Genomic DNA, 115343 nt, shown 5'->3' on the forward strand with positions numbered 1-115343 from the left:
AAAAAAGCCGCAAGCTGCGGCTTTGAACATTCCTTATTTATTCTCAAATAGTTTCTTATACTCTCCGTATCCTTCTTCGTCTAATTTTTCCTTCGGAATAAAACGAGTAGCTGCAGAATTAATACAGTATCTTAATCCTGTCGGACCGGGGCCATCGTTGAAAACATGCCCCAGATGAGAATCTGCTGATTTACTTCGTACCTCTGTACGTATCATGAAGTGAGATGTATCCTCTTTTTCAATAATTTCTTCTTCAATCATAGGCTTAGTAAAACTAGGCCACCCGCAGCCCGCATCAAATTTGTCTTTTGAACTGAACAACGGTTTACCACTTACAATATCTACATAAATTCCTTCTGAAAACTCATTCCAATATTCATTATGGAAAGGAGGTTCTGTCCCGTTATTTTGTGTTACTTCATATTGAATGGGCGTTAATTTCCTCTTAAGTTCCTCTTTATCTTTACTGATCATGATTTTCCCCCCAATGATCTTTTTTGAATTGTTCTCTCCCCGATCCTCTGCTATATGCATTGTACCTCACTGGGTTCTTTTTATAAAAATCCTGATGATACTCTTCCGCATTGTAGAAAGGTGTTGCTGGAAGAATCTTCGTCGCAATCTGTTTCGAAAAGCGTCCGCTATTCTCTAATTCTTGCTTTGATTTTTCAGCTAGTGCTTTTTGTTCTTCATTATGGTAAAAAATCACAGTCTGATACGATTGACCGCGATCATAAAACTGCCCCCCTGGATCGGTAGGATCAATTTGCTGCCAATACACTTGAAGAAGTGCCTCATATGAGAAAACTTCGGGATCAAATGTAATTTGAACAGCTTCATAATGCCCTGTTGTTTCAGAACACACTTCTTCATATGATGGATTTACTTTATGCCCTCCAGTATATCCCGACACTACTTTAATAATGCCAGGCTGTTGGTCAAAAGGTTTCACCATACACCAAAAACACCCGCCAGCAAAGGTTGCAAGCTCATATGCCTTTTGTTCCAAACAATCACCTCTTAACGAAAAACTATAGTTTGTAAAATAAGCTTACCCGAAAAAGAACTTTGTTTGCAAATATAAGATATTTCAAGCGTTTTTCGCTAATGGCCTACTTGGCTATTTGGTTGGTACTAACAATGTAAATTTAATATCATCATTTCTTAAATCAAACTCACGTATTTTTACTTTTATATCACTTTTCAGTTTTAATTTATCTACAGAGAGATAAATTAACTTCTCATTAGGCTGGATCTCGACCCACTCTGGAAGTTGATACTGATCACGTATGAATTTTAGGACATATGAGACTGGCAGCTCTAATCTGCCGATGAAAATAGACTTCTGATTTAATACCAGGTCTCCATTTAGTAACGCCTCAGGTTCAAACGTTAGCTTCATTTCAAGATCCTGTGTAAAAACCTTCACTATACCATAGAGCTCCACTTCATCTTTAAGTATTACCCTGTAATCAATTGGACCCTTTGCCTCTTTCTCTATATAATGATTGATCAATTTATTTAAATCATTCTTATTAGACTGTACCTGAAACTGTACGAATTCACCGCTGTTCACTGTCGTGGATGGCGGGAACTCTTCCTCAACAGGCTGCTGCACTAATACCAAGATTAACAAAAGAATGATCAGGATAAAACTTAAAAGGAGAAAAAAGGCCTTCTTCCATGTTATGACCATTCTAATTACTCCTTTTAGTTGTTATTTTCTGAGAGGATGTCTTTTTAAACAATCTTTCTTGAATTTGTAAATATATTTGTTCAGCCATTAATTTGTATCCATCATCATTAGGATGAAAATAATCACTGTGCAAAAGATTTCTGTCACTATTTCTAAAAACCTCTGCGACATCAACAAAATATGCCTCTGGATATTTTGCTAGTACTTTCTTGCTCGTTTCATTCCAGTCTTCCATTATTAAATCCAGTTCACGAATATCAGCAAAATATTGAAAAAACGGATTATACAAACCAACTAAATAAACTACAGCTGCAGGATTTGCTTTTTTAATCGCTCCTATAATGCCGGCTAATTGTTCTTCGTATAGAACACGCTCGTGTACGAAATCATTCAAACGGAGGTCAGAAAAATTTTCTTTTACGACTTTCATAATATCATTACCACCAGTTGTCAATATCACAATATCAGCTGCAGTAATGGCTTTTTGTACGTCTTCTGCTTGAAGCTTGTTAAGTAGTTGTGATGTACGATGGCCGCGGACTCCTAAGTTCAATAATCTTGCATCACGAACACCCTTCTCATTCTCAAGCCTTGCCTCTAAATAAGGCAGGTAACCGCCGCTATTCGTACTGTCTCCAACACCAAACGTTAGTGAATCTCCAATTGATACAATATGAAAATCCTTAGGAGAGAAATCTTTTGGCAGTTCTTCCTTTAAGACATTTACAGGCTCCCTATATTTCGGAACATCTTCATTCAAAACCGTTTTACTAGAACATGAACATAGCAGGACGGTCACCATTAAAAGAGAGGTGAATAATTTTTTCACACGTTCACCTTCCTTTTGATTTTACATTATTATAACAAGGATTAATCCCAATAAAAATAGACCTTAATCGATAAGGTCTATTCTCCTACAATTACTACTGAAGAGCTTTCATGTCTTTAATAATTTCATCAAAAGGAATATCATTAAGTCCTGTATAAAAAGTCATAATTTTTCCCTCCTGGTCTATTAGGAAAAAATCAGTTCCATGAATAACTTGATCCTGCCCTTCAGGTTTTTTTACAAAGGTCTTAAAGTTATCAACAGCAAACTGCTCAATAAATTCCTGATCGTAACCTGTTAAGAAATGAAAGTTACTGAAATCCACATTAAACTGCTCCCCAAATTTCTTTAGTGTTTCTGGAGTATCAACTTTAGGGTCAATTGATATGGAAACAAATTCAACATTCTCAATACCTTCTTCTTTCGCCAACATTTGCAATTTGACCATGTTAGAAGTCATCGGTAAACAAACATCATCACAATTTGTAAATATAAAATCAGCAATCCAAATCTTCCCTTTTAGATCCTTTAATCCAAAAGGTTCTCCCTCATGATTCGTGAAAGTGAAATCTTCTATCTGCCAATTTTTAGCGTCAGGAATCCCACTTTGTCCACATCCTGTTAGGAGTACGAGAATTAATAAACTCAACAAACCCAAACGCACCCTCATTTTTTTCACCTGCAATCTAATTTCGTATCGACCTCATTTTAGCAAATGTTTTTGAAGGAAGAAAGAAAAAGGTTTGACAAGAATGTGAACGAACGATAATAAAAAACCTGAACATCATCGTTCAGGTTGTTATTTCATTCAAAATGGTACATAAAACCCAATGCACCAGCGCCAGTATGAGTGCTTATAATCGGTGTAGTATATTGTATTTCAACATTCTCATATCCTGTTATGTCATAAATGGCCTTTTTCACTTTGAGTGCGAGCTCGAGCCCATCTGCATGAACAATCCCCACACCCTTAATCGTTTTGCCTTTCACATCATCCGCAAACTGTTTTGCTAGAAATTTCGCTGCCTGTGCTTGGCTCCTTACTTTAGTGACAGGAGTATACACTCCATCATCCAATGAAGCAATTGGCTTTATGTTCAGAAGGGATCCGATTAAACCTTTTCCTCTTCCAATTCGTCCACCTTTAATTAAATTTTCAAGCGTATCGACATAGACAAATAATCTTGTGTTTTCACGCATTTTATCAAGAGTTTCGACAATTTCTTCTCTAGTCTTACCAGCTTGTGCCATTTTGGCTGCTTCAATTACTTGAAAAGATAACGCTTTCGATAAAAAGCGGGAATCAATTACCGTGACTTTGCCTTTTGCCATGCTCGCTGCACTTTCAGCAGATTGTACTGTCCCACTCATTCCTCCTGTCATATGGATGGAGATGACTTCGTACCCTTGCTCATGAAAGGCATCATATTTTTCCACAAAAACGCCTGCTGGAGGCTGTGAGCTTTTCGGAAGCTCTTCAGCATTTTTCATTTTCACTAAAAATTCTTGAGGAGTAATGTCAACACGATCTGTATAAGTTTGACCATCGATATGAATGGACAAAGGTACCACTTCAATATCATATTTTTCAATCATTTCATCTACTAAATCTGCTGTTGAGTCTGTTACAATCTTAACTTTTGCCAATACATTCACATCCTAAAACTGAGGTTACCTTGTCTTATTATACATGTATATTTCGAGATTTCATTCATTCTTTACGTACAAATGAAAAAAGTATCGGCTCTAACCGATACTATCATCAAAACTAAGCGTTGTTCTTAAGTTCCGGCACCTTAAAAATTTCCTCGTATATGGGCCATTTTACGACTCGTTTTAAATAATCTTTAAACGAGCAGCATTTTCTTCCTTTAATATCCTTATAAAGGATATTCATAAGTGTTTGTAAACGGAATTGGATTAAAAAATAATAACGATGTTTCTTATCCATTACAGGAATATCAATAATTTTTACCTTCTGTCCAACAACATTTTTGAACTCTAGGCTTTTAAATAACAAAATATCAATCCTCATTTTCACCCGTTTGAATATATTATACCTTAATTCCCCCTCGAAATGTGTCTTAATATGATGCATTTTTTAAATTATTTTCCTAGTAAGATGCAATAAAGCCATCAGTTTGTCACTGATGGCTTATCTATTTTCTTATTCACTTTTGTCAACATCTTCTGCAAATTCCAGTTCCCATTCCTTTTCCTTTTTCATTTTACGCTTATAGACGATTTTGGACATATTAATACTGATTTCGTATAGGAATAACAATGGAACCGTCACTAACACGTCAGACATAATGTCGGGCGGAGAAATGACGACTGCAATAACTACTAGGACAAAATACGCATATTTACGTATTTTCACCAATGCATACGGATTAATAACACCTAGTGATGTTAAGAACATCGCCACAACAGGAAGCTCGAATAATACACCAAAAGGCAATGTTGTATATAAGATAAATCTGAAATACTTATCGGCGGTGAAATTTGTCACTACCATATCACCGCTTAGTTCAATTAAGAAGTTTAAGATAATTGGTAATATGACAAAGTAACCAAATGCTAACCCAACGATAAACAATATAAACAAAGCAGGTATATAGGAAAGAGAAATTCTTCGTTCAATCGGCTTTAAAGCCGGTTTTACAAATAGCCATACTTGAAGTGCCAAGATTGGAATAGTTCCAGCAATTGCAATAATGGAAGCAATCATAAAATAAATCCAAATAATATCACTGGGTCCTAATACTACTAGCTTCACATCTAGATCTCGTACAAACCAACGATAAATATCCTCTACATATATAAAACCAACAATGAAAAAAATTAGAAAAGCAGCTATCGATACAATTAGCCTTTTCCGTAATTCCTCCAAATGATCAACTAAATTCAATTCTTTATCTTCCATATAAATCTCCTGCCAAGTAAATAATCTAATAAGTCAATTTGAAGAAAAAAAGTGTAAGATTAAGATCTCACACCTTATTTTGTCACCTTCGTCATTTCCTTTAATTCCTTCTTTTCTTCTTCGAATTCATCCATTACATCGCTAGTTAATTCACGAGTAGATTTTTTGAACTCACGAAGAGTCTGTCCAAAAGCGCGTCCAATTTCAGGAAGCTTTTTAGGACCAAATATAATTAATGCTAAAACTAAAATCAATATTAAACCAGGTACTCCGATGTTTGACAACATGGTAGAACAACCCCTTTATTAAACTTGTAATGCTAATATGATTATAGTATCTTTTCTAAAGTTTTGGGGAAATAAACATGATTGTTCATAAGAATTTCACATTCCCTTAAAAAAATTTACAATATGTGATGAAGTTCATTTCCCAAAATTAAAATTAAATTAGCAAATTAAAAAGATCTTGATCCTTATTTACTTCCATGAAAGAAAATCCTTTCTTGTTCAGACGGTCAATTAAGCCCTGATAGTTTTCCTTTCTTTGCAGTTCAATTCCTACTAGAGCTGGACCGTTCTCTTTATTCGTTTTCTTAGTATATTCAAATCTTGTAATATCATCAGTTGGGCCAAGAACCTCATCAAGAAACTCTCTTAACGCACCTGCTCTTTGAGGGAAATTAACGATAAAATAGTAAAGCAAGCCTTCATATAATAAAGAACGTTCTTTAATTTCCTGCATTCTGCTAATATCATTATTTCCACCGCTTATCACACAAACTACATTTTTACCTTTTATTTGATCCTTGTATAAATCAAGTGCAGCAAACGGCAAGGCACCAGCTGGTTCCGCAACAATTGCATGTTCATTGTATAATTCAAGGATTCCAGTACAAACTTTCCCTTCAGGAACAACAATAATATCATCTAGCAATTCTTTGCAGATATCAAACGTTTTGCTTCCAGGTGTGGCTACAGAAGCACCATCTACAAATTTATCAACTGATTCTAGCGTTGTCACTCCATTATGCAGCAAAGACTCCTTCATGGATGCAGCGCCAGCAGGTTCAACGCCAATCATCTTTGTATCAGGGGAAATACTCTTAAAATAAGTACTCAAACCCGACATTAAACCTCCGCCACCGATGCTTGCAAGTACATAGTCAATCTTTTCATCACTATCATTTAAGATTTCTACGGCTACCGTACCCTGTCCTGCGATGACCATTTCATCATTAAATGGATCGATAAAAGACCTATTTTCATCCTTTGCACAAGCAATCGCTTCACGATAAGAATCATCAAAAGTATCTCCTACTAAAACAATATCAACATTCTCTCTTCCAAACAATTCCACTTGTTTAACTTTTTGTTTAGGAGTTGTTGTTGGCATGTAAATTTTCCCATTTACCCCTAGTTGACGGCATGCATATGCAACCCCTTGAGCATGGTTTCCGGCACTTGCACACACAACACCGTTCTTTAGTGATTCTTTATCGAGCGATTTAACCTTATAAAAAGCTCCTCTGAGCTTAAAGGAACGGACATGCTGTAAATCTTCTCTTTTTAAATATACATTACAGTCGTACTTTTCAGATAATCGTTCGTTCTTCTGTAACGGTGTATGGGCAACGATATCTTTCAACTGCTGGTATGCAATAATAATATCCTCTAATTGCACCCATTTCTTTTTTAACACTTCTTGTTCCATATCATTTCCCTCATTTCTACCGTTAATTAATTTAATTTATAAATTATATCACTTTCAGTAGTCATTTCAACCATAATAGCAAATTTTCTGTCTCTTAAAATAATTTGCAGGACATCTAATTGAGCCATAGGTTTCCTATCGTCGCTGATAAATCAAAAATTCATAGTCATAAGGGTTCTTTTCGTTTTTTATTCCTTTCTCTTTTGAAAGAAGTTCCCACCCTTCAAGACTCAAAGGCGGAAAAAACGTGTCCCCAGGAAACTTTTCGTGAATCTGAGTAATATAAAGTCGATCAGCATTTGGCAAAAGTTCTTTAAAAATTTCTGCACCACCAATGACAAAATACTCTTCATCTGGTTTTTCTTCACAATAGGACAAAAGTTCGTCAGTGCTATTAAGCACTGTACAGTCATGAAATTGATACTCTAAATTTCTTGTAATCACGATGTTCTCCCGACCTGGCAGCGGACGCCCAATCGATTCAAACGTTTTTCTTCCCATAATAATCGGGTGGCCCATTGTTGTCCTCTTGAAAAATTTCAAATCCTCCGGAAGATGCCAGGGAAGCTGATTGTCTTTGCCGATCACGCGATTTTCATCCATTGCCCACATGAAAGAAATCATACACTTACAACTCCTTTTATATGAGGATGTGCAACATAGTCAACCAATTCAAAATCCTCATACTTAAAGCTAAATATATCTTTAACCTCTGGGTTTAACTTCATCTTTGGCAATGGATATGGGTCCCTGGACAACTGTAAACGAACTTGCTCAAGGTGATTACTGTATATATGTGCATCACCTAGTGTATGGATAAAATCTCCCGGTTCTAGATCACATACTTGTGCGATCATTAATGTTAACAAAGCATATGAGGCGATATTAAATGGAACACCTAAAAAGATATCAGCGGACCTCTGGTAAAGTTGACAAGAAAGTTTGCCATCCGAAACGTAGAATTGAAATAAACAGTGGCACGGAGGCAGCGCCATTTTTTCCACATCTCCTACATTCCAAGCACTGACAATTAATCTTCTAGAGTGAGGGTTCTCCTTTATTTGCTTTATTAGGCTTGAGATCTGGTCAATTGTATCACCATCAGCCGTCTTCCATGAACGCCACTGCTGCCCATAGACCGGTCCTAGATTCCCTTCTTCATCCGCCCATTCATTCCAAATTCGGACTCCATTATCTTGAAGATATTTGATATTGGTGTCGCCCTTTAAAAACCAAATCAGCTCATGAATAATTGATTTAACATGAAGTTTTTTTGTGGTTAATAGGGGAAAGCCTTCTTGTAGATTAAAACGCATCTGATAACCGAAAGTACTGATTGTACCAGTCCCTGTTCTGTCACCTTTCTTTTCACCGTTTTCTAAAACATGTTGACATAACTTTAAATACTGTTCCATTCATTACACCTCTACCAATCCAAAAATCATTATTTTTAACATAAGGGAAATACAAAAAAAAATCAATGAGCTAAAAATATTAACCTATTTTAAATGTTTAATAAATTCATAGGTTTTCGGAGCCTTGTCTTTGAGTTCTCTGTTCGATTCATCATTCAAATAAAACATCGCGAAACTTTCCGCAAAATATTCTTCTTGAAAGGTTTGTTCGTAAATTGAATCAGGAAATAAGCGACTGCTTTCTTGCTTCCATATTTCAATAAAATTCGGGTTGTAACGCAGCTGCTGGTAGACTTTCTGATCAATCGAATGCGCAAGCTCGTGAAGCTCTAAATTAATCGAACCATGCCCCATCCCTTCTTCGCTATGGCCAATTTTCACCAACACTGTCCTTCCACCGCCAATGCCTGGAACATCATCCCATTTTTTCTCACTTGTATATCCTCTAGGAATCAACCCTCGTAAATGATCAGCCGTTGGGTTATCTGTTAGCTTTCCCGTAAAAAGCTTTATAATGATATGTTGTCCATGTATTTTCATTAGAAGTGAATGAGGAAGCTTATCTACCCGATTTATAATCGCTGCGGCCTCATTTATATCGAATGGTTCATTAGGAAGCACAATAATTTCATTTAAAATATCAGCATTGTCAATTTGAAGTGATTTTTTTATAGCAGAATTACTAGAGAAATATTTTAATAGTATACCGTCATAAAAAGGCTTCGAATTACCAAGTAAGGTTAAAGAAACTATTAAAGTAAAGAAAATAATGGTTATTTTTCTCAAAGCCGTTCTCTCCTTATGACCTCATTACTAAAATTATAACATATCAATATAGTAACAAAGCATATGAGAGAAATATTCCGGATTAGGAAACAAGAAGAAAAGCTGCTAAATAATAGCAGCTCTACTTCTTCATCCAGATCTCTATATCTGATTAAACTTGAAGACCAAAGTTCCGGCAAAGTGCAGCTAGTCCACCAGAAAAACCACTGCCTACTGCACTAAACTTCCAATCACCATTATGCTTATACAACTCACAAATAACAACTGCTGTTTCCACAGAAAAGTCTTCTCCCAAATCATACCGAAGAACCTCTTCATTATTATCTTCGTTAACCACTCTTACGAAGGCATTTGACACTTGCCCAAAGTTCTGGTTTCTGGAATCAGCATCATGAATCGTAACCGAGATGGCAATACGATGAATATGTGATGGGACCTTACTAAAATCAATTTTAATTTGTTCATCATCGCCATCACCTTCGCCTGTGCGATTATCCCCAGTATGTTCAACTGAACCAGAAGGATGAACTAAATTATTATAGAAAATAAAATCTACATCGTTCACGGCCTTTCCGTTCTCATCCGTTAAAAAGGCAGATGCATCCAAGTCGAAGTCTTGTCCACCATCATAGCGGTTCGTATCCCAACCAAGTCCAATAATTACTTTTGTCAGCCCTGGATTTGTTTTAGTTAAGTCAATCCGTTGTCCTTTTGCTAGATTTATTCCCATACTATACACCTCTTATAAGATTTTTTAATCAGTGGTTAGCATTTGGCCATTTTTAGCATCAATTCCAATATTATGAATAAGAACGGACTACTTCTCCCAAGCTTGCCGCTGTTGTACCTGTTCCAATTGCTCCAAACTTCCACTCTGTACCATGTCGGTAGATTTCACCTACAATTAAACTAGTTTTTCCATTATAATCATCTGTTAAGTTATAATGAATGAGTTCTTGGCTTGTCGCAGGATTAACAACTCGAATAAATGCATTTCTAATTAAACCAAAATGCTGTTTTCTTTTTACTGCATCATAGATGTTAACGACAAACACAAGCTTTTGAATGTTAGCTGGTACTCTGCTTAACTCAATATGGACTTGTTCATCATCGCCATCTCCGTGGCCTGTAAGGTTATCACCTGAATGCTGTACACTTCCATCTTTACTTTTTAAGTTACCAAAGTAAATAACATCATTATTACTTAGCAGTTTATCCCCTTCACCCAGCATGATGACAGAAGCATCACAGTCAATGTTTGCTCCTCCTCCACCTCCGAATAATGATCCTAGAAATCCGCCGCCTCCGCGATTTTCAACAGGGTCCCAGCCAAGACCTACTAATATTTTAGATAATCCAGGATTTCCTTTTGTTAAATCTACACGTTGACCTTTTTGTAAGTTAATTGCCAATTTTACCACCCCAAATAATTATTTAACTAAATTTTATTTCTGAATGAAGAATCCAAATATTACCCTTGCAGCTTCATTTTTTTGAAGTTTTCTTGAAGTTGTTCGAGCTTCTTTGTTCCTTCTATTCGTAACCGCTTGTTTTCTTCTTCAATAGACTTAGTCTCCTGCATCCCCTTCATGATGATGCTCCAAGACTCCTCAATGGTTTCTATTTTTATGCTTGGACCACCAGCTAATCTCGCAATATCAGCACTTTGCTGCGAAATATTTTGAGCATTGCGGAGAAGCATCTCGTTCGTTCTTCTATCAAGTTCATTCATAGAATCAGCGACAAGTTTCTGCCTTTTAGCTGCAACTGCCTGGATAAGACCATTCTTAAAAATTGGAATCGTCGTTACAAAAGCAGAATTGATTTTACCAATAAGCTTTGTATTTCCTCTTTGCAGCAGACGAATTTGCGGAGCTGTTTGAAGTGCAACCATCTTTGCCATTTCAAGGTCATACACTCTTTGCTCTAATAATTCAATCGCGTTTCTTAATGTATCTAACTGCATAGATGCTAATTGATCTCCAGAGGCTGCACGAGATTCCAGCTGCGGAAGCTGAACATTTTTCAGTTCTTCCACTTTCATCTCACCAGCAACTGCATATTTTTCTAACGTTAAATAGTATTGATAGTTTTGTTCATACATTCTTTCTAGCATATGTGTTGAATCAACCATCTCATTTTGATATTTCGAGATTTCGACATAGATTTTATCTATTTCTCCACCCATTGTTTGGTATTTGCCAAACAATTTTTCAATCATCTTCTCGCCGCGCTTAAATAGTTTGCCAAAAAATCCACCTGAGGTCTGTTCAAAGTCTTTCTTATCAAATTTATCCATAATTTTCCCGAGCTGTTTTAACAGTTCCCCGGAATCTTCAACCTTTGTCGTTCGCATATTACTTAAAATTTGATCAGAAAATCTCGAAATTTCTACAGCGGGTTCTTTTCCAAACTCCAGCACTTGAATTTGATCCCGTACGTCAATCGAATTAGCAAGCTGTTGTACCTCGGGTTCATTACGGAGTGCGAGCTTTATTTCGGATACCTTTGTTTCAGATAATTTATCGTCTGGGTTTTTAACCATCAGGTCGATATTCGAATTCTGCTGCTGATTCATCGATATCAATCTCCCCTTAAATTTCTAAATAGTCCTTGACGTAAGATTCTTTTCACAAAAGATGGTTCTTTAAATTCTTGATCAAATACAACATCCTCCAGCCAGTGAGTATCATACAGGCCGTCATCAATGAAATTTTCAATATCATTATGACCCGGTGGATTATATAGAATTATATCAATCCCAAACTGGTTTAACAAAAGAAGTAATGCTGCATCAGTTCTCGTTAATGTTCCATTCAATTCGTTATTATATATAACTAGTTTCGGAACCTCTTGAGAATAATCAAATTGTTGAAGAAGTTTTAAAATATTTGATGGTATCTGCATACCTTGTGTAAATAAATACATTTTTACATCTTCAACCGTTTCCCTATGGATCGGCTTTAGGGCCGGTTTAGCACAAATATTCCGAATTGCGTTCGCAATCCCTTTTTGTAATCCTGTTGGAAGATGACCATACCGCCAATAATGGCTGTTTATCATCTTCTCAGCAATTAAAAGTCCGTCCTGACCAATGGCATCGCGAAAATGAAAGCGAAAATCATTCGTTACCGCTCTTGAAAAAGGGAGTTGTTTTATCAATAAACTGCTATCATAACCAATGATTGAGTGTAACCGGTCCCAGTACTCTTTACGATTTTTACTGACTCCTTGAATTTTCGCAAAAATCGTTGGGATTTTAACCACGCCATTCTCCACTTCAAATTCAGGACGAACCATCGCAATTTCTTTCATAAGTAAAAATAACTCATCATAGGTAGTTTTTAAAGTGATGGATGATGGCGTATAATCTCTTAGCTGCCAAGGCTTATAAAGTCCGGAACCTTCGTGGTTTAATATGGTTTCAATCTCCCTTGAAGCTTTGTAAGCTACCGTTGATTTTCTACTTCTTTTTTCCAATGGAAAAGGTTCAGCTTCCTTAACGTTTGGATATTTATGCACAAAGGCAAGGTTGTCATTTTTGTCCACTTCCATGAGAACATTCTTTCCACCCGGGCTAAAAACTACGATATCGCAGCCCAATTGGATCAAATAATAAAGAAAATAGATATGACTTCGTTTATAATCACCATACCAAAGAAACTTAGGGAACTTTTCTTCAGGATCAAAACTTTGCAATTCCGGCTGCAAATGATTAAAGGACCATTTTACTAAGTCAACCAAAACACGCATGAGGGTGTTATTTTTTAACCCTTGTGGTTCTATTTCTTTAAACTTTTCCAGCGTACTTATCATTGCTGCTCTTAGTTTACGATGCATCGCCGGGTTTTTAGACTTTATGATTAATTGTTCTCCATCTAAAAATGCTACAAATCGATTGATTGAAAGATTTTGTTCTCGATTAATATTTAAAACTTTTTGAATGGACTGAAATTGTTCATTGTCAATTTTTTTATCAAGCGTGTCCTCACTTAAAAGCTTTAAACCTACTTCTGTTGTATGGACGTAATCGTATAGTTGATTGTAGTATTCATCCTCGTCAATCGGGATACCAAGGAACAGACTGACTACCTGCCCTATATGCAAAGTACCTTGATCAATTTGAAAATGCTGCCGTTCAGCGGACGGCTTTTTCAATGTCTTTAACCAGTTTTCCTGGGACAAAGGCAAAATATGAGTCTGTAGTTGATTGTATGATGGGTTCATGTTCTTCCCTTCCCCTTCATAAGCAAAAAGCTAAAATCACAACATTTGTAAAACTATTTCCATCATATCATATGTTCTGCTGCATTTCTAAAAAGCTATATTATCTATTACGATTGAAACTTTGAAAAGGTTTCATATTTCTGAGTGTCATTTTCACCTTTTTCTTTGTCCACGCATATAGTTTGAGTACTGACTTATGGAAGGTGAAATACATGCGAACCTTTTATCCAAGACCAGCTTCGAAAGATCTCGAGACTGAGCTTGCATTAATACAAAATGTTATGGCTGCACCAATATTTATTTATATTGACCTCTTGTTTTTATCACTCTTGCTGACTTTTATTCTATTTCCTTTACATCAATCATATATGATTGCTGGTGCAATTTTTCTTTTATTTAGCGGTATATGTATAGCTTTTTATTTATTATTAAGCAAATGGCTGAGGGAGTAGTCTGATGCAGAATCATTTTTTGTGATTAGCTGAAGAATGGACTCAAGCAATTCTTCTCCTCCCTTTGCTCCTTTATTTTCCGTTACGACATAACGCTTTTGCAAAGTATGACTATGAGCTAACTCCCCATGACCAGGTACAAAAGGAAAAGTGCTTATCTGCAAAAAATCATCATCAAACAGAGAATCCCCAGCACCTATTAAAGTTGACTTTTCTTCTCTTTCTCGAATATAAGCTATTGCCTTTCCTTTCGAGATAGCCGCAGGCATAAAATAGAGCTTTCTCCCTTGCAAAGATACTTTCCAATTTTTTCCATCTATAAATGCTTCTATTTCATTAAAAAGCTCACTGCTAATACTTTCATCCAAGTAATAATAAAAAAACAAATCCTCAACGGCTCTTAATTCACCTTTTATCCCTTGCGCCCTTTGTTTTATCATTGAGATTAATTCTTCTCTTTGGAATGCACTTTCTAGTAATTCCCTTCTTATCCTGTTACTCCATTCCATTAATGGCTGACCTTGATACAGAATATTAGCTCCATTGGACGTAACAGCATACATAATGTTCATACGATCAAAAGCGATCCTATTATATTGTGATAATGTTCTTGTCGTTACCGGCACAAATAATATTTTTTTCGAGATGTCTTGAAGGAGGTCATACGACCTTCTTGTCATATAGGAGATGGGTTCACCTAGTTTTCTTTCGATTGGAATCATATCCAAAGGATCCTTACTTGGGTAATCTGCCAAAGCTTTATTGGAAAAAATAAGCGTCCTGTCAAGATCGGATGCAAACATCATATGCTGTCACCTCACATTTTTGATTAACCCGCAGCAAGTATATTCCATATTTGGATACTCTTCTATTTGTACATTCTTCTCATTACAAAGCATGAGAATATGCTTAACGTATGGGCTATCCATATCCTTAATTAAAATTTTCCACGGAACTCTTCTTAAAAGTACTCTTGTTGTTTCTCCCACTCCAGGCTTAACACGATTTACATCCGTAATATTAAATTCCTCCATTATTTTGTGGACAGTGCTTAAGCCGCTAAAGGTTGGTTGTGCATTCACCTTTGATAATTCACTTAGTTTCAAAGAAACTTTCTGCCTTACTGCAGGAAAACAGCTTGCTATTTCATTTAAATAGTCATTTGAATAATCAACATCACTTAACTCTCGGTAATACTTTGCTCCATGAAAATCGTTCTGTCCAATATATTGATCATTTAATACCGTACGGCTTACTAGTCCTGAAACCGTGGAATTCAAGCAAGCGCTGGGAATTAAAAAATCATCTCTTGTACCAAAAAGAGTGGTGCAATGACCAGGATCAGCTACAACCGCTAGAGTGTCATCTAGTTCAATTCCATGTTGATCTTTAAGGTCACGGCATGATTTCGTAAGTTCCTTTGAAATTGCACCCTTTCCAGTCCAGCCGTCGACAAATTGCAGGTCGCTCGCTGAGTGCTTCTGCAGCATATATTTTATGGCGTTTTTATCTATACCTCTGCCTCTTATAATCGATATACTATAATGTGCAAGATTAATTTCATACTTCCAGCGAATATATCTTTTTATTAAAATCCCTATCGGTGTTCCAGCTCTCGCTAATGAAACGAGAACAGCATCTTCCCCCTTATTTTTAAGGATTTGCTCTGCTACAACCCCAACGTATAAGGCAACATTATTTTTGTATTCTAATAGAGTTTGATGAAAAAGCTCTAAATACTCCTTAGGAGGGTGATATTCCATCGGCAAGGATTCACTGTAGTGTTCTCCTGACTGAATCCTTTTCTCTCTTGTTTCTGTAGAACCTTCTAATTGAATATTACTCAAGTCTTTCAGGAGGAATTTCACATCCTCTTCCGAGTAAGACCCCATTTTTACGTAGTTCGAAGAAATCAGTTTATTCATTGTTACACCTGCCTTCCACTAAAAAAGATCAATTTAACATCATTAATTTTCGTTGTTTTTAAGGAATTCATTAAACTAGACAACTCGGACAATTCCAATTCTCTTTCAAAAAATAGAAAGATCTCATCATACTGCTGCTCAGAAATATTATATAAATAATTTTGGACGTTTGGGTCTTCTGGACTTTGAAAAGCAAAGCGGTTCCTAACTCCATACCCTTCCTTATTAAAGTCATAGATCGGACTTCTTGTTGTCGAATGGTAAAAGACATTATCCCCCATGAAAGAAGCTATTTTCATTGGGAGATACATAAATTCTCCCGTTCCAAGGCAGAGCGTTCTGTCACCGGTACGCAGTTTTGAAAGTTCCATTCCCACTCTTTTCATCCATTCTACCGCTTGCTCGTGTTCCAATGAGGTGATTCCAAAACGTCCTGTTTCTAAAATATAAGGGGTACCGTCCTCACTCTTATTAGCAAACTCATAAGATTGTTGATTACTGTGTAAATGATTTTCGAGAATATGAACCTCTACCTTCGGAGATACCTCTACATCGCTAAACTCAAATTCTTGCAACTTTTCCCTACGATTAAGCTCTCCCGATGTCGTTACAGTTCCTTTTATTAAGCTCACAGTTGAAATCGTAATGCCAAGTTCTTTTTCCATCTCTTCGAAGCTTTTTTCATCTTCTTTTGAACGCCAATCTAATATCGATACAACACTGTACTCTTGTCTTGGAAATTTACTATGTAAAGACCGAATAATGTTAAGGGCCGTTTTTCCTGTCGTTATCTCATCGTCAACAAGAATAATTTCTCGATCATTATCTAATAACCCTTCGTCGATATAAGCTCGATGTGAAGTTGCATGAGAATGCTCCTCTTCAAAAGTAATAACCGGGTCAACATCTCGCAGCATTTCTCTCGTTGAATGAAAATAATCCGCATTGGAAAAAGCCTCAAAGAAAGCATGACCAAGAGCGGTCGCTGTTTCAGCAAAACCAATAATAATAGGATGATAGTTATCATGAACAATCGGATTAAATTCAACAACTGGGGAAGTACTAATCAATTGTTCTAGTAAATCGTATTGTTCGCTTATCGTTTCTCTTTTAACTTTTTCCATATACCTGCCCGCCAGCAGATAACCAGTCAATATCCCTTTCTCTGGACGAATCGGTATATGCTTTCCCAGCACCTTACTAACAAATAAGAAGGATCTTTTCTTATTGATTCTAGCGGCCATGTCAAATAGATGGTCTAAGGGAATGTTATAAGGATTTTCCTGTATCTCTAATTCAATATATAAATCATCTAATATATTATACGTAGCTTTCTTGTTTGAGTAAGTCAATGTACGTATAGTCACTTCGAAGCACCCCAAATGTTTTAGATTTTAACATGATTTTATTAGCCCAATAGAGATGAGGCTTAACCTCATTCATTTTATTAGAAAACTGGCTTTTCATAACACCTACTTTTCCGTTATTTTCCGAGAGTATGCTAACCGCGTCCATATACTCTTCAAAGGAGACAACATTAAGTGCTTGTACTGGTCTAATATGTGTTGGATGGATAATCGTCTTTCCTACAATTCCGTTGCTGATGTCCATGAGAATTTCTCTAATAAACCCATCTAAATGACTGCCAATTAACTCCTGCCGCCATTTAATTCCCTCATTTCCAAACTTCTCACGAAATGGTGTTTGGCGGATTTGCGGCTTCAACACTCGGTCTGTTGGTGAAAAATACTCCCAAACAGGGCCTGAAACAACATATGGGCTATCCAGTCGAACAAACATATTGATGATATCCGAAATACAATCTCGTATGACAGAGACATCGTAAACCGGGGTATCCGAGTTTCTGCGAATCCCGAATAATCCTGAGAAATCTGTTGCACCGATGCGCACATTCAAAATTAAATCTTTATAAGCATCCAATACATTTTTAATATCCACCAGAGCCTTTGTTCTCGTTTCCTTGTAGATAACCTCTCTTGTTTCTAATATAGGCATAGCATAAAGAGGAGAATGCTTGGACTGAATTTTCGATAGTTCAGACAAAATATTTTCTCCATCCGATGCTTTGAATTTTGGAATAACAATACCGGTAATAACGTCTAAACTCGCTTGTAATGATTCTATCAATCTTACAAGTTGACCGTGGTCTCTGATTCTAATAAAAATGAGAGGGAGGTCTTCTAAATGTATGTATCCTTTATGTAAATCATGATGGAGGCTTATGAGTTCCGAGACAAGATGCTGTTCCGCCCCATCAACCTCTTCATCCCCGATCGCATCCTCAAGACAAATCACTAATGAAGTTAGTCCGCCATGTTTTTTGGAAATAAGGTCCTGGTAGATATTTTTTCTTGTCGCCGGCATATACAGCGTCGCCCCAAGACCATAGGCTAATAGATCCCGTTCAGAAAATTTATTAAATGATTCTGGTCTTTTAAAAAAATATTGCTCTAAATCGCTTTCATACAGATCGGAAAAAAATTTCATATCTTGATCTCCTTATTTCTAAATAAAAAAGAAAGGGATCGGACTAATGTCTGCTCCCTTTTATTCCCCTTGTTATTCATATATCTATGCTGTTAACTTTCAGCTTGAGATGCTTTCTTCTTATTTCTAAAGTGAACGATGAATGTTGCGCCAAATGCTACTAACAGTAATACGAAGAAATAACTGTGTGGAATATGAATATGGAATACTCCTAAGAACATTTTAACAGCAATCATCATAATTAACACATACGCCGTTGTTTCAATTTCAGGCACACGATCGATGAGTTTTAAGAATATACCAGCCACTCCCCGCATCATCAACACGCCGAGAATACCACCAAGCAGCAGGATCCAGACTTCTTGACTGATCCCGAATGCAGCGAGAACACTGTCGATCGAAAAAGCAATATCCATAATTTCAACAGCAACAACCGTCCCCCAGAAGTTCCCAAACAACCGAATAAGAAGGCCTGTTTTTTGCAGTGCTTTTTCTGCATCTTCATTATCTTCTTCCTCCGAAGCTTTACGCTTATCAAGGAAGTATTTAAGTGAGAGCCATGCTAGGTAACCTGCCCCTAAAACCTTTACCCACCAAAATTCAATTAAGTACACCCCTACTCCAATCGCAATAAAGCGGAATATGTAGGCACCTAATAGTCCGTAGAACAGTGCTTTTCGGCGTTGTTTCTCCGGCAAATGCTTAACCATTACAGCTAAAACAAGAGCATTGTCCGCTGACAATAACCCTTCCATGATGACGAGGGTTCCAATTAGTCCCCAGCTCACAGGATCTGATAATACTTCTGCCCACATTTGCCAATCAAAGAACATGGCATAAGTATTTAAAATTCCTTGCAATATTTCCATTCTAGAAGTTCCTCCCAAGATCGTATATGAAGTTTTCAGTTAAAAGACTCGGCATTGCCGAGTCTTTTAACCATTGAGTTGATTGATTACCCAACCTGTAAACCAAAATCAGTTGCTAATGCACCTAGACCGCCTTGGTAGCCGCTGCCAATTGCGCTAAATTTCCACTCACCATTATGACGGTATAATTCACCTACAACAAGCGCAGTTTCGATAGAGAAATCTTCACCTAAATCATAACGTATTAATTCTTCATTATTGTCTGCATTTAGCACTCTTGCATACGCATTTGATACTTGCCCAAAGTTTTGGCTTCGAGCTTCCGCATCATGAATCGTGATTGTAAAGGTAATGCGCTGAACATTAGCTGGGACATTTGCAAGATTTATTTCAACCTGCTCATCATCACCGTCTCCCTCACCCGTACGATTATCTCCTGTATGTACAACTGATCCATTTCCACCTGTTGTATTGTTATAGAAAATAAAATCACTTTCAGATGTAACTTTTCCATTGTCTCCTAATAGGAAAACAGATGAGTCTAAATCAAAATCGTGCCCGCCATCATATTTATTTGTATCCCATCCTAATCCGACGACTATTTTTGTCATTCCTGGATTTGTTTTTGTTAGATCTACTTTTTGTCCTTTAGATAAACTAATTGCCATGTTTATACCTCCACTGAGTTAATTTGTTTCATAGTATCTCTACGAATTAAAAATTGAAAAAGTTTCAAAACCACAACCATATTTTTTCATAAAGCTAACAAAATTTCAAATAAACTGTCTTAACTCATCCATTTAGGAGGAGTATTTTTATCCCAGTAGATAGAACCTAAGTGATGATGTTCTTGAAAATCATCATGGTAGGTATGGTAATGAAAGTTAAACCAATAACCAGATTGCGGCGGATGATCTTTCCTAACATGGAATTTGATGATATCTTCATTTTTCCCATTATCGGCAATATTAAAGATCCTTTCTGAATGTCCGCCCGCGGGGAATTCCGAAATCACCAGCTGTCTTAATTCTTCTTCTTCATATTGTGAAGCAACCTCTTCAATAGCTTTTTCAATTTTTGGTAGAATAACTTCTCGGAATTCATCTTCAATAACCGGCTTTATTCTATCACCAAACTTCGCATAGGTTTGTGCCTCCGCATCACTTAGCAGCTGTTGAATGAACTTTTGTTTATCCGGCAATTCTTGTTCTTCGTAATAATGTTCAGATGAAACATTATGTTCCTGGCGATTTGATTCTAATAGATCTCTTTTTGGTGACTTTTCCGCTTGAACCTCATCATATAAGAATGATTGTGGAGGGGTAACAAGTCCAAATGTTAAAACCGTTACCAATACGACCAGCGATTTCCTTACCCATCTAGGCATTTTAAGAACCCCTTCCGCTTCATATTTTACAAGAATATCTTACTTTCCCTTAACTTTTCCAGTGCAATAAGTAGTGTTTCTTCAGGCTGAACTAGAGCAACCCTTACAAACCCTTCTCCCCACTTACCAAAAGCATTTCCAGGTGTCACAACAACCCCTGCTGTATCTAGCAGCTCTAGTGCAAATTGTTTTGATGTATAATGTGAAGGTACCTCAGCCCACATAAACATGGAAGCTTTAGGCGAATCCACCTGCCAGCCGATATTATTAAAACCATCTACAAGAGTGTCTCTGCGTTTTCTGTAAATACTCCGGCTTTTCTCAAGAAAGTCGGACTGATCTCGAAGTGCATGAACAGCAGCCAATTGAATTGGCAAAAAAACACCATAGTCAAGATTAGACTTCAGATTCCCTAGCAACGCAATTATTTCTTCATTACCTGCGGCATAAGCAACACGGCACCCTGCCATATTAAAGCTTTTTGACAAGGAATTCATCTCAATTCCAACTTCCTTAGCTCCCTCGACAGATAAAAAGCTAAGAGGCTTTTCTTCGTAATAAAGCTCACAATAAGCAAAGTCGTGAAGGATGACAATATTATGTTTTTTTGCAAAAGTAATGGCTTCCTCAAAAAACCCCTTCGTTGCCATCCCCGGAATTGGATTTCCAGGAAAGTTAAGTATCATCAGCTTCGCCTTCTCGCAAATGTTTTCTGGAATTTCATTAAAGACTGGCAAATATTGATTTTCTTTTTTCAATGGCATGGAATACATTTCGGCCCCAGCAAGTGCTGCACCCGCTGCATAAGCGGTGTAACCCGGATCAGGCACGAGGATCACATCACCTGGATCACAAATAACCATTGGCAAATGTACCAATCCATCTTGAGACCCCATCAATGATAAAATTTCTTTGTCACGATCTAAGTGAACAGAGTGATTTTTTTGATAATATTCCTGAACGCCTTCATGAAATTCTTTTATGCCCTTCAATGCGTACCCATACATATTTGGGTTCGTAACTGACTTTGATAAAGCATCGATAATAAACTGCGGCGGTGGAAGGTCAGGGCTCCCCACACTCAAGTCAATAATATCCATTCCCTCAGAGATTTTTTTATTTTTATAGTCTGCCATTTCAGAAAATATGTTTTGTTGAAAGTTCTGCATACGTACTGCCTTCTGTATCTTCATTCTGCAATTCCCCCACATGTAAACTAGTAATCTATAAAATTATTATAACCTTTTCTACGTTTGATGAGAAAAAAGGGTTCATATTTTTCAAGAAGTTCATAAAATTTTTTAAGGCTTATATATTTGGGTAAGAGGAACTTTCGATTTGAGAATAAGTCATACGATTAAGGGAGGAGTAACATATGTCTACCGTTGCAATGCTCACTAGTTTACTGCTATTAGCTTATTTTGTGTATTTAACGATTGTAGATTAATTTTTCTAAAAGAAGAAAAGAGAGTGCTTTCCGATTAGGATATGCACTCTCAATAATTATTTTTCAATTATACCAAAATGAAACTTCGCCGTCTTTCTGCGCTGAACTTGAAAACCGAACTTTTCAAAGCGTCTGCTCCGGAAATGATCCTTAAGAACAATTCTATCTGTCGCAATCCGTAAGGCGTGGCCGATCAGTTCATCGGTGATATCTTCATATAGTGCAAAACGGCTTAAACCGATAATTCCATCTGATTCGAGAATGCGTTCCTCAAACATCGGGTCAAAGTACACGCAATCAAAAGAATTATCTTCAAGTTCTTTCATATAATCGAGAGACCTTTTTGGAATGACCTGAATTCTTCTCATAGCTTCATTCATTTCGCTTATACCAGAGTCCCAGTTTAAAAGCCCTTCTCGAACGATATAGCTTAAATATTGACTTCCTTCAATACCTACAATTTTCCCTGCTTCACCCGCAACACAGCTCGCAACAATACTATCAGATGCCAGCCCTAACGTACAGTCTAACAGTGTCTTTCCTTCTACCATTCCTGTCGCATCAACGAATGGATCATGATCACCATCCATCAGCCTCTTTATACGAAACATACTAGAGTTAGGATGGAAGAAAAATGGCTGTTTCTCGCCCAGAGGGTAAAGTTCAATCCTTTCCTTCCCTACGACTAAACAATCATCTTCTTGAATCTCCTGCATGCTTATAATAGACCGTTTCTTCCTGTCAATATAGCTGACATTCAAGCTGAGGGCAATTCCTTTAGCTTTATGTATCATTTCATCATCTGTACGCCCTGCTGTTGTAACAAACATATTCCCACCTGAATTCGTTTAATCTAAAAGAAAAGGATGTCGTGGCGACATCCTTACTTTTTAGCAATGGTTTTCAAATGCTGTTAAAAGGTTCTCCATAATCATTTCCATTGGATGTCCTTCAATTTCATGTCTAGGAATAAAATGAACAACTTCTTTTCCTTTTAGGAGAGCCATTGAAGGTGAAGAAGGTTCATATCCCACAAAATATTCACGCATTTTTGCAGTTGCGTCTTTTTCTTGTCCTGCAAAAACCGTTACAAGTTGGTCTGGTTTCTTTTCTGCATTCATAACAGCCTGCGTAGCTGCCGGACGTGCAAGACCAGCTGCACAACCACATACGGAATTAATAACAACCAGCGTCGTTCCAGTTGCATTTTCCATAAATTTCTCTACTTCCTCAGGTGTGAGCAATTCATTAAAGCCAGCTTGAACAAGCTCTTCACGCATAGGCTTTACCATTTGTCTCATGTATTCTTCATATGCCATCGACATGAATGTTGACCTCCTTAACAATTGTTTCCAAGATTAGAATACTATAATACGTGCCGCGTTTGCAATTAAGTCATCCGCTATTTATTTTATTCAGCATCATTATTTTTTCGAACTTCGGTCATTTGTTTCCATACGGAGCCTTTTGCTTCTTCACCATGCTGTATTCTTTCCATCGCAAGCTTAATTTGCATGCTCACTTCAAATTCGGGATCATTTTCAGCTTCTTTTAAAGCTGGTAAGGCTTCTTCATCTCCTACTTCGTATAAAAACATTGCAGCCCTCCAGCGAACTAACTTGCTTTTATCCTTTAACGCCTTCATCATTTCTCCCTGCGCTTCTTCAAAGCCTAAATCCGATAAACAGTCTCCAGCTGTTCTTCTGACCGTAACCGTTTTATCATTTAGTGCTTTATATAAATAAGGAAGTACTTGCTTATCCTCGATCATTCCCAAGTATACGGTAGCCAGTCTTCTAATCGAAGCTTTCTCATCCGCAAGCGCCTTGTCTAATACAGGTAAATCACTTACGGTTGGTTCATCCATTTGTTCTATCAGCTGGTAGCGTTTTTGCCAATCCGGATTATTTAAATCTTCAAGTGTTACTTTTATTTTAGCTCTAGGCTGTCTTTGTATCACCGGGTCTGAGCTTTTCGCCTGCTCAACTAAGGTTTTTATTCTTTCTTCCGGATAGGCAGCGATTAATTCCTCTACTACCTCTTTACCTACAGCATCAAAATCTCCGTAACGGACACCATGATCTTTCCATTTTCTCTGCAAAATATAATTGCCTTGATCGTCTTGAACTTCAGCAATTTTTTTCGTATAAGCTTCTGGCATCCCAAATCTGCGTTCTTCCGTACCATCTGTCAGCTTTACTTGAAGGGGAATCCCTTTGAACATTTGTACCTGAACGTTGATCTCACCAAAGTGATCATTGACCTTTGCAGATGATGAATCTTCTTCGTTCCCTTCCTCACCGAATGCTTTTCTTACTTTTGGGAGCAGTTCTTTCCAATCAAATTTAGCATTTCTTTCAACAGCAAGAAAATCCGCCACATGGTAAACTCCCTTAATGCCTTCTATAGCTAAAATTTCCTGAACTACAGGCGGAGCACCCTCACTTGTTTCCTTTTTATAATTATTGCTCTTCCCCATCGGAAGCTCTTCATCTAATATTATCTTCATTGTATTCGGACTTGGCGTCGGCTCAATCGCTTTAATCTTCAAGTTCTCACCCTCTTTAAACATATATGGACCATTCTAACATCAACAAGGTACCAGGTACCAACAAAAGACACAGTCCGTTTGAGGCGGACAGTGCTTTGATGTTATTATAATCTAAATAAGGCTTAGCAATATGCTAAGCCTCGGCTAATTCGGATAGATAACTCCATCTTTCAATTAGGTATTCCAGCTTTTCATTTAATGTATTTTCTTCATTCATTAATGCTTGTGCTTTTTCAAAGTCGCTGCCCGTTTTGGTAATCTCATCAGATATTTCTTGCAGGCGCTCTTCTACACTTGCAATATCATCATCAATTTTTTCCCATTCTAGCTTTTCTTTATAGGTCATCTTTTTCTTTTTCGGTTTTTCTTGTTCTTGAACTTTCGGAATTTCACCTGCAGGCTTTTCTGCTGGTTCGATCCCCTTCTCTTTATCACTTTCCAAAAACTCGGTGTAGTTTCCATAGAAAGAATCAATGACACCCTCTCCACGTAACACAAGAAGCTGCTGTGCAACTTTATCTAAGAAATAACGATCATGGGATACGGTAATTACCACACCAGGAAAGTCATCCAAATAATCTTCTAGAACAGTTAATGTTTGTGTGTCTAAATCATTTGTCGGTTCATCCAAGAGAAGTACATTAGGCTCAGACATTAAGATTTTCAAAAGGTACAATCTACGCTTTTCTCCACCCGAAAGCTTTCGAATCGGAGTCCCATGAGTGTACGTTGGAAAAAGGAATCTTTCCAGCATTTGGGCAGCGGAAATCGTCTTTCCATCCGATGTTTGGACAACCTGAGCTGTCTCTTTCAAATATTCGATCATCCGTTTATTCTCATCCAAATCCTCATTTTCCTGTGTATAGTAGGCTACTTTCACCGTTTGTCCAACGATAATTTCTCCAGAATCCAACGGAATTTTCCCAGCAAGAATATTTAACATCGTCGATTTACCCGTTCCATTTCGTCCGACTATCCCTAAACGATCCCCAGGTTTTACCAGTAAATCAAAATGGTTCATGATCACTTGTGATCCGTATGCTTTGCTTGCATCCTTCACCTCAAAAACTTGCTTCCCCAGCCTGCTTCCGCTTAGTGACATATCCAGCTTGTCAGACGATTTAACCGAAGAAATCTGCTCATCCAGTGTTTCAAACCGCCCGATCCTTGCTTTTTGTTTAGTGGATCGCGCTTTGGCACCTCTTCGAATCCATTCCAGCTCACGTCGAAATAAGTTCTTCTTCTTCTCTAAAGTCGCAGCTTCATTTTCTTCTCTAACTGCCTTTGCCTCTAAAAACGCAGCATAGTTACCTTTATAGCTATAAAGATTACCGCCTTCCAGTTCAAACATGCGGTTTGTAACACGATCTAAGAAGTAGCGATCATGTGTCACGAGTAAAAGGGCTCCACTATAACGCGAAAGGTATTCCTCCAGCCATTTTACTGATTCATAATCCAAGTGGTTTGTCGGTTCATCTAAAATCAGTAAATCCGCTTCTTGTATAAGTACCTGTGCAAGAGCAACCCGCTTTTTCTGACCACCAGAAAGCTCCGATATCTTCTTATCATAAGCTTCAATCCCCAGCTTCGTTAAAATCGTCTTTGCATTTGTGCTCACGTCCCAGCCATCAATCGCATCCATCTTCCGTTGATATTCGTATAGATTCTCCTGAAGGCTTGAATCATTTGGTTTCGACTCTAATAACATCAGTGTCTGTTCATAGTCCCTTAAAAGTTTGAGAATCGGTGCATCCCCTTCAAAAACTTGCTCCAGAACAGTTAAATCATCCTTCAATAAAGGATCCTGTGCTGAATAAGCAATCTTATAATCCTTTGCTTTTACAATTTCCCCTTCATCGGGCAAATCAACGCCAGCGACAATTTTAAGCAGAGACGATTTTCCTGTCCCGTTAACACCAATTAAACCGACACGTTCTTTTTCAGAAATCGTGAAAGAGATATCGTTAAACAGCTGTTTTTCTCCATATGTTTTTGACACATTTTCAATCGAGATCATCTTCATACTTACCATTCCAGTCATTGTAAAATTCGTTCAAAAATAGCTCCATAAAGGCATGGCGTTTATCAGCTAATTTTTTTGCACTCTCTGTATTTAAGCGGTCCTTCAACTTTAACAACTTTTCATAAAAATGATGAATCGAGGAAGATTTTCCTTTACGGTACTCTTCGATAGTCATATTTTCTCTAACCGTTAAAGAAGGGTCGTACAACGCTTGTCCTTTATGTCCTCCATAGGCAAATGTTCTCGCTATTCCAATCGCGCCGATAGCATCAAGCCGGTCAGCATCCTGAACAATCTCAGCCTCAACCGTTGGCAGCTCCTTAATTCCAGCGCTAAACGAGATACAATAAACAATTTCTTTGATCCGCTGCTTTTCTGTTGTATCAATCGCTAAAGCTTGAAGAAAGACTTCAAGCTTTCCCTCTCCAGCTTCTTTAGAGACATTTATTTTTTCATCAGGAATATCATGCAGCAATGCTGCCATTTCAACCAAGAACGGGCTGCCTTTTCCTTCTTTTTCAGCGATATAAAGAGCCGCCTTACGAACTCTATCAATATGATACCAGTCATGACCGGTTGAGTCTTGTCCTAGTACTTCCTGTACAAATTTTTCCGTTGCTTCAATTATATTTGCCTTGTTAATATCCTCCACCTGCTTTCCATCCCTTTTATTTTACCATGAAGTCACATTAATCGCTTCATGGGGTCATATAGGCAAAAAAAAAAGCGCTGTTTTAGCGCTACTTGTACCAGCCAACACCTAATGTGTTTTCTCCAGCGTGAACACCTATTGTTGCTCCCAGTGGATAGCAGCCAAAGGTTATATCCGGAAACAGTTCTGACAATTCACTCTTCCACTTTTCTGCTTCATCAGCATGAAGACCGTAGAGTAGATATACTTCTTTAAAATGATGCTTGTTATAGGACTCTCTTAAATAACTGATAATTTTATCCTTTGCTTTTTTCTCACTGCGAACCTTTTCCTTTATCGATAATACTCCATCGGACAACTGTATGATCGGTTTAATATTGAGCATACTGCCAAGGAACAACTGCAGTCCAGACATCCTCCCGCTGCGATGTAGTTGTTCAAGACTCCCAACAAGCACATAGACCTCATATGAATCTCTCATTCTTTCAATCTTATCTTTTACGTCCTCAATGCTTAAACCGTTTGAAAGCCATTCCATCCCTTTTTTAATTTGCACAGTTATTGGATAAGATAGAATTTTAGAATCAATCGTGATCACAGGAACATCAACTAATTGGGAAGCTTGTTCACTTGAAGACACAGTACCGCTTAACTGGGAAGATATTAATATCGAAATGATGCTTTCATATTTTTCTGCTAATTTTTCATACAAATCTTTAAAGGCTCCAACAGAAGGCTGAGATGTTTTCGGGGGGCTTGACAACGCTTTCAATCGATTGTAGAGCTCATCAGGGGTTAAATCACTATCTAAATACTCTTTTCCATCTAATACAATGGACATCGGCACCGTATAAATATCAGGATGACCCTTTAATTGCTCATCCAAAAAAGCAGTGCTGTCTGTCACCCAAGCCACCTTCCTCATATTTAACTTCCTCCTTAAATAAGACCTGATCATAATAACAGATATTAAATAAATCATACTTTTATTCCTATAATAGTTCTAAGGTTCTAGGCAAAATTCCTTCTAAGGATTTTATTTATCTTTTCTAAAGAGCGGATCATGTAGTCTACCATCTCAACCACATCATCCATTTGATCTTCAAATATAAGTCGATTAAAATCAATCACGATTTCTTTTCGTATCATATCAGCATCCTGAAAAGGATCAACCTTCATAATATGCTTTATGTTTCGTCCATTTCCCCAAATTGTCTTAAGCTCATTATCTATTTCCTCATGAAGTAACCTATTATTCAGATGTGTCATCACAAAGGTTATAAAAATTGCTGTACCTGCTAAACGCTCTGATAAAGAAGCTGGCAGGAGTTCAGCAGCTAAATTTTCTAAAGCAGCTTCCATCGAAAACTCGCATTTTACAGCTTCATCATTTGATAATGAGAATGTCACATCATAGCTTCTAGATAACTTTGCCATGTTCATTATGTCATTTCTATCAACTATTGTAATTTCCCCTTCTAAATCACAGTCATATAAAGCGCCTTCTATCACTACCTTCATATTTTCAAATGCTGTTGGGTCAAACACATGATCACCTCATTATATGGATAATATCGATAAAAAATGAACGGTAAAGGAAATTCCCTCTACCGTTCCAAGCATCAAAATAAACCAATTGCATTTCCTTCATCATCTACGTCCATCTTCAATGCAGCAGGGACTTTAGGCAGTCCTGGCATCGTCATCACATCGCCTGTTAAAGCAACGATGAAACCAGCTCCGATGGAAGGCTTTAGTTCCCGAACAGTTACAGTAAATTCTTCTGGTCTTCCAAGCTTTGCAGGATCATCTGATAGTGAATACTGGGTTTTCGCCATACAAACAGGGAGACTTCCCCATCCGAATTCACTAAACTGCTCAAGTTGTTTTCTAGCTTTTGACGAAAACTCCACATCTCTTCCACCATACACTTTTTGCACAATCTTGCGGATTTTGTTATCAATCGAGTCAGAGAGTTCATATAAAGGAGTGAAATTAGCTTCATTTTTTTCAATAACACTTATAACTCTTTCTGCTAGCGCTAATCCACCTTCCCCGCCTTTTTCCCATACTTCTGTCAGTTCAACGGGGAGATTGTGTTCTCTGCATAAATCTAATAATGTTTTAATTTCTTGATCACTATCTGTAATGAATTTATTAATAGCTATCACAAATGGCAAGCCAAAACTTTGAACCGTTTCGGTATGCTTCTTTAAGTTCATAAAACCATTTTCAAGTGCAGCAATATTCTCGTCACGAAGGTCAGGTTTCGAAACCCCTCCATGCATTTTTAATGCCCGGATGGTTGCCACAATTACAACAGCTTCTGGTTTAAAATCAGCATTCCTTGCTTTAATATTTAAAAACTTTTCTGCGCCAAGATCTGCTCCGAATCCCGCTTCTGTAATAACATAATCCGCGAGCCTTGAAGCAGCAACTGTCGCAATTACACTATTGCAGCCATGAGCAATATTCGCAAATGGTCCACCATGCACCAGCGCCGGCGTATGTTCAATCGTTTGAACGAGGTTCGGTTTTATTGCATCTTTTAAAAGCAGCGTCAGCGCTCCCTCTACGCCCAAATCTCCTACAGTAATCGGTTTATTATTCCTATTATAAGCAACGACCATTCGAGCTAATCTATTTTTTAAATCTTTTATATCAGAAGATAGACAAAGTACAGCCATGATTTCAGAAGCTACTGTTATATCAAAGCCATCTTCACGGGGAACACCTTGCGTAGGACCTCCCAAACCCACCACTACTTTTCTTAAAGCTCGATCATTTAAGTCGACTGCTCGTTTCCAAACAATTCGCCTTTGATCAATGCCAAGTTGATTCCCTTGTTGCATATGATTATCAATTAGGGCTGCTAAAGCATTATTGGCCGTTGTGATTGCATGGAAATCCCCTGTAAAATGCAGATTAATATCTTCCATCGGCAGAACCTGTGCATATCCGCCGCCAGTCGCTCCGCCTTTTATTCCCATCGTCGGACCTAAAGATGGTTCACGTAAGGCAATCATCACCTTCTTATTCAATCGCTGAAAAGCATCCCCTAACCCCACCGTAACAGTTGACTTCCCTTCTCCTGCAGGCGTTGGATTAATCGATGTTACTAAAATCACTTTCCCACTTGTATTATTTTGAATTTTATTTAATGTGTCATATGTAAGTTTAGCTTTGTATTTACCATAAAGCTCGATATCATCTTCCGTTAGACCAAGATACTTTGCTACTTCTAAAATGGGTTTCATTTCTGCTTTTTGAGCAATTTCAATATCAGATTTCACATTGTGATTTACACTCATTACGTAACCCCCATTATCATTACTTTCGTCCTTTTTATTGTATCATTCAATTAGCTGAATAATTGTGATATTTTTTCAAAAGGATTGATACATGATTTAAAGCTATATATAATAAGAAATAATTGACAGTGGGAACAAGGGGGAGATGATCAATTGCCTATTAAAATACCAAAACGGTTACCAGCAAGAGAGATTTTAGAAGAAGAAAATATCTTTATTATGGATGAAGACAGGGCAAAGACTCAGGATATTCGACCGCTGAATATAATAATATTGAACTTAATGCCTGAGAAGGAGAAAACCGAAGCACAACTATTACGTGTGCTGGGTAATACTCCCTTACAAGTAAACATCTCATTTTTGCAAACGGCAACTTACCAATCTAGGAATACAAGCCAGCTCCATCTCGATCAATTCTATACCACCTTCTCGGATATTAGAAACCGAAAATATGATGGAATGATTATCACTGGTGCGCCTGTAGAATTGATGTCATTTGAAGATGTCGATTACTGGGAAGAGCTTAAAGAAATCATGGATTGGTCTGCTAGCAACGTAACCTCCACTCTTCATATTTGCTGGGGAGCGCAGGCTGCATTATATCATCACTTTGGAATAGGAAAATTTGAACTTCCTAAGAAATGTTCAGGCATTTTTTCTCATGTTGTCAGCGATCGTTCCGAAAAGCTGTTAACTGGATTTGATGATATTTATTTGGCACCGCATTCACGCTATACAGATGTTGAAAAGGCTCAAGTGGAAAATCATCCAGATGTTAAGCTTTTATCCTATTCAGAAGAAGCAGGGCCATTTATCATGAGTGCCAACAATGGCAGACAAATTATGATAACAGGCCACCTGGAATATGATGCGACTACATTAAGCGAAGAATACAAGCGCGATCGAGAAAAAGGTCTTGATGCTCATCTTCCACTGTATTATTTTCCTGATAATAACCCAAACAAACAGCCGTTAAACCGCTGGCGTTCACACGCACACCTGCTTTTCTCTAATTGGTTGAATTATTATGTTTACCAGCAGACACCATTCGAATGGCAATAAATGAAGGCGAAAGGTCGAATCTAATGAAGTAAAAAAGCATCCTCAAGGATGCTTTTTTGTTTACAGTAAAGAAAGTTGTGGAAAACTAGTAGAAAATTACATAAAAGCAAGAAGGAAGTGTTTACATGAACGAAGAAAAACTAGTCGCAGTACAGCGTAATTATTTCGGTGATATCATTAGTTTTCAAACATCTGAAGGAAGAATCATCTCCTACCGTAAAGCACTGCAGGAGGTAGAGCAGGGGAATATCGTCGGGGTTGAAATCATTGAGCAGCAGGATGGTCATCTTTCTTTAGAAACACAATCCGCAGATGGATTTGATCAGTATCCAACGATTTATTAAGCTATATATTGAAAAATCAGATGCTGTTACATTTACACAATCCGGCTGGGCAGGTAAAAACCTGTCCACATTACATTAACGGGGGCCAAACTGCCATCTTATCCAGCAGGCAGGTCTGTCATGTATGAGTACAATGGGCTCCTACTTACAATCTTGTTCTTCATTCTTCATTTGAATCATTCTTAATGCTTCTATCCGCGATTTATCCTCTTCAAAAAATTCTACTAAATCTCCAATCCTATCAATGGCATTCCAACTTAGATGATGTTCTATGCCTTCCACATCGTTATAAATATTTTCTTCAAGCACACCAATCGTTCTCAGGAGCTGCTCTAGCAGTTCGTGACGATAAACTAACCGCTTCCCTACCTTTTTACCCTTAGGTGTTAATACCAAGCCCCGGTACTTTTCATAGACTAGATATTCGTCTTTATCCAGTTTTTGCACCATCTTCGTTACAGATGAGGGATGGACAGACAAGGCCTCAGCAATATCTGAAACGCGTGCATAGCCTTTCTCTTCAATTAGGATATAAATTTGTTCAATATAATCTTCCATACTTGGTGTTGGCATCCCGCACCCTCCATTATGTCAACAGTCATATTAAAAGTTTACTATATAAAGGTTATTGAAACAAGAAGATCAGCCGTTATCTGCTGATACAAACAAGAACTTCACTTTTTGGTCTTTTTCCTCCCAGGCGAGCTTTGCATCAAATGTTTTAGCCTTTCCTTGAAAACCTTGAATCAGTTCTGTTGTTCCTTCAGCTAATAGATGTTTGATCTGTTTCTGTGTAATGGATTTTCCTAGTATCTTTTTAGATATCGTGAATGAACAATTATTACTTTGATATTTAGAGCACCCATAAAAATTCCCCTTATCGACCACATCTCCATTACACAGTTTGCAGGATCCAAGTTTCACTGTTCTTCTAGATTTAGTTTGCTTTCCTGGCTGGAAACCTTCTTGGTCCTCTGGCGCAAAAGTCCACTTGTCCGCCTCTTGAACAGCTGACGAAATAATATGAGTAACCATTTTCTCTGTGAGCTCCATAAAATGTTTTGGAGATGCTTCACCTTCTGTTATCTCTTTGAGACGCTGCTCCCATTTCGCTGTCATTTCAGGAGAGGCCAAAATTTCTTCCCCAATCGCCTGTACTAAAATTTTTGCTTTTGCTGTTGCGTACACGAGGTTTTTCGTGATTTGAATATACTTGCGGTCTTTAAGCATCGTAATGATCCCGGCTCTTGTCGCCTCAGTTCCTAAACCTTCCGTTTTCATTAGTACTTTCTCAAGCTCTTTATCCTCAATATGCTTGCCGGCACTTTTCATTAATGTAATCAGCTGGCCCTCTGTATACCTTTTGGGTGGCTGTGTCTTGCTCTCCTTTACATCAACTTTTGCTACATGGCCTTTATCGCCTTTTGTTAACACAGGCAGCAATGGTTCCTTCGTTTTTTCCTGCTGCGGAATGACTTTCCTCCAGCCCTCTTCAAGCTGAACCTTTCCTTTTGTTTCGAACATGGCACGACCATCCACCAATGTCTTCACTGTTGTGTATTCTGTTACCGATTTCCCATAGTGCGCAGCAATTAAACTTCTTACAATAAGATCATACAATTTCTGTTCATCGCTGCTTAGTCTTGCGATATTGGGAACTTGCTCAGTTGGAATAATCGCGTAGTGGTCAGTTACCTTCTGGTCATTTACAAAGCGTTTATTATTGCTTATTGATGGGTGAGGAAGCGGGAAAAGGTTAGAGTAATCTGCAATTTTTTCTATTTTTGCTAAAATTTCTGGAAAAGCTTCGGCCTCTCCAGCAGTTACATGCCTTGAATCGGAACGAGGGTAAGAAACAATCCCTTTTTGATATAATTTTTGTAAAACATCCAGCGTTTTCTTTGGTGGAAATTTGAAACGCCGATTTGCCTCAGCCTGCAGGGAAGACAAATTGTAGAGAAGCGGCGGTAGATAATCCTTTTTTTCTGCCTGCACTTCAGTTATTTCTGCTGGTTTATTTTCACAAAAAGCAGCGATTTTTTCGGCTAATTCTTTTGAGTCAATTCTAGACTCGCCATCTTTCTCCCATTTTCCTTTGTACTTTTTACCATCCATTTGGAAGTTTGCTAGTACCTCCCAAAACGGCTCTGATACAAAGGATTCTATTTCTTTTTCTCTTTTAACAATTAATGCTAAAGTAGGTGTCTGCACCCTGCCGACCGAAAATACATCTGCAAAACCCTTTTTTTGCAGGAGCAGGCTATATAACCTTGAAGCATTCATTCCTACAATCCAATCCGCACAAGCTCTAGTGTAGGCTTCGTAGTAAAGATTTCTCGTATCATTCTCTGATAATAACGACAAAAATCCTTCTTTAATGGATTTAGGTGTTAATGAAGAAATCCATAGTCTTTTCATCGGTTTCCTGCATTGCAAGAGACGAAGGATATTCCGAACGATTAGTTCCCCTTCTCGACCAGCATCTCCCGCATGGATGATTTCAGAAACTTTTGGGTCATTCAACAGATTTTTAATGACATTAAATTGCTTGTATTTATCTTTTGTTACTTCATATTGAAATTGAGATGGAATCATCGGGAGCGTCTCGATAGACCACTTTTTCCAGTTCGATTCATATTTCTCTGGAGCTACTAACTGGCAAATGTGGCCGATCGCCCAAGTGACATAAGCTCCATTAGGGAATATTTCATTTGGGTATATTTCAACATATCCTTGATTCTTCTTTATTTTAAATATCGATGCGAGTGTTAAACCCTGGTCAGGTTTTTCTGCGATAATCAATTTCATGTTTCTGCCCCTTTTACTAGCAAAAATAAGTAGATTTATATTCTAATCTTAATCTACTTCTTACGTAAAGTGTTACTTTATATTTTACACGTTTATGACAAACCTTGCTTAGTAATTAAAAAAAGAAAAAACTCCCTACTGGAAGTTCTTCTTTAATATGGCTGTATCGATTTATTCTTTTGAATATACCATTTGTCTTTAGGAACAATGGATATGACAGATAAAATTAGAGAAGGGACCTTTTCGATATAAAAAACAATGATACCTATACTTTCATGAAAAATGATAAAAGATTCCCCGTGAGAAAAAGACAAAAGCGTCTTATCTAACTGAGCAATTGCTTCTACGATGGCCTGTTTATCATCATCTTCTACTTCTACATGTGTAGAAAACCGCAGTATCCACTCATCCTGATCAATTAAAAATCGAAACATCCTCTCACCTTTTTCTATTTACTTTTTATTACAATACCGGTACTTAATAAATATGAAAATAAATCATGTTCATATTCATTCTTTTTTACTATTGTAAAAAATTTATATAAAGTATATTAATACTATACCATATTTAAAGAAAATTTAGAATATTCCATTTGGTACATAAACTGCTTCGTTCAGTGTCTTGACTGCAATATAACAATCGTGTATATTATAAGCATCATTAAACAGAATATATTTCCGCTTTTTCTATATTTAGCCATATATAGTCAGTTTAATGGTAATATATACTTGGACACAATTATCAGTGTCTTGATAGGTTTAGGAGGAAAATTTTTTATGCAAAACGGTAAAGTAAAATGGTTTAACAATGAAAAAGGGTTCGGTTTTATCGAAGTAGAAGGTGGAGATGATGTATTCGTACACTTCACTGCTATCCAAGGAGAAGGCTTTAAATCTTTAGAAGAAGGTCAGGAAGTTTCTTTTGAAATCGTTGAAGGTAACCGTGGACCTCAAGCTTCTAACGTTGTAAAACTTTAATTTCAAATAAAATCGTTCTAGGCTGGCGTTTTTTTGCCAGCCTTTTAGTATCTTTACGTTAATTTTTCTCCATAATATTTTATCTTTTCCCCAACTGTGCATGCGGAAATACAGAAGCGATGGGCAAATCGTCTTCCTTTCTCATCCTTGTGCAGCTTGTGCAGAAAACACCCTTCACAATAACTCTTCATTAAATCGTCCACTTCAGATAAGATCTTCTCTCTTTTCAAATTCCTCCCACCTTTCCTTCTTATTACATGCATACAAAGACTATTCCCCTAGATAATTTGCATTCTGCTATTGATTATTTTCCCTTCAAGTGCTTGTGTAGCCAGCTGGTCTGCTTCCTTGTTTTCTTTTCTTGATAATGGTGTATATGTTGGGGAAATTCCGAGTTCTTTTATTTTAGCTTCCATCCGGTCAAGCCAGCGATTCAAGTTTTCTTCGTAACAAGGCCATTCTCCTTCAAGCTGCTTTAATACAACTTGGGAGTCGCCCTTGATTTCACAAGGAAGATGATGTACGCCAAGCTCCTCCAAGATATTAAGTGCATAGTATAATGCGGCGTATTCAGCTTCATTATTCGTTTCCATTTGTTCAATCAGTTCATTTGACCGTATTCGGAACTTCTTTTTCCCTTGTTTATAATAAATCACAACACCTAACCCAGCTTCATACGTTTCATTATTAAAACCGCCATCAAAATAAATGATCAGGTCATGTGGTTCCGTCTCAATTTCAGCTGTTACCTTTTTCATTTCTTTGAGTGTCCAAGAAGTATTCATCTCATCTATGAAGTTTAGCTCCGCCGCTTTTCCTGATTTATCGATTTGCTCCCCTGTATCAAGGGCAACATTAGATTCAAGCCAGTCTGAAGTAAATAAAACAGGTTTATGGCCTTTTACTATGTATTTCCATTCGATTTTATACTTCATCTTTTTCACCTTTCTATCCCTATTCTTATCGGCATTTTATATACGCTGTTCCTAATTTTTATGATACACTATCAATTAGTTTATCCTTACAGAGGCTTGTAAAACTGATGATTTTAATTTTAAAAGGACGATAACAAAACTTATGTCTAATTATACTCTATTTGAGCGTGTTTCATGTGTATCTAAGGGGGAATGTTATTTTGATTGAGGTGTATATTGATGGTGCTTCCGCAGGCAATCCAGGTCCAAGCGGTGCGGGTATTTTTATCAAAGGCACTGGTGATGTTGAAAGATACTCCATCCCTCTAGGTAATATGAGTAACCACGAAGCAGAATTTTACGCTTTTATAAGAGCATTAAATATCTGTATTGAAAAAGGCTATAAAGTGGTTTCCTTTAGAACAGATTCAGAGTTGGTAAATCGTTCTGTTGAAAAAGAGTTTGCTAAAAACAAGGCTTACGCACCACTTCTTGAAGAAGCATTACAATTAACAAAGGAATTTGATTTATTTTTTTTAAAATGGATTCCAAGCTCTGAAAACAAAACAGCTGATTCACTTGCAAGAATGGCTATTCAGAAAAACTAATTCAAAATATAAAGGCGTATCCTTCATCGATACGCCTTTATAGAGCAAGCAGTTTTTTGTCTGTTACATATTGGATGGCCTCAGATCGTGAAGTAATACAGTTTAGAGTGAGGACCTCCAAAAGTGACATATAAAAGCTGCCATCAAATGTTTTTTGGGCTTTTAGAGTTAGTTCAATCGCCGTATTTGTTTGTTCATCAGATGCATTTGTATATTGCTTGCCAAAATAGATAAATCCAATGGCGTCATCGTATAGCTGAAAGCCCTTCCCTTTTAAGAATTGCAAATATTCATCCGTACCCACTTACCTTCCAACCCTCTCCTGCTAATCAAGATGCAATTGTTAAAATTTTACCTTAAATTTCGACAGTTTTCTATCTTTTTTTGATACAAGATGTCCTATTGTACCTGTCAAAATACCTAAGAGTGCACCACCCACAACTTCTTCTGGCTGATGACCAAGCATCTCTTTTAACTTCTCCGGAGATTTCTCTTCAAATTTTACTGTCTGTTCCTTTTTAAAGGAATCATATAATTGATCTAAATCATTGACTTTTAATGTTAACTCCCCTGTCTGCCGGCGGATTCCTTGAGCATCATACATCACAATTAAGCCGTAGATCAGAGAAAGAGCAAAATCAATTGTTGGTGTTCCTCTTCTTAACGCAATATAAGTCGTTAGTGATGCCACGCCTGCTGAGTGCGAACTCGGCATCCCTCCTGTTTGAAAGAACAAGTCCGGACGTAATTCTTTTTTCTTTATATAATGAATGGGGATCTTTAACCCTTGAGCTAAGCAGATGCTTAGTAATGCAATAATCACACCTCTATTCATTTTCTCACCTCATGATTATTTTGAAGAAATCAAAAGGAATCTATACTAAATCATTTTTGGTATGAGTTCTATTTGTTCGCAAATACTAAAAAGAGGAACAACACAAGGAGGTGTCTTCATGGGAGGTAAAAACAAGCATACAAACAGAGGTAAAAAAGCTCCTGGTGTGAATCCGCAAGGCTATGGTCAAGATGCGGAGTTTACTGAAAATCCAAAATCAGAGCTTGAAAATAGAGCTAAAAAAAGCAATACAAAAATATAATACCGTTAAAAAGAGACTGTCCATTTCGGACAGCCTCTGTTTCGATTTATCTATTATCTTACGTATTCTTTATCCTGCTTTAGAAAACGATCTAATCCCTTAAAACCAACTTCATTAAACTTTGACAACACTTTTTCACGATCGTATTGATAAAGGGCATCATCATGTGAATATTGGATAGGAACTTCACAGTGAATTTCAGCAAGCTTTCGACTTAAGTACAGCATCTCCAGGTCTTGCTCAATTTTTGCTTTCTGCGCTTTTGTCAATTTATCTAAGTTTGAGACCACACCTTCAACATGCTGATACTGTTGAACAAGTTTTAATGCTGTTTTTTCACCTATTCCTTTTACCCCAGGATAATTATCGCTAGGGTCGCCCATTAAAGCTTTTACATCAATCATTTGCTTAGGCTGTATACCTTTTTCCTCATAGAAGCTTTCCTGAGTATAAACTAAATAATTTCCATAACCCTTTTGCATTAAAATTACGGAAATTCTTTCATCTAATAACTGAAGAATATCACGGTCCCCTGTTAAAATATGAACATGAGTATCAGCAGCTTCATTCTTAGCAATCGTGCCGATACAATCATCTGCTTCATAACCTGCTAAACCAATATTAGGTATATCAAAAGCATCAACCACTTCTTTTACCAAGTCAAATTGCGGAATAAGCTCAACAGGTGCCTCTCCCCTATTTGCTTTATAATCTGTAAACATTTCATTTCTAAATGTATTACTGCCCATATCCCAGCAGACAGCCACATGACTAGGCTTGAAAGATGATACTGCGGTAAGAAAATGCTTAACAAACCCTTGTACACCGTTCGTCGGGACTCCTTTTGTGTTAATCATAAACTGTCCTGATACGGCCGTGGCATAAAATGCACGAAATAACAGCGCCATACCGTCAACAAGCATTAAGGATGATTGATTTTTCTTTTCCATGGTGTCCCTCCTCATTTCAACATAAGATCCATTATAACATGGAATAGATGCTAAGTTTATGAAAATGAGTAATTGCTATAAAAAGGAACACGAATACAGGAGACTAATTCTTGATATTTTCCTTAAAAAATAGAACAGCAGAGGTCAAAATCTCTGCCATTCTCATTATTATTGCGGAAGTGGTGAATCCACACTCTGATAAATTACCTTTCCATCTTTAATAACTGAACGGTTACCAACTAAATTATTTTCACCTTTTTCATTAAAGGTATAGGTCCCGATTAACCCTGTAAACTCAGCGTTTCGGATCGCTTCATTGATTTTCCCGCTATCCGATACCGTTCCCGCTCTTTGCATGGCATCAACGATAAAGTTAATTCCATCAAATCCAGAATAAGCAAAAGAATTCGGTTCATAATCTGAACTTTCCTTGAAAATCTCTTTAAATGTTTTAATTTCTTCTGTTTCTTCACCAGACCTGCTCAAGATAACCATTCCTTCAGCAGCTGCCGGTGCAAGATTCAGAACTTCCTCCGGAATGCTTCCACCAGTTTCCATCACCTTGACATCAGGGATAATTTCTTCAAGCTGCTTGAGGAGAGGGATGGCCAGCTCCGTTTCGGCAGCAAGAAGAACGCCATCTGGATTAGCAGCTTTTACTTTATTGAGTAACGTTAAAAATTCCTTTTGTTCTGGGGCAAATTTTTCAGTTGTAATGATCTCAATTCCTGCCTCCTCAATAACCGGTGGATATAATTTTGCGTACGATTGCCCCCATGCATCATCTAAATAGATCATCGCGATCTTTGTCATACCCATATCCTGCATCGTTTTTACCCCAGCATTGACATAGTTTTTATTTGCTGGAGCTGCTTGAGTAAAGAACTGTGCCCCCTGATCTGTCAAGATATCACTTGCCGCTACAAACGTAACTAAAGGAACTTTAGAACGTTCGGCAATTGGAATCATCGCCGCAGTCTCAGAACTAATTGAAGTACCAAGAATTACGGGGACTTTGTCTTGGTTAATGAGCCTTTCGGTAGCAGCTGTTGCTGATTCAGCCTTCCCTTCTGAGTCATAATGCACAATATTAAGTTTGTAAGTCTGATCTCCAACTTTGAAGCCGCCATTCTTATTAATTTGATCTGCTGCGACTTTATGGCCCTCTAGCACCCATGATCCCGTCTGTGCTAATGGTCCTGTAGTAGCAAGAACAATCCCAATATCGACTGTTTGTTCTGAATCTTTATCAGAGGATGCCTCCTCTTTCCCGCTGCAACCAACTAAAGCGGTTATTGTAATTAGCAGAACGATCATGAAGCCTAACTTTAGTTTCTCCATTTAAAATTCCCCCTTTTTCACCTCTGCTGTAAACATTGACAATAGTTCCACTGTTTTTTCTTTTCACCAAACATATTTGATTCATCTACGGTAAACGCTTACATTCAACTACTTATAAACGCTGCGGTGGCTGTTATTTTTAATGGATAGATACAATTTCAATTTAAATGATATGTTAAATTTACAGAATAGTCAATATTTTCTAAATATTAATTGTAGATTCTACTACACTGCTCATCTCTTATTAGAAGCGGAGATGATTAAATTTCCATGGCATGAACTTTTTCCTGCAAAAAAACAGAGAGTCGCCTCTCTGTTTCTACTTTTCATTATTTAGTTTCGTTTCGACTTCATGTTCATCATACGAAATCCAATCGCTGAAGCTGCCTCCATATAGTTTTACATTTTCATACCCAGCCTCTTTTAAAGCGATATAATTGGGTGTCGCGGTAATCCCTGATCCACAGTACACAATTATTTTTGCGTCTTTATCTATGTCCGCAAATCGCCGTTCTTGCTCATAGGCAGATTTAAATTTTCCGTCTTTAAATCCGTCAGTCCAAACATAATTAACCGCTGTCGGGATATGACCTGCCTTTTTGTCAATAGGCTCTTCTATTCCTAAATAACGTTTTTGCTCCCTAGAATCAATGATAACATGATCGCCGCTTGTAACAGCAGATCTAACATCTTCTACAGATGCAAGCATATTTGATTGCAGATCCATTTCATAATGAGTATTCCTTACAGTAGGGATACAGTCGTCAATTGGGTAGTTCGCTTCAGTCCATTCCTTATAACCGCCGTTTAAAATGTACACATGTTGATGACCCGCGAATTTCAAAAGCCACCATAACCGTCCTGCAAATGATCCTTCTCCTCCATCATAAGCAACTACCATATTATCGTTGGAGATCCCAGCGTTTTCGAGAATTTTTTTGAAATCATCTGGTTTCGGAAGCGGATGCCTGCCCCCATGTTTTTCAACATTACCTGACAAGTCATCTTCCATATGCAGGTAATTGGCACCTTTGATATGACTTTTCAAATACAGCTCTTTCCCCTTCTCAGGGTCACTAAGCTGAAAACGGCAGTCAACAATGACAACATTTGAATCATTCAATCTGTCTAAAAGCCAATCTTTTTCAATAAAGGCCGTCATTCCTTGTCACTCCCTCCCATTCTTTTCTCCATTAATTTACGAACATGCTCCTTCGGATTCCAGCAATCAAACACATAATTTGGTTTTGTTTCATAACCCAGTCGACTGCATTTATACTGCATTCCGTCTTTACCTTTTTTAGCTCGAAAATGGACACAGCTCGCACAAGCGTGAAAAGGATTCCCCATAGTTCCTCCTCATAATTTTAATATTTTCCATATCCATTCATTTAAAAAGGGAATCGATTCATTTCCCTTTGGCAGGTCTTTGATCTCGAGTTCTAATTGCTGCTTACCTGTTTCCAAAAAACGAATCATCTCCCGCATATTTGAAGGTGGTACAACCTCCCCCCGTTTTTTTGCGTATACTAAATTTCGGTAAAACGCATATAAAATATCAGTTTCGTCTGACTCAAAAGAGAAATATGGTCCAGCATCGTCAATTCCCTTATTTTTAATTATCTTCTTTGTAATGATAACCGCTCTTAATGCTTGAATAAGCTGTTTCTGATGTCTCAGCGTGTACGTATTTTTTCCAGAGAGATCTTTAAGATTACGGCTCATTAAATGGCGATAGTGCTGGGCTAGAGAATAGGCTGAATAGCAATGCGAAATCAAGTATTTTAAAGTAGCTGAAAAATCATCGTCGATATAAACAATCGGTGAAAACGCCCACTCATAAAGACTTGGATTTGACTTTGATAACAATTGAAAAGCCTTGAATATATCCCAGCCCTGAACATCATAAGGGCAAGACCCATCTAGGACATCAGGAGGACGCTTTAGTGATAGATATGAACGGATATCTTGATGCTTATAAATAAAGCGAATATCCTGATCAGAATCCCCAGATTGAGTCCCCCAAGTGTAGCTTCCTGCTTCACATGCAAACAAAATATCAATATTTCGTTCTTGCGCATATCTTCTTAACCAATTTTCCATAGCAGTTCCTTTATCCTTGGCTTACTATCTTTCTCTCGATTTCTTCGAGCTGACCAATCGGTATTTCATTTCGTAAAGTAGCATACATTCCATCATAATACTCGGTCATTTCTTCACTTAGAGTAGTGATCAATGCATCCAGTTCTTTGATAAGCTGGTCCTTATAATAGACTTTTAAACGATTTCCTTCATTTTGGAGGTAATCATCGGTCGGGGCTTGCATCACTTGTTCTAGTGCTTCCTGCATTAATTTTCTCTCGTTATTTTCAAAGAATGCTTTTGGATTTTTAAAATAGGTTAGCACTTTTTTAAATAAATCTCGATCTAATTCACTGAAAGCACTGTCGAAGCTAACTCCCTCTATCTCACCTAGCTGGAATTGACTAAATGAGAGTTCATCGTTAATTTTTAAAATTTCCTTCGTTACTGTACCGTGAGTTTCTCCCAAAATTTTTGCAAGGAAACCTTCAATCCTTAATGTTGTTGCCCGCAGTTCTTGGGCAAAATCAAATCCAAAATCAGATAGAAATTCTTCTAATGCATGCTGAACGGCTTTCTTTAAATTTCTGCCATCATCTTTAAGTGCCGATGGATTGAAAGCCTCCTTAAAGAAATCACTGAATCGATAAAAAACTCGCTGTTTAATATAATAAGTTAATTCATCGACTTCTTGACTCAGTCTTTCGAGAAGAACTGCTGCAGGCTGATCTTTTATCAATTGTTGAATTTCATTTTGTTCCTTTTGCAAACGGCTTATTTTTAACTGCTTTTGTTCATTCCCTTCATGAGCAGACTGAATATAGCTTCTTAATAATCCAGCAGCACGTTCCCATTCCACCAACGCAGAATTAATTGCAATATCTGTTAAATCATGGGTAATAAAAGAGTAAAATTTATCTTCAAATGCTTGAATCCCAGACTGGGATTCCCCCTTGTTACCCGCTAGTTTCTCTTTAATAGCCAGCAAGCTGGAAATTGGGAAAAGATTAGGCTTTCTGATTCCATACTTGATAAGCTGATCGCTGACATAATCTAATACATCTTGTTTTTCCTCTTCATTGTTCGCCAAATCGACGGCATTTACCATGAAGAACATTTTGTCTAATTCAAACGTATCCTTCACACGTCCAAGCTGAATTAAGAATTCTCGGTCAGCCTTAGAAAACGCGTGATTATAATAAGTGACAAACAGGATGGCATCTGAATTTTTTATATACTCAAAAGCTACTCCAGTATGGCGCGCATTAATGGAATCTGCTCCAGGAGTATCGACCAATGTAATTCCTTTTCTTGTTAACTCACAATCAAAGTACACTTCAATCGTTTCGACTAAGCAGGATTTTTCTTCATTCGCTACGAAATCTCTAAATTCTTTTATATCTGTTTCAATGACTTCACCTAATTGATCTCGGTAAGCATTAAAGCCCTTTGAGAATGCATTTAAGAAAGCAAAATGAGTCTTTTCATGAGCATCAAAGTCAGTGTGATTTTCCATTACTTTGTCAATCTGCACAAGCGCACCATCAAAGTCTCTCGCCTCAAAATCAAAAACAGAAAGTGAACGTTTTACATCTTCAAACAGTACTTCTTTCGCCTTTAATTGCACCTTCACTAACCCATGAGTATTTTGTTCGTCAACCGGCATTATTTTATTAATTGCTGCTGTTGTAGGGTTTGGAGAGACAGGTAATAGCTTTTCACCTATTAGTGCATTTGCAAATGACGATTTCCCGGCACTAAATGCTCCAAACAAAGCAACTGTAAATCCACGGCTTTCAAGTCGATCGGCTTTGTCGATGAGTTCAGCAGTAATCTTCTTGAATCCAGGAATATTTCGAAGCTCTTGGGCTGAATATCTTAATTTCTTAACTGTAGAATCAAATTTGTCTACATCAAGTTCTTTATGGATACTTTCATCAGCATCAGAGTTCTCTCCAAGTGCTTCTGTTGTTTTTGTTTCTTCCTTTAATGCTTCCTCTTTGTTATCTTCTTCACTTTGAATGTAGATTTCCACTTCTTCTTCGTTTTTAATGATTTCTTCTAACAGTTTGGCAAATTGCCCCTCATCAAACTGTCCGCTTAAATATTGCTTCATTTGCTGCAGTGAGTCTCTTTGATTAGCAAGTATCCGCTGTTTTTCACTCCATGCTTCAAACAGCTGCAACAATTCGTTTTTACTGTTCTCTGCTTCTTGTACTAATTCTTCATTTTCTATTTTGATGATATTTAAATATAGGCTTCTTATTTCTTTAATTTGTTCCTTCGCTAACCTTTTTGCTCCTTCTGCCACATCATTAGTATAATTAAGAACATAGTCCCCAGATAATCTTGCCCCTGTCTTTACCGTGTTCTCCAACAAATCCTTGGCAACTGGTACAGAAAGCTTTTGAATTTTATTAATTAGATCTGAATCGTGGATTTCATTATTTTTTAATACTCTCAAGAAAAAGTCACGCAAATGCCATTCCAATTGAGCTTTAACTTTATCCTGAAAATCCTCAAAAAACTGATCTAGCCTATCCTGCCTTTCTTGTGCAGTCTTTTGTTTAGTAAAAAACAATCCCACCTTAAAATCAGGCTGCCTTGCCTGCAGATAGGCTTCTGCAAGTTCTCTTGTTGAAGCAGGCATTAAATAAGCATTTTTCAATATGTCATCGACACCGTTTAATAGTTCATTATCTTTTTCTTGCAGCCTTGACGAAATTTCGGCTAGCTTTTTCTCAGCAAGCGATAACTTTTCAGGAAGCACTTCTTGTTCTTCTTGCGAAAGTTCATTCAGTACCTCATCAAGTTGCTCAATCTTTTCTTGATCATTTTCTTCTAAGTACAAACGATGTTCTTCCACTAATTTCACTAGCGAATGGTAAACAGATTGCGGTAATAATTCATGCCTTTCTGCAAGCTTTTTTTGTATAAAATATTGCAGTGCTGAAAAGTCATTTTCCGGATGCTCGGCAAATTTTAATGAAGTATAAAAAGTTTCTGCTGGATGAACTCCCCAAGCAGCAAATGAGTCTTTCACACTCGTTTTAAATTGCTCAAAGCTGAGTTCTTCGTCGCGATGCTTATCAATTTGGTTGATGATTAAATATACATCCTTCCCAGCACTTGTCAATTCCTTTGTGAAAAGGAAATTTAATTCAGATTGAACATGGTTATAATCCATTACATAAAAGACCAAATCAGCTAGGTGTAATGCTGACTCAGTTGCAATTCGATGTGCATCATCGGTTGAATCAATACCTGGTGTATCCATTATGCAAGCTTCTTTAGGCAATTTATCAGTTGCATGACTAATCTCGATTGAATGGATTTGGTCGCCATCTTTAGCATGCGATTTCACTTTATTGTAATTATAAGGTGCTGGATAAAGACGCGGTTTTCCCTCTTTGAAATAAACTTTCGCATACTCTTCACCAGATTTAATTTTCACCAAATTCGCGCTTGTAGGAATTGGGCTCGATGGAAGTAAATTTTCGCCGACAATTTTATTAATCATGCTTGATTTTCCAGCAGAAAAATGCCCGCAGAACGCAATTGAAAATTCTTTATCATTCAGTTTTAATGCTAATTGTTTTGCTTTTTGAGCTGTTTCTGTATCGCCACTTTCTAAAAAAAATTGATTTAGTGCTGCAATCTTAGTGCTTAACCCCTTTGTTTCCTGCTTTGAAGCCGTTTCAATCATTGTCTATACCCCTTGTTTGTCTATTTTCTAAATCTTATTTTAACTGATTTTTCGTTCTTTTCCTATCATTTCAGGAAGAACAAGTAAAGAAAAGAACAAAAAAACCAGGTCTTTAAGAACCCGGTTTAAACTTTATTGATTATTTGGAATTTGACATCTGTGCTTTACTAACTTGATTTAGGACATATTTCATGACAAAAGAATATACAGCAACTGTTGTGATTATAAAGATAGAGACCATATGTAACACCATCCTTTTTGAATAGTGAGAATAAATATCAACTTACCTATATATTACCAGTAATGAAAATCATTTTCAATAAATGATTTTCATTTGTCATACTTTTTTAAAAAACAACGCCAGTATTTTTTCCTCTTCACCGAACTGGCTTTCGTAGTCAGTTAGCTCAGCAAGTGCTTTTTCCTCCAGCGGAATACGAATGAGCATTAGTAAAAAGTTTAAGATTGAAAATACAATTGCTGTTAGGTAAGCCTGAAATAACAAAGGTATGACAATAAACTCCATAGCTACAACGACATAATTAGGATGTTTTAAAAAGCGGTACGGCCCCCTTTTTACAACATTTGCTTGCGGTACCACAATAATCTTTGTGTTCCAAAACCTCCCCAATGAAAGCAATGCCCACAGCCTGCCGGCTTGCGTAATTAGAAATAATAAAAGTAGCATCGGCCAAGCAGGAGAGATGTTTTTTCCAAATGCATTTACTTCGATTATGTATCCAATAAAGAAAAGGGAGTGACCAAGCACCATATAGCGGTAATGAGATTTCCCAAACTCAATTCCACCTCGCGCTTTCATCCAAACCTCATTTCTCCTGGCTACAAACAATTCAACAAGCCGCTGCGATATAACAACAAGAATGAACAAATAAAACAAGGTCTATTCCCACCTTAATAATAGTAATTCAGAACTAAACCCCGGACCCAAAGCAGTAACTAACCCAAGTTCGCCGCTTTTTCCAAGTTCCATGTACCTCTTTAATACAAAAAAGATGGTGACTGATGACATATTTCCAAAGTTTCTAAGTACATCAAGCGGAATTTTAATATGTTCAACAGACAAATCCAAAGATTTCACATAGGCGTCGAGAACTTTTTTACCTCCAGGATGGGCAATAAAATGATGAATATCTGCAGGTTTTTTAGAAAAACGTAATAAAAAATTAGATACATTTTCCTTTAGTTCCTGCTCAACAATAGTCGGAATGTCTTTCGAGAACACAACAAATAGTCCATTATCCCTTACATCCCAGCCCATCACATCTAAAGAATTTTTCCATGTTTTTGATCCCGTACCAATAATGCTCGGATATGACCATTTGGGATTATTATCAGAGATAACGCTTTCATCTCCTGTAACTAATGCACATGCAGCACCATCGCCAAACAAGGAAGTCCCAATTATATTGCTTTTTGAATGATCTTCTTTTTGAAACGTTAAACTGCAAAACTCAATCGCTACAACTAATACCTTTGCCTTTGGATATGCGAGACAGTATTCGTATGCCCTAGACAACCCCGACGCTCCGCCTGCACATCCTAATCCCCAAATTGGAATCCTTTTTGTGTTTTCCGAAAAGGGCAGGATATTCATCATTCTTGCTTCAATACTTGGTGTAGCAATGCCTGAACTAGAAATTGTGATGATGGCATCAATCTCTTCGTAATGAATCGATTTCGTTAAAAAGACCGTATTATGTAAACAATTCTTTATCGCGCTGCAACCCATTTCAATGGCAGATTCAATGTAAGCATTATTTTTCTCTTCAAACGACCTATCCTTCTTATACCAATCTAAATTTTTTACGAAATGACGTTTCTCAATTTGACCGTTTCCAAATACTTTAAGCAGGCGGTCAATGTCTTTATGTGATTCACCGAAAATTGAACGTGAAAATTCCATGATTTCATTCTGCTCCAATTTATATGGAGGTATAGCTTCTCCTACCGAGACGATCGCTGGCATAGTCATCTCTCCTAATCCTACAGGTCCTCGAAAGATTGAATAAGCTTACTCTTCCCAAAGAATAAAAAAACATGCCAAAAATTAGCAAAAAAAAACTTCCCTCATCGGAAATGAAGGAAGTTCATATGTCTTGAAGGATTTGTTGTGCATCTTTATTATATGACGAACTCTCGCAAACTGCATTATTAAATTCTTTCCAATTATGAACTATCCCAAAAGAACTACTATTTTTTCTTTTATTGTAGGTAAAAACTCTTAAAACTATCATTCAAAAATAATTATTTATGATAGAATGATGGATAATACTAGTGCTGGAGGAATACTTATGACACTAACCAAAAATATAACAGATTTACTGAACGGGACTATTGAATCAGTCAAATCAGTTCTTCCATTTGATATAAAAGTAGATAAACCCTCAATTCTGACACAGCCATTAACCCAGCATAAAATTGGAGTTTTAATAGGAATGACAGGAGATGTTAGAGGCAGGGTCATTATTGATGGCGACGATGAGATTTTTTGTAAAATCGGTGAGTCCATGTTTGGAATGGTACTCGAAGGAGAGATGCTCGAATCTTTCGCAGGGGAGCTTGGCAATATGATTGCAGGTAATCTTTCTACTACGATGGCGCAAAAGGGGTTCGAAATGGACATTACACCTCCTACAGTCTTTGTAGGACAAACAAAGGTTTATGGCTTCCAGAGAGCCTTCCGTCTCCAAGTACATATAGGCAATCAAGGGTTTTTAGAATTTGTTTTAATGGTTGAATAGAGCCATGGCAATCACAATAACACCAGACTATTCTGGTGTTATTGCATCATTATTATTTTCTTGGGTTTGCACTTCAATCCAAATTTTGTTTATAACATTTCCTCCACAAACAGAGCATACGTCTAAGTAATCGTATAACAATCTGCAATGATCACAATAATATTTTTCCATTCATCATCCACTCTTTTTCACAATTTTTACTACATTGTATTGTATTTTGAAGTGTTCATGAATGTGCGCACATACACCTCAGGTTAAAGAAGAGTATGTATACATCCTATTCCCTATCCTTCCGTAATATGACAACTTCTTGAATGATCTGTTCTAAAGTTCAATACCTGCGCAAACATTAAAAGACCCTCCCTTAGTCAAAGGGACGGTCTTGGAATTTCGTTAAGATACTTTTTGTTGATTTGCTGCAATTGGCTTAGCAGCCTTTATTTTAAAGACATTAAAAATTAAATTTAAGATGATGGCCGTTAAACTTCCTGCAACGATTCCGTTAGAAGTCAAGATACTTATACCGGATGGAAGCTGTGCAAATAAATCTGGCACTACTGTTACTCCCAGCCCCATGCAAACCGAACATGCAATAATTAATAAATTTTCCTGAGAAGTAAAATCAACTTTCGTTAACATTTTTATACCGTAGGCAACCACCATCCCAAACATGGCAACAGATGCCCCGCCAATCACTGCGGTAGGGATGATAGTCGCAACTGCCCCGATTTTTGGAACAAATCCGATAGCGATTAAAAAGAACCCTGCAGTATAAATTACATTTAGGCTTCTAACCCCGGATAATTGAATGAGACCAACATTTTGAGAGTAGGTAGTATACGGAAAGGCATTAAATAATCCGCCTATGACACTAGCTAATCCCTCAGCCCGATATCCTTTTGCAATATCCTCTTCTTTTAAGTCCTCTTCACAAATATCACTTAATGCAAAATAAACACCTGTTGACTCTACTAAGCTCACTAATGCTACCAAGGTCATCGTAATAATTGCCGTCAATTCAAATGTCGGCATACCGAAATAGAATGGTTGTGCAACATGGAACCACGAAGCTTCAGTTACAGCAGAAAAATTCACTTTCCCCATGAATGCAGCAGTAATTGTCCCAATTAACAAACCGAGTAAAATGGAGATAGAACGAATGAAACCATCAAAAAACCGGTTAAGAATGATAATGATTGCTAATGTACCGAAAGCCAGGCCAATATTTGATAAAGACCCAAAATCGGGACTTCCCTGCCCGCCAGCGATATTGTTCATAGCAACGGGAACCAGTGTTAAACCAATAATGGTTACAACAGAACCTGTAACAACAGGCGGGAAAAATTTCACAAGTTTTCCGAAATACTTTGCTATTAATACGATAAAAATACCGGAAGTTATAATAGAACCATATATAGCTGAAATCCCAAATTGTCCACCGATTGCAATCATAGGTCCTACAGCCGTAAACGTACAACCTAAAACAACCGGAAGACCTATTCCGAAGAACTTATTTTTCCACACCTGGAGAATGGTCGCGACTCCGCACATTAATATATCAATCGAGACTAAATAGGTTAACTGTTCTCCAGTAAGTCCGAGGGCACCGCCAACAATCAGCGGTACAATAATAGCACCAGCGTACATTGCTAATACATGCTGTAACCCTAATGAAGCTATTTTAAAAGGATGTTGTTTCATATGGCAGTCTCCTCTTCTTTCTCATTAATAAAGGTAATCTTTCCTTCTTCAAGAGCCTCAATTCTAGCAAGCGACTCAACATGGTAGCCTTGAGTTCTCAATTTTTGCCCGCCTTCTTGAAAGGCCTTTTCGATGACAATGCCAATTCCCGCAATCTGGGCGTTCGCCTGTTTGACAAGGTCGATTAGGCCCAATGCTGCTTCTCCTTTTGCAAGGAAATCATCAATAATGAGTACGGTATCTTGTTCGTTTATATATTTATTAGAAATAGAGATTTCATTTGACTCCTGTTTTGTAAACGAATAGACAGAAGATGTTAATAGATCTGTTGTTAGCGTCAGTGATTTTCTTTTTCTAGCAAATATAACTGGAACTCCCAGCTCTAATCCGGCCATTACAGACGGTGCAATCCCTGATGATTCAATCGTTAGAATTTTTGTAATGTTTTTGTTTGAAAATTTTCTAGCAAACTCTCTTCCAACTTCCTGCATTAACACAGGGTCAATCTGATGATTTAAAAAACTATCAACCTTTAATACCGATTCTGAAAGAGCAGTTCCTTCTTTTATTATTTTCTCCTTTAGTAATTCCATCATCTTCCTCCTAATAGCTTCTTAGTTGAGTAAAAAAAAGAGCCTAAGATTATTGCATTCACAAAAACATAAGTGAAGCAATAACCCTAGACTCCCGCAGGTTAAGGTAAGGATAACGATACATATCCCACTGCTCACTCATAGTCGGATCATTTACGGTGTCCGGTAGAAACTTGCGAGCCATATCCTCGCGATTATATGAGAGGTTCTAAATTGATAGTAACATTATAACATGCTCTTATTCATTTACAAGGTTTTTCCGAATAAAAAATACCTTTTTAGATCCATTGTTCGTATTTAACCAAAGTACCACCTTTATCCAAAAAAGGGCTTTTCAAACTCCCCTTCTCACCAACATTCACCAGAATGTATCACTAGGCCCTTTTTCACAAAATGGTCACATTTTCAATTTTTATATGTGATAAAAATCACTGTTATATAAATTTTCCACTACTAAGATAGTGTATATAGCACTAATGAACAATTTGTGAATTACCCAAAACCATATGGATTCTTCGCAATTGTCTTGTATTATGAAATTGTAATCATTTTCATTTACCAATTTTTTCGAAAGGAGTGAGTGAAGTGGCTCAAACTCAACTTAAAAACAAAACCCATACAGAGGTAGAAGATGGATCTTCATTAAAGGGAACATTAGCGTCCGTTTTCTTTGTCGGAATTTTTATTGTTCTTACTTGGGTTGGCGTTTACTTTTTATACTTAGATCGTTTTTAAAAATAGAAGGGGGAAATAGAAGCCATGCATATGCATAAGTTTGAGAAAGTCTGGCTGATCTTCGGTGTAGCAGCATTGTTAGTATTCCTAACTGTCCTTGGGGTAAGCGCGTTTTACCTCGGAAACCAGCCGCCTAGCTGTCTAGCTACGATTGATCCTGAAAAGGTTGATACAACTGCTCCATTCAATGAGCCAGGCTTGAAAAAAGTAGAAGGTAAGGATTGGGATTATGAATTAGTTTTCGTTGCCCAAGCATTCGCTTATACGCCTGGAGAAGTAGAAGTGCCACTAGGAGCAAAAGTTAAGGTAATTGCGACTACAAAAGACGTTATTCACGGTTTTGAAGTAGCAGGAACAAATATTAATATGATGGTAGAACCTGGATACATTAGTGAACACGTTACAGTGTTTGATAAGCCAGGAGAATACTTGATTCTATGTAATGAATACTGTGGTACTGGTCACCACATGATGACTTCAAAGATTAAGGTGGTGGAGTAAATAATGCTTAGTCAAAAAGTTGACCGCCGTGACGGAAAGCTTGCAATGGCCCACTTTTATGTGGCATTCATCGCGTTAGCAATAGGCGGACTTGCCGGTTTACTTCAAGTTTTAGTTCGTTCTGGGAAATTTGAACTTCCCGCAGGAATTGGTTATTACCAAGTATTAACGGTACACGGTGTTGTTTTAGGACTTGTACTTACTACTTTCTTTATTATGGGTTTCCAATTAGCGGCAACAAGTAAAACATCAGGAACTTTAACAAGCAAGCAAAGAACAATTGGCTGGATCGGTTTTTGGACCATGACAATTGGAACCGCATTGGCAGCTACTATGATTCTGCTAAATGAAGCAACTGTACTTTATACTTTTTACGCTCCTCTTCAAGCTCATGCGCTTTACTATATTGGTCTCACTTTAGTAATTGTTGGAAGCTGGCTTGACGGTGCCGCCATCATTATGAAATACACCGAATGGCGCAAAGCAAACCCTGGACAGCCAAGTCCGTTAATGACCTTCATGTCTTTAGTAAATACGTTAATGTGGATGGTTGCAACGATTGGAGTGGCTTCAACTGTCCTTATTCAATTATTACCATGGTCTTTAGGACTTGTAGAAACAGTTAACGTCGGTGTCAGCCGTACATTATTCTGGTATTTCGGTCACCCGCTAGTTTATTTCTGGCTGCTGCCAGCTTACATGGCTTGGTATGTTGTTATACCGAAAGTCATTGGCGCAAAAGTATTCTCAGACTCTTTAGCAAGAATGTCTTTCATTTTATTTTTACTTTTCTCAATTCCAGTTGGCTTCCACCATCAGTTATTAGAACCAGGTATTGACCCAGCTTGGAAATTTTTACAAGTTATCTTAACATTCTTAGTTGTTATTCCATCACTTATGACAGCATTCTCATTATTTGCAACCTTTGAAAGTTTTGGACGTTCAAAAGGTGGATCTGGTCTTTTTGGATGGTTTAAGAAATTACCTTGGGGCGATGCCCGTTTTACAGTTCCTTTCATTGGAATGGTCGCTTTCATTCCAGCAGGCGCCGGCGGTATTGTTAATGCCTCCCACCAAATGAACCAAGTTGTCCATAACACGATATGGGTTACCGGACACTTCCATTTAACAGTTGCAACAGCTGTTGTTTTAACATTCTTTGGTGTATCATTTTGGCTTGTGCCGCATTTAACTGGTCGTAAGCTTACAAAAAAGATTAATAAACTAGGTCTTATTCAAGGATCTCTTTGGGCAATTGGAATGACATTTATGTCAGGTGCAATGCACGCTGCAGGTCTATTGGGAGCTCCACGTCGTTCTGCATACTCTGAATATGGCGGAGCAGCTCAAGCAATAGAATGGATTCCTTATCAAATTGCACAGGCTGTTGGTGGTTCAATCTTATTCATTGCTATTATTTTGATGCTCTATATCTTTATTAATCTCGCGTTCTTTGCACCAAAAGGAGAAGAGGAATTCCCTGTTGGTGAAGTTGCACATGAAGCAGAAAAAGCACCAATGGTATTTGAAAACTGGAAGCTTTGGTTAGGAATTACCGTACTTCTTGTCTTATTCGCTTATACAGTTCCGTTCATTGATATGATTCAAAATGCCCCTCCTGGAGCAAAAGGCTTCAAACTTTGGTAAATAGACTAAAATAACAAAAGCACTAATTCCACTTGAATTAGTGCTTTTGTTTATTAACTTGAGTAATCCAGCCTTGTTGTCTTTATTTTTTTTGGTAAATTTACAATGATCACCGATAAAATAATTAGCAACGATCCGACAAACTGACTAATCCCGAGCCTTTCCCCGAACATAAACAATCCTAACATTGTTGCAACAAGTGGTTCTACCGTAGCAATAACGGCTGCTTTACTGCTCTCAGTCTGCTCTAATCCCCAAGTATAAATAAAATAAGCTAAAACAGTTGGAATCAACCCTAGTCCTGCACTATACAAAAAAATACGAGGTGAAAACAGGAGATCTAGTTTGCTCCACACTCCAGAGAAAGGAATGAGAGCAGCAGCGGCGACAACAAAGGTATATAGTGTTACTGTAAATGGCTTATAATAACGTAAAGCCACTTTTCCAAAAATGCTGTAAAGGGCGTAGCCAAAACCTGCCCCAAGTCCCGTTAATACTCCCGCCATCGTAATGGATACGGAAGGATTACTCTGAACTCCTGCTATCAATATACATCCTGCAATTGTACCGATCACTGCGATAATTTTCTTCCCATGCAGCGCTTCTTTTAAAAAGATTACCGATAGGATGGTCACAAATGCTGGTGATGTATAAAGAAGGATCACTGCCAGCGATACACTCATTTGGTTAATCGTAGAAAAATAACACCAATTAAAAAATACAATACTAAAAATTCCTGTACCAATAAATAAAGGGATTCTTTTCACATGAATTCTGAATTGATCTTTATAAGCCGCGCCCCCGATTATTAGTAAGAATACGGATGCAAACGTTACTCTAATCGTGACGATTTCCATTTCGGAAAAACCAGCCTCTTTCAACTCTCTTACAAATATCGCAATTAATCCCCATAGAGCAGCGCCAAACGCTATCATGATGTAAGGTAAAAATTTTTTCATTTCCTCTCCAATCTATTTGTCTATAATATAAGATATTTATTTCATTTGGTATACTTCTTTATATTTCTGCAGCAAGTAATTTATTAAGTATTGTGCATTTAGCTCCTCACCTGTTACATCTTTTAAGATTTCAAGAGGTTTTTTCATTTTACCATATTGATGGATGTTTTTGGTAAGCCATTCTTTTATTGGTAATAAGTCCCCTTCTTCCAGCAGGAGGTTAAAGTTAGAAAGATCTTTTTCCAATGTGTTTTTAAATTGTGCCGCGTACATCATTCCTAATGCATATGAAGGGAAATAGCCAAAGCTTCCGCCCGACCAATGGACATCTTGTAAAATTCCATTTGCATCATTGTCGGGTCGCACTCCTAAATATTGCTCGTATTTTTCATTCCAAACTGCAGGAAGGTCCTTCACTTGTATTTCATCATTAAAAAGCCCTTTTTCGATTTCATAGCGAATAATGATATGCAAAGGATATGTCAGCTCATCAGCTTCGATACGAATAAGTGATGGTTTAGACTCATTAATAGCCCGGTAAAAATCTATAAGAGAAATAGCGTCAAATTGTCCACTGGAGTATGACTTTAAAAGTTCATAGTTTTTCTTCCAGAACGAAAGATTGCGTCCTACAAAATTTTCATAAAAAAGTGACTGCGACTCGTGAATCCCCATTGAAGTTCCAGCACATAACGGAGTTCCGGCCAAATCTGATGAGATATTTTGCTCATATAACGCATGCCCTCCTTCATGGATCGTTCCAAAAACAGCTACACGAAAATCATTTTCATTATATTTAGTTGTTACACGCACATCCCCTGGGCTCAAACCAATTGCGAAAGGATGGACACTTTCGTCCAAACGTCCAGCGTTAAAATCAAATCCCATTTGTTCAAGTATGTTTATACTAAAATCCTTTTGACTTTTCTTTGGGAAGAAGTTGTAAAGAAAGCTGGTATCAGGCTTATGCTTCGATTTTGAGATGTCCTGTACAAGGGGAACAATCTTATCTCTTACTTCCCCAAATACATGATCCAATACGCCAACGGTCATACCAGGTTCATACATATCTAATAATGTGTTGTATTTATGTTCCTCATATCCCCAATACTCAATGAAGCGTTTGGTTTTCTCGACCAACTTTTCTAAGTAAGGTCTAAATTGCTCAAAATTTGAATTGTTTTTTGCTTCTTCCCACATACTCTCAGACTTGGATTGAAGGATCACATATTCCTTGTACTCTTCTGCTGGTATTTTTTTATTACGATCATATTCTTTTTTGCAATGCTCGACCGTCTTCTTTGTCACTTCGGCTATAAACTGCTTTGCACCATCCGTTGATAATTCTTCTATGTATTCAGCCATTTTCTCTGAAACGGACATATTGAAAACTTCTGTTGAAAGCATCCCTATTACTTCAGAACGCTGGTCTGCACCTTTTTTAGGTGCCCCAGTTCGCAAATCCCAGAAAATAATTGAAAGTGCTTCCTGATAAGCACTCATTTTTTTCACATAATGGATAAATTCATTTTCGATTTGTTTAACCTTTTCAATCATAGACAATCCTCCTACATAAGGGTACATTTATTATCTTATCACATTTTTCAGAAAGTTATGTTTAAAAGGATTTCTATCATTAAAGCACAAAGGACAACTGCCGTCATAATGACGGCATGTTGTCCTTTGTAGTGAGGGATGTTTCATTAATTTATTAATTACTTCTTACCGATTGCAACTCTCCATGTTTCTGGTCCTTCTTCAAGATATTCCCAAGTAAATTCTTCTGCTCTTTCAATCATGAATTGATATTGTAATGGCTTTGGATCATGGTCATTTACCAGCTGCATCCATTCACCTGATTTCAATGAGTCAAATGTTTTAAAGATAGTTGGATGTTTCTCCCTCGGCGGGAAATTAGGTGCTATTACTTCTGCTGCAAAATCTTTCATATTTTTTCACTCCTTATATGTCGTTTTACAATATTAGTATAACTACTTCATCGGGATGAGCTAGTGAGGCTTGTCACACATATTTAATTTTTTATAGAACTTTCTTCATCATTCCGTTCAGTAGTATACTTTTAGTAAAATTAGTAAAATCAAAATATTGAGATAAGGAGATGACGGCATGAAAGAGTTAGTTGGAAACTGTTCAGCCTGTAATAAGGAAGTTTTTTGTCTTGATGGCTTTTTTAATGGGATCATACAAGATGATGACAAGAAGATACTTTGCTTTGAATGTGCTGAAGAAAATACCCCCGAAAAATAAATCGACCAGGAGTCCGCAATAATCTGTTGCGGGCTTTTTTTTGGCAGAAATTCAGGTTTTCGTGATGTAAATCACATAACGGCCTGTTGAAAATGATTATCATTAAGTTATAGATAAACAGGACAGAAAGATAAAGGAGAATAGCCGATGGAACAAAAAATAATTGAGCTAGACGTTAGGGAAGATTTAAAAAATAAGATCGAACCATTTCAAAAAATTATGGAAGCTGTAAGCAGCTTAAAGGAAAATGATGTATTTGTTCTACATGCTCCATTCAAACCAACACCACTGTTTACTGTTTTAAAAGCAAAAGGCTTCGATCATGAAGAAGAGGAATTAGAAAAGAAACATTGGAAAATCATTTTCACAAAAAGGGGTCCTAAGAAATGAAATTGGATAATCGCGGCTTAGAACCGCCACAGCCAATGATGAGAACACTTGAGGCTTTAGAAAAGCTGAATACCGGTGAAACATTGGAAATTACAAATGATCGTCGTCCGATGTTTCTTTACGAACAATTGGATGAACTAGGCTATAAGCATGTCACCACAGCAAATGGTGATGGCAGCTTTACGATCGAAATTACGAAATAAGCAGGTGTATGATCATGATTCCACAAAACTTGGGTAGTGAAACAAACATAAAATTACCATTTTCATTTATTTTATTTAGCATCATCGCCATGATTCTCTCCCAAACTTTATTTCTTGTCAACGGGGAATCACTAATAAATGGAATCTATCGAATTCCAGCCATTTGGTCGGCGGCACATCTTTTTATTTTAGGATGGGCATTAATGATTGCCATGGGATCGATGTACCAGCTTGTTCCAGTTGCATTTCTAACCCCTATATGGAGTGAGAAGTTCGGGTTTATCCAATTCGGGGTTACTGCTATTGGAATCGTCTGGTTTGCGGGTGCACTCTATATTTCACCCGAATCGGCTCTTATCCCAGGAGTAGTTATGCTTGCAGGAATCCTATTATTTATCGTTCAAATGGGCATGACATTACGCAAACAAGCAAAGCCCAATATCTTAACCATATTCGTCGGCAGCGCACTGTTATGTTTGTTCATTACCATTGCATTTGGGATTACACTTGTTATCTCTATGAATACAGGTTTTGCTGGGAGCTATTATACATCCATCTTTAAAAGTCATATCTTAATAGGGACTGCCGGCTGGTTCACCCTGCTAATCTTTGGTTTTTCCTATAAAATGGCACCTATGTTTTCTCTTTCCCATGGGTATCCAATGAATTTAGCAAAATACGTATTTGGAATGTATGCAGCAGGGCTCATAATGGTCGTTCTGTCATTTTTCCTAGACCATTCCATCATGCTTACAGGAGGATTTCTATTATTACTGATTGGTTTCAGCTTATTTCTATATCATATTTCCATCATAGTAAAAAAGAGAATCAAGAAAAAGCTCGACCGCCCTTTTAGTTTCGCCCTTCTAGCCATTATTTTTGGCGAAATCATTCATTTACTAGCTTTTATTGCTGCTGTTACGAACACCTTGAACGTATTCGTCGGACCCTTAATGGCGGCCTATCTATTTTTATGGATCGCCTTTAGCATTATTGGTTATTTATACAAAATTGTCCCATTTTTATGGTGGACACATAAATATAGTCAAATTATCGGCAAAAAGGATGTACCCGCACTGAAGGATATGATTAACGAAAAGTTAGCTCTGCCGTTGTTTATTATCTTTATCTTAGGGGTTGGTATCGTTTCCGGCGGTCTTGTACTTGGGCTGGCCGTACTCTTTTATATAGGTCAATCTCTCATCCTATTAGCATCAATTATTTTCGGAGGAGCAATCCTTGCCGTTATGAAAAAATGAGGAGGTTCTTAGCATGAACTTACAAGAACAAGTAGAATTAGTGGAAAAAATCCGTACAAATTTAAAAAAGGTCATTGACCCTGAATTAAATATAAACATTGTTGACTTAGGATTGATTTATGATATCTCTCTTCTTGAAGACAGAGTTGCCGCCATTACAATGACATTAACTACACCCGGCTGTCCACTTCATGACAGCATTGTAGGCGGTGTAAAATACTGCTTGCTCGAAATGGAAGAAATAGATGATGTTGACGTACAAGTCGTATGGGAACCAGCTTGGAGCCCCGAAAAAATGACCGAAGCAGGCCTAAGAGCCATCGGCAGATAAAAGGTACCAGGTACCATCAAAAGACAGTGTCTTCCTGGTGCGGACAGTTAGAGTGTGAAAAAGGATAGGGAACTAAGCCCCTATCCTTTTTCATTTTTCATTTATTTCTGTTGGGAGGACTTTGATGATTTGATTCATCACACTCTCACTTACATCGTCTCTTACTAAGATATGAACCTTCCCCTTGTCTTCATGACTGCGAATTAATCTTCCTATCCCTTGTCTTAACCTTAAAAGCATATATGGCAGATCTACATCCAAGAATGGATTCTCTGCGCCCTCGCGCTTTGCAGTGAAGACAGGGTCATTCGGCGGAAACGGTAAATCAAAAATAATGACATTTTCTAATGACCGTCCAGGAATATCTAACCCTTCCCATAGATGTGTCGAACAGAGCACGGAATTCTCTTCATTTTGGAATTTGGAAACCAGTGTGCTTATTTCCGCCTCCCCTTCTGTATACACTGGGAAATTAAGATTTTCAGATGAGATTCTCTCCGCAAAATTTTTCATATCTGTTTCATTTGTAAACAGCACAAGGCCTCTTCCATTAGATTCCTTTAATTGTTCAATACTATAAGTCAATTTCTCCTCCATACCTGGCTCAGCAAAAGCAGGCATGTTAATTGTCATATTCTCATCGTAATTAAATGGTGAATTAACGGAAAAAGATAAATAATCTTCAATTCCTAGGGATTTTGCGATATAGTCAAAAGATTGATTTTCCGAAAGTGTTGCGGAAGAGAAGACAAACGGTTTCTTTTGAGAAAATACCTCTTCCCTCATAATGTCCTCAACCATACGAGGCATGATCACAAGCACTCTCTCATCTTTATTTTCCTCAAACCAAATAATGCCTTTCAAATCCTTTAAGAACAAGCTCAAGGAATAAGTAATTTGTTCAAGGTATTCCTCGACAATTTTTAGATCATACTCGTTGATGACATACATTTCACTTTCAAAGACAAGTTCTTCTTCAAGATTGGACAGGAGGTAATGCAGATTTTTCGCATGTTTTAATACACCTTCTGTTTTTGTAATCATTTGTTTCTCAGAACCATCTGTTTTAGATGAAGCATTAATTAATTCATCAAAAAAACGTTCATTTTCTATTAGTGTCTCATCAATAATATGAAGAGTTTTTTCACGAACATTGTTTTCCATCAATCTTGTTAACAGCGTTTCTAATGTCGCTTCAGATAAACGATAGGTTAATGCCTTTTGACTAGCATATTCGAGAAGATGCCCTTCATCAAATACTACACAAGAACTGTCTGGTAAAAGAGGGAGCTGTCCTTCCCGCTTTCTTGAATCCTTTGTCCAAATATGCTCCATATAAAAATCATGTGAACAAATAATAAGGTCCTGAGCAGTGCGGTAGAAATCTCGATGCAACGTTTGACCGCATCGATGTCTTTTTTCACAAGTAAAGCAATCCTGTAATGGATCCCAGCCTATCTCATTCCATTCTCTATTCGTTAATTGCGGATAATCCTTTCGGTCACCATAGCGGCTAAAAGACTGCATCGAAGCTCCGCTTTGTACAAAAGGAGGAAGGCTTTCAAACACATCACGAAATGAATCTTCCAAGGAAACAGCTTGGTCAAGCTTATTCAGACATAAATATTGATCTCGGGACTTTGCAAGTCTCACATCAATGTTTAAATCCAACGCTTTTTCCAGTCGTGCGATATCCCCTTCTTTTTTTACGAGCTGTTCAATGAGTGTTTCATCAGCGCATGCAATAATTGCTGGTTTATTCGTATATCTGGCATAACAAATAGCATAAAGAAGATATACAATTGTTTTCCCCGTACCAACTCCTGCTTCAGCAAAAATCACTTTTTTATCCTTAAAGGCTTTCTCCAGCTGAAAAGCCATGAATATTTGTTCATCGCGAAGTTCAAATCCTGCTTCTGGAAGAATGTCATAAAAAACATCGCCAATCCATTCTCCCAATTTGTCAATAAATGATTCATTTTTTGATATTGTAAATGGTAAATTTGTTTGCATACGTATCCTCCAAATCCAAAAGAAAAAGACTGCTCTTCCGGTAAAGAGAGTCAGCCTCTTGACTATATAATAGTAAATGCAGTCTTGTTGAAATGCAACTTAATCTTCTGTTAGTTCATGTCCGTTCATGTGAGATAAGGAAAAAGACAAAGCCCGTTTTAACTCTTCTTGCGCATCTGTTAATTGCTCTAATGCTGAGGGATCTCCTGCACTTTCCAATGCCTCAATGGTACCAGATAATGCACGGGAAATTGAATTAAAATCAATCGTTGAATCTCTCATTGCCATCCTCCTGATTAAATGGAAATATTAGTTATTTTATTCATTGTAATCAGGATTTATACCAAAGTAAAGACATATGCTGTTAAGATGAACGTTAATTTCTTGGCGGTCTTTTTCCCCAATATTGATAGTAATCAGTTCTGATAAAACCGTTAAAGAGCTTTCTTTTCTTAGTTGCTTTTTTACCATAACACGCCTCAAAATTTTCATTTGAGGTCAGCATATAGACGGACCACGTATCATATGGTGCAAACGCTTGTCCCATTTCACGATACATACTCTCTACTGCTTCCTTATCCCCAAGCCTTTCTCCATATGGTGGATTTCCGACGATTACACCATAATCTTTTGTTGTCGTAAAATCCTTCACTTGCATTTGCTTGAAGTTAATCAGCTCTCCAAGCCCAGCCTCAAATGCATTTTCTCCAGCGATCTTCACCATACGATGGTCGAGATCACTGCCTGTAATATCCAATGGTTGATCGTATTTCGCTTTATCTTCAACCTCTATTCTCGCTTCATCCCATAAACGATCCGGAATCCAGTTCCATTGCTCCGAGACAAACTCACGATTAAATCCTGGAGCAATATTTTGACCGATCAGTGCCGCTTCAATAGGGATCGTGCCTGAGCCGCAGAAAGGATCCACAAACGGACGATCACCTGTCCAGTTCGTTAATAACACTAACGCCGCCGCCAAGGTTTCTTTTAAGGGCGCTTCCCCCTGCCCAGCACGGTAGCCCCGTTTATGCAGTCCCGCTCCACTTGTGTCGATTGTGATCGTGGCCACATCCTTAAGAAGGGCTACCTCAATTTTAAAAAGCGGGCCGTTCTCTTCAAACCATCCTGTCTTTTTGTATTTTGTTCTTAGGCGATCGACAATTGCTTTCTTAACAATAGCTTGACAATCTGAAACACTAAAAAGCTTCGATTTGACCGACTTCCCTGAAACAGGAAACTCTGCGTTTTCAGGCAAAAACTTTTCCCAAGGTAGAGCTTTTGTTTTTTCGAAAAGCTCATCAAATGTAGTTGCTTTAAACTCTCCGACAATTATTTTAACTCGGTCAGCCGTTCTTAACCATAAATTACTTCTAGCAATGGCCATTTCGTCCCCTTTGTACTGAATACGGCCATTTTCAACCTGACATTCGTAGCCTAATTCTCTAACTTCTTTTGCTACAATAGCCTCTAACCCCATTGCAGATGTAGCAATTATATTAAATGTGGACATAACTTCACCCTTATATCATATATTCGACTGATGGTTTACCCATTTTAGAATATGTATTTCCAACTTTTCTTCTTTTTAAAACCTTTCCATTTCTATGGTAAAAACACTCCGAAGCAATATCAAACACTTTTTTATTATACCTAGTATCACAGTTATTCAACCAGTAGGCCTCCATCGCAGGTTTTTCTAGATAATAGACCTCACTATATCCCGGAATAATTTACCATAATAACTCCCTATAAGAAAAGCTCCCCACAATGGAGAGCTTATGATAATTATTCTTTAAATTAATAACGTTCTGTAAGCCATGTTTTGTTCCATCGTACTGCAAGCGACATTTGTCTCGTACTCCGGTGGTAATCATCTATCTACAAGTTGGTACCAACTTGTCCTTCTCCTCGTTGAATTCCTAAGAGAAAGTGCCCCTACCATAATTTGGGTTTCTCGCTCGTGGGGTTTACCTCGTTCCACCCTGTCCATTTCTGAACAGACTCCGTCACTGTGGCACTTTCAAGGTATTCATACCATATCCATATGATATGGACTTAGGTATTTTCCCTGCCGTCAGCGAGTCTTACCCCGCTGCCCTAGCTTATGAATTGGCTAGGCACGAACACTACAAGCATCTCAGCCTGTGCGAGCATGGACTTTCCTCTACAATGTTTCAAGAACAATTGCAGCGATTACCCGAACGCTATTAAAGTACATGTCTTATTATATGTGATGAATGTAACAATAGCAATAGCAAAAACTAGAAAATGACTTTTCCTATTCGTAAAGTTTACTTCCAAAGACATGTTTTTCTAAGTTGGATAATCTTTTTAAGATATCAAAATTAGTTGTACCAGCTGTTTGCGAAACAGGTGGTCGTTTTGACGCTTCTTCCAGCTGTTTTTTTAATTTTAAGTTTTCCTGCTGCAGATCTTCAATTTCTTGGTGCATGGTTTCATAGTCCTTAATAATTAAATCTAGAAACTTATCAACTTCCTCTGGTTTATATCCACGCATACCAGTTTTAAATTCTTTCTCCAATATATCTTTAGCGGTTAATTTTATTTTATCAGAAAGCACAACTCTCACCTCAGTGTTAGCCAATCGTTATCATTATTTTTTCAAAAATATGCAACTTTGTCAATTTTTCTTTTTTAAATTGGAGTTTAGTCCCACATATTTCGCAGCTGCTCTTCCTCGACAATAGACTGAAGTTCATAGAAATCAATCAAGCGTATATCATATGAATGCTTCTTTTGATAATTCAGGGCAGTTTCATATACATATTTTGGACTGCCATCTCGTTCCCCATCAAAGAATAAAAGCAATGTATCACTTTTATCAATTAAAAATTGATTCTTCAAACGAAATTGCCATGGTTTTTCATAGGGCTTGTTCGTTATTGAATTTACATAATCTGCTTGAAGGAGAATGGATTCATACCATTCTTTCTTTTCTTCCTTCCAATTTTCTTCTTGGTTGAGAAAAGGCGTAAATACTGCAAGTTTTATATGGTCAAAACCTTCATCCTGAAGTTCAAATACGACCTCCGCTGCCCATAGTTCCGTACCTAATTGTCCGCTAATCAGCACCCATTCCAGTCCCTCGTCAATAAGCGTTGTAAGATGCTTCTTAATCGCCTTTTTAATGAATGATACACTTGGATCATTGTTTTTAAAAACGCCTATTTCATGCGCCTTGTAACCAGATACAAACGTAATCTTAGCCAATCTCCATAAAGCCCCTTCTCATCTATATATGTAAAAGCAAGGACTTTGGAGAGTCCTTGCCTTTTAGATTATCTGCCAAATGGTGGTCTAGGTCCAAACGGTCCAGCGCCAAATGGTCCTGGCCCTTGGAATGGTCCTGCCGCTGGACCAGGTCCTGGACCTGCTGCAAAATGTTGATGCGTTACCTCATTCACAGTAGATTGTGTGTGCGGAAAATAATGTTGATGTTGATAGTTAATATGGTTCACATTTGTTGTATGAGTTGGGTGAACGTGAGGAACCACATTGTTAGAAAATGTGTGATTTACACAACATTTAGTTGGGTGATGAACAGTAGGCAAAATATTTGGACGACAATGCATTAACATAACTCCCTTCATAGTGTTTTGTACTTTACACTAATACCCTATGATAAAGGAGTACATCTTGTACTAATCAAAATACCTATTTTCTTGATACACTTTTCTAATTTAAAGGAAAGTATAAAATCCACCTTTTAAGTTGGTAAAAATCAATGCCGTTAGACCAACTACGGCAAAAAATAAAAATAATATTGCCTTTTGCAAAAAAACCAGCTCCACTACTAATAAAATCAATCACTACAATTCATCATTTTACTATCTTATATTTACATAGACAATACAGAAATAGTGGATATTTTAATATTTTTATGACGAATTTAGGAATGTTTTTTTGCCGTTTTCCCCCTTAACCTCTCAAGTCTTTTCATGACCTGAACAAACTTCTTATTTTTTGTATTTTCTAATGACTCTACTTCCAAAAGGTCCTTTGCCTTTTCACTATAAAATAATGCCTTCTGCAAATCCTTTACTTTATGCTCGTAAAATTTTGCCAATTCTATACTTGCTTCAAAACCCAAGTCAGCATAGTTCGTCTCAACGATTTCTTCCCAAAGCGTTCTAGCTTTTTCCCACCATTTTTCCTTTTTCCATTGAAACGAAAGGGCGAGCTTAGCTTTTACAGCATCTATCTCCTCTGAGCCTGCAATAGATGTAAACATTTCGGTTGCTGCACTTGTCTCCCCGATGGCCGCATACCATCTGCCAACTTCATATGATTCAGTAATGCTTTGTTCTCGGTCTATAGATAGGAGCTGGTATGTTAAGTGCGTATACAAAGTGATTAAAGAGAGGATGTCCATCTCATTATGCCTTAATATTCCTATGATTCCTTCTGGATTCTGTCGTTCAACAAAATCGAAGTAAATCATTGGCGCTAAAAAGCCTGGAACGTCATCTCTTCTTTCAATCTCTAATACTTCTTTTTCAACAATTGAGAGCTTTAACCTTTCAAGCTTGTGTTTCCAGAGCCTTCTTGCTGCGTGAAATAAATCAAAATGTCCAAAAGACGGAAGCTTTGGCACTTGATTTCTGATTAAAGTATGCCTTGTTTTCACTTGAGGCCAATCAAAGGCTTTGCCATTGTAGGTAACAAGGGTCGTATAATTGACGCTTTCAAGAAAACTTTGATATAGAGCCACTTCGGCACCGGGTTTAGGTAAGAGATGCTGCTTTATCACAACATGGTCTCCCTTAATACTCGCTTGCCCAAGTAAAAAAATGGTATTTCCAGTACCGCCCCCTAATCCGGTTGTCTCGGTATCAAAGAAAAATAGCTCTTCCTCAGAAAAACCTTTAGAAGATAAGGGATGGTTGTAAGATGACTGATTCCAGGCTTTGACCGCATCAACGAATTCCGAAAATCGATACAATCCATATTTCGTATTCAAGGGATAGGCTTTTTCCCTAACTAAACAATATTCTCCATCAAAATAGTAAGGGGTAACAGATTCATTTTCCCATTCCTTTACAAACGGGACACTTACCGATTGGTCCGATCGTGCTTCTTCTTCTAAGACATTCTCCTTTCTGTTCCCTTCTTGATCAGTTTTTAAATGAGGTTTTAAGCGGTTTAGCTTTTTTCGCAATGACATGAGTTTTCACCTTCAATTTGCTGCAGCAAACAAGTATAGTAATCGTAATACATCCTTTTTAGCCGTCTCGGCTGAAGTGTCTGTGCCGATGCAGGACGGACAGCCATTATCACATCTGCATTTATGAATCATTGCTGTTGCTTCCCCTAAAATGAATTCCATTCCTTCGTAAATTTTTTCACTAAGGCCTATTCCCCCAGGGTAGCGGTCATAAATAAAGATGGTTGGCCTTTCATTATGAACGGCTTTTACTTGCGGAACAACATGGATATCCTGCGGATCGCACATAATAAAAAGCGGTGCGATTGACTTTAATGCATGTGCAGCACCAATCAGACCTTGTTCAAGTCTAGACTCTTTCAATTCATTAAAATCTTCATGAATAGAAATCCACGCTGAACTTGTATGCAGTTCTTCCTCAGGCAGCGAAATAGGGCCTGAACCAATATTTTCATGGGTATCAAATTTAATTTTTTTAAAGATGGTTGCCTTAGCAAGAACACTGACATCTCCATAGCCAACTTGATTATTATCCATATAGCGGCACTTATCCATTTCCAACACTTTTAATTCAACAGCCAAGTTAGCATCAGTATAGTAATCTACTTCAACTTCTCGAACGAAAGCCTTTTTCTCTTCCCAATCTAATTTTTCAACTTGATATTGTATTCCTTGATGTAAATAGATAGCTTCTTCATGTAAAAGTGTCATCGCCGAGAAACGATCCATTTCCCCAATCACTTTCACATTTCCAGTAGTCGTGAAATCAATAATGACCACATTTTCTTGTGAAGCAGATCGTAAGCTGATGTTATGCGCAGGAAAAGAGTCATTCATCCAATACCACTTATCTCCGTTCTGATAGAGAACTCTTTCCTCTGTTAAGTATTCTAACACTTCTTCTGTGTCCACTGCTCCAAACTGCTCACCTTGGCGAAACGGAAGCTCATAGGCCGCACATTTCATATGATCAATAAGAATAATTAAATTATCTGGATTGACTCTTGCTGTTTCAGGACTTTTATTAAAAAAATAATCTGGGTGTTCAATGATGTATTGATCGAGCGGAGTGGAACTCGCCACTAAGATGACCAATGACTCACTGTGTCTCCTGCCTGCCCTCCCAGCTTGCTGCCAAGAACTCGCAATCGACCCTGGGTATCCTGTCATGATGCACACTTGAAGCTGTCCAATATCAACACCCAGCTCTAGCGCATTCGTGCTTACAACACCATAGATATCACCGTTTCGCAGCCCTTTTTCAATCGCCCTGCGTTCTGTCGGAAGATACCCTCCCCTGTAGCCTCTGATTGCTTTTGGACCGAGCTGATGTTTCACGATTTCTTGAAGATAGGTTAGGAGAATTTCAACACGTACACGGCTTCTGGCAAATACAATCGTTTGAATACGATTTTTCAGAAACTCACTAGCCAGCTTTCTAACTTCGAGCGTGGCGCTTCTTCTGATATTTAATGGTTTGTTCACAATCGGCGGATTATAAAATAAAAAATGCTTCCTTCCACTCGGTGCTCCGTTATTATCAATTAATTTCATATTTACACCTGTGAGGTTTTCTGCTAATTCCAATGGATTTGCTATCGTCGCTGATGTACAGATAAAAAGCGGATCACTTCCATAAAATTGGCAGATTCTTTTTAATCGTCGTATCACATTCGCCACATGACTCCCAAAAACTCCACGATAAATATGGAGTTCATCGATAATGACATATTTCAAGTTTTCAAATAATGAAACCCATTTTGTGTGGTGAGGCAGAATGGCAGAGTGAAGCATATCAGGGTTCGTAATGACAATATGCCCCGCTCTGCGGACTTTTTCCCGTATATTAGCTGCCGTATCTCCGTCATATGTATAGCTGTTTATACTTAATTCCGCTTCCTCAATGATTTCATTAATCTCGGCTTTTTGATCTTGAGCTAGAGCTTTTGTTGGGAAGATATAAAGTGCTCTTGTGTTTGTGTTCTCCGTGATACTCTGAAGAACAGGAAGATTATAGCATAGTGTTTTCCCCGAAGCTGTTGGTGTAACCGCCACAAAACTACTGCCATTTTGCGATGCTTCATACGCCGATTTCTGATGTGTATAAAGCTGATTTATCCCTCTTTTTTGCAAAGCTTGCTGTAATTTAGGATGAACGGTCTCGGGGAGATCCGCTGTTCTAGCTTCCTTTTCTTCAATCGTATGCCAATGAACAATATTCTCTTTAAACCTTTCATCTAATTTCAGGTCTTTTACAAAATCAGGTAAGCTTTTCCGTACTTTCATTTCGTTCACCTCTATATTCTTATCTTATCGAATAAACGTTCGTAAAAAAAGTACTTTTTACACTTTTTAATTGGCAATTTACTCCTCTCTTGACTTACCTTATCTCACAGACAATTCTAAAAAAACTTTATGTTTTTATAAGACTTTTGTACAATAGAAGGGAAGATCATTAATAGAGGTGTACGAATGAAAATAGAAGACATAAAACAGGTTCTATCCAAATTCACTCTTTTTCGGGATTTAACTGATCAAGAATTAACTGAAATTGCTAATATTTCTATTTCTAGAGAATGGAAGAAAGGAAACCATATATTTTTACAGGATGACCCACTAGAAAATGTTTACTTTATATACGATGGGAAAGTAAAAATATACAAAAGTGATGTGACAGGCAAGGAACAAATCGTAAACTTTTTAAAAAGTGGAGATATGTTTCCACATGTAGGTTTTTTCCGAAAAGGTGGATATCCTGCTTTTTCTGAAGCGACGGAAGATTCAACACTGGTTGTCGTTCCGATCGCAAAATTTGAAAACCTGCTGGTCGAACAACCTGAGTTATCGATTAAAGTGTTTAAAGTACTTGGTGAGAAAATTGTTGACCTTCAAGAACGCTTAGAAGCACAAGTATTAAATAATACGACTGAACAAATCATCAAGCTTCTCATACGTTTAGGAAGAGAGCATGGACAAGAAATGAAGGACGGAAAAATGAAGCTTAAGGGTGAATTTACGAATAAAGATTTAGCCAATATGATCGGAACAACGCGCGAAACGGTCAGCAGAACATTGACAAAAATGAAAAAAGAACATCAAATTGAGGTCGACCCTAAAGGTAATATGATCTTTGACCCTCATGAACTCCTGGATACACTTCTTTAATAAAAATAAAACAAGCGGTTCACTAGATGAGCCGCTTGTTTTTTTATATTTTTCTTTATATTAGTTTATAGAGAAATTAATGTTAAAAAAACCATTTACATTTCTTAATTTATGAACAGCGATCTTAAGTGAGGAATAAACTGTAAGGAAGCATTTTAATGAGGAGTGATCAACATGTCTTCAAATCTGCCAAATGATCCGAGAAAAAGAAAACTAGAGGAGCCTTTTGGTGATTTAATGCGGTCCATGAATGAATTTTTTCATGCAAAGCCTGTAAAAGGACTATTACAAAGCATCGATGAGTTCTTTCAATTACCTTTTACCAGTTTTCCTGTTGGAGTGAAAGAAAGCGAAGCAGAGCATATCATCACTGCTGAACTCCCAGGTGTAAAAAAAGAACAAATCGATTTACAGGTCGTTGATGATTCTATTACAATTTCTGTAAAGCACCATGAAATGCTCACAGAAGAGGATGAAAATCGGCAGCTTATCAGAAGTCAACAATCTATGAGAAAAATGAGCAGAACCGTTTACTTAGGGCAGCCAATTAATGATAAAAAAGTAAAAGCCTCGTACCGTGATGGTCTGCTGGAAGTAAGGATTCCGAAAAGAAGAGGAAAAAAAATTAATATCGAGACGAACGGATAACCCGTTAAGGTTTTCCGTTTTTTTATTTCAGAATAAGAAAACGGCCACTAAGGGCCGTTTGAGTTTCTCTATTAAACTTTAAAAATTCCTCCTATACCTTTGACTAAAGATGACACTTGGCTGACAGCATTTATCATTTGCCCTGCCGTATCAATCATTTTATTCGTATCAAAGGTGCCATCTTGAGCTTTAAAAGAGTTTAAAATAGACTGCATTCCAGAAGGTGGCCGGTGAACAAATGATTGCTTCGGATAAGGATGCATATAAGATGGTTGAGTTGAGTAGTATGGATTAACAGATTCACTCTTTTGAGGCTGCAGTGGATTTTGATATATATAATCGATTGATTTATTGTTGTATCCTTGACTGTTAAATGAATTAAATCCCCCACCCGACATGAATGGGTTCGTTAATCCATAATCAGGAAAAGGATTATGTGGTAAATTCCCTCCAAATCCCATTGAAGCTCCGTTCATATTAGCATTTAATGGAATCTGCGGAATAAAGTTGGCTTGGTAGTTTTGCCTCCCATACAGTTGGCCCCCACTGGCTGTCATGTTTGCATGTGGATATCGAAAAGAAAGTGTATTGCGAGACTGGCCATAAGCCTTTTGATTTTTTCGGCCAAACATATGCAGAATTCCTCCTTGTTAAGTTCGCACGTTTCAATGTTCTTTTAACATTAAGCAATTTATTCGATACTACAACATATGATTGATATGCCTATGGGGTGATTGGGGCAGGTAAACTTTCTTAACTTTGTCTAACGATGAAGGATGATGTCGGAAGTTTAAATTTTGAGAAAATTACAATATCCCATCATTTCATGATAGGATATTAATAACAAATGCGCTTGCTCTAAGAAAATTAAATTATATGATTTGAAAAGATGGAGGAGGATTAAAAATGCTTGTTCACGAATTAATGGAAAAATTTTCGTTGCAAAAAAATTACTCAACTGAAAATGTAAACGCTTTACTTGATTTCGCTAAGAAGGCTTACATCTTCAATGAAATTACAACGAGACAATACAAAAATATAGTTCGTGAGCTTGAATCACTGGGTGCAAAAATCCCTGATGACCTATCTCAGAACCTTTCCCTCATCGAATCTAACAATCAAAGTATTTAAGACTCCGTTAAGGGGTTTTTTTTTGCAGCAAATCAGCTAAAGTTGTTAATATAAATCTCACCGATTGTAAATAGTTTTTAAAACGAGTTAAGCTTGTGTCTGGATAAAAAGCCTGCACAGATAACATTTCAATCTGCTCATGAGCGGACTCAATTTGCTTAGGGAATAAATTCCTCGGCATAGTTTCTTCAACCCAGGCTGTTGCACTTTTCAGCCATCGATCGTTTATCTCTTTAACATCATCAGCAAAAGGCTTAACTTCCGAGTAAAATTCTCCCTTTTCACCGGTTCGTTTTACCTCTTGAAATTTATCCTCGATAGTATTCAAATAAGATATTATTTTTTCAGTTAATAACTGTAATTCTTTTGCTTGCGTCACCTAAGTACCCTCCTAAAAAAATAAAGTAGCTATGAACAGTCAAAGCTACTAGTCATCACTTTATTTTATTTTTATTAAAAACCAAGTTCAAGTTTCATGCCTGATTTATTCGTAAAGCTGGTATTTTGAGTTAAATCTAACGCCTGAAAACGTCCTTTATCATATTCCCCTTCTAACTTAAAGATTTTACTTTCGCAATTAATCAACTTAAGAGATTGTTCCTTCGTCTTGTTTTTTCGATAGTCAGATAAATTTCGATCAAGCGTCTTCTCTAAATCCTCTAACTGGTCATGTATCTCCGTCAACATCATCAATAATTCTTCCTTCTGAATGTGAGACCGTTTCATTCTCCATACCTCCTATTAAATGATCTACATATCTTAAGACTTGATAGAGAAAAATAAAAACTCACCCGTTAATACGTTATATTCTCTCTTCAAGAAGGACATCCTTCACCCATGACAAAACTAGAAGAGATTCGGCAAAGAAAGTAGATTTTTTCAACCAATACTCGAGAAATTCGACAGGAAATGAGAATGATCCCATAAGGAGTGAGCAAACTAAAATCGGAGGTGTAATGAAATGAAGAAAAACGAGAAAAAAAATGGTGTACAACCTAAAAAACTCGAGGAGTCTAAACCAGGCTACGGAGATAAAAAAATGGAGGGGCCAGACCGGCCATCAACTTAAAACCTAAAAAATTAGAGAGTTTTGGGAAGTTAAGCTTCCTGCTCTCTAATTTTTTATTTATAAGGGTATATTAATTCCTTTAATAAAATTAATCGGTGCAGCCTCTTCTGCTTCTTATTGTACCAATCCGTCAAGATAACAGGATGACGATGGACCACCTTGTCGGTAAACCAGTTTCCCTTTACCTTACGATCATGCAGCCAATCATTGCGATTATGCACATGATGTTTTATAACAGGATATACCTCTCTTAAAAGTGGAGTCTTATTACCAGTTTCTTTTGGAAAATATTGTTCATAATCAGTACGTGACCCAGTATGATAAGTGTTTTCTGCAAACTGTAAAAAAAGCGGATAAAGTTCATGATGAAATAAAATGGACGCTAACCTCTTCCCCAAATCAATTCGATGATTCACTGAACGAAATTGATTAACACTTGCTCCGTAAAGCTTGCCAGTTACCGTTGGAAACAAGACAGAGCTAAAATGAAGACAATCTTGAAATGAGAAAAGAAGGGAATGAAAAACGCGTTTCTTGTATAACGGGTGTTGTATCACCGGCTTTTGTATGACATTTTGCTCATTAATAATCAATGCAGCCATTAATCGCTCCTGATCTTTTTCTGTCCAAAAAATATTCCACTCATCTTTCATAAATGATGAAACATGAAAATATTTTAATAAGTGAAACATTGGACGCTCATTTTTCGTCGAATAGTGATAGAGCAATAACTGTGGAAAAGCATCATGAAATATATACCAATTTGCTCTTTCATAGGTCAAAAATAACCGGTTTGTTTGTTTTTTGTTCAAAACCTTAGGCAGCCACTTTCCTTTAAGGTCACACATATTCCAGCCAGCATTTCTAGACACCATATGTGCCAAAAAGGACCAGCGTATTTCAGGATGCCGCTTGTAAAAATCATAATAAGCGTTTGTTCTTGAAATATTATCTCTATTATATATGGAGGTTTTTTCCTTAATGGAATGAACCAGTTCTTGTTCTACAGCTGGCAGCTGTACTGTTTGGTCCCGCATTAGCATTACAATGACCAACACCCCATTCAACATACAGTCATACCTTTATAGTTCGTTAAATGGTGCTTTTTATTCAACCAAAGCTGATGGACATTTGATATGATAGTTAGTAGTTTGCGAGGTGACTAACCATGAGTTTTCATTACCCTAACGGAAAGAAGTATGTGCAGCCTGCACAGCAAATGGCAATAAAAAAAACAAGAATGAAAGACTTGACCTATAGTAATAGAGGGATGACTCTAGAAGACGATCTAAACGAAACAAATGATTTTTATTTACAAACAGCCCAAGCCGTCATTCATAAAAAACCTACACCTGTTCAGATTGTCAATGTTGACTATCCTAAAAGAAGTGCTGCAGTGATTAAAGAAGCTTATTTTAAACAAGCTTCAACAACCGATTATAATGGAGTTTACAAAGGAAAATATTTAGATTTTGAAGCAAAGGAAACAAAAAATCGACAATCATTTCCTCTTAAAAACTTCCATAAACATCAAATCAAACATATGAAACAAGTGCTGGATCAAGGTGGAATTGCTTTCGTTATTCTTAGGTTCTCTGCGACAGAGGAAGTATACCTTCTCGAGGCAGAGCATTTGCTTGTTTTTTGGAAAAGAATGGAGAATGGTGGAAGGAAATCTGTAACCAAATTAGAGATTGAGGAATTTGGTCATTACATCCCACTTGGATTTCGACCAAGAATTGACTATATTAAAATAATAGATGAACTATATGGATTAAACTGATATGCTAAGGTTGTTTGCTTAGAAAGGAAGGACATAACGTATGACTGAGAAATATCAAACTAGAGAGGAGCGCCGTAAGCAGCAGGCGAATGCCAAGCAGAAAGGGAAAAAGAAAAGCCGTGGAAAAATTACCATTAAGAGAATCTTTTTAACCTTAGTTGCGATCGGAATCGTTGGCTTACTTACTGGTGTAGGCACATTTGCATACATGGTAAAGGATGCTCCAGAGCTAGATGAAAAATTATTAAAAGACCCTATTTCTTCAGAGATTTATGACAAAGATGGAAAGTTAATTACGGAAATAGGTGCTGAAAAAAGAGATTATGTCGACTATGAAGATATTCCGAAATTGGTTGAGGAAGCGATCATCGCAACAGAGGATGTCCGTTTTTACCAGCATAATGGTATTGACCTCATTCGCTTAGGCGGTGCTGTGATCGCCAATATTACTGAAGGCTTCGGAGCAGAAGGTGCAAGTACAATTACGCAGCAGGTCGTTAAAAACTCATTTTTAACGCCTGAAAAAACACTTTCTCGTAAAGCACAAGAAGCATGGCTCTCTTTCCAGCTTGAACGCAAATATCCTAAACAAGATATTTTTGAAATGTATGTAAATAAAGTTTGGATGAACAGCGGAGGTCATGGTATAGCTACTGCAGCAAAAGTATTCTATGGAAAAGAGCTTGACGAGTTAACGTTAGCTGAAGCAGCTCAATTAGCTGGTATGCCGCAAAGCCCAGCAAATTATGATCCCTTTAACCATCCAGACAGAGCAGAAAAGCGGCGCAATATCGTTCTGTCATTAATGAATCAACACGGATTTATAACCAAGGAAGAAATGGAAGAAGCCAAGAAAGTGGATGTAGCTTCAACACTTGTACCTGAAGAAAACCGCAAGAAAAATGGCGATATTCCTTATGATTCCTTTATCGGACAAGTGGTAAAAGAAGTGGAGAAGAAATATCCTGACTTAGATCCTTTCTCTGATGGTCTAAAAATCTATACGACACTTGATCCTAATGCGCAGGCTTATGTAGAAGAGATCCTTAATGGAAATGGAGAAATTGAGTACCCTAACGATCAATTCCAAGCTGGAGTTACTCTTCTCGATACAAAGACAGGTGCCATCCGTGCACTTGGAGGCGGTCGTAATCAAACCGTGGAGTTTGGATTCAACTACGCTACGGACGCAAAAAGACAGCCAGGATCAACGATTAAGCCTATATTAGATTACGGTCCTGCGATTGAGCATTTAAAATGGGGCACTTATTACGCACTAGAGGATAAGCCTTACACATATTCATCCGGGGATCCGATCAGAAACTGGGATAACAAACATATGGGTGTTATGAGTATGAGAACAGCTTTAGCTTTATCTCGTAATATCCCTGCACTGCAGGCATTTCAAGCTGTCGGCGAAGAAAAGGCAAAACAATTTGCTATTGATTTAGGCATTCCCTTGAAAGAGATATATGAATCTTATTCAATTGGAGGCTTTGGCGGAGAAGATAAAGGTGTGTCTTCTCTAGAAATGGCAGGTGCCTATAGTGCTTTTGGAAACAATGGTTCTTATACTGAACCGCATTCTGTCACAGAAATTGAACTTCGCGATGGTACGAAGTTAAATATGAAGCCAGAAACAGAAGTTGTGATGCAGGATTATACAGCATTTATGATATCAGATATGTTAAAAGATGTTGTACAATGGGGCACTGGTACCAGGGTCAAAATAGCTGGATTACCTGTGGCAGGTAAGACAGGTACGACCAATTATTCTGAAGAAGACAAGAAGAAGTACAATATACCAAATGGTGCTACACCTGATGCATGGTTTGTTGGGTATACAACAAACTACACAGCTGCCGTCTGGACCGGCTATGATAATAAAAACGAGAACTATATGATGGGGAATGAAACGAGGATTTCCCAATATATTTTTAAACATATAATGGAACATGTTTCTAAGGATGTTAAAACGGAAGATTTCTCAGTTCCTAATAGTGTCGTTAAAGTTAATATTGAAAAAGGGACCATCCCTGCAAAACTTGCTAGTGAATTTACACCAAGAGATCAAATAGCAACTGAATACGCAATCAAAGGGAATGCTCCAACGGTGGTGTCTGAAAAATATGATAAGCCATCTGCACCATCTAGCTTACAAGCGGACTACGATAAGGAAAGAAATGAAATTGTCCTTACTTGGGATTATCCTAATAGCGGCGAAGAAGAGCTTCAATTTGAAGTATATGCTTCACGTAATGAAGGATCAGAACAGCTGCTAACATCCATCGCGGAAAAAGAACTGCGTCTCAAAGCTGAATTTGGAGGGTTCTACTCATTTAAGGTATTTACGGTAAGAGACGGCCAAAGAAGTGATCCAGCTTCGACAACGATTGAGATACCTGATCCATTTAACTTTGAAGATGAGGAAGACTTCGAAGATGGTGAAGATTGGAATAACGGCAGACAAGATGGCGTAAACGAAAACGAAGAAGATGAAAATCCAGGAGATGGGAATGAACCTGGGAATAATGGAAATGGAAACGGAAACGGTAATCGAGGCAATGGCAATAATGACCGTTCAGATGAAAACGAACAAGAAAATGGAAGTGGATTATTAGAAGGCATCCCTGATGTGACTAGCCCATAATTCACACAAAAAAAGCGTCTAAGGAATTCTTAGACGCTTTTTTTTATAGCTATAGATTTTTTATAAAGCTTCTCCATCTCGATCATTAATTCGATAAGCTGCATATAAGAAGGATAAAAAACCGGTCTCCTCAGAATAAAATCCAAGCGCTCCCGTACGTTTACAGGCTTTACGGCAAGATTATTCCATACTATTTCGGGTGATAGTTTTACAGGTGTGCCATTTGTCCAATGCATCATCTCAATAAAGAGCCCAATCCCCTTTTTCATCGGTTCCTTTGCGCCAGCAAGATCTCTGTTTTTAAAATTTATTTTAAGCTGATCTCGCAGTACCGGCCATTCTGTTAGAAGTGCAGAAATAGATGCTTCGTTTTCTTCCCATGGCTTTAAAGCTTGTATACCCACATAAAAGGCTGCATCATAAATAAATATTTTATTGACATTAAAGTGGTCCAATTCGTCTATCTCTTCACTGATGATTTTCTCAGGAAAAAAATAAGATTGCCCCAATTCCTTCGGTACTTCAAAGGTCTTAATGCTCATTAACATCCTTCCCCTTCATCCGCTTCTTTCCTTCACGGCACACGTCCAAGAGCGGACATGTAGGACATTGAGGGTTTTGAGCCTTACAATGATATCTGCCAAAGAATATCATGCGATGGTGTGTAACAGACCATTCTTCCCGGGGAACCTTCTTCATTAATGTCTTTTCTACTTCCAAAACAGAATCCTTCCACCGGCAAAATGCAAGCCGTTTACTCACCCTTTCAACATGGGTATCGACCGCAATTGCAGGTTCTCCAAAGGCAACTGAGACTACGACATTGGCTGTTTTTCGGCCAACACCAGGAAGTTTAGTTAATTCATCTCGATCCTTGGGAACTTGCCCATCATACTCCTCAATAAGCATTTTAGATAGTTTTTGAATGTTCTTGGCCTTATTTCGATATAAGCCAATGGAACGGATATCGTTTTGCAGTTCTTCAATCGGTACTTTCAAGTAATCTTCTGGAGTTTTATATTTCTGAAATAGCTCCCGCGTCACCTTATTAACTAAAGCATCTGTGCATTGTGCAGAAAGACTTACAGCAATAACAAGTTCAAACGGGTTGGAATGAACAAGTTCACAATGAGCATCTGGGAACATCTCTCCCATTTTATCCAAACAGTACCGAATCTGGGTTTTATTAAGCATTTACATTCACTCACGATCATTAAAAAAATCAATTATTGTTCTAACCAATTATAAAATGGCACAGCATTTGAACGGCTTTCTGTCTCCTTCGGTTGTGAAGGCTGCTGCTTTGTTTGATATGATCTAAATTTTCGTCCATGATTTTTTGCCTGTTCAATTGTTTTTACGCCATTCTTTTTCCATTCAAATAGAATGCGGTCAATGTATCGAAAGTTTAATTTTCCTGAAATAACCGCTTCTCTTAGCGCAGCCTTAATTAGTATTGGCTCATGTCGGTCATCATCCATCCAAAGTGCCAGGCTTTCACATTCAAATGGAGACAGCGGTCTGCCAAACTCTTGTTCAAACACAGTGTATAAATCCATTTCGTCCTTTTGTTGTTGTTTTTTCTCTACTTCATTTTTGCCTTTAAGAAAGACATCAATTAGTTTTTCCCATAGCGGCTGAATGCTATATTTTTCAAAGCGAATGCCCGTATCAGAGTATCCTTCCTGGATATCGATCATCCCTTTTTGGATGAGCTTTCGCAGTAATTCTGTACATTGTGTAACAGTAAAGGTCATTTTAGAGGAGATTTCATTTGGAGTAGGAAATTCGTTTCCTTTTTCTTGAAATGATAAGACATGTAATATTAATACGAGTTCTTCCTCATTTAAGTTTAGCTGCTTATAGTAATTCATTAAAGCCATTGGTATCGTTAAATTTCCTTCTTGCAGCCATTGTACTAAGTAATCTTTCATATTTTAGACACCTCTACTAGAGTATAACATGAAGTTTCTAGGACGAGTATGGAGAAATAATGGAACCGGCTAATTCCAGCCGGTTCCGATTGTCTTCTTATGGGTATAAACGGTTTAACAATCTTGGGAATGGGATCGTTTCGCGGACATGCTCAACACCGCTTATCCAAGCAACCGTTCTTTCTAATCCTAATCCAAATCCTGAGTGAGGTACAGATCCATATTTTCTTAAATCTAAATACCAGTTATAGGATTCAAGTGGAAGATTGTGTTCCTCAATTCTTTGCTTTAATAAATCAAAATCATGAATCCGTTCCGACCCGCCGATTATTTCCCCATATCCTTCTGGAGCAATTAAATCTGCACATAAAACAAGGTCTTCTCTTTCGCTATCTGGCTGCATATAAAACGGTTTAAGTGATGTAGGGTATTTTGTAATAAAGACGGGTTTGTCAAAACTTTCAGCAATCGCCGTCTCATGAGGTGCACCAAAGTCATCTCCCCATTTAATATCGTCAAAGCCCTTGTCGATTAAAAACTTTATAGCGTCATCATAACTGATACGTGGAAAAGGTGCTGAGATTTTCTCAAGCTTAGAGGTATCTCTGCCCAATGTCTTTAATTCTATTGAACAGTTTTTAAGGACAGATTGAACGATATACGATACATAATTTTCCTGAACCTCTAAATTTTCTTCAAACTCAACAAAAGCCATTTCTGGTTCAATCATCCAGAACTCAATTAAATGGCGGCGGGTCTTTGACTTTTCCGCACGAAATGTAGGTCCAAAGGAAAAGACTTTCCCTAACGCCATTGCGGCTGCTTCCATATATAATTGTCCGCTTTGAGATAAAAACGCATCTTCATCAAAATATTTCGTGGCAAATAATTCCGTCGTTCCTTCTGGTGCACTTCCCGTCAGGATTGGCGGATCTACCTTTGAAAAGCCCTGTTCATTGAAAAATTCATATGTAGCACGGATGATTTCGTTACGAATTTTCATCACTGCGTGCTGTCTTCGAGAACGCAGCCATAAATGCCGGTGGTCCATTAAAAACTCTGTACCATGTTCTTTCGGTGTGATTGGATAATCCGTTGCTTGATGGATTAACTCTAAGCCTCTTACTAAAAGCTCATAACCTAGCGGAGACCGTTCATCTTTTTGAACAATCCCAGTTACGTAAACAGAAGACTCTTGTGTGATAGACTTAGCTGTCTGAAAAAGTTCTTCAGAAACCTCAGCTTTAACAACAATGCCTTGAATAAATCCCGTACCATCACGAAGCTGTAAAAACGCTATTTTCCCACTTGAACGTTTGTTAGCTATCCAAGCGCCAATTTTAACTTCTTGATCAACATATTTGTGTACTTGTGAAATTGTGGTTTTCTGCAATTCAAAATCCCTCCAAAATCTTAACTCAATCTTTCTATGTACATTCTCGCCTAATCATTTATAAAATAACAAATTTTTTAAAAAATGCCTCTATAATAAAGGAACTCGCAATAAAATTGCGAGTCAGGGTAAATGTTCCACCTTATTATACATACTTTAGCGGCGGACAAGCAAACATTAATATCTTTTAAATCAGCACAGTATCAAATACTTATTTTTTCTTATTTTCAACAAATTTATTAATTCTAGAAACAGCTTCTTCCAACACATCAAGCGATGTGGCATAAGATAAACGGATATTTTCAGGTGTACCAAAACCTGATCCTGGAACAACTGCTACCATCGCCTCTTCTAAAAGTGCAGCAACAAATGCGTCAACATTTTCATAGCCCGTTATTTCAGCTGCTTCCCTTACATTAGGATATAGGTAGAATGCCCCTTGCGGCTTAATACATGAAACACCTGGAATCGCGACCAACTTATCATAAATGATATTTAATCTTTCCTCAAACGCTTTTCTCATCTCTTCCACTGGTTCCTGTGAACCTTCGTAAGCAGCAATTGCACCATATTGTGCAGTTGTCGTCGGATTTGAAGTGCTGTGGCTTGCTAAGTTTGTCATCGCTTTAATAATTGTCTCGTTACCCGCTGCATAGCCAATTCTCCATCCAGTCATAGAGTGAGATTTTGACACTCCATTAATTATGATCGTTTGTTCTTTCAATTGGGGTGACAGCTGTGCAATCGATACATGTTTGTTTTCCCCATACGTAAGCTTTTCGTAAATTTCATCTGAAATAATTAACACATCTTTCTCTAAGCATACCTCACCAAGCGCTTTTAATTCTTCCTCCGTATAAAGCATTCCTGTAGGGTTGCTTGGTGAATTGATGATAACTGCTTTTGTCCGATCTGTAATCGCTTCGGAAAGCTGCTCAGGAGTGATTTTAAAACTATTCGCTTCTGAACCTTCAACGAAAACAGGCACACCCATTGCTAATTTAACTTGCTCTGGATAGCTTACCCAGTAAGGAGTCGGAATGATAACTTCATCACCTTCGTCTAAGATCACTTGGAACAATGTATATAGTCCATGTTTAGCTCCATTCGTTACAATTACTTCTTTAGATGAATATTCAATTCCTTGATCAGCTTTAAACTTATTGATAATAGCATTTACTAATTTTGGCAATCCAGCTGCAGGTGTATACTTCGTATGACCTTCATTCATTGATGAGCACGCTGCATCAATAATATGCTGTGGAGTATTAAAATCAGGTTCCCCTGCTCCTAATCCAATTACATCATGACCTTGACTTTTTAATTCTTTGGCCTTTGCTGTGATTGCCAGCGTTGTTGAAGGTGTTAGTGATTTCACTCTTTTCGCCAATTGAATTTCCATTTTGTTCCCTCCGGTAGTGATTATAAATTTTGTATATCTTTCAACCATTCTCCTGATTCAAAGTCAACATAGTAATAGTTAATTAATTCCTCATTCGAACGGTAAAAAATTTCCCAAAGCGGAATGTTGTTTTCCATTCCTAATTTAACGGTCATTATCTTTTGAGGATCTTTTTCTTTATGAAGCTTTTGAATCGCTTCCTCTTTTGTAATGCCATCACTTTCTTTTCTTACTATCACTTTTTTGTCATCCTTTTCAGGAATCCAGACAATGATATTCTCCTTTTTGGAATTGATACCAGTAACAACGTAGTATGTTTCAGAACCATTATATAAAGAGAAATCCGTTACTTCTACTAGAGAAGTCTCCTTTTTTGCAGCCTTTATCGCTGCTGATTCCGCATTTTTCAGTGGTTCGAGGGCATTTATATAAACGGTGATACCAAAAGCAATCATTATGACAAAAATGATAATCATAATCCATATCCATTTTTTCACTAGAAAAACTCCATTATGTACGATATATGGTAAATACCACTTTATTCTCATCTTCTTGATCTAGTGCTAGACCAAACATTAAATCTCGGTCCTTAAGCGTTCGATTAAGTGAGTCAACAATTTTGTATAAATCCGGACTTTTTAAAATTTTTACAGTTGACAGGACTTCAATCTTGCTTTCCATTCAATTTCCTCCCAATATCCAACAATATTTGTTAATCATACACATGATGATATTCGGCAACAATAATGATAAGTAACCGAATCTCTAACACAGTATATTGATGATAAACCCTGTTAAATCTTTTGTACCTATCATCAGAATACAAGCTAAGCTAAAGACATTATATCAACAAATGAATCATCTTTTACATTCAAAATACCTTTTTAATAAAAACTTTCTAGTCCACACACTTTTGCCGCACAAATGTGCGGCCTTTTCTTTTCATTTTCATCTAAATCTTAGAGCCAGTCTTCAATAAACTTAACAATTTCTGTAATATTTGTTTTTTTCACAGGGACTTCAGGAATAGACTTTAAAAATGATTTTCCATAAGAAGTGGATTCTAACCGTTTGTCAAAGACAACGACCAGACCCCGATCCTGGCTTGTACGAATTAAACGTCCAAATCCCTGTTTAAAGCGGATAATCGCTTCTGGTAATGAATACTCCGAAAAGGGGTTGCCGCCCCGCTGTTTAATCAGTTCACATTTTGCATCTGTTAAAGGGTCATTTGGCGGTGAAAAAGGTAACCTAACGATAATCAGGCAAGATAAATCTTCGCCAGGGATGTCAATCCCTTCCCAAAAACTGTTTGTACCCAATAAAATCGACTTTTCAAAACGTTGGAAGTTGCGTGTTAACCTTGTTCTGCTTCCACTCGTTACCCCTTGACCGATTATAACATAATCCTCTAATAATCCGCTTTCCTTCATTAGGTCATATGTTTTTCTTAACATTTCATAAGCTGTAAATAGGATTAACATTCTTCCCTTTGTTGCTTCAGCAATTGAAATGATATGTTCGGTGATACAAGCTACATATTCATCCAAAGGAACGGAATTCACTTCCGGCAAATCATTAGGAATAATCAATTGTACCTGTTCTTCATATTGGAAGGGTGATTGTATTTGTTTTGATATGATCGGACTATTCTTTAACCCTAACGAGTCAATCATATACTTAAATGAGTTTTTTACAGATAGTGTAGCAGAAGTTAGAATAACACTATCCATTTTTGCAAAAAATTGCTCTTCCATTGTTTTTGCTGTCGTTACAGGCTGAGAGAATACTCTTGTAGCATTCTGCAAGGAACGCAAGTCAACTTCAATCCACGCTGCAAAGTCATTTGGAGGAGTTAAAATGATGTTTTTAAACTTATCCTTAAGCTCTTCCATTTCCTTTTGCAATGCAGAAAGCTCTCCTAATAATCTTTTTTCTTTTGCAGTGAGCGTTATTTCCGGTAGTTTTAATAATTCAAGGCCATCTCGCAGGTATTGCATTACATCCTTTAATAAAAAGTAAAACCTCTCACCACTATTTGCTGCAGCCTGCCATTCTTTTGAATCTTCGTCATATAATAACCGGCATGTTATACGATTTATGGAGTCTTTTTTAACCTTCTTACGCGCATAAAGACCGACGATTTTGAAGAAATCATCCATTTCATTTGTTAAATCTTGAAACAGTTGATTGATTTCAAAAGAATGCAGGTTATCTGCTTCAAGTTCAGGATTTTTTTTCTTTAAAAGCTTATCCAGCTTATAAAACAACTGCTTTTGTTCATATTGACCAAACTGGCTCAATAAGATCCGAATATCTTTATAGTCTAGAAAGTCGCCAAAATGCTTGCTGGCAGCTTTTTCAAAATGATGTGCTTCATCAATGACACAATACTTATAAGTCGGGAGTATCGTATTTTTCGCAGCTATATCCGATAATAAAAGGGAGTGATTAGTAATAATGATATCGGCATTTTCTGCCTCTTTTCTAGCCCTTAAATAAAAGTCATAGGAGTTCCAAGTTTTCTGCTGAAAAAAAGTCAAATCATCGTTCCTAATCTTATTCCAAAAAAGAGCTCCTCCACTTGAGAGGTTAAGTTCATCTCGGTCCCCTGTTTCTGTTTCGGTGAGCCATACAAGAATTTGCATTTTGGTTAAACAGATATCGTAGTTGTCATCATCTTCTTTTAGGGATGCCTCAAACTTAGCGAGGCTAATATAGTGGCTTCTCCCCTTGAGCAACACAGTATTTATCTTGAATGGCAGCATTTTCTGCAGCAAAGGGATATCCTTAGCTAACAATTGACTTTGCAGCTGTATCGTAAATGTACTGACAACAACTCTTTCATGTTCCTGCTTAGCGTATAAGGCTGCTGGAAATAAGTAGGCAATAGACTTGCCAACTCCTGTCCCGGCTTCAATAAGGGCATGATTTTTCTCAATAAATGATTGAAAAACGGTGTCCATCATTTCAAACTGTCCCATCCGTTTTTCATAAGAAGGAAATGCTTTTAAGAAATATTCCTCTTTTTCATCGTCGTTAAAAGGATATGGAATCAACTCATTGTATTTTTGATGTGGTTTCTCAATTTTTTTAATCGCTATCCCTCTGTGAATAGCAAGTGATTGAGGATTCTTCTCCACTTTACTTTCGTTTTCTAAGACAATTTCATCAAGTAAAAGGGCAATATCACTTTTTAAGCCCCCTGAGAATCTTAACAGCTGCCTTAGTGTCGTTCTGGGTAATTCCAGAAGGCGCTTCAACAATCGTATTAATAATTCCGCAGTCACGTAGGCATCACTGTCTGCTTGGTGGGGACGTTCATGATTCAAACCTTCCCTTAAGGCTAATTCATTAAGCTTATAACTATCCGCGGTAGGTATTAAGATTCTAGACAATTCAACTGTGTCTAAAACTGGCCCAAAGAATCCTTCATATCCATTTTCTATTAACTCGTCCTGTAAAAAGGACAAATCAAAAAGCACATTATGTGCAACAAAATAAGCTCCATCTAACATCGATAACACCTTTGGCGCAATCTCTGAAAATAATGGTGCACCTTCAACTAACTCATCAGTTAAACCTGTTAACTCTTCAATAAACACTGGTATTTGTTGTTCAGGATTCACTAGCGAAGAGAACTCGTCAACAATTTTCCCGTCCTCCACTACTACTGCAGCGAATTGGATGATTCTATCCCCTTTTTTAGGGGAATTACCAGTTGTTTCTAAATCTACAACAACAAACCTGTTACTCAATCTATTACACCTCGGGTGTTTAGCTCAATCAAAATGGTATACCTAAACGGAAAAAGCTAAAGCAATATTTAAAATCGTACTACCTTTAATATTATACAATATTGGACTTTATATAAGAAAACGAAATGACAAGAAAAAAGAACTGCCGAGAATACCGGCAGTTCTTCCTTTATAAAATTGTTTTTTCTGGCTCAGCATGTAAAAGTTCAACAATTTGATTATGTTCATCCATGATCGCCACTTTTGGCTGATGGAAGGCTAGTTTTTCTTCTGATACTAATGCATAAGAAATGATAATCACCACGTCGCCTTCTTGAACCAATCTTGCAGCAGCACCGTTTAAGCAGACAACGCCGCTTCCTCTTCTCCCAGGAATAATGTATGTTTCAAACCGGGCACCATTATTATTATTTACGATTTGTACCTTTTCATTTGCCACCATTCCAACTGCATCTAATATATCAGTGTCAATCGTAATGCTGCCTACATAATTTAAATTTGCTTCCGTGACACGGGCACGGTGTATCTTCCCATTCATCATTGTTCGAAACATAAAGCTCTCCCCAATCACCTATAGTTTAGTTTACTAAATTGAAATAATGATGTTATCTATTAATCTAGCTTTTTTGAAATTAACCGCTAATGCAATTATAATTTTCCCTTCAATAACTGGAAGCGGTTCAAGTTCCGGAAAAGAGAATATCTCAATGTAATCAATACTTCCACTGGATTTTTCCTCTATCAACTTTTTCATATCTGAAAGGATCAAATCAGTATTTCTTTCCCCTTCTTCAACTAACCTTTTAGCATATAGCAAACTTTCATATAAGACCGGTGCTTCTAGTCGTTCTTCAGGTGAAAGATTAACATTCCTAGAACTTTTTGCAAGACCGTCTTCCTCTCGAACGGTATCAACTGGGATTAACTCGATTGGAAAGTTAAAATCTGTTATTAATCCTTCAACAACCGCAACTTGTTGGGCATCCTTTAATCCAAAGTAAACCCTGTCTGGTGATATAATATGAAAGAGCTTAGTGAGAACAGTAGCCACTCCATCAAAATGCCCCGGCCTAGACTCACCGCATAACACATTGGTTCTTTGCTGCACCAATGCCTTAACGGACATTTCTTTTGGATACATCTCTTCTACTGATGGATAAAAAATATAATCGACACCTTTTGACAAGGCTATTTCACTATCACGTTCAAAATCTCTTGGATAAGCATCAAAATCTTCATTTGGTCCAAATTGAAGCGGATTTACGAAAATACTTAAAACAAGAACATCATTATTCTCTCTAGCATTTTCCATTAAGCGGATATGGCCGTCATGAAGAAAACCCATAGTAGGTACAAACCCTACAGACTTTTGCTGAAGCTTAATCTCTCTAATGGTCTTTTGCATTTCACGGATCGTTGTAATGACTTTCATGCTTTCCCTCCATACAGCACCATAAGCTCTTCTTCTTTCATAGTAAAACTATAAATATCGTCTGGGAATAAACCTTTCTTCACTTCGGACACATATTGTTCTAAACCAAGTGTTGCTTCTCTATTTACATTAGCAAAAGGCTTAACAAATTTAGGTAAACGGTCTACACCATATGTTAGAATATCATGATATACAAGTACTTGCCCATCTGTCCCCACTCCTGCTCCTATACCAATAGTAGGAATGTTCAGATAATTAGAAATCTCTTGGGACAATTGCTTTGGAACGCACTCTAGAACAATGGCAAACGCACCAGCTTCTTCACATCTTTTTGCATCTTCTATCAATTTTTTAGCAGCTTCTGCACTCTTTCCTTGGACTTTGTAACCTCCTAATACTCCAACTGACTGAGGAGTCAGACCAAGATGGGCGGCCACTGGTATTCCAGCATTAGTCAATGCCCTGATATGTTCGATCACTTCTCCAGCGCCTTCTAGCTTTACGGCGTTTGCACCTGTCTCCTGCATAATCTTAGCACCATTTATTAACGTGTCGCGGATCGAAAGGTGATAGCTCATGAAAGGCATATCAACAACGACAAATGTTTCTTTTGCTCCTCTTCTGACAGCCTTTGCGTGATGGATCATATCTTCCATTGTAACAGGAATAGTAGAATCATAACCTAGGACGACCATTCCAAGCGAATCCCCGACAAGAATCATATCAGCTCCAGCTTGTTCCACTAGTTTCGCGGAAGGATAATCATAGGCCGTGATCATAGCAATTTTTTCATTTTTTTCTTTCATCGTTAAAAAATGTGTCGTTTGCTTCATCATTTTTCCTCCTTTTTATCGGAAGAGGAGACAAAACGAATGCTATCAAAATTAAAAGGGATCCTCGTTTTTCGCAGAAGGATCCCATAGAATTTCTAATATTGTTTCATCCCTCTGTCCTGGTCCATATTGGATCTAGGCAGACATCTATTATGTTAAGTATTACAGAATGGTGCAGCTCTACCTCGATACTGCCCGCAAAAAAATTATAACAGATTTATTAGGCTCTTACTATAAAAAAATATAAATTATTCTGTTAACTCTATATCAGCCGAATAGATTTGATGTATCTTTCCATCATTATCTTTAATTAACAGTACTCCATCTTCCGTAATTCCGATGGCTTTCCCATATATATTTCCAGACAGTGTTCTGGCATTGATCATTTTTCCAATGCTGACTGCATAGCTTTCCCATAACAATTTAACTGGGGAGAAGTCTTTTTCCAAGTATAGCAAATAAAGTTTTTCTAATTTGCTAAATAGACTGCGAATTAAATCCGCACGATTAAAGAGTTCCCCTTTTTCAATGGAAAGTGAAGTTGCTATTGACCTAAGCTCTTCAGGGAAATCCTGCAGCTGTTGATTAACATTTATGCCGATACCGATAATAACGGAATGAATGGTATCAGCCTCTGCTTGTAATTCGGTTAAAATGCCTGTTACTTTCTTGCCGTTTATTAGAATATCATTTGGCCATTTAATTTCAGGTGTTAACCCTGTACATTCTTCAATAGCCTGTACTACCGCCACCGCTGTTAAAAGTGTAAGCTGTGGAGCTTTCGGGATTGGCAGTTTGGGTCTCAGGATAATGCTCATCCAAACCCCAGTAGATTTTGGAGAATGCCAATGCCTCTGCATTCTCCCTCTTCCAGAAAGCTGTTCTTCAGCAATTACAACCGTTCCCTCAGATGCATTTTCAAGTCCAAGCTGATGAGCAATCTTTTGCGTACTTTCAACACTTTCTTGATAGTGAATATTCTGGCCGATAAAAATAGTATTTAAGCCTAATCGAATTTCATCCTGAGAAACCTTCTCAGGAATTTTCACAATTCGATATCCTTTTCTTCTAACCGCCTCTAATTCGAAGCCTTCTTTCCGCAATTCTTCAATATGCTTCCATACGGCTGTTCTTGAGCATCCAACAATATCCGCTAGATGCTGTCCCGATAAATATTGATCACGATTTTCAGCAAAGGCATCCAACAGTTTTTTTCTTAGCTCTGATTGCACTTAAACAACCACTCCCTTATACCTTCTCTAGTATTATCTGTTTCTTTTATCAACACGGCTTCTTCAATTTTTACAAGGGTTTCTTCTACCCAAGGACCACCTCTTTGATCAAACCATTGTATTAGGTCCTTGCCTGTTACAGCCAGGTCGCTTCTCTTTTGGATAGGCATAGATGTCAGCATTTGTTGGAGTGCTTGTAATACGCCGTTATCATCCCGATCAGTTAAGCTATGATAAAGTTTTTCCGTGCTCATGACTAAATCAGGCTGTGCTTTGTAGGCATGAACGATAGTCCATTGTTGCTTAAGCCTGAAATCCAGCCAAATCAAGCCTTTTTTGATTCTTTTGATCTTTTTGACTGGCTGTTTCCACTTCCTTAAAAACATGTCAACATCACTAATTGCTATTTGTAAATGATGCAGTAGTAACACCCAATGTTCTTCACTGGACAAACTTCGGTCTCCAGCTACTTTTAGAAAATCATAAAGAGCTTCCCGCTTCCCGTAAAGACCTGGCAAATATTGATATAACCCCGTATCTAATAAGATTTTAAGAGCATTTCTGCTATTTCTTCCAAGCAGCAGCTTTTCAAATTCTACAGCTATTCTTTCTATCGCAATATGCTTTAATAAGGAACCGTATACTTTCAGTGCTTTGTAGGTCATGATTTCAATAGAGAAGGATAATTGACTGACAAAACGAACTGCTCTCATCATCCTCAAGGCATCCTCTTGAAATCTTTCTTTCGGTTCTCCTACCGTACGAATAACTTTTGCCTCAATATCTTTTTTACCATTAAACGGATCAAGCATAACGCCGCTCTTATCCATCGCAATCGCATTCATCGTGAAATCTCTGCGCATTAAATCCTCATTTAGAGATCGAACGAAGGAAACCTCATTCGGTCTCCTAAAATCACTATACTCGGATTCCGTACGAAAAGTTGTCACTTCGTATGTACTGCCTCCATAGATGACTACTACCGTACCATGCTCAATCCCTACATCTACAGTATTGTTAAATATTCCCATAACTTCATCAGGAGTTGCAGATGTTGCAATATCTACATCGTGTATCTCTTGGTTTAACAAAAGATCCCTGACCGAACCGCCAACAAAATAGGCCTGGTATCCTGCTTTTTCAATTTTTTCTAAAATGGGCAATGCTTGTTTAAAGGCTTGTATCATAGCAGCTCACCTTTTTTTAATAACTCAAAATAGAGATTTTCATATTGTTCTACAATGATTTCTGCTTTGAACTTTTCCTGAACAAGGTTAAGTGACCGTCTAGAAAAATATTGGTGCAGCTTTGCATCAGATAAAAGGGCGACCGCCTTGGCTGCAATCTCTTGTATATCGCCTAATTCACATAAGTATCCCGTTTCCCCATCCACAATGACCTCAGGAATTCCGCCAATATTTGTCCCAATACATGGTACACCGCAAGCCATTGCCTCTAATGCCACTAGTCCAAAGCTTTCTTTTTCTGATAGCAGCAGCATCAGATCACTAATAGAGTATAGCTCCTCAACATTTTCTTGTTTGCCTAAGAAGAGTACCTTATTTGTTATCTCAAGTTCCCTTACTAATCTCGTGACTCCGCGCATTTCAGGACCATCACCGATCAGCAGCAGCTTTGCATCTATTTCCTTAGAGATTTCTGCAAAGGCTCTGACGACATCTTGAACACGTTTTACTGGTCTAAAATTACTAACATGAATAATAACCTTCTCATCAATTCTAATTCCTAACTCTTCCTTGAGATATGCAGAATTACGAACTTGATACACTCGTTCATCAATAAAATTATAAACAGGTATAATTTTCTTTTTTGGACGAATTAGATCATATGTTTGCTGTATCAGTGAATTTGATACAGCAGTCACTACATCGGACTTTTCAATCCCAAATCTAATTGCATCCGTTAAAGAAAGATCATATCCTAATACGGTAATATCCGTTCCATGCAGAGTTGTCACAATTTTGATGTCCTTGCCGCTCATCTGTTTAGCGAGTATGGCACAAACAGCATGCGGAATGGCGTAATGAACATGAAGAAGATCAAGGTTTTCGCTATTAATAACCTCCGCCATCTTACTCGCCAGGGCAATGTCGTATGGTGGATATTGAAACACCGAATATTGATTTACTTCTACTTGATGGTAATAGATGTTGTGGTACATTTTTTTCAAGCGAAAAGGGAGACTAGATGAGATGAAATGGATTTCATGACCTTTCTCTGCCAGCATTTTCCCAAGCTCAGTGGCAACAATACCAGAACCTCCCACTGTTGGATAGCACGTAATCCCGATTTTCAATTTATTCATTTTACATCTCCTACGCTGTACTAACGGACCCTTCCAAAGGGCGTCTCAAACTCATTTTTTGAAATCTTTACTTGCCTCTGCATTTCTTTCAGCAATGATTTCCCGCCATGATATATCCCCGCGTTCAAGACCTTTAATAATAATTTCAGCTGTTCCCATATTGGTCGCAAGCGGCACAGCATATACATCACATAAGCGAATCAATGCGGATACGTCTGGTTCATGCGGCTGGGCCGTTAATGGGTCTCTGAAAAATAAAACGACATCCATTTTATTTTTTGCTATCATGGCACCAATTTCTTGATCCCCTCCTAAGGGACCGGATTGGAAACGATGTATAGTAAGACCAGTTGCTTCCATTATTCGCAATCCAGTTGTGCCTGTAGCAAATAGGGTATGATCCTTGAGGATTTCCGTATATGCCATAGCAAACCGTACTAAGTCATCTTTTTTCTTATCATGTGCGATTAAGGCGATGTTCACTTTGTCCCCTCCTATTCAAGAATATTTTCCAATCCATAAACAAATGTATCAATCTTCATAACCGTATCAACTGAAAGCTTTACACCCGACATGAAAGAAGCACGATTATAGGAATCATGGCGAATTGTTAAAGCTTGTCCTTCTGATCCAAACATCACTTGCTGATGGGCGATTAAGCCTGGAAGTCGAACAGAATGAATATGCATCCCCTCCATGTTTGCTCCCCTTGCACCAGAAATCGTTTCCTTTTCATTTGGATGACCCTGCTGCTTCTTTTCTCTAACTTCCGCAATCATTTCCGCAGTTTTAACAGCCGTACCGGACGGAGCATCAAGTTTTTGATCATGATGCAATTCAAGTATTTCCACATCCCCAAAGTATTTTGCAGCCATTTGAGAGAATTTCATCATTAACACCGCACCAACAGCAAAGTTTGGGGCAATAATACAGCCGATTTGTTTTTCCTGACAAATGGTTTCAAGCTCTTGTAAATCCTCTTTCGTGAAGCCTGTTGTACCAACTACCGGCCTCACACCATGTTGTAGAGCTGTTCTAGTATGGTGCATCCCTACTTCAGGTGTTGTTAAATCGATTAACACATTCGCCTGCACGTCTGTTAAACAGGATTCAATGTCTTCGTATACAGGTACAGATATCCCGGTAAACCCTTCTATGTCACTAAGTTGTTTACCTCCATGCTTATAATCCAGGACCGCAGCCAGCTCATAATTCTCCGTTGTAGTCACTAGGTTTACTGCCTCTTTTCCCATTCTTCCTCTTGGTCCTGCAATAATGACTTTTACTTTTGCCATTTCTCCTCACTCCTCATTCTGATCTATTTTCGTCCAGCGATCTTTATCTCTGGTATTAAATTTTTTCATTACCGTATCATGAGCATGTTGTAAATCAATATTCAAAGAATTTGCAAAGCAGGTTAGGACAAATAAAACATCGCCTAACTCTTCTTCAATTGATTTCTCATCCTCTGACCCTTTTTTTGGTTTCTCACCATAGTAATGATTAACTTCGCGTGCCAGTTCCCCGAGCTCTTCTGTCATTCTTGCCATCATTGCCAGCGGGCTAAAATAACCCTCTTTAAACTGGCTTATGTATGTATGTACCTCAGCCTGCATGTCTTTGAGGCTTTTTTCTTTCTCCATCTATTCCACCTCACTTAATATGATTGCTTCATGAACGGGCATAATAGATTATATTATATCATTTTTCATGTTAGCTAATTGCCTGTTTGATTACAAACATTTTATGAAATTTGTAGAAAGAAGATATCAATTTCTTTTTGTTAACAAATGTTGCCATTCTGGAATTCGTCTTATATAATATAAACGCTTTAATGGCATACACAAAATAGGGATAGGAGGGCAATAAATGCCATTTGGTCTAAAGTTTAAAAATACGTTTTTCATTATACTAGGGGCCGCCATTTACTCTTTTGGAATCGTTCATTTTAATATGCAAAATAATCTGGCAGAAGGTGGATTTACAGGAATTACATTAATGCTTTATTTCATCTTCAATTGGGATCCATCCTATACCAATCTCCTCCTAAACATCCCGCTATTTTTTATTGGTTGGAAACTATTAGGCAGGAATGTCTTTCTCTATACGATCATCGGCACTGTCAGCGTTTCGGTATTTCTATGGATTTTCCAGCGTTTCATGATTCACATTCCACTATATGAGGATTTAGCTCTTGCCGCGCTATACGCAGGAGTCTTTATTGGAATTGGATTAGGGATTATCTTTCGGTACGGTGGAACAACTGGGGGAGTCGATATTATTGCGAGGCTAGTCCAGAAATATGTTGGCTGGAATATGGGTAAAACAATGTTCCTATTTGATGCTGTTGTGATTACCCTTTCTCTGCTTACATATTTATCCTATAAAGAAGGCATGTACACATTAGTCGTTGTTTTTGTCGGTGCAAAGGTCATTGATTTTATGCAGGAAGGAGCCTATTCTGCACGCGGAGCCATGATCATATCTGATAAAAATGATGAAATTGCCACAAAAATTTTAGAAGAGATGGATCGTGGAGTAACCGTTCTTAAAGGTCATGGATCCTTTACAAAACAGGAAAGAGAAGTACTGTACTGTGTCGTAGGAAGAAATGAAATAGTTAGATTAAAAAACATTATTACAAACGTAGACCCTTTTGCTTTCGTTTCTGTCACAGTCGTACATGACGTGCTGGGGGAGGGATTTACGTTAGATGAAAACAAAAAACCTATTGAATAAACGAAAGAAGACAGCCAATCAAGATTGGCTGTCTTTATATATATTAATCATCACTCTGCATACCAGTGAAAATGAGGAGTAATCGAACTAATTCGAGAACCGCTACAAGTGCAGCAGCAACATATGTCAGCGCAGCTGCGTTTAACACCTTTCGTGTTTCTCTTTCTTCATCATTTCGTATAACCCCTAATGAAACCACCTGTTCCATTGCCCGGTTTGATGCATTGAATTCCACAGGCAATGTGATAATTTGAAATAAAACCGCGGCAGCCATAAAGGCAATCCCTAATAAGAGCATCCCGCTCAACTGAGCAAATATCCCAATCAAAATAAAAATCCAAGAAAGATTAGAGCCAAGATTCGCAACTGGAACTAGGGCGTGGCGGAAACGCAAAAATGCATAATCCTGCCCATCTTGAATCGCGTGTCCGACTTCATGGGCAGCAATGGCAGCAGCAGCCACTGAGTGACCATGATAGTTATTAGTCGATAGTCGTACCGTTTTTGAACGAGGATCATAATGATCTGTTAAATGTCCATGTGTCTCTACAACATCAACATGGTATAGTCCATTGCTATCTAGGATTCTTCTGGCTACTTCTGCCCCTCTCATCTGAGATGAAGAAGCGACTTGAGAATATTTCTTGTATGCTCCCTTGACCTTAAATTGAGCCCATAACGGAATGATCATAATTAGCACGAAATAAATGATAAATGACATGGTTGTTAGTATCTCCTCCATAAAATGTTCTTACTATAAGTTTATTAAGATGGGGTTTGGATGTCAAACAAAAACACTTTACATACGGGTTTTCTGTCGTTCAATTTCTTTTTCACCTTTATATTTTCTCCATCCCACATAAGATAATGTAACAACAATGATACTTCCTGTTGTAATGATTACCCACCACAAAGATGGATCTGCTTCATCTTCTGTCACTCCATCAAATAGATCCTTAAGGTTCTGTTCCAATAAACCCAACTCTTCCTGACTAGCCGGTTCTGCAAGCACTTGAGGACGATATTGATCGATATAACTTACACGAGTATCGATTTCTTGGACCTTATCAAACGAAACATCTAATTTCATACTAGGATAAATGACCTCATACAAAACCAAAAAGGAGTTTAAATGGGAATGGAATTCCCCGCTATCCCCTTTTATAGCAGCTTCCTTCATTCCAGCAAATACAGTCATAATCGGTTCTTCCATATCTGTCCATAGCGGCTGATTTGAAGACGTCACTGCATCAATGGCTAACCGAAATTTTGTCATTGTATTCATTCGCTGTATATGATTCATATCAGGACTAGCCATCGCTTCTACAGCTTCATTATGTGCAGTAGTAACAATTCGGAGCTCGTCCATCGAGAAAGTTTGGTGGTCCATTGTGTATGTTAGAAATTGATCGGAAAAGTAATCTAATAGTTTTTTAGCATCATCATAGCGAGAGGACTTTACTAATTGTAAGGCCTCGTCCGAGATTTGATCAAGCTTATCAATTGACGATAAGGAGTGTTCTGCATTTATAGAAATGGGTGCTAGTAAAAGTAGCATGATTGACAAAATAGCTGCCATTAATTTCATTCTTGTCCCCCCTCATATTACTACTTAAATCGTATGAGGAGATGGACAAGGTTAGACCAAAAATTTATACTGTGTTATATTTTGATCGATAAAGACAATCGGTCTTTTCTTAAAACAAAGTAATATGCAGTGGCTAAAGACAAGATACTGAGCCAGAATGTAAAATAACCAATATGTGGTATGTAATCATCCAGCATATGATACTGCGGCATCATAAAGTATACATAATCAATCACATCATTATGTAAAGTCCAAATTGCTGTAACAATAAGATGCCAAACTTTAAATCGATAAAAAGGAGCATATAAGATACCCTGAATCGCCATTGCTCCATGTGAGAACATCAGCATCAATCCAGCTCCATCAAGCTCCCCTGATATAATGAATACTAAACCATTCATAACAACCGCCCAAATTCCATACTTCACCAGCGTTACAATCGCTAACGCTTCAAACAATGGCCAATTTCTGCCTAGTAAAAAAGCGAGAAGCACAAACACAAAAAACAGGCTAGCAGTTGGACTATCTGGAACAAATAGCAAAAAGATAGGCGGAGTTTCTACTAATTGATACCGATACCAATAGTATCCGTAAGCAGTACCGAGGAAATTAACTATAAATAGGAGCATTAAAACGGAACGATTAGCTAAAATTGAATAAATCCACTTCAAACATTTCACCTCTTTTTAAATAAATATCACACACTAATAGATAAATCATACACCAATACATCCATTAAAAAAAAGCCGACGATGTCTCGCCAGCTTTTTTTATATACTACTCGCTTTTTAACCCAGAGATAAATTCTGCCAGTGTTTGTAACTCTTCATCACTGCCAGTAAATAAACCGCCTGGCATAGCGCCTCTACCATTCTTAGCAATCTCTGCTACTTCTTCAGGTGCTAAACCTGTATCAATAAGAGCAGGAGCTGCCGGGCCGCCTTGAAGCTCTCCTCCATGACATGTTATACAGCCATTTGCTTCAAGAAGTTGATATCCTTCTGCAGAAGTATCAATTTCAACTTCTGCCACGATTTTACCTTGCTCTGCAGCTGCTTCCCAGTCATGCATGGCAACGGATTCCCAAGTAAGATATGTAATTCCAGCTAGAGCTAGTAACATAAATCCAGTTGCTAGTGGTCGCTTAGAAGGACGTCTTTCTGGTCCACGATCGATGAATGGAGCTAATAATAGAGCTCCAAATGCTAGTCCTGGAATAACGAGAGCTCCAATAACATTATATGGACCTGAAGCGTACGCGTATTTTAGCAATTGGTATAAGAATAAAAAGTACCAGTCAGGCAGTGGAATATATGCCGTATCACTCGGATCCGCAATTTTCTCAAGCGGAGATGGATGAGCGACTGTTAAACATAAAAAACCTACTAAGAAAACAGCACCAACTAACCATTCCTTTAAAAGGAAGTTAGGCCAGAAAGCTTCTGTTTTGCCTGGGTATTCCGAATAATCTTTCGGGATATTCGGCTTACGTCCATCGGCGGGAACACGTGAGTCCCCTACGAACTTCAAACCTTTTCCACGATGCATTGAGTAGTCCCCCTCCTTCAATCATGTAATATTTAAATAAACATTTTCTTACAATGGACCTGAAATACCCTGCTTACGAATCATCATGAAGTGGGCAGCCATCAATCCAAATAGTGCTGCTGGTAAGAAGAATACATGGATTGCAAAGAAACGAGTAATCGTTTGTGCACCAACAATGTCAGAGTGACCAGCAATCAATATCTTCATATACTCACCGATAAATGGTACAGATTCAATAATCGTAATAGTAACCTTTGTTGCAAATAACGCTTTCATATCCCACGGTAATAGATAACCTGTTAATCCTAGTGCAAGCATAACGAAGAAAATTAGAACTCCAACTACCCAGTTAAGTTCACGAGGTTTCTTGTATGCGCCCTGGAAGAAAACGCGTAACGTATGTAAGAACATCATTACGATAACTAAACTTGCGCCCCAATGGTGCATTCCTCGAACAATTTGTCCGAAAGCAACTTCGTTTTGCAAGTAATAAATAGATTCCCATGCATTTTTAATATCCGGAACATAATACATCGTTAAGAACATACCGGACAAAATTTGAATTACGGTAACGAAAAACGTTAAACCACCAAAACAGTAAACAAACGCAGAAAAGTGATGCGCAGGGTTTACGTGTTCAGGAACTTCATGGTCTGCGATATCGCGCCATAAAGGCGTAATATCTAAGCGTTCGTCAACCCAATCATATAGCTTATTTAACAATGATTACGCCTCCTTTCGCGGCTCGGCTTTACCTAAAGCTAGGAAGCCATCTGAATCTTTATAAGGATATACATCTAATGGTGCACTTGGTGGTGTACCAGGCACATTTGTTCCATCCTTTGTATACAACCCATTATGACATGGGCAGAAGAAATGGTCTGGGTTTGCATCATCTGTATTCCAGGCTACTGTACAGCCTAAATGTTTACAAACTGGTGATAATGCAAGAATCTCTCCATTTTCATCTTTAAAAACCCAAGCTTGGTTCGTTACTTCAGAAGTATACCAACCATCCTTTTGCTCAAAAGAAAAGTCTACTCGAGTAGGCTCATTTGTTATATCGGCAATTTTCATACCAGTTACAACAAAATCTCCTGCTGCATCATGTTTTAAGACTGGATCAACAGCAAAACGCACCATAGGCATAAGCATACCTGCTGCCATGAATCCTCCCACACCTGTGAGTGTATAGTTTAGGAATTGACGTCTTGTAACGCGCTGTTTGCTCATTCTTTTCCCCCCTCTATTTGTAAATTTCTAGTCCAACGGACAAATTTCAACACAGTATAAAACTAGGACATTCTCATGATATATCAATAATATAAAGAGGTCAATACAATTCCTAATAAACAATCTTTTATGTCACACTAAATTTCCTTTTACTAATTTTCTTTCCATTTTTGGACAAATAAATTTAACAATTGCTTCACTTGATCTTCTAGAATCGTATTTCGAGAATTAGAATCTAGATTTTCAAGCGGCAAAGAAGGCAGCCAAATTACATTTCCATCAAATTTTGCTTCTCTAGTCCTCCAGTCACTGTCAGACGTTACATAAAAAATATGTTTAAAACCTTGCTGGACCAGTTCTGAATACCAATTATTTATCTCTTCTATAAGCTTGTCCTCAGAATTTTGTTTCAAATATGTATAGCCAGGAAGCATAAGCAGCCTCCCTTTGAATTGTCTCTCTAACTGGATAGAAAGCAGCGTTATGAACTCCGTCATAGAAACAGCTTGTTTCATGTCTGGCCCAAATGAAACTGGCAGCAACGGAAGAACAGCCGTATCTACATATTCCTTTGCACCTAAATATACTTCAATATCCTTTGACACCCAATTCATCATCATCACTCCAAATTTATGAATCTTTGTCTATCATACCACTTCAATGAACATGCTTTCAAAGGCAAAATAAAAAGCCTGCTTTTGAAAGCAAGCCCAACCACTATTATTTTTCGCTGATTTTCTTTAACTTACTAGTCAGCTCTTTAAATGATTCTTCATCATTGTTATCCAATGCTTCGTCTATTAACCGAAGAAGCTTTTCTCTCTGATAATTTTCCAATGACGTGGACAGAAACTTTTCAGCTATGAGCCGGTCTTTATCACTTATCTGTAGACTTTTAGGCATGTATGGGTTTTCTTCTAAAACTGCAGCATACTGATGGGCCTGATTGGAAGCATGGAAATTCAATTGGATAAAAATGTCCTCGTCTCGGTTTAAGCGAATATCATGAAATGATTTTTCAGCATCAGTAGTCATAACATTCTCTTTATAGAACCGAAACGGCACTTCATCAACACAATGGGTGGACATCACAAGTCCTCGAGGACAATATTGAGCTTGCTCAACGAAATGAACCTTCTCCATTAGCTGATCATGACTCATCAAGTAATTTAAAATCCATACACACTCACGTCTTTTTAATTGATAATGATTAAGGAACCAGCGAATAAAATCTTTCTTCTCGTTGACAGATACAGGGGTCGTCATCGCTCTTTCCCTCCTCTGCTTGCAACTTTTTTTGTTAAACAAAGTCATCTGTGATTCTTTGCAGTACTTCTTCAAATTCCACGTTACTAGGATCCATTTGAAGCAGCTTCTTAAATATTTCGGCAGCCTCGCTTCTTTTTCCTTCTTCTATTAAGAAGTATCCGAAATCTGTTAGAAAATCTTTATTGTTCTTAAAAAAATTATATGCAAGTTGATATTTGTTTAATGACTGTGAAAATTTTTCTAGATGCTGAAGCGCAATTGCTTCATCCCAAATTAATTGTGGTTCTTCTACAGCGTTTGATTCCATCGAAGTGATTATATCTAAGACATCTTCGTACCTTTCTTGATGTAGGAAAATTTTGTTTAATGTTAAAGCAGCCTCTATAAACTCAGGATCAATTGCTAATGCTTGCCTAATAAGATCCTCTGCTTTGGTTTCTTCTCCTAATTTCAGGGCGATTTTCCCTCCGTATAGGAACAAGTCTTTATTATATTCATCATATCTTAATCCATGCTGTATCGATTCAAAACTTTTTTCAAGTTCTTCTTCTTTTTCGTACGCCTTCGCTAAATACAAATAAAGGGAATTATATTCAGGGTCAAGTTCCATTAATTCAGTAAATTTTTCAATAGCGGTTTTATTCATTCCTGCCTGATAAGCTGTTAGTGCATAATTAAATAGTGTATTGATTTCCAAGTTCTCTTCTAGTGCTTTTTCATAGTGTGGAATCGCTTCTTCAAAAGCGCCCCCTGCACTAAAAGCATCCCCCAAGCGTTGATGTACATTTACGCCTGCAATTTCATGCTCCACTTTTAAGACTTTATTATATGATTTAATGGCTTCTATAAACCGCCCTTGTTCGGAATATAATTCACCTAGGGCAAAATCTATAATGACTTCTTCGGGTAAAAGCTTTTTAGCCACCATGAGCTTTTGCTCGCTTACTTCATAAAGTCCCTGCATTTGATACAAATCCGCTTGCAAGAGCAAACATTGGGGATAACTCGGGTCATTCTCATTAATTTTTCTTAGGACTTCGAGAGCTTCTTCCTCTTCTCCGAGTTCCATCAGCGTCTCCCCGAGAAGCACAAGAAGTTCTCCTTCTTCTGGATAAATAGTCAACAGCTTCTCGAATAAAGATTTTGCTTCTTCAAGAAAGCCATATTGAAAGAGTTCTTCACCAAGAACAATTCTTTCTTCATTTGACCCTTTTTCTAATATTTGATTTACTTTTTTGAATGCTTCTTCATGTTGACCGTTTTCTATAAGAGTGATGATTTTATTTACTGTTTCCATTTAGAAATCCTTTCCTGCGTTTCGCCTAGAGTTTTAGCCTATCTCATATGGTGCAAGTGTTATCAGCCCATTTCCGTTACCTGCTGGTAAAGAATGAAGGTGTCTGAATCATTACTTGTTCTCCGAAACCCGGCCTGAACAAGACTTTTTCACCTGCGCGAATAACTGTACCCTTATGAACAGTAACGGCTAACCTATGATTATGATAATGAAATAATGCGGATTCTTCAATTTTATTGTCTTCGTCATCTAATAAATACAGGTTATAACTGACCTCAGATCCCTGCTGAAGTGCAGATTTTAAAGGGAGAATTCCCATTTTCATCAAATTTATTGAAGATATTGGTGCGCTTGCTTCCATCTCATTTTCAATAAAAGGGATCTTCTCGTTTGTTAATAACTCCAGCCATTTTGTCTGAGCTTGTTTTTTGAGCCTTGGTTTATCCTGTTTAAAAATCGGAATAAGCGGGCTATTATAAGGAAACATCGCTTCCCTAACCCATCCCCACTGGATTTCATACAGCTCTTTAATGTCAGTAATCTCTACAAATATGGCGGGAGTTTTTTCTTTCTTACACCTTCTCATAAAACTTGGCGTTAAAAGTTTAACTGGGATTTTTACTCCAACAATAAAATCAATTGGGCTGTTTAAGAGCCTTTTTTTGATTTCTATCAAGGCATTCCTGAATAAATATTCTTTCTCAATTGAAGCATAACATAAGAATAGAGTGGAGCCTTTCTTCAAAAATGCGTCCATGTAGTATTGTCTCATTCTTTGAAAGGATTGCTCAAATGGAAGATTGGGGTCGAAAATGATGTGAGGTGCTGTCATAATAAATGAACTCGCATTAAACCTCATATAAGAATATCTCTCAAAAGATGGTCTTATCAATTCAATACGATCTTCATTTATTAGAATGGATGCTTGTTCAACATTAGACTCCTTCAAAATATTAGCATGTTCAATGATATAAGCCATAAAACCACCCTCTTAAACGGTCTTATGACAAGCTATGCACTAAACTTAAATATGATGACAAATAAAGCTGCAGAAACTCTGCAGCTTATAATAAAGACCTATTTTTTTAGATTAGACTGTCTAAATGGGAGAAAAACGATGGATAAGAGACAGAAATTGCTTCTCCATTTTCAAGGAAAACTTCTTTATCACTCAGAAGTGCAGCAACCGCTAACATCATCCCTATTCTATGATCGCCGTGGCTGCTGACCGTGCCGCCAGTTAATGGAGTTTTCCCATAAATAATCATTCCATCGGAAGTTGCCTCAATGTTTGCACCTAGCTTTTTCAGTTCATTAACGACGGTATCGATACGGTTTGTTTCTTTTACTTTTAATTCCTCTGCATCTTTAATAACCGTAACTCCTTCAGCTTGAGTTGCTAAAAGGGCAATTACAGGAATTTCATCGATTAATCTTGGAATAATATCTCCCTCAATTGTTGTTCCTTTTAAATTAGAAGTCTTAATGGTAAGGTCACCCATAGGTTCAAAAGCCTCCGGGTGTTCGTTGCTAATGGTTAGTTCAGCCCCCATTGAGAGCATGACGTCAATAATCCCAGTTCTTGATGGATTTAGACCTACATTCTTCAATGTAATCTCACTGTCTTCTACAATTGCTCCAGCTACCAAAAAGAATGCAGCGGAAGAAATATCGCCAGGAACTTGAACATCCGTCGCTTTGAACGCTTGTCCGCCTTTAACTGTGATCGTCAAATTATCGACCTCTACCTCGCCGCCAAACTGTTTAATCATTCTTTCAGTATGGTCCCTTGTCTTTGAAGGTTCGATGATAACCGTTTCACCTTCAGCTTGAAGTCCAGCCAACAAAATAGCTGACTTTACTTGGGCACTTGCGACGGGAAGCTCATACGTTATCCCTTTCAAGCTTCCTCCCCGAACAGAGATTGGTGTAAACTCACCATTGTTTCTGCCATCAATCGATGCCCCCATACTTTTTAGTGGAATCGTCACTCTCGTCATCGGTCTTTTAGCAATGGAAGAATCACCTACTAGGGTAGAGAAGAAGGATTGTCCCGACAAAATACCCAGCATTAGCCTAATGGTTGTTCCAGAATTTCCTACATCAAGGATTTCCCCTGGTTCAACTAAGCCCTTGAATCCTTTTCCATGAATGATGAGCGTTTCATCTTCTTGCTTAATCTCCACTCCAAGTTTTCTAAAGCAAGAGATCGTACTTAAACAATCTTCACCAGATAGAAAATTGGTAACAGTTGTAGTCCCTTCAGCCAAGGCTCCAAACATTACGGAACGATGAGAAATAGATTTATCCCCTGGAATTGTTAATGTTCCTGAAAGATTTTTGATATTATTTACTAATTTTACTGATTTCATCTTATCATCCTTCTACATAGCTGACTTTGTAATAAACAGATTCATCAAGGACCTACAGATGTGTCAAAGTTTGTATTTCTTTTTATGCATTTATCTGCTCTCTCTCGGTCCTCTTCTGTTTGAAAACTAATCACGAGTATTCCGTATACTCCTTCTCTTGTTTCACGGATACGGATATTGGTTATACTAATATTCTCTTCAGCCAAGTATCCGGTAACCTCTGAAATGACCCCTGGATAGTCAGGAATATCGACAAATAAATCATAAAATGCAGGAATAGCACCCTTTTCTCTCATTGGCATTTCATCACGGAAGCGTTTAGCTTGATAAAAATATTGAAAGATCTCGTCTGCATTTTCATCAATAAGCATTTTCGAAACCTTCGCCATTTCATCCTGCCAATCATTTAACAGTGTAAGCAGTACATCTTTATTATGTAGTGATATATCTCTCCACATTTCAGGGCTGCTGGAAGCAATTCTTGTTATATCCCTGAAACCACCTGCAGCTAATCTGGTCACAAGCTCCTGTTGGTTGCTGGTTCTTTCAGCCTGATGTACAAGCGAAGCCGCAATCACATGTGGAAAATGACTAATTACGCCTGTCAAATAATCATGCTCGTCCGGTTTAATGGTCAAAAATTTAGCTTTCGTGCCAATTAACCATTCTTTAAGCTTTTCTACCTGAGCTCGTTTTATGTCATCTTCTGGAGTTAATAAATAAAAGGCATTTTCAAAAAGAATATCCTTTGCGGCCGTTACCCCACTCTTATGAGAACCTGCCATCGGGTGTCCACCAATAAATGTAATCCCTTTTTCCTTTAAACAAGAAGCTTTTTCAACAATTTCTTTTTTAGTACTTCCTGCATCGGATACAATGACATCTTCCTTCAAAGGTAGTTGACAGAGCATTTCTATTATTTTTTCAGTTACCTGAACGGGTGTTGCGATTAAGATCACATCTGCCTCTACAGCTTGATCTGGAATACTTTCCGCAATTTCATCAATAACTCCAAGCATTTTCCCTAGTTTACATTGTTCCTCATTATGATCGTAACCAACAATCGTTGCATGAGGATGCTTTTTTTTAATACATAGAGCTAATGAACCCCCGATGAGTCCCAGCCCGATAACAAATACACGACCTTTCAAGGGTACACCTGCTTTCTATAGACCATTACTATTTTTATAAAATAGTTGATCTTTCTGTTAAAAATTCTTTTATAGCGCTCAAGACCCCGCTGTTTTGGTCAACAGAACCGACAGTAATTCTCACAGAAGTAGGGAAACCTAAGCCCTTACCAGATCTGACAATATACCCTCTCTTCTGTAAAAACTGAAACACCTCATCACCATCGACCTTAAAATCAACTAAGATGAAATTGGTTTGTGAAGGGTGATAGGACAAATCATGTTCATCGCAGAATTGATAGAATTGCTCTAGACCTTCGCGATTCTTCTGTTTACACATTTCTACATATTCTTGGTCTTCTAATGCTGCAATCGCAGCCTTTTGAGCAAGTGTTCCTGTATTAAAAGGACCTCTTGCAGGTTCCAAAGCACGGATCACTTTCTCATTACTGATTCCATAACCAATTCGCAGACTCGCTAATCCATATGCCTTAGAGAAAGTTCTCAATATAATAAGATTCTCAAATTGATCAACAAGATCAATACTATCTAGATAATCTTCTGCTACTACATACTCAAAATAAGCCTCATCTAACACAACAAGAGTTTCCTTAGGAACTCTATTGATAAATGAAAGAAGAGCATCCTTACCTATGTAAGCCCCCGTTGGGTTATTCGGATTACATACCCAAACAACATTTGTTCTTTCATCTATAGCCTGCAGCATCGCTTCTAAATCATGTTCACCATTTACAGATGGAACTTCCCTTACTTCTGCCCCTTCTATAATGGCATTATGTTTGTACTGCGAAAACGTTCCAGTCGACATTACGGTGTTATAGCCAGGACGGAGCAAAGCCCTAGAAATAATTTGGATATTTTCATCTGAACCATTTCCAAAAATTAATTGAGTTGGTTTGACTCCTAATCTCTCAGAAAGCACCATTCTAATGTCGGTAGCATACCCATCTGGATACAGCGCAAAAGATCCGTCAAACTCTTGAATTGTTTTTAATACCTTTTCAGAACATCCAAAAGGATTCTCATTGGATGCAAGTTTTATGATTCTTTCTAGCCCAAATTGTCTTTTTACTTCATCAATTGATTTTCCTGGCTGGTAAGGTGTCAGCTTTAACACTTGATCTTTGAATCTCATCCTATTCACCTCTAAAACATTGTTGACTGCATCATTTCAATATTCGAACAATATTATATAAATTACGATTGTAAATCTGGTCTAAGAGCAATAGCTCGTTCTAAATATATATGGTTGATTTCCTTCTGACTTTTCGATGTGTTAACATGGACCATTACGCGAATACACATTTTAAGAGAGTTTTTTACAGGTATTTCTTTCATGCACATCACAGGCACATGCTTCCATCCATCAATTTGTCTTAGAGCCCTTGCTGGAAAAACATCGTCAAGGTCATTGGTAACCGAAATAAACACAGAAGCAACATCCTCTGCATTTACTTCATTTTGCAAAATAAGTTCCCTCATCATTCTTTCAGTAGCACTTACGATCACTGCTTCATTGTTTTCTTCAACCGTAATAGCCCCTCTAACCCCTCTAATCATCCTAATCTAACCCCTTCTTACAAATTCATTTAATTCTTTCATCAGGATATTTTCATCTATTTTATATAAAATTGGATGCCCAACTTCTTTCAATAAAACAAATGAAATTTCCCCTCCGATCGATTTCTTATCTTGTTTCATTCGGCCTATCAGCCTGCCATTATCTAAATTAACAGGTAAGATCGTGCTATATCCCAGTTTCGTAAGCCAATCTTCTAACTCTTTTGTATTAAAGGACAGATTTACTATCTTCTTGCTCAGTTGAAGTGCAAAAAGCATACCAATAACGACAGCTTCGCCGTGAGTTATATTTCCATAACCAGCTTCTGCTTCAATAGCATGTCCAAGTGTATGACCAAAGTTCAAGAAAGCTCTGATTCCAGCCTCTTTTTCGTCTTCTGCTACAATTTTCCCTTTAATCGTAATTCCTTTTGTGAGAAAGTAACTTAATTGCTCTTCACTTAGCACGCTTAAGTTTGTAATATTTCCTCTAAGCCAGTCATAAAATTCATGATCATGGATCAACCCGTGCTTAATCACTTCTGCAAATCCTGAACGCCTTTCCTGGCTTGGAAGAGTATTTAATAGATTCAAATCATAAAAAACAGCTTCAGGCTGATAAAATGCCCCAATCATGTTTTTCCCTAACGGATGATTGATAGCGACTTTTCCACCAACTGCACTATCATGGGCGAGAATTGTCGTCGGCAGTTGTATAAAGGGAATTCCCCTCATAAAAGTAGCTGCAACAAAGCCGGCTAAATCTCCAACAGCACCTCCGCCAAACGCAAGGACTAGTGACTTTCGATCAAGCTTTTGTTCAAGACAAAAGGTTAAGCATTCATGATATACCTCAAATGTTTTGGCACTTTCTCCATTTGGAACGATATGAAAAACAGGTTTATGTGTAGAAAGGGCACTACTCAAAGTATCTAAGTAGCGCTCCCCTACATTGCCATCCGTGATTATGACGAGTTTTGTAATAGATGGAAAATGTTCATCTAAATAAGTCGAAATAGAGTGAATGGCACCTGCCTCCACGAATACAGGGTACTCTTTTGAGGCGGTACGGATATTGACACGAGCCATTAAAATTCCCTCGCAAATTGACGTTGTTTTTCTACTGTTTCGATTAAAGTATCCATCCGGTCAGAATAGAACTGTTCAACGATCGCAGATGCAATTTCCCAAGCAATAACGTTCTCAGCAACAACTGCAGCTGCTGGTACTGCGCAGCTATCAGATCTCTCAATGCTTGCTGAGAAAGGCTCTTTTGAATCAATATCTACACTTTGAAGCGGCTTATAAAGGGTCGGAATAGGCTTCATAACACCTCTGACAACTATCGGCATCCCAGTCGACATGCCGCCTTCTAATCCGCCTAAACGGTTCGTTTTACGAGAATACCCTTCTTCCTCATTCCAAACAATTTCATCATGCACTTCACTTCCAGGCAGGCTTGCAGCTTCAAAGCCAATCCCAAACTCAACACCCTTAAAGGCATTAATACTGACGATAGCTCTAGCAAGTTTGGCATCAAGCTTACGATCATAGTGTACATAGCTGCCAACACCTGAAGGCATTCCTTCGACAATAACTTCAACAATGCCTCCGATAGAATCTCCATTAAGCTTCGCTTCATCAATTGCATTCATCATTTCTTTTTCTGCTTTTGGATCTAAACAGCGAACCGGGGAATTTTCAGTAATTTCCTTTAATGAGCTGATTGATTCGTAGTTACTAACATTACTTTTGATTCCGCCGATTTCTACTACATGTGACGCTACTTCGATACCAAGAAGAGATAGAAGTTTTTTCGCAGCAGCTCCTGCTGCCACCCTAACAGTCGTCTCTCGTGCTGAGGAACGTTCAAGCACATTTCTTAAGTCACGATGACCATATTTTATTCCGCCATTCAAATCAGCATGTCCCGGTCTCGGTCGGGTAATTTTGCGTTTTATCTCTTCATCGTCACCTGCTTCTAGAGGTTCTTGTCCCATAATTTTTGTCCAATGTTTCCAATCATCATTCTGAACAATAAGGGAGACAGGTGATCCAAGAGTATAGCCATGTCTAACTCCACTGCCAATCTGAACAGTATCTTTTTCGATTTGCATTCTGCGGCCTCTGCCATGTCCTTTTTGACGCCGTGCTAGTTCGAAGTTAATATCCTCCGAAGTTAATGGCATACCTGCTGGTAAACCCTCAATAATTGTTGTTAATTGGGGGCCATGTGACTCTCCCGCTGTTAAATATCTCATTACTCTTTCCTCCTTCAACTCATTAAAGGATTATGTATCAATATAACATACCCTTAAAAATAAAAATAGTAAAAGATTGAAAATTATCATAAAATTTATTCCATATAAAAGCGTGTTTAATTTGGCAGACGTCTCCGAAATAGCAAAAGGAAGGAGCTATAAGAAATACTGCCCGATGAACCTTCGTTTCCTATATTTTTTGATAAAAAAATGTATCGGCCGTTTTAAAATTATAAATAGAAGGATTAAATATTTGCTCAGTGCTTCCTACAAAGAATATACCATCTTCCTTTAAAGCACTGCTGAATTTTTTATATAAGATGCTCTTCGCCTCTTCTGTAAAATAAATAAGGACATTTCTGCATACTATTAAATCAAAGGGCCCGCCATACGGGTCTGCTAACAAATTATGTTTTTTAAACGTAACCGTTTTTTTGATTTCCTCAGAGATTTTATAATAGCCTCCTTCTTTTGTGAAAAATTTTGTTTTTATCTCAGAGGGTACCTCGTTTAATGATCTTTCAGGGTATACGCCAAGCTTTGCCCTTGCAATTACATTTTCATCAATATCAGTTGCCAATATTTGCACTTGCGAGAGAGGCAGAAAATGAGAAAGAATCATCGCTATTGTATAAGGTTCTTCTCCTGTTGAACAAGCTGCACTCCAAACTTTCAAGCGTTTGTTTTTCTCTAGTAATTTTGGCAGCAGCTTAGTTTCTAGTACTTCCCATCTTTTATAATTTCGATAAAACTCTGAAACATTGATCGTCATCCTGTCTAATAGCTCATTCATGAGATCCTGATCTCTGCTAATCCCCTGAAAATAATCTTGAAAAGAGTGGAAGCCTTTTTTTTCATAAAGAGACGTTAACCTTCTTTTCATTTGCGCCTCTTTATACAGCGTTAAATCAATTCCCGTCTTTTTTTTAACATTTGCTGCAAACTGTTCATAGTCCTGTCCCATACCTACTTACTCCCTATGTTTTACTTCTATTTAAGTATAGCGAAAAATTAGAAAAAGAGTGGATTTTTTAAAAAATTAATTACGAGACAAAAAAAAAGCACTTGCACATTAAATATGCAAGCACTTTCTTTTATTAGTTTACCCATTCATTAATTAGCTTCGAATATGAAACAAGCTCCTCTTCTTTAAAGAAAAGTGAGATTTCACGCTCAGCACTTTCAGGTGAATCTGAACCGTGGATTACGTTTTTACCTACGGTTACACCAAAGTCTCCACGAATCGTGCCTGGAGCTGCATCTTTTGGATTAGTTGCGCCCATCATCCCGCGTGCAGTAGCAATCACGTTTTCACCTTCCCAAACCATTGCAAAAACAGGTCCAGAAGTGATAAAGTCAACTAGTTCCCCAAAGAAAGGACGCTCCTTGTGCTCTCCGTAATGTGTTTCAGCTAACTGTTGAGGAATGTTCATTAATTTAGCGCCAACCAATTGAAAACCCTTTCTTTCAAAACGATTTACAATTTCTCCAATCAGATTGCGTTGTACTCCATCAGGTTTAACCATTAAAAATGTCTTTTCCATGAACTCCACTCCTAAAATTCGTATGTATAAAGAATACCTATTACAGGCAGTCCATGAAAATATTAACATTGTTTCCCTTTTTTCGCAACAGCTTAAAATTTTCGTTTTCCGATATAAAGAGCAATATCGTGAAGAGTTTTTCGTGCACGGTTATTAGGCAGTTCATTTAGAATATCAAGAGCTTTATCTAAGTATTGATTGCTAATTGCCAATGACTCTTCAATCGCACCAGAATCCTTAATGAGGGTGATAATCTTTTGGATTTCAGTATGAGTCATTCCTTCATGAACCTTCACTATTTCAGATCGGATTTGGTTATTTTTCATCGCAATTAATACAGGAAGCGTTACATTGCCTTGAAGAAGATCCCCTCCAGCCGGTTTTCCTAATTCTTTCTCGGTTCCTGTAAAATCTAAACAATCATCCGTAATTTGATAACTCATCCCCACAAAATAACCAAAACGGTAAAGCATCTTATGTATTTTTTCATCTGCCCCTGCAGCAACAGCACCCAGCTGACAGCTCGCTGCAATCAATAAGGCTGTTTTTCGTTTGATCCTAAGTAAATAATCTCGCAGATTTTGATCAAAGCGATATTTATCTTTAATTTGTTCAATTTCACCAATGCAAAGCTCAACAATGGTCTTGGATAATATTTTATGCGCGATTGGGTTCTCAATATTTGTCATCAGCTCCATACCTTTGGCAAATATATAATCCCCAGTATACATCGCAATCCGATTATCCCATTTCGCCTTAATCGTCGGTTTCCCGCGGCGAATTTCAGCATCATCAATGACGTCATCATGAACTAATGAAGCCATATGAATTAACTCTAAAGCAACCGCAACATTTTTGATGTTTTCGATATCGTACTGACCGAATTTCCCTCCAAGCAACACAAAGACTGGACGGATTCTTTTTCCGCCAGCATGCAATGTATGCAGAGAGGCTTGCTGCAATAAAGAGGACTCTGTTTGGATGGTCTCCTCTAATGCTCTCTCAATTTTATTAATATCCGAATTCAAAAATGAATACATCATTTTCAACTTCATCTGATTCACCAGCTTTAATCCTCTCTACAATAAAAAGCGCAAAGGCTTGAATCTTCGATTGTCTTTATTAAGCAACATTTTGCCATAGAGGTTAGTACTTACTTTCCTTCTTTATGGCCGATATGGACTGCGGCAGCCCCGCCGCTGTAGGGTTTATACATTACCTTCTTAAAACCAGCTGTTTCAAATAACTTCGCAAGCTCCTTCATTCCCGGAAAATCTCTTGCAGATTCATTCAACCATGCATATTCATTATAGCTTTTTGCAAATAATTTCCCAAACATCGGCATGATGAAGCGGAAATAAAAGAAAAATAATTGTCTATAAATTGGCAAGGTCGGCTGAGATGTTTCAAGGCATGCTGCTATACCACCTGGTTTTAATACACGATTCATTTCTTTTAATACCTGAAGATAATCCGGAACATTTCGCAGCCCGAATCCGATGGTCACATAGTCGAACGAGTTATCCGGAAAAGGCAATTCCATCGCGTTTCCATGTATTAACGTTGCATGATTCAAGTTCATATCTTTGATTTTTTGTTCGCCGACTTTAAGCATATTTTTGCTGAAATCCAGTCCGACTACTTCCCCTTCAGGGCCAATTTCCTTAGCCAGCGCGATCGTCCAGTCACCCGTGCCGCAGCAAACATCTAATGCTTTTCGGCCTTTCTGGACATTCATTCTCCGCATCGTATCTTTTCGCCATCTTTTATGCATTTGAAAACTGATGACAGAATTCATCTTATCATAATTATCCGAGATTTTTTCAAAAACACCATGAACACGCTGTTCTTTAGATTGCTGCATAACTCTACCCTTCTTCCGCAAATGATTTTGCAACAGGTTGATGCTGATCCAAAATAGTTTGTATTCGTTCAGCGACCAATTCATTTAAAAGCGGAACCTTACTCTGTGCTTTAATTAATAACTGGATGGAATAATCTATATAGCGATCACATATATGAAGCAGATAGTTTTCTTGTTCAAGGGATAATTCTTTTGTACTGTGATCCTGTTTCGGAAAAGCTAATTTCTTTAGTGCATCAAAGACAACAGATGAATTTTCACTTCTAAATTGATCCTTTTCAAACATTAAACGCTTTATAAATAAGAAATTTGAGACTATGTCGTCCCAAACATTCACATGTAAATAACCAATTAATTTGATCAAAAGTGAACTTTCTATTTTCATGATGGAGTTCATAAGTTTATCAATTCCATCTACTTCTTTTTGATACAGGATTATTTTTTGGTCGTTAACGGTTTCAATTCCCTCCGCTAAAACACGTATAACATCGATTTCATTATGATTGGAAAGAAGTTTGTAGTAGAGACCGCTGTAGTATATGCCAGCTAATACGGTTAGCTGCCTATTTCTATGGTTTCTATCGCCTGTCATTGCATTGGTCACTTTTTCATGGGTATCAAGGGCGACCTGTAATAGCATCGTAGACGTTGCATAATTTTCTAGTTGAGCAAATGGAATATCGATATGATCTAGAACGGTGACAGCCATGAGTAGCTTATCTTCATCAATGACTGGTGCTTCAATATGCTGGGATAAGAAAGGATGATTAATATTTCCTTCTATTTTGTCCCTTACATGATCTAGTTTTTTTTGAAGGTTCTGCATGAAATCACCCTTGTTCCCCAAAATTCTTACTATGTAAAAAGTTCATTTTTTTAATCGTTGAAATTGTATACTATCCTCAAACAAATGCATTGACAATTATAACATAAAAGAATTTATTGTGGGCACGTTTAATTAAATATAAATTATTCTGTATTATTTACAATGGTCAACTTTCATAATTTTACACTGGTTATTTTTGTTTATGTTCGCTTTCTACTTCTCCATAAGAGGTTAGAATTTTAGCATGACCTCGTATTTTGATGGCTGATGTATGCTCCGTAAATTGTGCAATCATCACTTCACCTTTATCAAGCTTTTCTGAATGATGAAATCTAGTGTCTGTACCTCTAGTTAGACCAATCACATTAACACCATCATCAACTGCTTTTATTACAATATAGTCTGTCTGTTTACTTTCCATGTGATCACTTCCATTTCATGTATATAAATAATTCATTTTACAGATCTGACAAAGACATCTGCCATGAAAATATTCTTATGATTTTATCAGTGAAAGTACCTCAGCTCTTGCATTAACATCATCTGCTAAATTCCCTCTGACTGCCGTTGTCACTGTTTTAGAGCCAGGCTTCTTCACACCGCGCATAGTCATGCACATATGTTCAGCTTCTACAACAACCATCACACCATGCGGCTCTAATTTTTCCATGATTGCATTTGCAATAGTCGAGGTAATTCTTTCTTGCAGCTGCGGACGCTTCGCTACTGCTTCCACTGCCCTAGCAAGTTTGCTTAGGCCGGTAACCCTCCCATTTCTCGGGATGTACGCTACATGCGCTTGTCCATAAAATGGTACTAAATGATGTTCACACATTGAATAAAATGGAATATCTTTCACTAAAACTAGTTCTTCATGGTCTTCCCCAAAAACTGTCTCAAAATACTCTTTAGGATCTTGGTTCAAGCCCTCAAAGACCTCTTCATACATTTTCGCCACTCGTTTTGGAGTATCCAGTACTCCTTCTCTATTCGGGTCTTCTCCAATTGCTTCTAATATTAAACGCACCGCTTCCTCTATTTGGGCACGATTGACTTTTGACATGCTGCATCCTCCTTAGCCATATAAAATGGCCGCTATCTTCTTTTTACTGTCATATAACGATGAATGACACTGTACATAAGTATAACATTAACATATTAGCATAGTCATTTTCATTCAGGCAAAGATGAAGATTCGAATTTCTATTACATGAAAAAAGCCCACGCATAAACGTGAGCTTTTTATAAAAAACTATGCTTAAAGTACTCTTATGTAATTATTTTACTGCATCTTTAAGCGCTTTACCTGGTTTGAAAGCAGGCACCTTGCTAGCAGAAATTTCGATTTCTTCACCTGTTTGCGGGTTACGTCCTTTACGAGCAGCACGTTCACGAACTTCGAAGTTACCAAAACCGATTAATTGTACTTTATCACCGTCTTTTAAAGCATTTAAGATTGTATCAAAAACAGCGTCAACCGCTTTAGTTGCGTCCTTTTTAGAAAGTTCGCTTACTTCAGCAACTGCATTAATTAATTCTGTCTTGTTCATGCCTTTCACCTCCTCCCAAAAAGTTCAAAACTCAGTAACAATAGCACTTGTATCATCATTTTTTAACAAAATTACTGAATTCTATACGTAGAGACTAATCTTTGGTCCCGTAAACCCTATATTAAGTGTTTGAAATTTAAATTTCAACCATTTTTCCGTTAGAAACCTTTATATATAAGGCTTTTCTTACGCTTCAACAGTAATTCTGTTAAAAGATTATCATAATCATTTATGGTTATCAAGGAAATTTAGCGAAATAATGGTAATCTATTCATATTTCATGACATTTTTAGTATTTTTGTCGATAATTCTTGATATTTGACCCAATATCTCCTTTTTAAATAGTTGTTAAAATACACAAAAGAAGACCCCAAAATGGAGTCTTTTTCAATAAAATTATAGAATTATGGCAATTAAACCACCGGATCCCTCATTGATTATTCTTTCTAGTGTCTCTTTCAATTTATATCTTGCATTTTCAGGCATTAACGACAGTTTAGCTTGAATTCCTTCTCTAACGATAGAGCTTAAGCTGCGCCCAAAGATATCAGAATTCCAAATAGAAAGCGGATCATCCTCAAAATCTTGCATTAAGTATCTTACTAGTTCTTCACTTTGCTTCTCCGTGCCAA

General features: G+C 37.6%; 127 protein-coding genes, 1 other RNA gene and 1 riboswitch (1 of these 129 only partly in view). Of the genes, 20 read left to right on the top strand and 108 right to left on the bottom strand.

All coding sequences use genetic code 11. From position 1 onward, the window contains the following. Positions 1 to 33: 33 nt before the first annotated feature. The 33 genes from msrB to CZ487_RS18220 all read right to left on the bottom strand — a co-directional run bounded on the left by msrB (position 34) and on the right by CZ487_RS18220 (position 30714). Positions 34 to 474 (bottom strand): peptide-methionine (R)-S-oxide reductase MsrB, encoded by a 441-nt coding sequence (msrB, locus tag CZ487_RS18055; protein WP_419865727.1) that lies wholly within the window; start codon positions 472 to 474, stop codon positions 34 to 36. Then, complete coding sequence (msrA, locus tag CZ487_RS18060) at positions 464 to 955, bottom strand: peptide-methionine (S)-S-oxide reductase MsrA (protein ID WP_077215380.1); 492 nt, start codon at positions 953 to 955, stop codon at positions 464 to 466. The genes msrB and msrA overlap by 11 nt, the downstream gene beginning before the upstream one ends. Positions 956 to 1120: 165 nt before the next feature. After that, positions 1121 to 1696 carry a YpmS family protein gene (locus CZ487_RS18065; RefSeq protein WP_077213680.1) on the bottom strand — a complete coding sequence of 192 codons (576 nt, stop codon included), beginning with the start codon at positions 1694 to 1696 and terminating at the stop codon, positions 1121 to 1123. Between the two features lies 1 nt (position 1697). Next, positions 1698 to 2525: an SGNH/GDSL hydrolase family protein gene (locus tag CZ487_RS18070; RefSeq protein ID WP_077213681.1), complete on the bottom strand. Its 828-nt coding sequence runs from the start codon at positions 2523 to 2525 to the stop codon at positions 1698 to 1700. A gap of 94 nt (positions 2526 to 2619) precedes the next feature. After that, complete coding sequence (locus CZ487_RS18075; protein WP_077213682.1) at positions 2620 to 3195, bottom strand: SCO family protein; 576 nt, start codon at positions 3193 to 3195, stop codon at positions 2620 to 2622. A 134-nt stretch (positions 3196 to 3329) separates the two neighbouring features. Beyond that, positions 3330 to 4172 (bottom strand): DegV family protein, encoded by an 843-nt coding sequence (locus CZ487_RS18080; protein WP_077213684.1) that lies wholly within the window; start codon positions 4170 to 4172, stop codon positions 3330 to 3332. Between the two features lie 121 nt (positions 4173 to 4293). Next, complete coding sequence (locus tag CZ487_RS18085; protein ID WP_077215381.1) at positions 4294 to 4545, bottom strand: DUF2535 family protein; 252 nt, start codon at positions 4543 to 4545, stop codon at positions 4294 to 4296. Between the two features lie 147 nt (positions 4546 to 4692). Continuing rightward, positions 4693 to 5451: a twin-arginine translocase subunit TatC gene (gene tatC / locus CZ487_RS18090; protein WP_077213685.1), complete on the bottom strand. Its 759-nt coding sequence runs from the start codon at positions 5449 to 5451 to the stop codon at positions 4693 to 4695. 74 nt (positions 5452 to 5525) lie between these two features. After that, positions 5526 to 5738 carry a twin-arginine translocase TatA/TatE family subunit gene (locus CZ487_RS18095; protein WP_077213686.1) on the bottom strand — a complete coding sequence of 71 codons (213 nt, stop codon included), beginning with the start codon at positions 5736 to 5738 and terminating at the stop codon, positions 5526 to 5528. Between the two features lie 154 nt (positions 5739 to 5892). Then, positions 5893 to 7161, bottom strand: a complete 1269-nt coding sequence (gene ilvA / locus CZ487_RS18100; RefSeq protein WP_077213687.1) for a threonine ammonia-lyase IlvA — start codon at positions 7159 to 7161, stop codon at positions 5893 to 5895. Between the two features lie 135 nt (positions 7162 to 7296). Beyond that, the gene (locus CZ487_RS18105; RefSeq protein WP_077213688.1) at positions 7297 to 7785 is read right to left on the bottom strand and encodes a dihydrofolate reductase; all 489 of its coding nucleotides are present in this window, start codon (positions 7783 to 7785) and stop codon (positions 7297 to 7299) included. Next, positions 7782 to 8576, bottom strand: coding sequence for a thymidylate synthase (locus CZ487_RS18110; RefSeq protein WP_077213690.1), 795 nt, complete (start codon positions 8574 to 8576; stop codon positions 7782 to 7784). Before CZ487_RS18110 ends, CZ487_RS18105 begins: the two co-directional genes overlap by 4 nt. An 84-nt stretch (positions 8577 to 8660) precedes the next feature. After that, complete coding sequence (locus CZ487_RS18115; protein WP_077213691.1) at positions 8661 to 9362, bottom strand: anthrax toxin lethal factor-related metalloendopeptidase; 702 nt, start codon at positions 9360 to 9362, stop codon at positions 8661 to 8663. Positions 9363 to 9513: 151 nt separating this feature from the next. Continuing rightward, positions 9514 to 10092, bottom strand: a complete 579-nt coding sequence (locus CZ487_RS18120; RefSeq protein ID WP_077213692.1) for a TerD family protein — start codon at positions 10090 to 10092, stop codon at positions 9514 to 9516. 70 nt (positions 10093 to 10162) lie between these two features. Next, positions 10163 to 10774, bottom strand: a complete 612-nt coding sequence (locus tag CZ487_RS18125; RefSeq protein WP_077213693.1) for a TerD family protein — start codon at positions 10772 to 10774, stop codon at positions 10163 to 10165. A gap of 59 nt (positions 10775 to 10833) precedes the next feature. Further along, the gene (locus CZ487_RS18130) at positions 10834 to 11940 is read right to left on the bottom strand and encodes a toxic anion resistance protein (protein WP_077213694.1); all 1107 of its coding nucleotides are present in this window, start codon (positions 11938 to 11940) and stop codon (positions 10834 to 10836) included. Between the two features lie 5 nt (positions 11941 to 11945). Continuing rightward, a complete protein-coding gene (locus CZ487_RS18135) occupies positions 11946 to 13589 on the bottom strand; it encodes a YceG family protein (protein WP_077213695.1) in 1644 nt (547 codons plus the stop codon). A gap of 418 nt (positions 13590 to 14007) precedes the next feature. Further along, positions 14008 to 14847, bottom strand: coding sequence for an HAD family hydrolase (locus CZ487_RS18145; protein WP_077213697.1), 840 nt, complete (start codon positions 14845 to 14847; stop codon positions 14008 to 14010). A 6-nt stretch (positions 14848 to 14853) separates the two neighbouring features. Further along, entirely contained in the window at positions 14854 to 15966 is a 1113-nt protein-coding gene (locus CZ487_RS18150; protein WP_077213698.1) for a cysteine protease StiP family protein, read from the bottom strand. 2 nt (positions 15967 to 15968) lie between these two features. Next, the gene (locus tag CZ487_RS18155) at positions 15969 to 17333 is read right to left on the bottom strand and encodes a phosphoribosyltransferase family protein (RefSeq protein WP_237562917.1); all 1365 of its coding nucleotides are present in this window, start codon (positions 17331 to 17333) and stop codon (positions 15969 to 15971) included. Continuing rightward, on the bottom strand, positions 17287 to 18474 hold the full coding sequence (locus CZ487_RS18160; RefSeq protein WP_077213701.1) for an HpcH/HpaI aldolase/citrate lyase family protein: 1188 nt from the start codon (positions 18472 to 18474) through the stop codon (positions 17287 to 17289). Before CZ487_RS18160 ends, CZ487_RS18155 begins: the two co-directional genes overlap by 47 nt. Before the next feature lie 92 nt (positions 18475 to 18566). Continuing rightward, positions 18567 to 19343, bottom strand: coding sequence for a TerC family protein (locus tag CZ487_RS18165; protein ID WP_077213702.1), 777 nt, complete (start codon positions 19341 to 19343; stop codon positions 18567 to 18569). A gap of 86 nt (positions 19344 to 19429) precedes the next feature. Further along, the gene (locus tag CZ487_RS18170; RefSeq protein ID WP_077213704.1) at positions 19430 to 20011 is read right to left on the bottom strand and encodes a TerD family protein; all 582 of its coding nucleotides are present in this window, start codon (positions 20009 to 20011) and stop codon (positions 19430 to 19432) included. Positions 20012 to 20130: 119 nt separating this feature from the next. Further along, positions 20131 to 20730 carry a YpjP family protein gene (locus CZ487_RS18175; RefSeq protein ID WP_077213705.1) on the bottom strand — a complete coding sequence of 200 codons (600 nt, stop codon included), beginning with the start codon at positions 20728 to 20730 and terminating at the stop codon, positions 20131 to 20133. Positions 20731 to 20756: 26 nt separating this feature from the next. Then, a complete protein-coding gene (locus CZ487_RS18180; protein WP_077213706.1) occupies positions 20757 to 21923 on the bottom strand; it encodes an LL-diaminopimelate aminotransferase in 1167 nt (388 codons plus the stop codon). A 310-nt stretch (positions 21924 to 22233) separates the two neighbouring features. Continuing rightward, the gene (locus CZ487_RS18185) at positions 22234 to 23007 is read right to left on the bottom strand and encodes a class I SAM-dependent methyltransferase (RefSeq protein ID WP_077213707.1); all 774 of its coding nucleotides are present in this window, start codon (positions 23005 to 23007) and stop codon (positions 22234 to 22236) included. Positions 23008 to 23067: 60 nt separating this feature from the next. Further along, a complete protein-coding gene (locus CZ487_RS18190) occupies positions 23068 to 23502 on the bottom strand; it encodes a BrxA/BrxB family bacilliredoxin (protein ID WP_077213708.1) in 435 nt (144 codons plus the stop codon). Positions 23503 to 23588: 86 nt separating this feature from the next. Beyond that, entirely contained in the window at positions 23589 to 24728 is a 1140-nt protein-coding gene (locus CZ487_RS18195) for a conserved virulence factor C family protein (protein ID WP_077213709.1), read from the bottom strand. A gap of 133 nt (positions 24729 to 24861) precedes the next feature. Then, positions 24862 to 26751 carry an ABC-F family ATP-binding cassette domain-containing protein gene (locus tag CZ487_RS18200; RefSeq protein ID WP_077213710.1) on the bottom strand — a complete coding sequence of 630 codons (1890 nt, stop codon included), beginning with the start codon at positions 26749 to 26751 and terminating at the stop codon, positions 24862 to 24864. Next, positions 26732 to 27394 carry an HD domain-containing protein gene (locus CZ487_RS18205; protein ID WP_077215382.1) on the bottom strand — a complete coding sequence of 221 codons (663 nt, stop codon included), beginning with the start codon at positions 27392 to 27394 and terminating at the stop codon, positions 26732 to 26734. Before CZ487_RS18205 ends, CZ487_RS18200 begins: the two co-directional genes overlap by 20 nt. Positions 27395 to 27491: 97 nt before the next feature. Next, entirely contained in the window at positions 27492 to 28328 is an 837-nt protein-coding gene (locus tag CZ487_RS18210; protein WP_077213711.1) for a DegV family protein, read from the bottom strand. A gap of 86 nt (positions 28329 to 28414) precedes the next feature. Then, positions 28415 to 28951: a hypothetical protein gene (locus tag CZ487_RS18215; protein ID WP_077213712.1), complete on the bottom strand. Its 537-nt coding sequence runs from the start codon at positions 28949 to 28951 to the stop codon at positions 28415 to 28417. 74 nt (positions 28952 to 29025) lie between these two features. Beyond that, positions 29026 to 30714, bottom strand: a complete 1689-nt coding sequence (locus CZ487_RS18220; RefSeq protein ID WP_077213714.1) for a formate--tetrahydrofolate ligase — start codon at positions 30712 to 30714, stop codon at positions 29026 to 29028. 153 nt (positions 30715 to 30867) lie between these two features. Between CZ487_RS18220 and metA the strand changes: the two genes are divergently transcribed. Together metA and CZ487_RS18230 are read left to right on the top strand one after the other, a co-directional pair. Next, a complete protein-coding gene (metA, locus tag CZ487_RS18225) occupies positions 30868 to 31776 on the top strand; it encodes a homoserine O-acetyltransferase MetA (protein ID WP_077213715.1) in 909 nt (302 codons plus the stop codon). Between the two features lie 125 nt (positions 31777 to 31901). Then, positions 31902 to 32120: a DUF3892 domain-containing protein gene (locus CZ487_RS18230; protein ID WP_077213717.1), complete on the top strand. Its 219-nt coding sequence runs from the start codon at positions 31902 to 31904 to the stop codon at positions 32118 to 32120. 141 nt (positions 32121 to 32261) lie between these two features. Here CZ487_RS18230 and mntR read toward each other — a convergent pair whose 3' ends face one another. The 3 genes from mntR to CZ487_RS18245 all read right to left on the bottom strand — a co-directional run bounded on the left by mntR (position 32262) and on the right by CZ487_RS18245 (position 35362). Then, positions 32262 to 32693, bottom strand: a complete 432-nt coding sequence (gene mntR, locus CZ487_RS18235) for a transcriptional regulator MntR (protein ID WP_077213718.1) — start codon at positions 32691 to 32693, stop codon at positions 32262 to 32264. A 69-nt stretch (positions 32694 to 32762) separates the two neighbouring features. Next, a complete protein-coding gene (locus tag CZ487_RS18240; protein WP_077213720.1) occupies positions 32763 to 34928 on the bottom strand; it encodes a DNA topoisomerase III in 2166 nt (721 codons plus the stop codon). Positions 34929 to 35080: 152 nt separating this feature from the next. After that, positions 35081 to 35362, bottom strand: a complete 282-nt coding sequence (locus CZ487_RS18245) for a hypothetical protein (protein ID WP_077213721.1) — start codon at positions 35360 to 35362, stop codon at positions 35081 to 35083. Positions 35363 to 35704: 342 nt separating this feature from the next. Here CZ487_RS18245 and cspD point away from each other — a divergent pair, with 342 nt between their 5' ends. After that, on the top strand, positions 35705 to 35905 hold the full coding sequence (gene cspD, locus CZ487_RS18250) for a cold-shock protein CspD (protein WP_077213723.1): 201 nt from the start codon (positions 35705 to 35707) through the stop codon (positions 35903 to 35905). A 53-nt stretch (positions 35906 to 35958) separates the two neighbouring features. Here cspD and CZ487_RS18255 read toward each other — a convergent pair whose 3' ends face one another. Both CZ487_RS18255 and CZ487_RS18260 read right to left on the bottom strand, forming a co-directional pair. Beyond that, positions 35959 to 36135, bottom strand: a complete 177-nt coding sequence (locus CZ487_RS18255; RefSeq protein WP_077215383.1) for a zinc-finger domain-containing protein — start codon at positions 36133 to 36135, stop codon at positions 35959 to 35961. Between the two features lie 48 nt (positions 36136 to 36183). Beyond that, on the bottom strand, positions 36184 to 36840 hold the full coding sequence (locus CZ487_RS18260) for a ribonuclease H family protein (protein WP_077213724.1): 657 nt from the start codon (positions 36838 to 36840) through the stop codon (positions 36184 to 36186). A 200-nt stretch (positions 36841 to 37040) separates the two neighbouring features. Between CZ487_RS18260 and CZ487_RS18265 the strand changes: the two genes are divergently transcribed. Beyond that, on the top strand, positions 37041 to 37427 hold the full coding sequence (locus CZ487_RS18265) for a reverse transcriptase-like protein (protein ID WP_077213725.1): 387 nt from the start codon (positions 37041 to 37043) through the stop codon (positions 37425 to 37427). Between the two features lie 37 nt (positions 37428 to 37464). Here CZ487_RS18265 and CZ487_RS18270 read toward each other — a convergent pair whose 3' ends face one another. Together CZ487_RS18270 and CZ487_RS18275 are read right to left on the bottom strand one after the other, a co-directional pair. Next, complete coding sequence (locus CZ487_RS18270) at positions 37465 to 37731, bottom strand: DUF6123 family protein (protein WP_077213726.1); 267 nt, start codon at positions 37729 to 37731, stop codon at positions 37465 to 37467. Between the two features lie 39 nt (positions 37732 to 37770). Beyond that, complete coding sequence (locus CZ487_RS18275; RefSeq protein WP_077213728.1) at positions 37771 to 38262, bottom strand: divergent PAP2 family protein; 492 nt, start codon at positions 38260 to 38262, stop codon at positions 37771 to 37773. 118 nt (positions 38263 to 38380) lie between these two features. On the opposite strand from CZ487_RS18275, the gene sspL reads away from it, so the two are divergent. Next, complete coding sequence (gene sspL, locus CZ487_RS18280; protein WP_077213729.1) at positions 38381 to 38524, top strand: small, acid-soluble spore protein L; 144 nt, start codon at positions 38381 to 38383, stop codon at positions 38522 to 38524. Between the two features lie 53 nt (positions 38525 to 38577). Here sspL and CZ487_RS18285 read toward each other — a convergent pair whose 3' ends face one another. The 8 genes from CZ487_RS18285 to CZ487_RS18325 form a co-directional block, all read right to left on the bottom strand. Next, positions 38578 to 39474: a 5'-3' exonuclease gene (locus CZ487_RS18285; RefSeq protein WP_077213730.1), complete on the bottom strand. Its 897-nt coding sequence runs from the start codon at positions 39472 to 39474 to the stop codon at positions 38578 to 38580. A 168-nt stretch (positions 39475 to 39642) separates the two neighbouring features. Next, entirely contained in the window at positions 39643 to 40815 is a 1173-nt protein-coding gene (locus tag CZ487_RS18290; protein ID WP_077213731.1) for an ABC transporter substrate-binding protein, read from the bottom strand. Positions 40816 to 41134: 319 nt separating this feature from the next. After that, positions 41135 to 41977, bottom strand: coding sequence for a sulfurtransferase (locus CZ487_RS18300; protein WP_077213733.1), 843 nt, complete (start codon positions 41975 to 41977; stop codon positions 41135 to 41137). Further along, entirely contained in the window at positions 41974 to 42165 is a 192-nt protein-coding gene (locus CZ487_RS18305) for a hypothetical protein (protein WP_077213734.1), read from the bottom strand. The genes CZ487_RS18300 and CZ487_RS18305 overlap by 4 nt, the downstream gene beginning before the upstream one ends. Positions 42166 to 42174: 9 nt before the next feature. After that, positions 42175 to 42918, bottom strand: a complete 744-nt coding sequence (locus CZ487_RS18310; protein ID WP_077213735.1) for a nucleotidyltransferase domain-containing protein — start codon at positions 42916 to 42918, stop codon at positions 42175 to 42177. Positions 42919 to 42928: 10 nt separating this feature from the next. After that, positions 42929 to 46603 carry a dynamin family protein gene (locus tag CZ487_RS18315; protein ID WP_077213736.1) on the bottom strand — a complete coding sequence of 1225 codons (3675 nt, stop codon included), beginning with the start codon at positions 46601 to 46603 and terminating at the stop codon, positions 42929 to 42931. Positions 46604 to 46940: 337 nt separating this feature from the next. Further along, positions 46941 to 47501, bottom strand: coding sequence for an isoprenylcysteine carboxyl methyltransferase family protein (locus CZ487_RS18320; protein ID WP_077213737.1), 561 nt, complete (start codon positions 47499 to 47501; stop codon positions 46941 to 46943). A 3-nt stretch (positions 47502 to 47504) separates the two neighbouring features. Beyond that, the gene (locus CZ487_RS18325; RefSeq protein ID WP_077213738.1) at positions 47505 to 48590 is read right to left on the bottom strand and encodes a type III polyketide synthase; all 1086 of its coding nucleotides are present in this window, start codon (positions 48588 to 48590) and stop codon (positions 47505 to 47507) included. Positions 48591 to 48915: 325 nt separating this feature from the next. On the opposite strand from CZ487_RS18325, the gene CZ487_RS18330 reads away from it, so the two are divergent. Continuing rightward, entirely contained in the window at positions 48916 to 49365 is a 450-nt protein-coding gene (locus CZ487_RS18330; protein ID WP_077213739.1) for a chemotaxis protein CheX, read from the top strand. Between the two features lie 393 nt (positions 49366 to 49758). Here CZ487_RS18330 and CZ487_RS18335 read toward each other — a convergent pair whose 3' ends face one another. Both CZ487_RS18335 and CZ487_RS18340 read right to left on the bottom strand, forming a co-directional pair. Then, positions 49759 to 51066 carry a nucleobase:cation symporter-2 family protein gene (locus CZ487_RS18335; RefSeq protein WP_077213740.1) on the bottom strand — a complete coding sequence of 436 codons (1308 nt, stop codon included), beginning with the start codon at positions 51064 to 51066 and terminating at the stop codon, positions 49759 to 49761. Next, positions 51063 to 51659: a xanthine phosphoribosyltransferase gene (locus CZ487_RS18340; protein ID WP_077213741.1), complete on the bottom strand. Its 597-nt coding sequence runs from the start codon at positions 51657 to 51659 to the stop codon at positions 51063 to 51065. Before CZ487_RS18340 ends, CZ487_RS18335 begins: the two co-directional genes overlap by 4 nt. 121 nt (positions 51660 to 51780) lie before the next feature. Next, positions 51781 to 51881, bottom strand: a riboswitch (purine riboswitch). A 363-nt stretch (positions 51882 to 52244) separates the two neighbouring features. Between CZ487_RS18340 and CZ487_RS18345 the strand changes: the two genes are divergently transcribed. The 3 genes from CZ487_RS18345 to CZ487_RS18355 are packed head-to-tail and all read left to right on the top strand — an operon-like array spanning position 52245 to position 54542. Next, the gene (locus CZ487_RS18345) at positions 52245 to 52394 is read left to right on the top strand and encodes a subunit I/II of b(o/a)3-type cytochrome C oxidase (RefSeq protein WP_077213742.1); all 150 of its coding nucleotides are present in this window, start codon (positions 52245 to 52247) and stop codon (positions 52392 to 52394) included. Positions 52395 to 52418: 24 nt separating this feature from the next. Further along, the gene (locus CZ487_RS18350) at positions 52419 to 52895 is read left to right on the top strand and encodes a cytochrome c oxidase subunit II (protein ID WP_077213743.1); all 477 of its coding nucleotides are present in this window, start codon (positions 52419 to 52421) and stop codon (positions 52893 to 52895) included. 3 nt (positions 52896 to 52898) lie between these two features. Beyond that, a complete protein-coding gene (locus CZ487_RS18355) occupies positions 52899 to 54542 on the top strand; it encodes a b(o/a)3-type cytochrome-c oxidase subunit 1 (RefSeq protein ID WP_077213744.1) in 1644 nt (547 codons plus the stop codon). A 53-nt stretch (positions 54543 to 54595) separates the two neighbouring features. Here the strand turns inward: CZ487_RS18355 and CZ487_RS18360 are convergent, their stop codons facing one another. The 3 genes from CZ487_RS18360 to CZ487_RS18370 all read right to left on the bottom strand — a co-directional run bounded on the left by CZ487_RS18360 (position 54596) and on the right by CZ487_RS18370 (position 57450). After that, a complete protein-coding gene (locus tag CZ487_RS18360) occupies positions 54596 to 55501 on the bottom strand; it encodes a DMT family transporter (RefSeq protein WP_077213745.1) in 906 nt (301 codons plus the stop codon). 36 nt (positions 55502 to 55537) lie between these two features. After that, complete coding sequence (locus tag CZ487_RS18365) at positions 55538 to 57058, bottom strand: carboxypeptidase M32 (RefSeq protein ID WP_077213746.1); 1521 nt, start codon at positions 57056 to 57058, stop codon at positions 55538 to 55540. 158 nt (positions 57059 to 57216) lie between these two features. Then, positions 57217 to 57450, bottom strand: a complete 234-nt coding sequence (locus CZ487_RS18370) for a DUF2249 domain-containing protein (RefSeq protein WP_077213747.1) — start codon at positions 57448 to 57450, stop codon at positions 57217 to 57219. A 178-nt stretch (positions 57451 to 57628) separates the two neighbouring features. Between CZ487_RS18370 and CZ487_RS27280 the strand changes: the two genes are divergently transcribed. The 5 genes from CZ487_RS27280 (at position 57629) to CZ487_RS18390 (ending at position 59952) form a co-directional block, all read left to right on the top strand. Continuing rightward, the gene (locus tag CZ487_RS27280; protein ID WP_202617856.1) at positions 57629 to 57769 is read left to right on the top strand and encodes a hypothetical protein; all 141 of its coding nucleotides are present in this window, start codon (positions 57629 to 57631) and stop codon (positions 57767 to 57769) included. Positions 57770 to 57916: 147 nt separating this feature from the next. Then, positions 57917 to 58159 carry a DUF2249 domain-containing protein gene (locus tag CZ487_RS18375; RefSeq protein ID WP_077213748.1) on the top strand — a complete coding sequence of 81 codons (243 nt, stop codon included), beginning with the start codon at positions 57917 to 57919 and terminating at the stop codon, positions 58157 to 58159. Further along, on the top strand, positions 58156 to 58362 hold the full coding sequence (locus CZ487_RS18380; RefSeq protein ID WP_077213749.1) for a DUF2249 domain-containing protein: 207 nt from the start codon (positions 58156 to 58158) through the stop codon (positions 58360 to 58362). The genes CZ487_RS18375 and CZ487_RS18380 overlap by 4 nt, the downstream gene beginning before the upstream one ends. Before the next feature lie 14 nt (positions 58363 to 58376). Further along, the gene (locus tag CZ487_RS18385; protein WP_077213750.1) at positions 58377 to 59621 is read left to right on the top strand and encodes a hypothetical protein; all 1245 of its coding nucleotides are present in this window, start codon (positions 58377 to 58379) and stop codon (positions 59619 to 59621) included. Positions 59622 to 59634: 13 nt separating this feature from the next. Further along, a complete protein-coding gene (locus CZ487_RS18390; protein WP_077213751.1) occupies positions 59635 to 59952 on the top strand; it encodes a metal-sulfur cluster assembly factor in 318 nt (105 codons plus the stop codon). Positions 59953 to 60042: 90 nt separating this feature from the next. On the opposite strand, the gene CZ487_RS18395 is transcribed toward CZ487_RS18390, so the two are convergent. The 9 genes from CZ487_RS18395 to CZ487_RS18435 form a co-directional block, all read right to left on the bottom strand. Continuing rightward, complete coding sequence (locus CZ487_RS18395) at positions 60043 to 61965, bottom strand: ATP-dependent DNA helicase (protein ID WP_077213752.1); 1923 nt, start codon at positions 61963 to 61965, stop codon at positions 60043 to 60045. Positions 61966 to 62064: 99 nt separating this feature from the next. Beyond that, positions 62065 to 62247 carry a hypothetical protein gene (locus tag CZ487_RS18400; RefSeq protein ID WP_077213753.1) on the bottom strand — a complete coding sequence of 61 codons (183 nt, stop codon included), beginning with the start codon at positions 62245 to 62247 and terminating at the stop codon, positions 62065 to 62067. A 94-nt stretch (positions 62248 to 62341) separates the two neighbouring features. Beyond that, positions 62342 to 63478, bottom strand: a complete 1137-nt coding sequence (locus CZ487_RS18405) for a THUMP domain-containing class I SAM-dependent RNA methyltransferase (RefSeq protein ID WP_077213754.1) — start codon at positions 63476 to 63478, stop codon at positions 62342 to 62344. Between the two features lie 296 nt (positions 63479 to 63774). Beyond that, positions 63775 to 64173, bottom strand: an RNA gene (gene rnpB / locus CZ487_RS18410) — RNase P RNA component class B. 73 nt (positions 64174 to 64246) lie between these two features. Beyond that, positions 64247 to 64549: a cell division regulator GpsB gene (gene gpsB, locus CZ487_RS18415; protein ID WP_077213755.1), complete on the bottom strand. Its 303-nt coding sequence runs from the start codon at positions 64547 to 64549 to the stop codon at positions 64247 to 64249. A gap of 86 nt (positions 64550 to 64635) precedes the next feature. Then, complete coding sequence (locus CZ487_RS18420) at positions 64636 to 65199, bottom strand: SLOG family protein (protein WP_077213756.1); 564 nt, start codon at positions 65197 to 65199, stop codon at positions 64636 to 64638. A 68-nt stretch (positions 65200 to 65267) separates the two neighbouring features. Next, positions 65268 to 65561, bottom strand: coding sequence for a CotD family spore coat protein (locus tag CZ487_RS18425; protein WP_077213757.1), 294 nt, complete (start codon positions 65559 to 65561; stop codon positions 65268 to 65270). Positions 65562 to 65878: 317 nt separating this feature from the next. Next, positions 65879 to 67153: a ribonuclease H-like domain-containing protein gene (locus tag CZ487_RS18430; protein ID WP_077213758.1), complete on the bottom strand. Its 1275-nt coding sequence runs from the start codon at positions 67151 to 67153 to the stop codon at positions 65879 to 65881. Between the two features lie 12 nt (positions 67154 to 67165). Then, positions 67166 to 69439 carry a DEAD/DEAH box helicase gene (locus CZ487_RS18435; RefSeq protein WP_077213759.1) on the bottom strand — a complete coding sequence of 758 codons (2274 nt, stop codon included), beginning with the start codon at positions 69437 to 69439 and terminating at the stop codon, positions 67166 to 67168. Positions 69440 to 69625: 186 nt separating this feature from the next. Here CZ487_RS18435 and CZ487_RS18440 point away from each other — a divergent pair, with 186 nt between their 5' ends. Both CZ487_RS18440 and CZ487_RS18445 read left to right on the top strand, forming a co-directional pair. Beyond that, entirely contained in the window at positions 69626 to 70318 is a 693-nt protein-coding gene (locus tag CZ487_RS18440; RefSeq protein ID WP_077213760.1) for a Crp/Fnr family transcriptional regulator, read from the top strand. Positions 70319 to 70492: 174 nt separating this feature from the next. Beyond that, positions 70493 to 70966 (top strand): Hsp20/alpha crystallin family protein, encoded by a 474-nt coding sequence (locus CZ487_RS18445; RefSeq protein ID WP_077213761.1) that lies wholly within the window; start codon positions 70493 to 70495, stop codon positions 70964 to 70966. Positions 70967 to 71037: 71 nt separating this feature from the next. Here CZ487_RS18445 and CZ487_RS18450 read toward each other — a convergent pair whose 3' ends face one another. Further along, entirely contained in the window at positions 71038 to 71598 is a 561-nt protein-coding gene (locus CZ487_RS18450) for a YppG family protein (RefSeq protein WP_077213762.1), read from the bottom strand. 274 nt (positions 71599 to 71872) lie between these two features. Here CZ487_RS18450 and yppF point away from each other — a divergent pair, with 274 nt between their 5' ends. Continuing rightward, positions 71873 to 72097: a YppF family protein gene (yppF, locus tag CZ487_RS18455; RefSeq protein ID WP_077213763.1), complete on the top strand. Its 225-nt coding sequence runs from the start codon at positions 71873 to 71875 to the stop codon at positions 72095 to 72097. Positions 72098 to 72104: 7 nt separating this feature from the next. Here the strand turns inward: yppF and CZ487_RS18460 are convergent, their stop codons facing one another. The 3 genes from CZ487_RS18460 to CZ487_RS18470 form a co-directional block, all read right to left on the bottom strand. Further along, a complete protein-coding gene (locus CZ487_RS18460; protein WP_077213764.1) occupies positions 72105 to 72476 on the bottom strand; it encodes a YppE family protein in 372 nt (123 codons plus the stop codon). A 74-nt stretch (positions 72477 to 72550) separates the two neighbouring features. Beyond that, positions 72551 to 72823: a hypothetical protein gene (locus tag CZ487_RS18465; RefSeq protein ID WP_077213765.1), complete on the bottom strand. Its 273-nt coding sequence runs from the start codon at positions 72821 to 72823 to the stop codon at positions 72551 to 72553. 396 nt (positions 72824 to 73219) lie between these two features. Beyond that, on the bottom strand, positions 73220 to 74236 hold the full coding sequence (locus CZ487_RS18470) for a DUF2515 domain-containing protein (protein WP_337189755.1): 1017 nt from the start codon (positions 74234 to 74236) through the stop codon (positions 73220 to 73222). Between the two features lie 98 nt (positions 74237 to 74334). Here CZ487_RS18470 and recU point away from each other — a divergent pair, with 98 nt between their 5' ends. Beyond that, positions 74335 to 74949 carry a Holliday junction resolvase RecU gene (recU, locus tag CZ487_RS18475; protein WP_077213766.1) on the top strand — a complete coding sequence of 205 codons (615 nt, stop codon included), beginning with the start codon at positions 74335 to 74337 and terminating at the stop codon, positions 74947 to 74949. A 40-nt stretch (positions 74950 to 74989) separates the two neighbouring features. After that, entirely contained in the window at positions 74990 to 77599 is a 2610-nt protein-coding gene (locus CZ487_RS18480) for a transglycosylase domain-containing protein (RefSeq protein WP_084783331.1), read from the top strand. 29 nt (positions 77600 to 77628) lie between these two features. Here CZ487_RS18480 and CZ487_RS18485 read toward each other — a convergent pair whose 3' ends face one another. From CZ487_RS18485 to CZ487_RS18565, 17 genes are all read right to left on the bottom strand, one after another. Next, on the bottom strand, positions 77629 to 78141 hold the full coding sequence (locus CZ487_RS18485) for a YpoC family protein (protein WP_084783332.1): 513 nt from the start codon (positions 78139 to 78141) through the stop codon (positions 77629 to 77631). Then, positions 78131 to 78793 carry an endonuclease III gene (gene nth, locus CZ487_RS18490; protein ID WP_077213768.1) on the bottom strand — a complete coding sequence of 221 codons (663 nt, stop codon included), beginning with the start codon at positions 78791 to 78793 and terminating at the stop codon, positions 78131 to 78133. Before nth ends, CZ487_RS18485 begins: the two co-directional genes overlap by 11 nt. A 32-nt stretch (positions 78794 to 78825) precedes the next feature. Beyond that, positions 78826 to 79533, bottom strand: a complete 708-nt coding sequence (locus CZ487_RS18495) for a DnaD domain-containing protein (RefSeq protein WP_077213769.1) — start codon at positions 79531 to 79533, stop codon at positions 78826 to 78828. 97 nt (positions 79534 to 79630) lie between these two features. After that, on the bottom strand, positions 79631 to 80926 hold the full coding sequence (asnS, locus tag CZ487_RS18500; protein ID WP_077213770.1) for an asparagine--tRNA ligase: 1296 nt from the start codon (positions 80924 to 80926) through the stop codon (positions 79631 to 79633). 211 nt (positions 80927 to 81137) lie between these two features. Next, positions 81138 to 82328, bottom strand: a complete 1191-nt coding sequence (locus tag CZ487_RS18505; RefSeq protein WP_077215385.1) for a pyridoxal phosphate-dependent aminotransferase — start codon at positions 82326 to 82328, stop codon at positions 81138 to 81140. Positions 82329 to 82348: 20 nt separating this feature from the next. Beyond that, on the bottom strand, positions 82349 to 82825 hold the full coding sequence (locus tag CZ487_RS18510) for a cell wall elongation regulator TseB-like domain-containing protein (protein WP_077213771.1): 477 nt from the start codon (positions 82823 to 82825) through the stop codon (positions 82349 to 82351). Positions 82826 to 82838: 13 nt separating this feature from the next. Then, the gene (locus CZ487_RS18515; protein WP_077213772.1) at positions 82839 to 83009 is read right to left on the bottom strand and encodes a YpmA family protein; all 171 of its coding nucleotides are present in this window, start codon (positions 83007 to 83009) and stop codon (positions 82839 to 82841) included. Between the two features lie 278 nt (positions 83010 to 83287). Next, complete coding sequence (gene dinG, locus CZ487_RS18520) at positions 83288 to 86086, bottom strand: ATP-dependent DNA helicase DinG (protein WP_077213773.1); 2799 nt, start codon at positions 86084 to 86086, stop codon at positions 83288 to 83290. Positions 86087 to 86255: 169 nt separating this feature from the next. Continuing rightward, complete coding sequence (panD, locus tag CZ487_RS18525; protein ID WP_077213774.1) at positions 86256 to 86639, bottom strand: aspartate 1-decarboxylase; 384 nt, start codon at positions 86637 to 86639, stop codon at positions 86256 to 86258. A gap of 33 nt (positions 86640 to 86672) precedes the next feature. Next, positions 86673 to 87518, bottom strand: coding sequence for a pantoate--beta-alanine ligase (gene panC, locus CZ487_RS18530; protein WP_077213775.1), 846 nt, complete (start codon positions 87516 to 87518; stop codon positions 86673 to 86675). Then, the gene (panB, locus tag CZ487_RS18535; protein ID WP_077213776.1) at positions 87515 to 88351 is read right to left on the bottom strand and encodes a 3-methyl-2-oxobutanoate hydroxymethyltransferase; all 837 of its coding nucleotides are present in this window, start codon (positions 88349 to 88351) and stop codon (positions 87515 to 87517) included. The genes panC and panB overlap by 4 nt, the downstream gene beginning before the upstream one ends. Before the next feature lie 248 nt (positions 88352 to 88599). After that, entirely contained in the window at positions 88600 to 89583 is a 984-nt protein-coding gene (locus CZ487_RS18540) for a biotin--[acetyl-CoA-carboxylase] ligase (protein ID WP_077213777.1), read from the bottom strand. Then, entirely contained in the window at positions 89568 to 90770 is a 1203-nt protein-coding gene (locus CZ487_RS18545; RefSeq protein ID WP_077213778.1) for a CCA tRNA nucleotidyltransferase, read from the bottom strand. Before CZ487_RS18545 ends, CZ487_RS18540 begins: the two co-directional genes overlap by 16 nt. Then, positions 90767 to 91909 (bottom strand): N-acetyl-alpha-D-glucosaminyl L-malate synthase BshA, encoded by a 1143-nt coding sequence (gene bshA / locus CZ487_RS18550; RefSeq protein ID WP_077213779.1) that lies wholly within the window; start codon positions 91907 to 91909, stop codon positions 90767 to 90769. The genes CZ487_RS18545 and bshA overlap by 4 nt, the downstream gene beginning before the upstream one ends. A gap of 51 nt (positions 91910 to 91960) precedes the next feature. Next, positions 91961 to 92392, bottom strand: a complete 432-nt coding sequence (gene mgsA / locus CZ487_RS18555; RefSeq protein ID WP_077213780.1) for a methylglyoxal synthase — start codon at positions 92390 to 92392, stop codon at positions 91961 to 91963. Positions 92393 to 92403: 11 nt separating this feature from the next. Then, positions 92404 to 93204 (bottom strand): 4-hydroxy-tetrahydrodipicolinate reductase, encoded by an 801-nt coding sequence (gene dapB / locus CZ487_RS18560; protein WP_077213781.1) that lies wholly within the window; start codon positions 93202 to 93204, stop codon positions 92404 to 92406. A 6-nt stretch (positions 93205 to 93210) separates the two neighbouring features. Next, a complete protein-coding gene (locus tag CZ487_RS18565; protein ID WP_077213782.1) occupies positions 93211 to 93552 on the bottom strand; it encodes a nucleotide pyrophosphohydrolase in 342 nt (113 codons plus the stop codon). A 226-nt stretch (positions 93553 to 93778) separates the two neighbouring features. Here CZ487_RS18565 and CZ487_RS18570 point away from each other — a divergent pair, with 226 nt between their 5' ends. Beyond that, positions 93779 to 94648 (top strand): YitT family protein, encoded by an 870-nt coding sequence (locus CZ487_RS18570; RefSeq protein ID WP_077213783.1) that lies wholly within the window; start codon positions 93779 to 93781, stop codon positions 94646 to 94648. Between the two features lie 43 nt (positions 94649 to 94691). Here CZ487_RS18570 and CZ487_RS18575 read toward each other — a convergent pair whose 3' ends face one another. The 25 genes from CZ487_RS18575 to spoIVA all read right to left on the bottom strand — a co-directional run. Then, on the bottom strand, positions 94692 to 95369 hold the full coding sequence (locus CZ487_RS18575; protein WP_077213784.1) for a zinc metallopeptidase: 678 nt from the start codon (positions 95367 to 95369) through the stop codon (positions 94692 to 94694). A gap of 78 nt (positions 95370 to 95447) precedes the next feature. Then, entirely contained in the window at positions 95448 to 96236 is a 789-nt protein-coding gene (gene ypjB / locus CZ487_RS18580; protein ID WP_077213785.1) for a sporulation protein YpjB, read from the bottom strand. Positions 96237 to 96310: 74 nt separating this feature from the next. Further along, positions 96311 to 96907, bottom strand: coding sequence for a lipoprotein heptaprenylglyceryl N-acetyltransferase LhaT (gene lhaT / locus CZ487_RS18585; RefSeq protein WP_077213786.1), 597 nt, complete (start codon positions 96905 to 96907; stop codon positions 96311 to 96313). A 106-nt stretch (positions 96908 to 97013) separates the two neighbouring features. Then, positions 97014 to 97784, bottom strand: a complete 771-nt coding sequence (locus tag CZ487_RS18590; protein WP_077213787.1) for a menaquinol-cytochrome c reductase cytochrome b/c subunit — start codon at positions 97782 to 97784, stop codon at positions 97014 to 97016. Between the two features lie 48 nt (positions 97785 to 97832). After that, positions 97833 to 98507 (bottom strand): menaquinol-cytochrome c reductase cytochrome b subunit, encoded by a 675-nt coding sequence (qcrB, locus tag CZ487_RS18595; RefSeq protein WP_077213788.1) that lies wholly within the window; start codon positions 98505 to 98507, stop codon positions 97833 to 97835. Positions 98508 to 98510: 3 nt separating this feature from the next. Next, on the bottom strand, positions 98511 to 99017 hold the full coding sequence (locus CZ487_RS18600; RefSeq protein WP_077213789.1) for a QcrA and Rieske domain-containing protein: 507 nt from the start codon (positions 99015 to 99017) through the stop codon (positions 98511 to 98513). Between the two features lie 152 nt (positions 99018 to 99169). Continuing rightward, complete coding sequence (locus tag CZ487_RS18605) at positions 99170 to 99631, bottom strand: YpiF family protein (RefSeq protein WP_077213790.1); 462 nt, start codon at positions 99629 to 99631, stop codon at positions 99170 to 99172. Positions 99632 to 99737: 106 nt separating this feature from the next. Further along, positions 99738 to 100283 (bottom strand): ReoY family proteolytic degradation factor, encoded by a 546-nt coding sequence (locus tag CZ487_RS18610; RefSeq protein WP_077213791.1) that lies wholly within the window; start codon positions 100281 to 100283, stop codon positions 99738 to 99740. 34 nt (positions 100284 to 100317) lie between these two features. Continuing rightward, a complete protein-coding gene (locus tag CZ487_RS18615) occupies positions 100318 to 101583 on the bottom strand; it encodes a tetratricopeptide repeat protein (RefSeq protein WP_077213792.1) in 1266 nt (421 codons plus the stop codon). Positions 101584 to 101659: 76 nt separating this feature from the next. After that, positions 101660 to 102562, bottom strand: a complete 903-nt coding sequence (locus CZ487_RS18620; protein ID WP_077213793.1) for a hypothetical protein — start codon at positions 102560 to 102562, stop codon at positions 101660 to 101662. Positions 102563 to 102668: 106 nt separating this feature from the next. Further along, positions 102669 to 103955 carry a 3-phosphoshikimate 1-carboxyvinyltransferase gene (gene aroA, locus CZ487_RS18625; RefSeq protein WP_077213794.1) on the bottom strand — a complete coding sequence of 429 codons (1287 nt, stop codon included), beginning with the start codon at positions 103953 to 103955 and terminating at the stop codon, positions 102669 to 102671. A 44-nt stretch (positions 103956 to 103999) separates the two neighbouring features. Continuing rightward, positions 104000 to 105106, bottom strand: coding sequence for a prephenate dehydrogenase (locus tag CZ487_RS18630; RefSeq protein WP_077213795.1), 1107 nt, complete (start codon positions 105104 to 105106; stop codon positions 104000 to 104002). 34 nt (positions 105107 to 105140) lie between these two features. Beyond that, positions 105141 to 106241 carry a histidinol-phosphate transaminase gene (gene hisC / locus CZ487_RS18635; RefSeq protein ID WP_077213796.1) on the bottom strand — a complete coding sequence of 367 codons (1101 nt, stop codon included), beginning with the start codon at positions 106239 to 106241 and terminating at the stop codon, positions 105141 to 105143. A 62-nt stretch (positions 106242 to 106303) separates the two neighbouring features. Continuing rightward, the gene (gene aroH / locus CZ487_RS18640) at positions 106304 to 106666 is read right to left on the bottom strand and encodes a chorismate mutase (RefSeq protein ID WP_077213797.1); all 363 of its coding nucleotides are present in this window, start codon (positions 106664 to 106666) and stop codon (positions 106304 to 106306) included. Positions 106667 to 106672: 6 nt separating this feature from the next. Next, positions 106673 to 107755 (bottom strand): 3-dehydroquinate synthase, encoded by a 1083-nt coding sequence (gene aroB / locus CZ487_RS18645; RefSeq protein WP_077213798.1) that lies wholly within the window; start codon positions 107753 to 107755, stop codon positions 106673 to 106675. Then, positions 107755 to 108927 (bottom strand): chorismate synthase, encoded by a 1173-nt coding sequence (aroC, locus tag CZ487_RS18650; RefSeq protein ID WP_077213799.1) that lies wholly within the window; start codon positions 108925 to 108927, stop codon positions 107755 to 107757. Before aroC ends, aroB begins: the two co-directional genes overlap by 1 nt. 190 nt (positions 108928 to 109117) lie before the next feature. Beyond that, the gene (locus CZ487_RS18655) at positions 109118 to 109891 is read right to left on the bottom strand and encodes a CheR family methyltransferase (protein ID WP_077213800.1); all 774 of its coding nucleotides are present in this window, start codon (positions 109889 to 109891) and stop codon (positions 109118 to 109120) included. Positions 109892 to 110024: 133 nt separating this feature from the next. After that, positions 110025 to 110471, bottom strand: coding sequence for a nucleoside-diphosphate kinase (gene ndk, locus CZ487_RS18660; RefSeq protein ID WP_077213801.1), 447 nt, complete (start codon positions 110469 to 110471; stop codon positions 110025 to 110027). Positions 110472 to 110563: 92 nt separating this feature from the next. After that, positions 110564 to 111526: a heptaprenyl diphosphate synthase component II gene (gene hepT / locus CZ487_RS18665; RefSeq protein ID WP_077213802.1), complete on the bottom strand. Its 963-nt coding sequence runs from the start codon at positions 111524 to 111526 to the stop codon at positions 110564 to 110566. A gap of 98 nt (positions 111527 to 111624) precedes the next feature. Continuing rightward, complete coding sequence (locus CZ487_RS18670; RefSeq protein WP_077213803.1) at positions 111625 to 112335, bottom strand: demethylmenaquinone methyltransferase; 711 nt, start codon at positions 112333 to 112335, stop codon at positions 111625 to 111627. Between the two features lie 4 nt (positions 112336 to 112339). Continuing rightward, the gene (locus CZ487_RS18675) at positions 112340 to 113161 is read right to left on the bottom strand and encodes a heptaprenyl diphosphate synthase component 1 (protein ID WP_077213804.1); all 822 of its coding nucleotides are present in this window, start codon (positions 113159 to 113161) and stop codon (positions 112340 to 112342) included. A 190-nt stretch (positions 113162 to 113351) separates the two neighbouring features. Further along, entirely contained in the window at positions 113352 to 113582 is a 231-nt protein-coding gene (gene mtrB / locus CZ487_RS18680) for a trp RNA-binding attenuation protein MtrB (protein WP_077213805.1), read from the bottom strand. Positions 113583 to 113657: 75 nt separating this feature from the next. Next, positions 113658 to 114224, bottom strand: a complete 567-nt coding sequence (folE, locus tag CZ487_RS18685) for a GTP cyclohydrolase I FolE (RefSeq protein WP_077213806.1) — start codon at positions 114222 to 114224, stop codon at positions 113658 to 113660. 214 nt (positions 114225 to 114438) lie between these two features. After that, positions 114439 to 114711, bottom strand: coding sequence for an HU family DNA-binding protein (locus CZ487_RS18690; RefSeq protein WP_077213807.1), 273 nt, complete (start codon positions 114709 to 114711; stop codon positions 114439 to 114441). Positions 114712 to 115107: 396 nt separating this feature from the next. Further along, a protein-coding gene (spoIVA, locus tag CZ487_RS18695) for a stage IV sporulation protein A (RefSeq protein ID WP_077213808.1) crosses the window boundary here: on the bottom strand, positions 115108 to 115343 show its end. It continues 1243 nt past the right edge of the window; the window shows 236 of its 1479 coding nt (coding positions 1244-1479); the start codon falls outside the window, past its right edge; the stop codon is at positions 115108 to 115110.

The sequence above is a fragment of the Robertmurraya dakarensis genome (assembly GCF_900156875.1).
Classification (GTDB): Bacteria; Bacillota; Bacilli; order Bacillales; family Cytobacillaceae; genus Robertmurraya; species Robertmurraya dakarensis.

Bases quoted from the DNA above. Each gene is read 5' to 3' on its own strand.
- msrB (WP_419865727.1), bottom strand. From the start codon at position 474: ATGATCAGTAAAGATAAAGAGGAACTTAAGAGGAAATTAACGCCCATT.
- msrA (WP_077215380.1), bottom strand. From the start codon at position 955: ATGGTGAAACCTTTTGACCAACAGCCTGGCATTATTAAAGTAGTGTCG.
- CZ487_RS18065 (WP_077213680.1), bottom strand. From the start codon at position 1,696: ATGGTCATAACATGGAAGAAGGCCTTTTTTCTCCTTTTAAGTTTTATC.
- CZ487_RS18075 (WP_077213682.1), bottom strand. From the start codon at position 3,195: ATGAGGGTGCGTTTGGGTTTGTTGAGTTTATTAATTCTCGTACTCCTA.
- tatC (WP_077213685.1), bottom strand. From the start codon at position 5,451: ATGGAAGATAAAGAATTGAATTTAGTTGATCATTTGGAGGAATTACGG.
- CZ487_RS18095 (WP_077213686.1), bottom strand. From the start codon at position 5,738: ATGTTGTCAAACATCGGAGTACCTGGTTTAATATTGATTTTAGTTTTA.
- ilvA (WP_077213687.1), bottom strand. From the start codon at position 7,161: ATGGAACAAGAAGTGTTAAAAAAGAAATGGGTGCAATTAGAGGATATT.
- CZ487_RS18105 (WP_077213688.1), bottom strand. From the start codon at position 7,785: ATGATTTCTTTCATGTGGGCAATGGATGAAAATCGCGTGATCGGCAAA.
- CZ487_RS18110 (WP_077213690.1), bottom strand. From the start codon at position 8,576: ATGGAACAGTATTTAAAGTTATGTCAACATGTTTTAGAAAACGGTGAA.
- CZ487_RS18120 (WP_077213692.1), bottom strand. From the start codon at position 10,092: ATGGGAATAAATCTAGCAAAAGGACAACGGATTGACTTAACTAAAACA.
- CZ487_RS18130 (WP_077213694.1), bottom strand. From the start codon at position 11,940: ATGAATCAGCAGCAGAATTCGAATATCGACCTGATGGTTAAAAACCCA.
- CZ487_RS18135 (WP_077213695.1), bottom strand. From the start codon at position 13,589: ATGAACCCATCATACAATCAACTACAGACTCATATTTTGCCTTTGTCC.
- CZ487_RS18145 (WP_077213697.1), bottom strand. From the start codon at position 14,847: ATGATGTTTGCATCCGATCTTGACAGGACGCTTATTTTTTCCAATAAA.
- CZ487_RS18150 (WP_077213698.1), bottom strand. From the start codon at position 15,966: ATGAATAAACTGATTTCTTCGAACTACGTAAAAATGGGGTCTTACTCG.
- CZ487_RS18160 (WP_077213701.1), bottom strand. From the start codon at position 18,474: ATGAAATTTTTTTCCGATCTGTATGAAAGCGATTTAGAGCAATATTTT.
- CZ487_RS18165 (WP_077213702.1), bottom strand. From the start codon at position 19,343: ATGGAAATATTGCAAGGAATTTTAAATACTTATGCCATGTTCTTTGAT.
- CZ487_RS18170 (WP_077213704.1), bottom strand. From the start codon at position 20,011: ATGGCAATTAGTTTATCTAAAGGACAAAAAGTAGATCTAACAAAAACA.
- CZ487_RS18175 (WP_077213705.1), bottom strand. From the start codon at position 20,730: ATGCCTAGATGGGTAAGGAAATCGCTGGTCGTATTGGTAACGGTTTTA.
- CZ487_RS18180 (WP_077213706.1), bottom strand. From the start codon at position 21,923: ATGAAGATACAGAAGGCAGTACGTATGCAGAACTTTCAACAAAACATA.
- CZ487_RS18185 (WP_077213707.1), bottom strand. From the start codon at position 23,007: ATGTTTGTTACAACAGCAGGGCGTACAGATGATGAAATGATACATAAA.
- CZ487_RS18190 (WP_077213708.1), bottom strand. From the start codon at position 23,502: ATGTCGATGGCATATGAAGAATACATGAGACAAATGGTAAAGCCTATG.
- CZ487_RS18200 (WP_077213710.1), bottom strand. From the start codon at position 26,751: ATGAAGATGATCTCGATTGAAAATGTGTCAAAAACATATGGAGAAAAA.
- CZ487_RS18210 (WP_077213711.1), bottom strand. From the start codon at position 28,328: ATGAGGAAGGTGGCTTGGGTGACAGACAGCACTGCTTTTTTGGATGAG.
- CZ487_RS18220 (WP_077213714.1), bottom strand. From the start codon at position 30,714: ATGAGTGTAAATCACAATGTGAAATCTGATATTGAAATTGCTCAAAAA.
- CZ487_RS18230 (WP_077213717.1), top strand. From the start codon at position 31,902: ATGAACGAAGAAAAACTAGTCGCAGTACAGCGTAATTATTTCGGTGAT.
- mntR (WP_077213718.1), bottom strand. From the start codon at position 32,693: ATGCCAACACCAAGTATGGAAGATTATATTGAACAAATTTATATCCTA.
- CZ487_RS18240 (WP_077213720.1), bottom strand. From the start codon at position 34,928: ATGAAATTGATTATCGCAGAAAAACCTGACCAGGGTTTAACACTCGCA.
- CZ487_RS18245 (WP_077213721.1), bottom strand. From the start codon at position 35,362: ATGTTTCGATTTTTAATTGATCAGGATGAGTGGATACTGCGGTTTTCT.
- cspD (WP_077213723.1), top strand. From the start codon at position 35,705: ATGCAAAACGGTAAAGTAAAATGGTTTAACAATGAAAAAGGGTTCGGT.
- CZ487_RS18260 (WP_077213724.1), bottom strand. From the start codon at position 36,840: ATGAAGTATAAAATCGAATGGAAATACATAGTAAAAGGCCATAAACCT.
- CZ487_RS18275 (WP_077213728.1), bottom strand. From the start codon at position 38,262: ATGAATAGAGGTGTGATTATTGCATTACTAAGCATCTGCTTAGCTCAA.
- sspL (WP_077213729.1), top strand. From the start codon at position 38,381: ATGGGAGGTAAAAACAAGCATACAAACAGAGGTAAAAAAGCTCCTGGT.
- CZ487_RS18285 (WP_077213730.1), bottom strand. From the start codon at position 39,474: ATGGAAAAGAAAAATCAATCATCCTTAATGCTTGTTGACGGTATGGCG.
- CZ487_RS18290 (WP_077213731.1), bottom strand. From the start codon at position 40,815: ATGGAGAAACTAAAGTTAGGCTTCATGATCGTTCTGCTAATTACAATA.
- CZ487_RS18300 (WP_077213733.1), bottom strand. From the start codon at position 41,977: ATGACGGCCTTTATTGAAAAAGATTGGCTTTTAGACAGATTGAATGAT.
- CZ487_RS18305 (WP_077213734.1), bottom strand. From the start codon at position 42,165: ATGGGGAATCCTTTTCACGCTTGTGCGAGCTGTGTCCATTTTCGAGCT.
- CZ487_RS18310 (WP_077213735.1), bottom strand. From the start codon at position 42,918: ATGGAAAATTGGTTAAGAAGATATGCGCAAGAACGAAATATTGATATT.
- CZ487_RS18315 (WP_077213736.1), bottom strand. From the start codon at position 46,603: ATGATTGAAACGGCTTCAAAGCAGGAAACAAAGGGGTTAAGCACTAAG.
- CZ487_RS18325 (WP_077213738.1), bottom strand. From the start codon at position 48,590: ATGCCAGCGATCGTCTCGGTAGGAGAAGCTATACCTCCATATAAATTG.
- CZ487_RS18330 (WP_077213739.1), top strand. From the start codon at position 48,916: ATGACACTAACCAAAAATATAACAGATTTACTGAACGGGACTATTGAA.
- CZ487_RS18335 (WP_077213740.1), bottom strand. From the start codon at position 51,066: ATGAAACAACATCCTTTTAAAATAGCTTCATTAGGGTTACAGCATGTA.
- CZ487_RS18340 (WP_077213741.1), bottom strand. From the start codon at position 51,659: ATGGAATTACTAAAGGAGAAAATAATAAAAGAAGGAACTGCTCTTTCA.
- CZ487_RS18350 (WP_077213743.1), top strand. From the start codon at position 52,419: ATGCATATGCATAAGTTTGAGAAAGTCTGGCTGATCTTCGGTGTAGCA.
- CZ487_RS18355 (WP_077213744.1), top strand. From the start codon at position 52,899: ATGCTTAGTCAAAAAGTTGACCGCCGTGACGGAAAGCTTGCAATGGCC.
- CZ487_RS18360 (WP_077213745.1), bottom strand. From the start codon at position 55,501: ATGAAAAAATTTTTACCTTACATCATGATAGCGTTTGGCGCTGCTCTA.
- CZ487_RS18365 (WP_077213746.1), bottom strand. From the start codon at position 57,058: ATGATTGAAAAGGTTAAACAAATCGAAAATGAATTTATCCATTATGTG.
- CZ487_RS18370 (WP_077213747.1), bottom strand. From the start codon at position 57,450: ATGAAAGATTTTGCAGCAGAAGTAATAGCACCTAATTTCCCGCCGAGG.
- CZ487_RS27280 (WP_202617856.1), top strand. From the start codon at position 57,629: ATGAAAGAGTTAGTTGGAAACTGTTCAGCCTGTAATAAGGAAGTTTTT.
- CZ487_RS18375 (WP_077213748.1), top strand. From the start codon at position 57,917: ATGGAACAAAAAATAATTGAGCTAGACGTTAGGGAAGATTTAAAAAAT.
- CZ487_RS18380 (WP_077213749.1), top strand. From the start codon at position 58,156: ATGAAATTGGATAATCGCGGCTTAGAACCGCCACAGCCAATGATGAGA.
- CZ487_RS18385 (WP_077213750.1), top strand. From the start codon at position 58,377: ATGATTCCACAAAACTTGGGTAGTGAAACAAACATAAAATTACCATTT.
- CZ487_RS18390 (WP_077213751.1), top strand. From the start codon at position 59,635: ATGAACTTACAAGAACAAGTAGAATTAGTGGAAAAAATCCGTACAAAT.
- CZ487_RS18395 (WP_077213752.1), bottom strand. From the start codon at position 61,965: ATGCAAACAAATTTACCATTTACAATATCAAAAAATGAATCATTTATT.
- CZ487_RS18400 (WP_077213753.1), bottom strand. From the start codon at position 62,247: ATGAGAGATTCAACGATTGATTTTAATTCAATTTCCCGTGCATTATCT.
- CZ487_RS18405 (WP_077213754.1), bottom strand. From the start codon at position 63,478: ATGTCCACATTTAATATAATTGCTACATCTGCAATGGGGTTAGAGGCT.
- CZ487_RS18425 (WP_077213757.1), bottom strand. From the start codon at position 65,561: ATGCATTGTCGTCCAAATATTTTGCCTACTGTTCATCACCCAACTAAA.
- CZ487_RS18430 (WP_077213758.1), bottom strand. From the start codon at position 67,153: ATGTCATTGCGAAAAAAGCTAAACCGCTTAAAACCTCATTTAAAAACT.
- CZ487_RS18435 (WP_077213759.1), bottom strand. From the start codon at position 69,439: ATGAAAGTACGGAAAAGCTTACCTGATTTTGTAAAAGACCTGAAATTA.
- CZ487_RS18440 (WP_077213760.1), top strand. From the start codon at position 69,626: ATGAAAATAGAAGACATAAAACAGGTTCTATCCAAATTCACTCTTTTT.
- CZ487_RS18445 (WP_077213761.1), top strand. From the start codon at position 70,493: ATGTCTTCAAATCTGCCAAATGATCCGAGAAAAAGAAAACTAGAGGAG.
- CZ487_RS18450 (WP_077213762.1), bottom strand. From the start codon at position 71,598: ATGTTTGGCCGAAAAAATCAAAAGGCTTATGGCCAGTCTCGCAATACA.
- yppF (WP_077213763.1), top strand. From the start codon at position 71,873: ATGCTTGTTCACGAATTAATGGAAAAATTTTCGTTGCAAAAAAATTAC.
- CZ487_RS18465 (WP_077213765.1), bottom strand. From the start codon at position 72,823: ATGAAACGGTCTCACATTCAGAAGGAAGAATTATTGATGATGTTGACG.
- CZ487_RS18470 (WP_337189755.1), bottom strand. From the start codon at position 74,236: ATGTTGAATGGGGTGTTGGTCATTGTAATGCTAATGCGGGACCAAACA.
- recU (WP_077213766.1), top strand. From the start codon at position 74,335: ATGAGTTTTCATTACCCTAACGGAAAGAAGTATGTGCAGCCTGCACAG.
- CZ487_RS18480 (WP_084783331.1), top strand. From the start codon at position 74,990: ATGACTGAGAAATATCAAACTAGAGAGGAGCGCCGTAAGCAGCAGGCG.
- CZ487_RS18485 (WP_084783332.1), bottom strand. From the start codon at position 78,141: ATGAGCATTAAGACCTTTGAAGTACCGAAGGAATTGGGGCAATCTTAT.
- nth (WP_077213768.1), bottom strand. From the start codon at position 78,793: ATGCTTAATAAAACCCAGATTCGGTACTGTTTGGATAAAATGGGAGAG.
- CZ487_RS18495 (WP_077213769.1), bottom strand. From the start codon at position 79,533: ATGAAAGATTACTTAGTACAATGGCTGCAAGAAGGAAATTTAACGATA.
- CZ487_RS18505 (WP_077215385.1), bottom strand. From the start codon at position 82,328: ATGGAAATTCAATTGGCGAAAAGAGTGAAATCACTAACACCTTCAACA.
- CZ487_RS18515 (WP_077213772.1), bottom strand. From the start codon at position 83,009: ATGGAAAGCAAGATTGAAGTCCTGTCAACTGTAAAAATTTTAAAAAGT.
- panD (WP_077213774.1), bottom strand. From the start codon at position 86,639: ATGTTTCGAACAATGATGAATGGGAAGATACACCGTGCCCGTGTCACG.
- panC (WP_077213775.1), bottom strand. From the start codon at position 87,518: ATGAAAGTCATTACAACGATCCGTGAAATGCAAAAGACCATTAGAGAG.
- panB (WP_077213776.1), bottom strand. From the start codon at position 88,351: ATGAAGCAAACGACACATTTTTTAACGATGAAAGAAAAAAATGAAAAA.
- CZ487_RS18545 (WP_077213778.1), bottom strand. From the start codon at position 90,770: ATGATACAAGCCTTTAAACAAGCATTGCCCATTTTAGAAAAAATTGAA.
- bshA (WP_077213779.1), bottom strand. From the start codon at position 91,909: ATGAATAAATTGAAAATCGGGATTACGTGCTATCCAACAGTGGGAGGT.
- dapB (WP_077213781.1), bottom strand. From the start codon at position 93,204: ATGGCAAAAGTAAAAGTCATTATTGCAGGACCAAGAGGAAGAATGGGA.
- CZ487_RS18565 (WP_077213782.1), bottom strand. From the start codon at position 93,552: ATGGAGAAAGAAAAAAGCCTCAAAGACATGCAGGCTGAGGTACATACA.
- CZ487_RS18570 (WP_077213783.1), top strand. From the start codon at position 93,779: ATGCCATTTGGTCTAAAGTTTAAAAATACGTTTTTCATTATACTAGGG.
- CZ487_RS18575 (WP_077213784.1), bottom strand. From the start codon at position 95,369: ATGTCATTTATCATTTATTTCGTGCTAATTATGATCATTCCGTTATGG.
- ypjB (WP_077213785.1), bottom strand. From the start codon at position 96,236: ATGAAATTAATGGCAGCTATTTTGTCAATCATGCTACTTTTACTAGCA.
- CZ487_RS18590 (WP_077213787.1), bottom strand. From the start codon at position 97,784: ATGCATCGTGGAAAAGGTTTGAAGTTCGTAGGGGACTCACGTGTTCCC.
- CZ487_RS18600 (WP_077213789.1), bottom strand. From the start codon at position 99,017: ATGAGCAAACAGCGCGTTACAAGACGTCAATTCCTAAACTATACACTC.
- CZ487_RS18605 (WP_077213790.1), bottom strand. From the start codon at position 99,631: ATGAATTGGGTGTCAAAGGATATTGAAGTATATTTAGGTGCAAAGGAA.
- CZ487_RS18610 (WP_077213791.1), bottom strand. From the start codon at position 100,283: ATGACGACCCCTGTATCTGTCAACGAGAAGAAAGATTTTATTCGCTGG.
- CZ487_RS18615 (WP_077213792.1), bottom strand. From the start codon at position 101,583: ATGGAAACAGTAAATAAAATCATCACTCTTATAGAAAACGGTCAACAT.
- CZ487_RS18620 (WP_077213793.1), bottom strand. From the start codon at position 102,562: ATGGCTTATATCATTGAACATGCTAATATTTTGAAGGAGTCTAATGTT.
- aroA (WP_077213794.1), bottom strand. From the start codon at position 103,955: ATGAAATCAGTAAAATTAGTAAATAATATCAAAAATCTTTCAGGAACA.
- hisC (WP_077213796.1), bottom strand. From the start codon at position 106,241: ATGAGATTCAAAGATCAAGTGTTAAAGCTGACACCTTACCAGCCAGGA.
- aroH (WP_077213797.1), bottom strand. From the start codon at position 106,666: ATGATTAGAGGGGTTAGAGGGGCTATTACGGTTGAAGAAAACAATGAA.
- aroB (WP_077213798.1), bottom strand. From the start codon at position 107,755: ATGGCTCGTGTCAATATCCGTACCGCCTCAAAAGAGTACCCTGTATTC.
- aroC (WP_077213799.1), bottom strand. From the start codon at position 108,927: ATGAGATATTTAACAGCGGGAGAGTCACATGGCCCCCAATTAACAACA.
- CZ487_RS18655 (WP_077213800.1), bottom strand. From the start codon at position 109,891: ATGGGACAGGACTATGAACAGTTTGCAGCAAATGTTAAAAAAAAGACG.
- ndk (WP_077213801.1), bottom strand. From the start codon at position 110,471: ATGGAAAAGACATTTTTAATGGTTAAACCTGATGGAGTACAACGCAAT.
- hepT (WP_077213802.1), bottom strand. From the start codon at position 111,526: ATGAAGTTGAAAATGATGTATTCATTTTTGAATTCGGATATTAATAAA.
- CZ487_RS18670 (WP_077213803.1), bottom strand. From the start codon at position 112,335: ATGCAGCAATCTAAAGAACAGCGTGTTCATGGTGTTTTTGAAAAAATC.
- CZ487_RS18675 (WP_077213804.1), bottom strand. From the start codon at position 113,161: ATGCAGAACCTTCAAAAAAAACTAGATCATGTAAGGGACAAAATAGAA.
- mtrB (WP_077213805.1), bottom strand. From the start codon at position 113,582: ATGGAAAGTAAACAGACAGACTATATTGTAATAAAAGCAGTTGATGAT.
- folE (WP_077213806.1), bottom strand. From the start codon at position 114,224: ATGTCAAAAGTCAATCGTGCCCAAATAGAGGAAGCGGTGCGTTTAATA.
- CZ487_RS18690 (WP_077213807.1), bottom strand. From the start codon at position 114,711: ATGAACAAGACAGAATTAATTAATGCAGTTGCTGAAGTAAGCGAACTT.